Origin of the sequence: Kocuria sediminis (genome assembly GCF_009735315.1) — a bacterium.
Lineage (GTDB): Bacteria > Actinomycetota > Actinomycetes > Actinomycetales > Micrococcaceae > Kocuria > Kocuria turfanensis.
Genome location: NZ_WOGU01000004.1, coordinates 54797 through 170139, shown reverse-complemented (window position 1 = coordinate 170139; position 115343 = coordinate 54797). Strand labels below are relative to the sequence as shown.

Sequence of the window (115343 nt, the reverse complement as noted above, 5' to 3'; positions counted from 1 at the left end):
ACGAGGAGATCGTGCGGATGGTGGGGGAGCGCCAGCCCCAGCGCGAGCGCTCCCTGGCCAAGATCCGGGAGCGGATCGCCCTGGACCTCTCCGAGGCGGGGATCGAGGCGACCATCACGGGCCGTCCCAAGCACTACTACTCGATCTACCAGAAGATGATCGTGCGCGGGAAGGACTTCGACGAGATCCAGGACCTGCAGGCGGTCCGGGTGCTCGTGAACACGGTGCGGGAGTGCTACGCGGCGCTGGGCGCGCTGCACGCGCGGTGGCGGCCGCTGCCGGGGCGGTTCAAGGACTACATCGCCATGCCGAAGTTCAACATGTACCAGTCCCTGCACACCACGGTGATCGGCCCGGACGGGCGGCCGGTGGAGATCCAGATCCGCACCCACGAGATGCACCGGCGCGCGGAGTACGGCGTGGCCGCCCACTGGAAGTACAAGGACCAGGCCAACCAGGCGAACTCCGCCACGCCCAAGGCGCAGGAGGGGGACCTCGCGTGGCTGAGCTCCCTGGTCTCCTGGCAGGAGGAGACGCAGGACTCCTCCGAGTTCCTCGACTCCCTGCGCTACCAGATCAACACCTCCGAGGTGTACGTCTTCACGCCCAAGGGCGAGGTCATGGCCCTGCCGGCGGGCTCCACGCCGGTGGACTTCGCCTACGCGGTGCACACCGAGGTGGGGCACAAGACCATCGGCGCCCGGGTCAACGGCAAGCTCGTGCCGCTGTCCTCGGAGCTGCAGCACGGGGACTGGGTGGAGGTGCTCACCTCCAAGTCGGAGCACGCCGGGCCCTCCCAGGACTGGCTGAAGTTCGTGAAGTCCCCGCGGGCGCGCAACAAGATCCGGCAGTGGTTCTCCAAGGAGCGCCGCGAGGAGGCCATCGAGAAGGGCAAGGACGCCCTCACCCGCGCCCTGCGCAAGCACCACCTGCCGCTGCAGCGCACCCTGACCCAGGAGTCCCTGCTGGCGGTGGCCCAGGACTTCCACCGCACCGACATCAGCTCCCTCTACGAGGCCATCGGCTCGGACGTGGTCAGTGCCCAGGACGTGGTGGAGAAGATCGTCGGCAACCTGGGCGGGGCCGACGGCGCGGAGGAGGACTTCGCGGAGACGACCATCGCCACCCAGCCGGTGCGCCCGCGCGTGTCCGACTCCGGGGTCGTGGTCAAGGGCGCCACGGACGTCTACGTCAAGCTCGCCCGCTGCTGCACGCCCGTGCCGCCGGACGAGATCATGGGCTTCGTCACCCGGGGCGCCGGCATCTCGGTGCACCGCAAGGACTGCGTCAACATGCTGGCGCTGACCTCCACCGAGCGGGTGGTGGAGGTGGAGTGGGCCCCGACGCAGTCCAGCGTGTTCCTGGTGGAGATCCAGGTGGAGGCCCTCGACCGGAAGTCCCTGCTCTCGGACGTCACCCGGGTGCTCTCGGAGAACCACGTCAACATCCTCGCCGCCTCGGTGCACACCTCCAAGGCCCGGCTGGCCATCTCCCGCTTCGCCTTCGAGATGGGCGACCCGCGCTATCTGGACCACGTGCTCAACCAGGTCCGCCGGATCGACGGGGTCTACGACGTCTACCGCACTTCCGGCAACCGGCCCATCTCGGAGCCGTCCTCCCGCTGAGCCGGTGGCACCGGCGCCGCCGCCGGCGTCCGGGCCCCGGGCGGTGCACCGGGGGGCAGGGCGCCGGCGCGGTGGCTCGGGCCGGACTCGGCGGGCCGGGCGCGGGCGGTGCCGGGGCGGGGTCACTGCACGGGCCGGCCGATCGCGCGGGCGGCGCGGCGTACCCGCAGCAGCGCCGCCTGCCGTCCGGGCATCCGCTCGAAGCTCTCGAGCGCGGCCTGCACCAGCGGCGGCGGGCAGTGCAGGTGCGGGGCGTGCATCAGCCGTTCCAGGGCCGCCAGCCCCTCCCGCCCGGGGACGTGCAGGGCGAGGTCCACGGCCGTGCGCAGCGGCGTGGTGACCCGCACGGGCCCGGCGTCGTGCACGTCGTAGCCGCCCAGGGTGACCTGGTGCAGCGCCATTCCGTCCGGCACCGGGGACATCGTGGTGCGCCGCAGCTTGTCCAGCAGCACCGGGAGCACGGTGGGGCGCGGGGCGCAGTCGTAGAACCACGCCGCGGAGAGCCGACCGAGCACCCCGCGGCCCAGCAGGTGCGGGGGCAGCTGCGCCTCCAGGGCCGCGAGCTTCACCGCCCGCGTCACCGGGCGCCCGCGCAGCACGTGGGCCTCCAGCACCACGGGCACGAGCACCCCGTCGGTCACGAGGGCGGAGAGCTCGGCGCGGGAGAAGGGCCGGCCCGGCAGCAGCAGGGTGTCGGGGGTCCAGGGCGGGTCGTGCATGGGGCCAGCCTCGCCGACGGCCCGGGCACGGGGAAGGCCCCGGGCCGGTGCTGTGGACAGCACGGGCCCGGGGCCTCCCGGGTGCCGCCGGCGACCGGCGCGGGCGTTTCGGCGCCCGTGGTCCCAGCGCCGGTGGGGTCAGCGCAGTTCGGCGGCGGAGCGGCGCAGGGTCTCCAGCCACTGCCGGCTGGTGGCGAGCTCGCCCTCCAGCTTGGCCGCGCGCCGGGTGTCCCCGGCGGCCTGCGCCCTGGCCAGGGCGGCCTCCTGGTCCTCGATCTTGGTCTCGAGCTGGGTGAGCATCGAGTTGGAGCGGGCCTTCGTCTCGGGGTTGGAGCGCTGCCACTTCTCGTCCTCGGCCTGGCGCACGGCGTCCTCGACGGTGCGCAGCTCGGCCTCCACCCGGCGCATGTGGGCGCGCGGGACCTTCCCGGCCTGCTCCCACCGGTCCAGGATGTCGCCGAGGGCGCGCTTGGCGGCCTTGAGGTCCGTGACGGGCAGCAGGGCCTTGGCCTCGGCGAGCAGCTGCTCCTTCACCACCAGGTTGCCCTCGAACTCCTCGTCGATCCGGTCGTTGTCGGCCTTGCGCGCCTCGAAGAACTTGTCCTGGGCGGCGCGGAAGCGGGCCCACAGGGCGTCGTCGTCCTTCTTCGACGCCCGCTTGGACTCCTTCCACCGGTCCATGAGCCGGCGGTACTCCGCGGCCGTGGCGCCCCAGTCTGTGGAGCCGGAGAGGGCCTCGGCCTCGGCGATGAGGGCCTCCTTGGCCTTCTTGGCCTCGGCGTTGTCGGCGTCGAGCTGCGAGAAGAACGCGCGGCGGTGGCGGTCGAAGGTGGTGCGGGCGGTGCGGAACCGCTTCCACAGGGCGTCCTCCGCGGCCCGGCCCAGCCGGATGCCGGACTTCTGGTGGGCCTTCCACTGGTCGAACAGCTCGGCCATCCGGGCGGAGGACTGCTTCCACTGGGTGCGCTGCGGGTCCTGGGCGGCGATCTGCTCCGCCTCCGCGACGATCGCCTCGCGCGCCGCGACGTTCTGCGCGCGCTGGGCCTCGTGGGCGGCCCGCTCGGCCGCCTCGAGCTCGCGGATCGCCGGGCGCAGGGCCTCGAGCCGGCCCTCGAGGCCGCGGATGTCCCCGAGCATGTTGCGCTGGCCCACCTGCTCGGCGAGGTGGTCGACCGTGGTCTGCATGTCCGCCGACGGGGCGCCGGCGGAGACCCGCTGCTCGAGCAGGGCGACCTGCGCCTCGACGTCGTCGTACTTGCGGGCGAAGTAGCCCAGCGCCTCGTCCTCCGTGGCGTCGGGGAACTGTCCGCACAGCACCTCCTCGCCGTCCACGACGACGTAGACGTGCCCGTCCTCGGTCACCCGCCCGTAGGCGCGGGCCCGGGCCACGGACTCCGGCGAGGCCAGGGCGGGAGCCGCCGCCGGCTGGGCGGCCACGGGCTGCGCGGCGCTCGGCTGGACGGCCGCCGGGCCGGCGGCGGGGGCCGCCGGGACCGCGGGGCGGGACGCTCCGGGCTTCGGGGCGCCGGGCTTCGCAGCACCGGGCTTCGGCACGCCGGGCCTCGGCGCGGCTCCCGGGCCGGGAACGGGGCGGGGGGTGGGCTGGTCGTCGGATTCGAGACGTTCTGTCACCGCTACAACTCTTTCGCTCTCGCCGGACCGGCACCGGGATCGGGTCCGGCGCCGTCGCCCGGCCTCGGACAATCGTCCTGTCCATACTACCGAGGCGGCGCCCTCCCCACGGCGGCCCGGGAACCCGTCCCGGGACCCGCCGCGCCGCCCGACCCGGGGGCCGTGCGGGGCCGGTGCGCCGGGCGGTGCTTTGGGCCGTGCTTTGGGCCGTGCTTTGGGCCGTGCGGGGGCGGCTCTCTAGGATGAGGGCGGAACTCGTCCGGCCCGCACGGCCTGCACGGTCCGCCGCCCACCACCGTCCCACCCGAGGAGCACCTCCCCATGGCCCGCAAGACCTCCCTGTCCGGTTTCCCCGAATGGCTGCCGGAGGAGCGTCTGGTCGAGCTGCACGTCCTGGACGTGCTGCGGGAGACCTTCGAGCTGCACGGCTTCTCCTCCATCGAGACCCGGGCGGTGGAGACGGTCGGGCAGCTGCTGCGCAAGGGGGAGATCGACAAGGAGGTCTACGTCGTCTCGCGCCTGCAGGAGGACGAGGACGCCCCGGAGAAGGACGACGCCCGCCTGGCCCTGCACTTCGACCTCACCGTGCCCTTCGCCCGGTACGTGGTGGAGAACGGCGGGCACCTCACCTTCCCCTTCCGCCGCTACCAGATGCAGAAGGTCTGGCGCGGCGAGCGCCCGCAGGAGGGCCGCGCCCGGGAGTTCACCCAGGCGGACATCGACGTGGTCGGCGACGGCGCCCTGCCGTTCCGCTACGACGTGGAGCTGGCGCTGGTGATGATCGACGCGCTGTCGAAGCTGCCGATCCCGCCGTTCGTGCTGCGGGTCAACAACCGCAAGCTGGCCGAGGGGTTCTACCGCGGCATCGGCCTGCAGGACACGGCCGGCGTGCTGCGCAACATCGACAAGCTCGAGAAGATCGGGCCCGAGAAGGTCGCCCAGGCCCTCTGCGACGAGCTCGGGGCGTCCCCCGAGCAGGCCCGGGCCGCGCTGCAGCTGGCGTCCATCCGCACCGAGGACACCTCCTTCGTGGAGCAGGTCCGCGCTCTCGGGGTGAACACGCAGCTGCTCGAGGAGGGGCTGCAGGAGCTCGCGGAGGTGGTGGGCGAGGCCTCCCGCCGGGCCCCCGGGACGGTGGTGGCCGACCTGTCCATCGCCCGCGGCCTGGACTACTACACGGGCACCGTCTACGAGACCGTGCTGGTGGGCCACGAGCAGCTGGGCTCCGTCTGCTCCGGCGGGCGCTACGAGTCCCTGGCGTCCACGGGCAAGAAGACCTATCCCGGGGTGGGCCTGTCCGTGGGCGTCACCCGCCTGGTCTCCCGCATCCTCTCCCAGGGCATGGCCGAGGCCTCCCGGAAGGTCCCCACCGCGGTGCTGGTCTCGCTCGTGGACGAGGAGTCCTGGTCGCAGGCCCAGGACGTGGCCGGGCAGCTGCGCGCCCGCGGTGTCGCGTGCGAGGTCTCGGCCAGCGCCGCGAAGTTCGGCAAGCAGATCCGCTACGCCGAGCGCCGCGGCATCCCCTTCGTGTGGTTCACGGTCCGCGCCGAGGACGGGACCCTCAGCCACGAGGTCAAGGACATCCGCTCCGGTGAGCAGTTCAGCGCCGACCCCGCCACCTGGACCCCGCCGGCCGAGGACCTGCGCCCGGTGGTGCGCTCCGCCGGAGCCTGACCGCCCCCGGTCCGTCCGGCTCCCGCCGAGTCCCCACGTCCCGGTTGTCGGGGTCGCTGAGTCCCCATCTGCGAGTTGTTTGGGCCGCCGAGTCCCCAATCTTGTCTCGTTTCCCCAGTCATTACCCTGGGGAAACGCCGTGGGATTGGGGACTCGGCGGCGGTGGCGGGCAGTGAACGGGCCGTGGGTGAGACGTGGGGCGGTGGTGGGAGGCTGTGGGCAGGACGGGGCAGGACAGGACCGGGCGGGACAGATCGGGACAGGACCGGGCGGGACAGGACCGGGCGGGGCAGAGCGGGACAGGACCGGGCGGGACAGGACCGGGCGGGGCAGAGCGGGACAGGACCGGGCGGGACAGGGGCGGTGCGGGTCCTGGGTCGCGGGGGCGCGTGTCAGGGGCGGGGTCAGTGCCGCCGGGACACGGCCAGGGCGCGGCCTGTCAGACCCACCGCGAACACCCCGAGCATCGTCAGCACCGAGGTCGCCGGGAGCGTGAAGGCCAGCAGCAGGCAGCCGGCCAGGCCCAGGGCGTTGACGGCCCGCGGGGCCCAGCCGGGGCGCTCGGTCAGCGTGAGCGCGGAGAGGTTCGCCAGGGCGTAGTAGACGAGCACCCCGAAGCTGGAGAACCCGATCACGGTGCGCACGTCCCCGGCGAGCACGAGCACCACCACGACCCCGGCCACGGCCAGCTCCGCGGCCCACGGCGCCCGGTGCCGCTGGGACACCGCGCCCAGCCGGCCAGGCAGGTCCCGCTGCCGGGCCATGGCCAGCACCGTGCGCGAGATCCCGGCGACCAGGGCCAGCAGCGCCCCCAGCGTGGCCAGGGCCGCGGCGGCGGTGACCAGCACGGCGCCGGCGGTCGTGGCCCCTTCGGACCATCCCGCGTGCTCGACCACCGTGAGCAGCGGCGCGGTCGCCGCAGCGAGCCGGTCCACCCCGAGGAACCGGAGCAGGCCCAGCCCCAGCGCCGCGTAGAGCAGCAGGGTGAGCGCCAGGGCGCCGAGCACCGCCCGGGGGATGGTCCGGGCCGGGTCCCGGACCTCCTCGCCCAGGGTCGCCACGCGGGCGTAGCCGGCGAAGGCGAAGAAGAGGGTCCCCGCCGCGGGCAGCACGCCCCACCCGCTGCCCTCCCACCCGGGCGCCGCGCCGGCCGCCGGGCCCGGCACGGTGTACAGCAGCACCGTCACGGCCAGCAGCACGGCCAGGACGGGGACGACCAGCAGTTTCGTCAGCCGGGCGGTGCGGCTCACCCCGCCGAGGTTCACCGCCGTGAGGCCCAGGACGGCGACGACGGCGAGCAGCCGCGCCCCGGCGTCGCCGGCCCCCAGCAGCTCGGCGGCGTACAGGCCGAAGGTCAGGGACATGGCCGCCGCGGAGGCGGTCTTGCCGGTGACGAAGCCCCACCCGGCCACGAAGCCCGGCCAGGGACCGAGCTGCCGGTTCGCGTAGAGGTAGGTCCCGCCCGAGGCGGGGTGCACGGCCGCCAGCTGGGCGGTGGACGTCGCGTTGCACCAGGCGACCACCGCCGCGAGCAGCAGGGCCGCGGGCAGCCACGGCCCGGCGTGGGCGGCGGCCGGGGCGAAGGCCACGAACACCCCCGCCCCGACCATGGAGCCCACCCCGATCACGGTGGCGTCGAAGGTGCCCAGCCGGCGGGCGAGGGCCGGGTGGCCGGGGGCGCTGCTCATGGGTGGTCCTGTCGTCGTCCTGGGGCCCGGAGGGCGGGCTGTAAACTCGTTCCCGAACGAGAGTAGGGGCACCGGGTGAATCCCGGGGAAACGCGCGATCCGCGCTGCCCCGTCCGGACCTCCCGAACAACGAAGGGTTTTTGAGTGCTGCGCACACACAACCTCGGCGAGCTGCGCGCCGAGCACATCGGAGAGACCGTCACGTTGGCCGGCTGGGTCGGCCGGCGCCGCGACCACGGAGGGGTGGCCTTCCTGGATCTACGCGACGCCTCCGGGGTCGCGCAGATCGTGGTGCGCGACGAGGCGGACTTCCACCACCTGCGCAACGAGTTCGTCCTCCAGATCACCGGCGCCGTGGAGCGCCGCCCCGAGGGCAACGAGAACCCGGCCCTGGCCACCGGCGAGGTCGAGGTCATCGCCGAGACCGTGACCGTGCTCAACACCGCCGCCGCGCTGCCCTTCCAGATCGACGAGCACGTGGAGGTCGGTGAGGACGCCCGCCTGCGGCACCGCTACCTGGACCTGCGCCGGCCCGAGCCGGCCCGCATCATGCGGCTGCGCTCCGACGCCAACCGGGTGGCCCGCGAGCTGCTGCACGAGGACGGGTTCACGGAGGTGGAGACGCCCACGCTGACCCGCTCCACCCCCGAGGGCGCCCGCGACTTCCTGGTGCCGGCCCGGCTGGCCCCCGGCTCCTGGTACGCCCTGCCGCAGTCCCCGCAGCTGTTCAAGCAGCTGCTGCAGGTCGGCGGGATCGAGAAGTACTACCAGATCGCCCGCTGCTACCGGGACGAGGACTTCCGCGCCGACCGTCAGCCCGAGTTCACCCAGCTCGACATCGAGGCCTCCTTCGTGGAGCAGGACGACGTCATCGCCCTGGGCGAGCGCATCGTGGCCGCCCTGTGGCGGCTCATCGGGGTGGAGATCCCCACCCCGATCCGCCGGATGACCTACGCCGAGGCGATGGCGAAGTACGGCTCGGACAAGCCGGACCTGCGCTTCGGCCTGGAGCTCACCGAACTCACCGAGTACTTCCAGGACACCACCTTCCGCGTCTTCAAGGCTCCCTACGTGGGCGCGGTGGTCATGCCCGGCGGGGCCTCCCAGCCGCGCCGCACCCTGGACGCCTGGCAGGAGTGGGCCAAGCAGCGCGGCGCCAAGGGCCTGGCCTACGTGCTCGTCGGGGAGGACGGCACGCTGACCGGTCCCGTGGCCAAGAACATCACCGAGGCCGAGCGGGAGGGCCTGGCCGCCGCGACCGGCGCGCAGCCCGGGGACTGCATCTTCTTCGCCGCCGGCGAGAAGAAGTCCTCCCGGGCCCTGCTGGGTGCGGCGCGCGTGGAGATCGGCCACCGCACCGGGCTGATCGACGAGGACGCCTGGGCGTTCGTGTGGATCGTGGACGCACCCCTGTTCGAGTCGGCCGCCGAGGCCGTGGAGTCCGGCGACGTCGCCGTGGGCGCCGGCCAGTGGACCGCCGTGCACCACGCGTTCACCTCGCCCAAGCCCGAGTTCCTGGAGACCTTCGACCAGGACCCGGAGCACGCCCTGGCCTACGCCTACGACATCGTGTGCAACGGCAACGAGATCGGCGGCGGTTCGATCCGCATCCACCGGCAGGACGTCCAGCGGCGGGTCTTCGAGGTCATGGGCATCGGCCGCGAGGAGGCGGACGAGAAGTTCGGCTTCCTGCTCGAGGGCTTCAAGTACGGCGCGCCCCCGCACGGCGGCATCGCCTTCGGCTGGGACCGCGTGGTCGCCCTGCTGGCCGGCACCGACTCCATTCGCGAGGTCATCGCGTTCCCGAAGACCGGCAACGGCTACGACCCGCTGACGGCCGCCCCGGCGCCAATCACCGCGCAGCAGCGCAAGGAGGCCGGGGTCGACGCCAAGCCCGAGCCCAAGGCCGCGCCCCAGGGCAGGCAGGCCGAGGGCAAGCAGGCCGAGGGCAAGCAGGCGGGGGCCGAGCAGGCCGACGGCCGCGTGTCCGGCACGCGGCCGGTCGAGGACGTGCGGGCGGCACAGGACGTCACGGAGCAGGCCACCGGCGGCGGATTCGGCTCCGCGGCCACGTCCGCGCAGTAGGCTACGGCTCACCGGAGGGCCGGACCCCGTCCTTCCGGACGGGGCCCGGCCCTCGCCGTGCGGCCCGGACCCCGCCGCTGCGACCGAGGGGGATGCCGTGACCCGAGACCCTGCCGCCGCCCGCGCCGCCTTCCTCGAGGCCGGGACGTGGTTCGCCGAGCTCGTCCAGGAGCTGCGACCGCACCACTGGACCCGGCCCGCGCTGGGCACCTGGGACGTCCGCGGCCTCGTGGGCCACACCCACCGGGCCCTGGTCACCCTCGCCGACTACCTGGGCACCCCGGCCGAGGAGGCGGTGTGCACCACGACCGGGCAGTACTACGCCCTGTCCGCCGCGGCCACGGATCCCGCGGCGGTCGCCGCGCGGGGCACGGCCGCCGGCCAGGAGCTGGGCCGGCACCCGGGGTCCACGGTCCGGGCGTCCCTGGAGCGGGCCCGCCAGGCGCTGGCCCGGGTGCCCGTGGAGCAGGACCCGGTGATCCGCACCGTGGTCGGCGGCACACGGCTCGGCGCCTACGTGCCCACGCGCACCTTCGAACTGGCCGTCCACGGCCTGGACGTCGCCGCGGCCTGCGGCCTGGACCGCCGGCCCCCGGAGGCCGTGCTGGCCGACGCCGGGCACACCGCGATCGAGATCGCGGCACCGGCCGGACGGCTGCCCGAGGTGCTGGTGGCGCTCACGGGCCGACGGGGGCTGCCGCGGGGCTTCACCGTGCTGCCCTGAACCCGGTGCTGCGCCGAGCCCGGTGCTGCGCCGAGCCTGCTGCTGCGCCGAGCCTGCTGCTGCGCCGTGCCGGTCAGTTGCGCAGGCTCTCCAGGTGCGGGGCGCGCTCGTGCGCGCCGGGCAGCGGCGCGCGGCCACGGCCCAGGAGGAACCACAGCGGCACCACCAGCAGCACGAGGACCGCGCCCGCCCAGACCCAGGCGGCCGAGAGCACGTACTCCAGGCCGGTCAGCACCAGGGCCACGGCCATCAGCGCGGCCCCGGCCGCTCCGAGGAGGCGGGCGCCCGTCGTGCGCGCGAGCTTGGCGGTGGCCGCGCAGGCCAGCCCGTAGTACAGCGCCACGAGCACCGAGATCACCCCGACCGTGTCGTCGAAGAGCGGGCCCGAGAACGTCATCCAGGCCGCGGCCACGGCCGCGGTGGTCCACGTCGCGAAGGACAGGGACAGGAACCGCCGGGGCAGGTGCCCGCCGCGCGCCATCGACATCAGACCGCGCGAGGTGGGGATCATGGTGGTCCCGATCGAGGCGGCCGCCGAGACCGCCACGAGCCCGGCCAGCAGCGGCGAGCCCACCGAGGCCCCGGGCACGTAGGACCAGCCGATGACGGCGTAGACGGCGGCCACCACCGTCAGCGCGATCCACGCCGAGACGCGCGGCGCGCGCTGGGTGGTGGACTCCTCGGTGAGGGAGAACGTCGAGTCCCAGCCCCAGTACAGGAACAGGGCCAGGAGCAGGGCGGCGGCCACGTTGCCCGCCGTGAGCTCCCCACCGGCCAGGGCGGCGGTGTAGAACCCGCTCCACTCGCCCCCGCCCTCGGCCGCGCCCTCGACGACGGGCGCCGTGCGCGTGGCCCACACCAGGACCCCCACGCCGGCCAGCTGCAGGGCGGCGAAGACGGCCTGCACCGCGGCGGAGACACGGATCCCGGTCGAGGAGATCGCCGCGAAGACCGCCATGAGCGCCGCGGCCACCGCGGTGACGACCCAGGGGCCCGGCTCGGCGCCCAGGACGAAGAGCGCCGAGTCGGCCGTGACCCAGGCCAGGGAGGCGAGCACGAGGGTCGCGGAGAGCCACAGTCCCCACCCGCCCAGGAAGCCCACGAACGCCCCGTAGGCCTCCCGGGCCCAGCGGTAGACGGTGCCCTGGTCCTCGTAGAGCTCGTCCAGCCGGGCGAAGCAGACGGAGACGACGGCCATCGGGACCACCGCGGCCACCAGCACCACCGGGGTCCACCGGCCCACCAGGGCGTGCATGAGCCCGAGGGTCACCACCACGGAGTACAGCGGGGCGATCGAGGTCGCGCCGATCACGGCGGAGGTGGCCGTGGAGATGGACCGGGGGAGCAGGTGGGCGGTCACAGCAGGCCCTTCTTGTCGATGATGTTGGGCACGAAGCGGCACCAGTAGTCGGTGAGCGGGCCGTCGGACTCGCGGATGCCGATGCCGGCGGCCCCGTCGTCGCCGACCACCCAGGAGCCCACCACCGGGTGGTTGGGCGCCCCGTCCGAGCCGGGGAAGTTCCGCAGCGGCACGTAGGCCTGCCACACGTCCATCGGGGAGTCGTGGGGGCGCGCGGAACGCACGTGCACGTCCCGGGCGCGGATCTCGATCCCGTCGCCCTCGCGGCCGAAGATGGGCTTGCGCACCCACTCCGCCAGTCCCTGGGGCCCGTCCGTGTAGGCGGGCAGCAGCAGGGGGTGGTCCGGGAAGCACCGCCACAGCGCCACGAGCAGCAGCTTGGTGGAGCAGAACATCTTCCAGGCCGGCTCGTACCAGTGGTGCATCAGCAGCGGGTCGTGCAGCACGAAGCCGCCCGGCTCGTCGTCGACCATCACCTCCCACGGGTGCAGGGCGAAGAGCTCCTCGATGGCGGAGACCACCGTGGGGTCGTCGACGTCCCCGGAGGCGTGCACCCAGGAGTGGGAGCGGGTGTCGAAGCGCACGTCCTCCACGGGCAGCAGGACCGTGCGGTACCCGGCCTCCGCGGCGGTCGCGGCGAGCACCGCCGCGTTCGCGGCGTCCTCCCCGCTCTCCTCCGCCCGGGTGTAGGCCACGTGCAGGGTCTTGGAGGCCGACGACGGCAGCCGCTGCCGCCAGCGCTGCACGAGCATCGGCCACAGGCCGTTGAGCTGGTCGAACTGCGCGTGCTCCTCGCCGAGCCCCGGGTGCAGCGCCTCCACGCGGGACCACTGGCACACGGCGCCCTCCACCAGGCCGGTGGGGGTGTCGCCGTTGAACTCGAGCATCTTCGCCGGGCCGGTGCCGTCCCAGGCCAGGTCGAAGCGGCCGTAGATCGAGGGCTCGCGCAGGCTCAGGGAGTGCTGGGCGAGCTCGAACGCGGCTTCGGAGAGCCCGAGGGTGCCCAGTGCGCCGGTGGCCATGTAGCGGGCGGCCTCCAGCGTCATCCGGTACAGCTCGTCGGTGGCGGACTCCAGCTCCACCACCTCGTCCGGGGACAGGACGTAGGCGGCGGTCTCGTTCCAGTAGGAGAACCGGGTGCCGTCCGGGCGCTCGGTGAAGGCGTAGGTGAGGCCCTCCTCGTGCACGGTCCGCTCCCACCCGGGCCGGGGCGGGAGCCCGTCGACGCGCCGCATCAGGAGCCCCAGCCGCTCGAGGAGCCGCCGAAGCCCTTCGACACCCCGGACCGGCCCACGGAGGTCCCGGACGGGGCGAAGCCCCGGGCCACGGTGGCGGAGGCCGGTGGGCGGGTGGTCGTGAACCCGGAGGAGCGCGGCACCGGGGAGCCCACCGGCGGCACGGCGAAGGAGCGGCCGGCGTTGAGGAACAGGAACATGGGGACGAACGAGCCGCGCGGGCGCCCGTCGTCGTCGCACTCGTCGTCGTCCACGCGCACGTCCTCACCCGTCTCCGGGTCCTGCTGCACGCAGATCTGGGCGTAGTCGGCGTCGACCTCCTGCGCGTCCTCGCCGCAGCCGGTGAGCGTGACGACGAGGGCACCGATCGAGGCGGCGCTCATGATGCGGGTCGTGGGGCGTGGTGACACGGCAGGTCCTCGGGTCTCGGGTCGTCGGGGCGGCCGGGAGCCGTCCACCCTCCCATCCTCGGGCACGCGGGCCCCCGCTGTCGCGCGGCCGCGCCGCTGCCGTCGGTGCGGGCCCGGGTGCGGGTCCTGGTGCGCACCCGGTGCGGGCGGCGGAACGGGCCGGGCGCGGCGCCGTCCCGGGACGCCGGCCCGGGACGCCGACTCAGGGCAGCGAGGCGGCGGCGGCGGTGTAGGCCACGCCGATCAGCACGCCGATCAGCGCCCCGACCGCCGTCTGCGCCACGGTGTGGTCGCCGGTGCGCACCCGGGACAGGGCCACCAGGACCGGGACCGGGGCGGCGAGCGGCACGGCCCACGGGGCGGTCAGGGCGCCCAGGCCCACGGCCCAGCACGCCGCCATCGCCACGTGGGCGGAGACCTTCCAGCGCAGCGTCACGGCCAGCAGCACCAGCAGGCCCAGCAGCACGAACGCGGTGGTCACGGGCACGAGCACCGGGGCCCCCAGCCGCAGCTGAGCCGCCACCACCAGGGCGGTGAGCACGCCCGTGGCGGCGTAGACGGGCAGCCGCTGCGCCCGGGAGCGCACGAAGTGCCCGTCCACCCGCCCGCGGCGGGCGAGGACGCGCAGCACGAGCATCGGCAGCGACGCGACGAGCGCCGCCGTGCCGAGCCCCCACAGGGCCCCCGTCCACCCGGCGGCCCGCCACCCGGCGACCACCAGGAGGCACAGCACCAGCGGGGCGGGCGCGAACACCTCCGCCACCAGGGTGGCGGGTCGCACCCGCACGGGTGCGGGGGCCGCGGGGAACGTCATGGCACGAGGGTATCCGGCACCCCGCGCCGTCCCGCGCCTGTGGTGGACTGGGCCCATGCGCATCGTTCTGCAACGGGTGACCCGGGCCGCCGTGACCGTCGAGGGCTCGGTGGTGGGCCGGATCGAGGAGCCCGGGCTGGTCGCCCTGGTGGGCGTCACCCACGACGACGACGCCGCCACCGCGGCGAGGCTGGCCGAGCGCACCTGGCACCTGCGGCTGCTGGAGGGCGAGCGCTCCTGCGCGGAGCGCGGGGCCCCGGTGCTGGCGATCAGCCAGTTCACCCTCTACGGCGACGCCCGCCGGGGCCGGCGCCCCTCGTGGTCGGCCGCCGCGCCCGGAGCGGTCTCGGAGCCGCTGTTCGACGCCTACGTGCACGCGCTGCGCGAGCTCGGCGCGCACGTGGAGACCGGCCGGTTCGGGGCGCGGATGCAGGTGGAGCTGGTCAACGACGGCCCGGTCACCCTGGTCCTGGACAGCGCCGAGCTGGACCGGCCGCGGCGGGCCTGAGCACTGAGTCCCGCGCCGGCCGGGTCCGGAGCGACCGGGGGCACCGCGGACGGGTCCGGAGGAGCGCGTTCCCACCGGGCGCGGCCGAGCGCGGCGTGGGCAGGGGGCAGGCCCGGCCGTCGGGGACGGGGGCTACGCTGGACGGCGTGACCGGCTCCCTCTTCGACGACCTCGACCCCACCGGCTCCGGCGCGAGCGGGCCCCACGAGGAGGCCCCTCCCGGCCGGGCACGGCGGTCCCGCGGCCGCTCCCCGCTGGCGGTGCGGATGCGCCCGCGCAGCCTCGACGAGATCGTCGGCCAGCAGCACCTGCTCCGCCCCGGGTCCCCGCTGCGGGTGCTGGCGGGGGAGGACCGCGGCCCGGCCGGGCCGTCGTCGATCATCCTCTGGGGCCCTCCGGGCACCGGCAAGACCACCCTGGCCCACGTGATCGCCCGCGGGGTGTCCCGGAAGTTCGTGGAGCTGTCCGCCATCACCGCCGGGGTCAAGGACGTGCGCCGGGTGATGGACGAGGCGCTGACCGACCGGGACCTGCACGGGCGCACCACCGTGCTGTTCCTGGACGAGATCCACCGCTTCACCAAGGCCCAGCAGGACGCCCTGCTGCCCGGGGTGGAGAACCAGTGGGTGGTGCTGGTCGCGGCCACCACGGAGAACCCGTCGTTCTCCGTGATCTCCCCCCTGCTCTCGCGCTCGCTGCTGCTGACCCTGCAGCCGCTGCAGCGGGCCGACATCGCCGGGCTGCTGGAGCGCGCCGTCGCCGACCCCCGGGGGCTCAACGGGGAGGTGGAGCTGTCCGCGGAGGCGCGCGAGCACCTGCTGGACCTGTGCGGCGGGGACGCCCGCAAGGCCCTGACCTCCCTGGAGGCCGCCGCGGGCGTGGCCTTCTCGGAGCTGGACCGGGAGCCGGACCGGGAGCCGGGCGGGGAGCCGGGCCGGGAGCACGCGGACGGCACCACGGTCCCCGTGATCACCCGCGAGCACGCGGAGGAGGCCCTGGACCGCGCGGCCGTGCGCTACGACAAGAACGGGGACCAGCACTACGACGTGGTCAGCGCCTTCATCAAGTCGATCCGCGGCTCCGACGTCGACGCCGCCATGCACTACCTCGCCCGGATGCTCGAGGCCGGGGAGGACCCGCGGTTCATCGCCCGCCGGCTCATCATCTCCGCCTCGGAGGACATCGGCACCGCCGACCCCACCGCCCTGCAGACCGCGGTGGCCGCCGCCGACGCCGTCCAGCTCATCGGCATGCCGGAGGGACGGATCCCGCTGGCCCAGGCCGTCGCCCACCTCGCCACGGCGCCGAAGTCCAACGCCGCCTACACCGCGATCAACGAGGCGGTCGCCGACGTCCGCGCCGGCCGGGCCGGTCCGGTGCCGCTGCACCTGCGCGACGCCCACTACCCGGGAGCCGGTCAGCTGGGCCACGGCCGGGACTACGTGTACTCCCATGACGAGCCCAACGGCGTGGCCGCCCAGCAGTACCCGCCCGACGAGCTCGTGGGCACCGACTACTACCGGCCCGTCGACCGGGGGCGGGAGCGTCAGATCGCCCAGCAGCTGGAGGTGCTGCGCAGCATCGTCCGGGGCCGGTGACCGCCCACCGGCGGCCCCTCACCGGCCGAACAGGTGGCGCACCACCGAGGCCGCCGTGCGCTCGTCGATGACCAGGTCCGTGACCACCCCGGCCCGCAGGGCCCCCACCACGCCCGGCACCTTGTGGTCCCCGGCCACCACGCACAGCCGGCGCGGGATCCGCCGCAGCTCCATCGGCGTGGGCCCGCTGGCCCGGCGGTTGAGGTCCAGGTCGGCGTAGGTCCCGTCCTCGCGCAGGAAGACCGTGCACACGTCCCCGACCACCCGCTGCGCCGCCAGCTCCCGGAAGTCCTCGTCCGAGAGATAGCCGTTGCTGTACACCTGGGAGATCATCGGCCCGCGGAACGCCCCCACGCTGAACACCGCCAGGTCCGCGCCGTTGCGCGCCGTCAGGACCCGGCGCACCGAGGACTCCTGCCACATCAGCATCCGGGTCTGCACGTTGTCGAAGAACGCGGGAGTGGGGAAGGGCAGCAGCGCCGCCCCGAACGCCGTCGACATCCGGCCCAGCAGCGCCGAGGACTGCGCCGCCCCCGGGGAGCGGGCGCTGAACGCGCCGTTCATCTGCACCACGAGGGTGTCGCGCGTCGTCTTGGGGTGCAGGTGGCCGGCGATCGCGGAGGTCGTCGTGCCCCACGCGACCGCCAGCGTCATCCCGTCCCCGAACCACTCCCCGAGCAGCCCCGCGGCCGAGCGCGCCACCGACTCCAGCCGCTGCGGATCCGTGGCCCCCCGCGGGGTGCCCGTCACGTGCACCGTGACCCCGAAGGCCTCCCGCAGCCGGTGGGACAGGTCGTGTCCGGCGTCCGGGGGAGCGGAGAGGCTGATCCGCACGATGCCCCGGTCCCGCGCCGCCTGCAGCATCCGCGAGACCGTGGGGCGGGAGACGCCGAAGCGGTCCGCCACCGCCTCCATGGTCATGCCTTGCACGTAGTACAGCTCGGCCGCGTGGTGGAGCTCGGCATCACCGTGCACTGTTACGTCCCTTCCCTGCACGTACGTTCATTCCATTTGAGCATAGGTGCACTACCCCGCAGAGTGTGAAGCAGACCACAGCACAGCCCCACGATCCGTCCGAAAGGCTCTCCACCATGGCCCATCCCACCCTGTCCCCCGCCGCACGGGACCACGCGCTCGCCGAGTTCGCGGACGGCCCCGAGCTGGACGTCCTGGTCGTGGGCGGCGGCATCACCGGCGCCGGCATCGCCCTCGACGCCGTGACCCGCGGCCTGCGCACCGGCATCGTCGAGGCCCAGGACTGGGCCGGCGGCACGTCCCAGTGGTCCTCCAAGCTCGTCCACGGCGGGCTGCGCTATCTCCAGCAGCTCGACTTCAAGCTCGTCTCCGAGGCGCTGCGGGAGCGCGAGCTGCTGCTGGACTTCCTCGCGCCCCACCTCGTGAAGCCCGTGCCCTTCCTGTACCCGCTGACCCACCGCTTCTGGGAGCGGCCCTACGTGACCGCCGGGATCGGCCTCTACGACGCCCTGGCCCACATCGGCGCCAAGGTCGCGACCCTGCCCTACCAGCGGCACTACGGCTTCAAGGGCGTCCAGCGGGTCTTCCCCGACGTCAAGCCCGGGTCCATGGTCGGTGCCGTGAAGTACTGGGACGGCCAGGTGGACGACGCCCGCCTCGTCGTGACCATCGTGCGCACCGCCGTGCGCTACGGCGCGCTGGCCGCCAACCGGACCCGGGCGGTGGCGTTCCCGAAGGACGAGTCCGGCCGCGTGATCGGGGCCACCGTCCAGGACCTCGAGACGGGTGAGGAGCGCACCGTCCGGGCGAAGACCGTCATCGCCGCCACCGGGGTGTGGACGGAGCAGACCCAGGACCTGGCCCACGCCGAGGGCGGGCTGAAGGTGCTCGCCTCCAAGGGCATCCACATCATCGTGCCGCGGGAGCGGATCCGCGGCGAGAGCGGGCTGATCCTGCAGACCGAGAAGTCCGTGCTGTTCATCATCCCGTGGGCGCGGTACTGGATCATCGGCACGACCGACACCCCCTACCACCAGGACCTCGTGAACCCGGTGGCCACCGCGGAGGACATCGACTACGTCATCGACCACGCCAACGTGGTCCTGGACCGCCCGCTCACCCGCGAGGACGTCATCGGCACCTACGCCGGGCTGCGGCCGCTGCTGCAGCCGGGCACGAAGAAGGGCGGCGGGGACGAGCAGTCCACGAAGATCTCCCGCGAGCACACCGTCACGGAGGTCGCCCCCGGGCTGATCACGATCGCCGGCGGCAAGCTCACCACCTACCGGGTGATGGCCGAGGACGCCGTGGACCTGGCCCTGGGCCAGGAGCGGGCCAAGGCCGTGCCCTCGGTCACGGACCGCACGCCCCTGCTGGGCGCCGAGGGCTACCTGGCGCTGAGCCGCCAGGCAGGGAACCTGGGCGCGCGGTACGACTGGAACGAGGAACGGGTGCAGCACCTGCTCGGCCGCTACGGGTCGGCGATCACCGAGATCACCGAGCTCGTGGAGGACCGCCCCGACCTCGGCCGCCCGCTGGAGGGCGCCCCGGCCTACCTCCGGGCGGAGATCGTCCACGCCTGCACCCACGAGGGCGCGCTGCACCTGGAGGACCTCTACGACACCCGCACCCGGCTCACCTGGGAGCAGGCGCGCCACGGGCTGGACGCGGTCGAGGAGATCGCCGACCTCGCGGCCGAGGCCCTCGGCTGGGACGAACGCCGGCGCGCGGCGGAGGTCGAGGCCTACCGGGCCCGCTGCCAGGCGGAGGACGCGGCCGCGGCCGCCCCCGACGAGTCCACCGCCGCGGCGGCCCGGGCCGCCGCACCCGACGTGCTCGAGCTCGTGCGCCCGTCCGGCGACTGAGACCGCTCCACCAGACACCACCTCTCCACCCCGGCCCGCCCGACGGGCGGGCCGGTCCGTCCCACCCACCGAGGAGTCGCAGTGCTGTCCATGTCCAACGTCCTGGCCCAGACCGTGGTGCCATCCGTTCCCATCCCGCTCTCCACCGTCTTCTGGTCCGAGGTCGCCGGCACCGCGATGCTGCTGCTGCTCGGCTGCGGTGTCGTCGCCAACGCCGTGCTGCCGAGGACCAAGGGCCTCGGCGGCGGGTTCCTGATGATCAACTTCGGCTGGGGCCTGGCCGTGTTCGCCGGTGTGTTCGTGGCCTACCAGTCCGGGGCCCACCTCAACCCCGCCGTGACCGTGGGCCTGTGGGCCAGCGGCGCCGAGGAGTACGCCCCCGGCGTGGCCGTCACCGCGGTCAGCACGCTCGTCTACTTCGCCGCCGAGCTGCTCGGCGGCATCCTGGGCGCTGTCCTGGCGTTCCTGGCCTACAAGAAGCACTTCGACGAGGACATCGACGACGAGGTCCTCGGGGAGACCAAGCTCGCCGTGTTCTCCACCGGACCCGCGGTGCGCTCCTACGGCTGGAACCTGGTCACCGAGATCATCGGCACCTTCGTCCTCGTCGCGGTGATCCTGCTCTTCGGCAACACCCCCTCGGAGCTCGGCCCGCTGGCCGTGGCCCTGCTCGTGGTCGGCATCGGCGCCAGCCTCGGCGGGCCCACGGGCTACGCCATCAACCCCGCCCGTGACCTCGGCCCGCGCATCGCCCACGCACTCCTGCCGATCCGCGGCAAGGGCGGAAGCGACTGGGGCTACGCCTGGGTCCCGGTCCTGGGGCCGATCCTCGGCGCCCTGCTCGCCGGTGGGTTCTACCAGCTCTACTCGAACCCGCCGGCCTGATCCGGCCACCGCACCCGACCGACCCGCAGCACACCACAACGAAGTGAGGTACGACCCGTGAGCACCGAACCGCAGCACGTCATGGCCATCGACCAGGGCACCACCAGCACCCGCGCGATCATCTTCGACCACCGGGGCACCATCGTCAGCACCGGCCAGCTCGAGCACGAGCAGATCTTCCCGCGGGCCGGCTGGGTGGAGCACGACCCGATGGAGATCTGGCGCAACGTCCGCAAGGTCGTCGCCGACGCCGAGGCCTCCGCCGAGATCGGCGCCCGGGACCTGGCCGCGGTGGGCATCACCAACCAGCGCGAGACCACCGTGGTCTGGGACCGCACCACCGGCGAGCCCGTCTACAACGCCATCGTCTGGCAGGACACCCGGACCCAGAAGATCGTCGAGGAGCTCGGCGGGGACGCCGGCCCCGACCGCTATAAGGACCGGGTGGGGCTGCCGCTGGCCAGCTACTTCTCGGGTCCGAAGGTCAAGTGGATCCTGGACAACGTGGACGGTGCCCGGGAGCGTGCCGAGCGCGGGGACCTGCTGATGGGCAACACCGACGCCTGGCTGGTGTGGAACATGACCGGCGGCGTGGACGGCGGGGTGCACGTCACCGACGTCACCAACGCCTCGCGCACCATGCTGATGAACCTGGAGACCCTCGACTGGAACGAGGAGATCTGCGCCGACATGGGCATCCCCCTGTCGATGCTGCCCCAGATCCGCTCCTCCTCCGAGGTCTACGGCAAGGGCCGCACCCGCGGCTTCCTCAAGGACGTGCCCATCGCCGGCATCCTGGGCGACCAGCAGGCCGCGATGTTCGGGCAGGCCTGCTTCGAGAAGGGCATGGGCAAGAACACCTACGGCACGGGCAGCTTCGTGCTGATGAACGTGGGCACCGAGGTGGTGCACTCCCAGAACGGCCTGCTGAGCACCGTGTGCTACAAGATCGGCGACCAGGACGCCGTCTACGCCCTGGAGGGCTCGATCGCGGTGACCGGGTCCCTGGTCCAGTGGCTGCGCGACAACCTGGGGATCATCTCCTCCGCGCCGCAGGTCGAGTCCCTGGCCGCGTCGGTCGAGGACAACGGCGGGGCCTACTTCGTCCCGGCCTTCAGCGGGCTGTTCGCCCCGTACTGGCGCCCGGACGCCCGCGGCGCCCTCGTGGGGCTGACCCGCTACGTGAACAAGGGCCACATCGCCCGGGCCGCCCTGGAGGCCACGGCCTACCAGTCCCGCGAGGTGGTCGAGGCGATGAACGCCGACGCCGGGGTGGACATCACCGAGCTCAAGGTGGACGGCGGGATGACCGCCAACGAGCTGCTCATGCAGTTCCAGGCGGACCAGCTCGGGGTGCCCGTGATCCGCCCCCAGGTCACCGAGACCACGGCGCTCGGCGCCGCCTACGCCGCCGGCATCGCGGTGGGCTTCTGGTCCGGGACGGAGGAGGTCACCGCGAACTGGGCCGAGGACAAGCGCTGGGAGCCGCAGGTGGACGACGCCGAGCGCGGGCGGCTGTTCCGCAACTGGCAGAAGGCCGTGACCAAGACCTTCGACTGGGTGGACGAGGACGTCGACTGAGCCCCGCCGCCACGGCGGGCGCGCCGCGGGCCCGTGCACGCTATACTGGACCGTCGGCCGGCAAGGCCCGTGCCCCCGAACGTCCGGCGCACCGCTTCAACCACGGTGCGCGGCGCGCGGCCACGGCGCTTGTAGGACCGGAGGATTGCGGCTGATCCTCACCTCTCCGGCGGGACCGATCCCGTCCTCGGAGGCCGGACCGAACAGAACACGCTTCCCCCGCACCGCACCCCGGACGGGGGAGAGCACCGCATTGTGAAAGGTAAACGTGGCTAACAACACGCGTGCGCGCCGTCAGGTGCGCAAGTCCCGCGCCCTCGGGATCGCCCTGACCCCGAAGGCCGAGAAGTACTTCGAGCGCCGTCCCTACGGCCCCGGTGAGCACGGCCGTGCCCGTCGCAAGGCCGACTCGGACTACGCCGTCCGTCTGCGCGAGAAGCAGCGTCTCCGCGCGCAGTACAACATCCGCGAGAAGCAGATGCACATCGCCTACGTGGAGGCCAAGCGCCAGGAGGGGCAGACCGGTGAGAACCTGGTCGCCCTGCTGGAGTCCCGCCTCGACGCCCTGGTGCTGCGCTCCGGCTTCGCCCGGACCATGGCCCAGGCCCGCCAGATGGTCGTGCACCGCCACATCATGGTGGACGGCCAGCGGGTGGACCGCCCCTCCTACAGCGTGAAGGAGGGCCAGCTCATCCACGTGCACCCCAAGTCCGAGAAGATGGCGCCCTTCCAGGTCGCTGCCGCCGGCGCGCACCAGGCCGTGCTGCCCGACACCCCGGGCTACCTCGACGTCTCGATCGAGAAGCTGCAGGCCAAGCTGGTGCGCAAGCCCAAGCGCGCCGAGGTCCCCGTGACCTGCGAGGAGCAGCTCGTGGTGGAGTACTACGCCCGCATGGCCTGATCCCTGCGGGCTCCTGCCCCGGCACCGCCGGGACAGGGCCTCACCGGCGGAGAGCCCGCGGCGCCAGCGCCGCGGGCTCTTCCGTTCGGTACAGTTGATCCCCGGGCACCGCACCGGTGCCCGCGCCGCACGCCCGGGGCGGTCCCGCCGCCCCGTCCCCCTCGGACCCGACCAGCAAGGAGAGCGCCGCCCCATGACCGGTGGAGAAATCGCAGGACTGCTCGCCGCGGGGGTGTTCGCCGTGCTGGTGCTCCTGCTGGCCGTGCCGATCCTCAAGCTCGGCAGGGTCTTCGACGAGCTGCGGCTGACGATCCGCTCGCTCAACAACGAGACCGTCCCGCTGATCGACGAGGTCACCCGCACCGTGTCGACCACGAACTCCCAGCTCGAGAAGGTCGACGGCATCACGACCAACGTCTCCGACGCCTCCGCCAACGTCTCGGCGCTGTCCTCCCTGGTGGCCTCCACCGTGGGCCAGCCGCTGATCAAGGTCGCGGCGTTCTCCCACGGCGTGCGCCGCGCGTTCACCGGCGACGCCGCCCCCCAGGGCGCGCACCGGGCCGAGCGCTTCGGCCCCGCCGACGGGGCCGGCCGCGCCGCGGGGACCGACGCGCCGGGGGAGGACCGGCCATGAGCTTCTGGGGCAAGATCGCCCTCGTGGCCGCCGGCGGCCTGCTCGGGGCCGCCGCCACGCGGATCCCCCGCACCCCCGGCCGGGACCTCTCGGTCCCCGGGGCGCCCGGGGCGGGACGCACCCCGCGGTCCGGCGACTGGCGCTCCCGGCTCTACCGCTTCGCCGCCGCCGTCCGGGCGGGGATGGACGAGCGGGAGGCCGAGCTGCGCGAGTCCTTCGGCGTGCGCGCCCCCGGGCCGCGGCCCTCCCGCCTGACCGGCGGCACGGCGGCCCCGCAGGTGCTCGACGGCACCGCGGCCCCGCAGGAGGGCCGCGCCCCGGCGGAGCCCACCGCCCCCTCGACACCCCCCTCGACCCACCGCGAAGGAAAGCACCGGTAATGCTCTCTCAGGAAATCACCAAGCGCTGGCTGGACTACTTCGAAGGCCAGGGCCACACCGTGGTGCCCTCCGCCTCGCTGATCTCCACCCAGCCCGGTGCCATGTTCACGATCGCCGGCATGGTGCCGTTCATCCCGTACTTCCTCGGCCAGGAGACGGCCCCCTACCGGCGGGCCACGTCCATCCAGAAGTGCATCCGCACCCTCGACATCGACGAGGTCGGCAAGACCGCCCGCCACGGCACGTTCTTCCAGATGGCCGGCAACTTCTCCTTCGGCGACTACTTCAAGGAGCGCGCCATCCCCATGGCGTGGGAGCTGCTCACCAGCCCGCTCGAGAAGGGCGGCTTCGGCCTCGACCCCGAGCGGCTGTGGGTGACCGTCTACGAGGGCGACGAGGAGTCCTACGCCCTGTGGAAGGACACCGTGGGCGTGCCCGCCGAGCGGATCCAGCGGATGGGCCGCGACGAGAACTACTGGGACACCGGCCAGCCCGGCCCCGCGGGCCCGGACTCCGAGATCTTCTACGACCGCGGCCCCCGCTACGGCAAGGAGGGCGGCCCGGCGGTCGACGACGACCGCTACATCGAGATCTGGAACCTCGTGTTCATGCAGTACCAGCGCGGCGAGGGGACCGGCAAGGACTACGAGATCCTCGGCGACCTGCCGGAGCAGAACATCGACACCGGACTGGGCGTCGAGCGCCTGGCCATGCTGCTGCAGGGCGTGGAGAACTTCTACGAGACCGACCAGGTCCGCCCGGTGCTCGACAAGGCCGCCGAGCTGTCCGGGAAGCGGTACCACGGGTCCGAGAAGCCGGGGGAGGAGGGCTACGACGACGACGTGCGGATGCGCGTGGTCGCCGACCACGTCCGGTCCTCGCTGATGCTCATCGCCGACGGCGTCACCCCGTCCAACGAGGGCCGCGGCTACATCCTGCGCCGCCTGCTGCGCCGGGCGATCCGCGCGATGCGCCTGATGGGCGTCACCGAGCCCTGCCTGCCCGTGCTGCTGCCCGCCTCCCGGGACGCCATGCAGGGCGTGTACCCCTACGTGGGCGAGGACTTCGAGCGCATCTCCCGGATCGCCTACGCCGAGGAGAAGGCGTTCCTGAAGACCATCGAGTCCGGCACCACGCGCCTGAACGAGGCCGTGGCCGGGGCCAAGCGGCAGGGCCAGGCGGTCTCCGGGGCCGAGGCCTTCGCCCTGCACGACACCTACGGCTTCCCGATCGACCTGACCCTCGAGATGGCCGCCGAGGCCGGGGTCGCCGTCGACGAGACCGCCTTCCGCGGGCTCATGGAGGAGCAGCGCCGCCGCGCCCAGCAGGACGCGCGCGCCAAGAAGGGCGCCCACGCCGACCTCTCGGTGTTCCGCCGGCTGGTCGACGAGGGGGGCTCCGTCTTCACCGGCTACGACCGGCTCCGCGGCGAGACGGTCCTGCGCGCCCTCCTGCAGGACGGGGTGACCGTGCCCGCCGCCTCGGCGGGCGCCGCCGTCGAGGTCGTCCTCGACGAGACCCCGTTCTACGCGGAGGCGGGCGGCCAGGCCGCCGACCGGGGCACGATCACCGGCGACGGGTTCGTGCTCGACGTCACCGACGTGCAGCAGCCGGTGAAGGGCCTGTCCGTGCACAAGGCCGTCGTGCGCGAGGGCGAGGTGGTCTCCGGCAGCACGGTGCTCGCGCAGGTGGACGTGGCCCGCCGGCGCGCCGCCGAGGCCGCCCACTCCGGCACCCACATCGTCCACGCCGCCCTGCACGACATCCTCGGCCCGGAGGCGGTGCAGCGCGGGTCCTTCAACAAGGAGGGCTACCTGCGCTTCGACTTCGCCTGGGGCGAGGGCCTGCAGGAGGCCCAGCGCCAGGAGATCGAGGAGGTGTCCAACGCCGCGATCCACGAGAACTACGAGGTCGTGACCCAGGAGATGGCCCTCGCCGAGGCCAAGGCCATGGGCGCCACCTCCCTGTTCGGGGAGAAGTACGGGGACCGCGTGCGGGTGGTCGAGATGAACGGACCGTGGTCCCGCGAGCTCTGCGGCGGCACCCACGTGGGCAGCACCGCCCAGATCGGCTCGCTCACCCTGCTCACCGAGCAGTCGGTGGGCTCGGGCAACCGCCGCGTGGAGGCGCTGGTGGGCCTGGACTCCTTCCGGCACCTGGCCGCCGAGCGCACCCTGGTGCACCAGCTCACCGACATGCTGAAGGTGCAGAGCTCCGCCGAGCTGCCGGAGCGGCTCGCCGCGACCCTCGACAAGCTCAAGGCCGCGGAGAAGGAGCTGGCCGGCCTGCGCCGCGAGAAGCTCCAGGCCCAGGCCGGCGCGCTGCTGGACGACGCCCGGCGGATCGGCCCGGTCACCGCGCTCGTGCACGACGCCGGTGAGGTGGCCGGCGCCGACGACGTCCGCGCCCTCGCCCTGGACCTGCGCGGCCGCCTCGGCCGGACCGCCGCGGTCGTCGCGGTGGCCGGTGTGGCCAAGGGCCGCCCGCTGGTCCTGGTCGCCACCACCGAGGAGGCGCGCGAGGCCGGGGTCAAGGCCGGCCGTCTGGTGCGCACCGCCGCGCAGGTCCTCGGCGGCGGCGGCGGCGGCAAGGACGACATCGCCCAGGGCGGCGGGCAGGACGCCTCGCAGATCGGGGCGGCGCTCGACGCGGTGCTGGCCGAGGTCACCCGCGCGACAGGCGGCGCCGCCGCGTGAGCGACGACTACGTGCGGGGCCGCAGGATCGGGGTCGACGTCGGCCTGATCCGCGTCGGGGTCGCCCTCAGCGACCCCGACGGCATCCTCGCGACCCCGCTGACCACGCTGCAGCGGGACCCCCGGAAGGGCTTCGACGTGAAGCTCCTGGCCGGGCTGGTGCAGGAACACGGGGCGGTGGGCGTCTACGTGGGCCTGCCGCGCAGCCTGGACGGCGGGGAGAACGCCTCGACCGCGATGGCCCGCGACTACGCCGCCGCGCTCGTGCGGCGCCTGCGGGCCAAGGGCTGGGAGGTGCCGGTGCGGCTGGTCGACGAGCGGCTGAGCACCGTGGACGCCCACCGGGCCCTGCTCGAGGCCGGGGTCTCGCGCCGGGAGCACAAGGACAAGGTCGACCAGGTGGCCGCCGCCACCATCCTGCAGAGCGCGGTGGACCGGGCCCGGTCCACCGGCGTCGAGCCCGGCGCGCCGGTGGATCCGCCCGGGCCCGGCCCGGTGCGGGCCACTGTGACGGAAGATGTCGCGCATAATGGTGGAGACCTCGACGCGGACGGTCCTGTCGCGGAGCACCCCGGGCGCGCCTCCACCCACCCCCGGGGCACCGCCGAGGACACCGCCGGACCGCCCCACCGGGCGCGGACGGAACCGTTGACGACCACCGATCCGGACGGAGAGCATTCGTGAGCGACGACCCGTACGACCAGTCGGCGCCCCGCCGCCCCGAGACCGCCCGCGAGTCCTCCGGCTCGGGCGGCCTGGGCAGCCTGTTGGACGCCCCGTCGTCGCGGGAGCCCTCCACGGGCCTGCGCGGCGTCTTCGAGCACGAGGAGCTCACCCCCGAGCAGGTCAAGCGCCGGCGCCGCCGCGGCCGGGTCTCGCTGACCACCGCCATCGCCCTGTTCCTGCTGGCCGGGCTGATCACCGTGTCCGTGCTGGCCTCCACCTTCGGCTGGTTCGAGGTGCGCGACTACCGCGGCGACGGCAAGGACCCGGTGACCTTCGCGGTCAGCGAGGGCGCCACCACGGGCCAGGTCGCCGTGGCCCTCGAGCAGCAGGGCATCGTCGCCGACGCCGAGACCTTCCTGGAGAGCTTCCAGGAGGAGCACTCCGGGGAGTTCATCCAGCCGGGCGAGTACGAGCTGCGCACCGAGATGAGCTCGGAGTCCGTCGTCGGCGCGCTCATGGAGGAGGACGAGGCCACCCACTACGCGGCCATCGACCAGACCCAGCGCATGTCCGACGTCTTCGGCGTCCTCAGCGAGTCCACCGGCATCCCGGTCGAGGAGTTCGAGGCCTACGAGGAGGACACCGAGACCTTCGGCATCCCCGCCCGCTTCCCGACCCTCGAGGGCTGGCTGCACCCGGGGGAGTACCGGTTCCCGCTCGACGCCAGCGCCGAGGAGGTCCTGCGCTCGATGGTGGACCGCACCCGCGCGACGCTCGACGACAACGGGATCACCGAGGACGACGAGATCTTCGAGGTGCTCACCATCGGCTCGATCATCGAGTTCGAGGTCCAACCCGAGCACTACGACGTCGTGGCCGGGGCCATCGAGAACCGCCTGCAGAACCCCGACGGGGAGACCTCCGGGTTCATCCAGTCCGACGCCTCGGTGACCTACGGCCTCGGCCGGAAGAGCTACGACTTCTCCGAGGAGGAGCGCCGCGACGAGTCCAACCGGTACAACACCTTCGCCAACCCGGGGCTGCCGGTCGGGCCGATCGGCTCCCCGGGGGACGCCGCGATCAAGGCGGCCGCCGACCCCGAGGAGACCGGCTACTACTTCTGGGTGACCGTCGACCTGGAGACCGGCGAGACCAAGTTCGCCGAGACCTACGCGGAGCACCTGGAGAACGTCGAGGAGTACAACCAGTGGTGCAGCGAGAACGAGGGCCGGTGCGGGTGATCCCCGCCCGCGCCGCCGTGGTGGGCCACCCCATCGGGCACTCGCGCTCCCCGGACCTGCACCGGGCCGCGTACGCGGTGCTCGGCGAGGCCGTCGACTACGGTGCCCACGACCTCGTCGAGGAACAGCTGCCGGCGTTCGTCGACGCCCGCCGGGGCGACCCCGCCTGGCGCGGGCTGTCGGTGACCATGCCCCTGAAGTCGGCGGCCGCCGCGTGCGCCGACGAGCTCACGGAGCTGGGCGAGGCCGTCGGTGTGGTCAACACCCTGGTCTTCCGCCCCGACGGCACGGTCCTGGGGCACAACACGGACGTCGCCGGGATCGTGGACGCGGTGCGCTCCGCCGGGCCCGTGCCCGCGGCGCCCCGGGCCGCGGTCCTCGGCGGCGGCGGGACCGCCACGGCCGCCGTGGCCGCCGCCGGACGCCTGGGCGCCCCCGCCGTCGACGTCTTCGTGCGCTCCGCCGCCCGGGCCGGGCGCGCGGTGGAGGCCGGACGCCGGCTCGGGGTCCCGGTGCGGCTGCGGGAGTGGGACGAGGCCCCCGCGGCCCTGCCCGGCTACGACGTCGTCGTCTCCACCCTGCCCCCGCACGGGGCGGACGAGCTCGCCCGGGACGCGGCCCGGCTGTCCCCGGTCACCACGGGCGTCCTCCTGGACGCCGCCTACGACCCGTGGCCGTCGGCGATCGCACGCACCTGGGCGCAGGCCGGGGGAGCGGTGGCCCCGGGGATCGATATGCTGATCTTCCAGGCGGTGGACCAGATCCGCCTGTTCACCGGCCGCGACCCGGGCACACCCCTGCCCCGCGAGCAGGACGTGATCGCGGCGCTGTGCACGGCGGTGGGCCGGCCCGTCCGCGGCGTCCCGCCCCTGCCGGCCTCCTGACCCCTGGCGGCAGGACGCGCCCTCCGGGTGCGGTCCGCCGCCGAGACCACGAACGGAAAAGAGTTGCTATGTTGCGTTGGCTCACGGCCGGCGAGTCCCACGGCGAGGCGCTCGTCGGGATCATCGAGGGCGTGCCGGCGGGAGTGTCCCTGACCAGTCAGGACATCCGCGACGCCCTGGCCCGGCGCCGGCTCGGCTACGGGCGCGGGGCCCGGATGAAGTTCGAGCAGGACGAGGTGCGCCTGCTCGCCGGGGTGCGCCACGGCGTGACCCAGGGCGGGCCGGTGGCCATCGAGATCGCCAACACCGAGTGGCCCAAGTGGCGCGAGGTCATGTCGGCCGACCCGGTGGACCCGGCGGTGCTGGACGGGCGCGCCCGCAACGCCCCCCTGACCCGCCCCCGTCCCGGCCACGCCGACCTCACCGGGATGCAGAAGTACGGCTTCGACGAGGCCCGTCCCGTCCTGGAGCGGGCCAGCGCCCGCGAGACCGCCACCCGGGTGGCCCTGGGCGCGGTGGCCGCGAAGCTGCTCGAGGCCCTCGGGGTGCGTCTCGTCTCCCACACGACCGCGGTCGGGGCGGTGAGCGCCCCGGTGGACGCCCCGCGCCCGCTGCCCGGGGACGTCGCCGCCCTCGACGCCGATCCGCTGCGCTGCCACGACCCCGCCACCGCGGAGGCGATGATGGCGGCCGTGGACGCCGCGCACAAGCAGGGCGAGACCCTCGGCGGCGTCGTGGAGGTCCTCGCCTACGGCCTGCCGCCCGGACTGGGCTCCTACGTGCACTGGGACCGCCGGCTGGACTCGCGCCTGGCCGGGGCGCTCATGGGCATCCAGGCCATCAAGGGCGTGGAGGTAGGGGACGGCTTCCTGACCGCCGCGCGGCCGGGCTCCGCGGCCCACGACGAGATCGCCCGCGGCGCGGACGGCCTCGTGCGCCGGGCGAGCAACCGGGCGGGCGGGATCGAGGGCGGCATGTCGATCGGCGACGTGCTGCGGGTCCGGGCGGCCATGAAGCCCATCGCCACCGTCCCCAAGGCCCTGCGCACCGTCGACGTCGCCACCGGCGAGGCGGCCCGCGCCCACCACCAGCGCTCCGACGTCTGCGCCGTGCCCGCCGCCGGCGTCGTGGCCGAGGCGATGGTCGCCCTCGTGCTCGCCGACGCCGTGACGGAGAAGTTCGGCGGGGACTCCGTCGCCGAGCTGGTCCGCAACAAGGACGCCTACCTCGCGGCGATCCCCGGATCCCTCGCCTCCGCGGGCGAGCTCGGCGTCCTCGACGACGACGTGGCCGCGACCGCCGGGGACCACATGGGCGATCCCCTGGTCGCTCCGGCCGAGACGCCCGCCGACCCCCCGGCGGGCGCCGAGGGAGGGCGCGCGTGAACGCGCAGTTCCCGGCCCCCGCCGACGCCGCGCCGGCGCCGCAGCGGCCCGTGGTCCTGATCGGGCCCATGGCCGCCGGCAAGTCGTTCCTGGCCCTGCACATGTCCAAGTTCTACGGCTACGACTTCGTGGACGCGGACCAGCTGATCGTCTCCCGCCACGGGGTGATCTCGACGATCTTCCGCGAGCACGGTGAGAAGTACTTCCGCGACCTCGAGGCGGACACCGTCGCGGAGGTCCTGCGCGACCCCGACCACGCCAACGCGATCTTCTCCGTGGGCGGCGGCGCCCCCATGACCCCGTCGGTGCGGCAGATGCTGCGCGCCGAGCTCGTGGCCTACCTCGAGGTGGACGCCGAGACGGTGCTGCCCCGGATCAGCGGCAGCCGCACCCGCCCCATGCTCCAGCCCGACCCGGAGCGGCGCTGGCAGGAGCTCTACGAGTCCCGGCGCGCCTGCTACGAGGAGCTCGCCGACATCCGGCTCGACGGGACCCGCAACCGCCCCGTCGCCGAGATCGGCGCGGACCTCGAGGAGGCCCTTGTCCGGCTGCGCGCCCAGCGCACCGGCCGGGGCGCCCCCGCGACCGACCGACCCGCCACCGACCGACCCGCCACCGACCGACCCGCCACCGACCAGGAGGCCCAGGCATGAGCGAGCCCGCTCCCGGCACCGTCACGACCATTTCCGTCACCGGCACCGGACCGGCCGACGCCTACGACGTCCTCGTGGGGCACGGCCTGCTCGGGGAGGTCCCCCGGGTGCTGGGGGACCGGGTCCAGCGGGTGCTCGTCATCCACCCGCGGGCGCTGCGCAGCACCGGCGACGTGGTGATGGAGGAGCTGCGCGCCCAGGGCTACCAGGCCTTCACCGCCGAGATCCCCGACGCCGAGGAGGGCAAGCACATCCAGGTGGCGTCCTTCTGCTGGCAGGTTCTGGGCCAGAACGACTTCACCCGCTCCGACGCGATCGTCTCCGTGGGCGGGGGAGCGGTCTCCGACCTCGCCGGCTTCGTGGCAGCGACCTGGCTGCGCGGCGTGCGCGTGGTGCACGTGCCCACGACCCTGCTCGGCATGGTCGACGCCGCCGTCGGGGGCAAGACCGGCATCAACACCGCCGAGGGCAAGAACCTCGTGGGCGCCTTCCACCCGCCCGCGGCCGTGCTGTGCGACCTCGACACGCTCCGGACGCTGCCGGAGAACGAGCTGCTCACCGGCATGGCCGAGGTGGTCAAGTGCGGCTTCATCGCCGACGAGCGGATCCTGGAGCTGATCGAGGCGAACCCGGAGGCGGTGCGCGACGGGCAGTCCGCGGTGGTCCGCGAGCTCGTGGAGCGCGCCGTCCGGGTGAAGGCGGAGGTCGTCTCCGGGGACCTGCGCGAGGCCGGACGCCGCGAGATGCTCAACTACGGGCACACGCTCGGCCACGCCATCGAGCACAACGAGCGCTACCAGTGGCGCCACGGCGCGGCCGTGGCGGTCGGGATGGTCTTCGCCGCCGAGCTCGCCCGGACCGCCGGCACCCTCGCCGACGACGTCGTCGAGCGCCACCGCAGCATCCTGGCGGCCCTGGGCCTGCCCACCACCTACCGCTGGGACCAGTGGCCGCGGCTGCTGGAGGTCATGAAGCGGGACAAGAAGACCCGGGGCAGCCTGCTCCGGTTCGTGGTGCTGGACGCCGTGGGCCGGCCGCGGATCCTCGAGGTCCCCGACCAGGCGATCCTCTTCGCGACCTACCAGGAGATCGCCGAGGGCGCGCCCAGCTAGACTGGTCGGCGGTCCGGGGCGACACCCTCCGGCCCCACCGACCTGCCGACCGCGCGGACCGACCGACGCGCACCGACCGACGCGGACTGACTAGAGAGAGAACCTGTGGCTACCACCAACGACATCAAGAACGGCACCGTGCTCAAGCTCGAGGGCAACCTGTGGAACGTCATCGAGTTCCAGCACGTCAAGCCGGGCAAGGGCGGGGCGTTCGTGCGCACCAAGCTGCGTAACGTGACCTCCGGCAAGGTGGTCGACAAGACCTTCAACGCCGGCGCCAAGGTCGAGACGGCCACCGTGGACCGCAGCGAGTACCAGTACCTGTACCAGGACGGCGCCGACTACGTCTTCATGGACAACAAGACCTACGACCAGATCACCGTCCCCGGTGAGGTCGTCGGCGACGCCGCCAACTTCATGCTCGAGAACCTCAACGCGACGATTGCCATGTACGAGGGCGCCCCGCTCTACATCGAGCTGCCCGCGTCCGTGGTCCTGGAGATCACCTACACCGAGCCGGGCCTGCAGGGCGACCGCTCCACCGGCGGCACCAAGCCCGCCACCGTGGAGACCGGCTACCAGATCCAGGTGCCCCTGTTCCTCGAGCAGGGCACGAAGGTCAAGGTCGACACCCGCACGGGTGACTACCTGGGCCGCGTCAACGAGTGAGCGCCCGGGGCAAGGCGCGCCGCCGCGCCGTGGAGATCCTCTTCGAGGCCGAGCAGCGCGGGGAGGACGCCCGTGAGGTCATGGAGCGGCGCCGGCTGCACAGCGACGCACTCGTCTCCCCGTACGCCGAGGAGCTGGTGCTCGGCGTGACCATGCGCCGCGGCGAGCTCGACGAGTACCTCGAGACCTACTCCCAGGGCTGGACGCTGGAGCGGATGCCCGCCGTGGACCGCAACGTCCTGCGCGTGGGGGCCTGGGAGCTGCTGTTCAACGACGACGTCCCCGACGGCGTGGCCGTGGCCGAGTCCGTGAGCCTGGCCAAGGACCTCGGCGGGGACGACTCCCCGCGCTTCGTCAACGGCCTGCTCGGCCGGCTGCAGAAGATGAAGCCGACCCTGCTCGGCTGAGCCCGGCCCCGCCGCCGACCGGCACCCCGCCCCGCCCGGATCCCCGGGCCGGGCGGGGTGTCCGTCGTCGCGGGCCCTGACCGGGTCGCCCCGGCGCGCTACGATCCTGGCAGGACGAGCAGGGAGGGCTGCCATGACGGCTCCGGCGCTCCGCCTGCGGGGCCTGTCGAAGCACTACGGTCCTGTCGCGGCCGTGCAGGAGGTCGACCTCGAGGTGCGGGCAGGGGAGATCTACGCGCTGCTGGGGCTCAACGGCGCGGGGAAGACCACGCTGATGCGGATGGTCCTGGGCATGGTGCGTCCCGGTGCCGGCTCGGTCACCGTCCTGGGCCGCGGGCCCCGGGAGCGCCCGGCCCGGGCGGGGACGGGCTACCTGGTGGAGGCGGCCACCGCCTATCCGGAGCTGACCGTGCGCGAGAACCTGGAGGTCGCCCGGCGGCTGCACCGGGTGCGGGCCACGCACGCGGTCGGGGACGCGGTGGAGCTCCTCGGCCTCGGAGAGCACGCCGACCGCCGCGCCCGCGAGCTCTCCCAGGGCAACCGGCAGCGACTGGCCCTGGCCCGGGCGGTGCTGCACCGGCCGTCCGTGCTGGTGCTCGACGAGCCGGTGAACGGCCTGGACCCGGCCGGGGTGGTGGAGGTCCGCACCCTCCTGACGGACCTGGCCCGCCGGCACGGGACCACGGTCCTGCTCTCCAGCCACCTGCTGGGCGAGGTCGCCCGCCTGGCCACCCGGGTGGGGGTGCTGCACCGGGGCAGGTTGCTGGAGGAGTTCCCCACCGGCTCCCTGCCCGAGCGGGTGCACCGCCACCTGGAGCTCACCACGCGCGACGACGACCGGGCCGTGGACGTCCTGGCCGCCGCCGGCTTCCCCGCCCGGCGCCGGGCGGGAACGGTCGTGCTCGCCGGGGACCGGGCGACGAGCCGACCGGAGGACGTGGCGGCCGCGCTCGTGCACGGCGGGGTGGCCCTCACCGGGCTCACGGAGGTCCGGGAGGACCTCGAGAGCCACTTCCTGCGCCTGGTGCAGGCGCCCCCCGGGGCGCCCGGAGCCGGGGAGGGACCCCGTGCGCGGTGACCTGGCCGCGGCCGTGCACGCGGAGGCCCTCAAGCTGCGCCGCTCCCGGGTGCCCTGGGCCACCGCGGGAGCCACAGTGCTGATCGGACTGGTCGGGGCCTTCTTCATGTACGTGCTCGAGGACCCGGAACGGGCCCGGACGCTGGGACTGCTCGGGGCCAAGGCCCAGCTGGCGGGCGGCACCGCCGACTGGCCCGGCTACTTCTCCCTGGCCGCCCAGACGGTCGCCGTGGGCGGGCTGCTGATCTTCGGCACCGCGGCCATCTGGCTCTTCGGCCGGGAGTTCTCGGACCGGACCGTCACCGACCTGCTGGCCGTGCCCACCTCCCGCACGGCCGTGGTGCTGGCCAAGCTGACCCTGGGCCTCGTCTGGTGCGCGCTGCTCACGCTGCTCCTCGTCGCGCTCGTCCTGGTCCTGGGCGCGCTGCTCGGGCTGCCCGGCTGGTCCTCGGAGACGGCGGCCCGCGGCGCCGGGACGGTGCTGGGCACCGGCCTGCTGACCGCGGGGCTGGCGGCCGGCTACGGTCTCGCGGCCAGTGTGGGACGCGGCTACCTGCCCGCCGTCGGCGTGCTGTTCCTGACCGTCCTGCTGGCCCAGGTGCTGGCTGCCGTCGGGCACGGCAGGTGGTTCCCGTGGGCGGTCCCGGCCCTGCTGGCGGGGGCTGCCGGGCCTGCTCAGGCCGGTGTCGGCTGGGTCGGCCTCCTGGGCGTCGGGCTCGTGGGCCTCGGCTCGGCCGCCGCCACCGCGCTCTGGTGGGAGCGGGCCGACCACCGGTAGCACCGCCCCTCGGTGTCGAGGGGCGGTGCTACCGGTGGTCGGCCCGCCTGTGAGACGGCCCACGTCAGGGCCGGTGCGCGGGGGCAGGCGGCCCGCCGGCCCCGGTGCGCTGTGCTAGTTTGGGGCGAGCAAGCAACCTTTAAGTCCGTCCTGTGAGGCGGGGAAGGAGGCGGCACCATGATCGACGACAACCCCGCGGCAGGTCCCTCGACGGGACCCTCGCCCGCGCGCGTCATCCTCTCGGCAGCCGACATCGACCGCGCGCTCACGCGCATCGCCCACGAGATCCTCGAGGCCAACAAGGGCAGCTCGGACCTCGTCCTGCTCGGCATCCCGCGCCGCGGCTATCCGCTGGCCCAGCGGATCGCCGCCAAGATCGCCGCGACCGACCCCGGCTTCGACGCCGCCGCCAGCCTCGGCCAGCTCGACGTGACGATGTTCCGCGACGACCTGCGCAAGAACCCCGCCCGCGCCCCGCAGCCCACCCGCATCCCGGTGCAGGGCATCGACGGGCGCACCGTCGTGCTCGTCGACGACGTCCTGTACTCCGGGCGCACCGTGCGCGCCGCCCTCGACGCCCTCGTCGACGTCGGCCGGCCCCGCGTGGTCCGCCTCGCCGTGCTGGTGGACCGCGGCCACCGGGAGCTGCCCATCCGCGCCGACCACGTGGGCAAGAACCTGCCCACCTCCTCCCAGGAGAAGGTCCGGGTCCGCCTCGCCGAGACCGACCCCGACCCGCGGCCGGCCGAGCACGCCGACTGCGTGGTCATCGAGACCTCCGTGCCGGCGGTCCGCGCATGAGGCACCTGCTGTCCACCCGGGACCTCTCCCGCGCCGCCGCCCTGACCGTGCTCGACACCGCCGACCAGATGGCCGAGGTGGGCCACCGGTCGGTGAAGAAGCTGCCGGCGCTGCGCGGACGCACCGTGGTCAACCTCTTCTTCGAGGACTCGACCCGCACCCGGATCTCCTTCGAGACGGCCGCCAAGCGGCTCTCCGCGGACGTCATCAACTTCTCCGCCAAGGGCTCCTCCGTCTCCAAGGGCGAGTCGCTGAAGGACACCGCCCAGACGCTGGCGGCGATGAGCGCCGACGCGGTGGTCATCCGGCACTCGGCCTCGGGCTCCCCGCAGCAGCTGGCCGCCTCGGACTGGATCGACGCCGCGGTGGTCAACGCCGGCGACGGCACGCACGAGCACCCCACCCAGGCCTTGCTCGACGCCATGACGCTGCGCCAGCACCGGGCCCGCACCGAGGGCCGGGAGAGCACCCGCGGGCTCGACCTCGAGGGCATGCACGTGGTGATCGTCGGCGACGTCCTGCACTCCCGCGTCGCCCGCTCCGACCTCTGGCTGTTCACCACCCTCGGCGCCCGGGTCACGTTCGTGGCCCCGCCCACGCTGCTGCCGGTGGGCATCGCCGACTGGCCGTGCGAGGTCGTCTACTCCCTCGACCAGGCGCTGGACCCGGCCCCGGACGCGGTGATGATGCTGCGCGTGCAGCGCGAGCGGATGCACGCCGCCTTCTTCCCCACCACCCAGGAGTACGCCCGCGAGTGGGGCCTGACCCCCGAGCGCGTCGCGGCGCTGGACGCCGCCGGGGCGCCCACGGCGATCATGCACCCGGGGCCGATGAACCGCGGCCTGGAGATCTCCTCCGCCGCGGCCGACTCCCCGCGCTCCACGGTCCTGGACCAGGTCCGCAACGGCGTCTCCGTGCGGATGTCGGTGCTCTACCTGCTGCTGGCCGGCGACGACCTCGACGCCCCCTCCACCCCCGCATCCCCAGGAGTTCTCATCCCATGACCTCGTACCTCATCCAGGGCGCCCGGCCGTACGGCGAGCAGCCGGCCGACCTCCTCGTCGAGGACGGCCTGATCCGGCGCGTGGGCCCCGGCGCCGCCGCCCCGGACGGCCTGCAGGTCGTCGACGGCACCGGGCTGGTGGCCCTGCCCGGGCTCGTGGACATCCACACCCACCTGCGCGAGCCCGGCCGCGAGGACGCCGAGACGGTGCAGACGGGCACCCGGGCCGCCGCGCTGGGGGGCTACACCGCCGTGTTCGCCATGGCCAACTCCGACCCCGTGGCCGACACCGCCGGGGTCGTCGAGCAGGTCCACGAGCTGGGCCGGGCCGCCGGCTGGGTGGACGTGCGCCCGGTCGGCGCCGTGACCGTGGGCCTGCAGGGCGAGCGGCTGTCGGAGATCAAGGCGATGGCCGACTCCCGCGCCGCGGTGCGGGTCTTCTCCGACGACGGCATGTGCGTGCACGACCCGGTGCTGATGCGCCGGGCCCTGGAGTACGTCAAAGGCTTCGACGGCGTCGTGGCCCAGCACGCGCAGGAGCCGCGGCTCACGGAGGGCGCCCAGATGAACGAGGGCGCCGTGTCCGCCGAGCTGGGGCTGACCGGCTGGCCGGCGGTGGCCGAGGAGGCCATCATCGCCCGCGACGTGCTGCTCGCCGAGCACGTGGGTTCCCGGGTGCACATCTGCCACCTCTCCACCAAGGGCTCCGTGGACATCGTGCGCTGGGCCAAGCAGCGCGGCATCGACGTCACCGCCGAGGCCACCCCCCACCACCTGCTGCTCACCGACGAGCGGGTCCGCAGCTTCGACCCCGTGTTCAAGGTCAACCCGCCGCTGCGCACCGACGAGGACGTGCACGCCCTGCGGGCGGCCGTGGCCGACGGCACCATCGACGTCATCGGCACCGACCACGCCCCGCACCCCGCCGAGGACAAGGAGTGCGAGTGGTCGTGCGCGGCCAACGGCATGACCGGGCTGGAGACCGCCCTGTCCGTGGTGCAGCACACCCTCGTGGACACGGGCCTGCTGACCTGGCGCGACGTCGCCCGGATCACCTCCGCGACCCCGGCCCGGATCGGCCGACTGACCGATCAGGGCCGGCCCCTCGCGGAGGGCGAGCCGGCGAACATCGTGCTGTGGGACCCGGCGGCGACCACCGTGGTCGACCCGGCCCGGCACGCCTCGAAGGGCCGCAACAGCCCCTACCGCGGGATGGAGCTGCCCGGCGCGGTGCGCGCCACGTTCTTCCGCGGCCACCCCACGGTGCTGGACGGCGCGCTGAACAGCCCCTCGCCGCGCGCCTGAGCCACCGCACCCGCCCCGCCCGCCCCTTCCACCGCCCGGAGGCCCCCGCCCCATGGACCAGCTCACCACCGTGCTCGGCACGCTGCTCCTGCTCGCCGTGCTCTTCGCCCTGATCCGCCGGGGCTGGGCCGGGCGCGTGCGACGCCAGGCCGGGATCGCGGCCCCGCCGGCCCCGCCGGCCGGCGCCGAGGAGCGCGAGCCCCGGCTGGCCGTGCCGGGCATGTACGTGGCCACCACCGAGACCGGCGCCCCGCTCGAGCGGATCGCCGCCCACGGGCTGGGCGTCCGCGCCCGGGCGCGGGCCCTCGTCCTGGACGAGGGCGTGCTCTTCGAGCGGCAGGGCGCGGCCCCGCTGTTCGTGCCGGCCGCGGACGTCGTGGCCGTGGGCACCTCCTCCGGCATGGTCGGGAAGTTCGTCGAGAAGGACGGACTGGCCGTGCTGACCTGGTCCCTGGGCGGCACCGTGGTGGACACCGGCTTCCGCACCCAGCGCGCCGAGGACAAGCGGCGCCTGCTCGCCGAGGTGGAGGCGATCGCCCCCGCAGCACGCTCCTGACCTCCCCGCGGCTGCCCGCAGCCGCCCGACACTTCCCGACCCGCAGACACGAACGTGAGGACGACCTTGAGCTCGATCACCACCGAACCCGCCGTGCTGGTGCTGGAGGACGGCCGCGTCTTCCGCGGCCGCGCCTACGGCGCCCTCGGCACCGCCCTCGGCGAGGCGGTCTTCTCCACCGGCATGACCGGCTACCAGGAGACCATCACCGACCCCTCCTACGCCGGCCAGCTGGTCGTGCAGACCGCCCCGCACATCGGCAACACCGGCGTCAACGCCGCCGACGCCGAGTCCCGCCGGATCTGGGTGTCCGGCTACGTGGTGCGCGACGCCGCCCGCCGCCCCTCCAACTGGCGCTCCGAGGGCTCCCTCGACGAGCAGCTCGCCGCGCAGGGCGTCGTCGGCATCCAGGACGTCGACACCCGGGCGGTCACCCGCCACCTGCGCGACCGCGGCGCGATGCGCGGCGGCATCTTCTCCGGCGACGCCGCCCGCCGGCCGGAGGCCGAGCTCGTGGCCGCGGTCGCCGCGGCCGAGCGGATGGAGGGGCGCCGGCTCGCCGAGACCGTCTCGGTGACCGAGGCCTACGTGGTGGAGCCCGCCGAGCACGGCTGGGAGGGGGAGGTCCGGCACGAGCTCGTGGCCGTGGACCTCGGCATCAAGTCGATGACCCCGCACCGGTTCGCCGAGCGCGGCGTGCGCGTGCACGTGGTGCCGGCGGACACGACCTTCGAGCAGATCCGGGCCCTGCGCCCGCGCGGGGTGTTCTTCTCCAACGGCCCCGGCGACCCGGCCACCGCCGAGCGGCAGGTGGAGACCCTGCGCCAGGTGCTGCGCGCCGGGATCCCGTTCTTCGGCATCTGCTTCGGCAACCAGCTGCTGGGCCGGGCCCTGGGCTTCGGCACCTACAAGCTCGTCTTCGGCCACCGGGGGATCAACCAGCCGGTGCTCGACCGCCGGACCGGGCGCGTGGAGATCACCGCGCACAACCACGGCTTCGCCGTGGACGCCCCGCTCGAGGGGCCGGTCACGGCGCCGCTGGAGGAGTTCGGGCGCGTGGAGGTCAGCCACGTGTGCCTCAACGACGACGTGGTCGAGGGCCTCAACTGCCGCGACCTGCCGGCGTTCTCGGTGCAGTACCACCCCGAGGCCGCCGCCGGACCGCACGACGCCTCCTACCTCTTCGGCCGGTTCATCGAGCTCATGGACAGCCACCGGGACGGCAGCGCCGACCCGACCATCGACAACGCCGTCCCCGGCGGCGCGCAGGGCGCGCGGCCGGACCGGGACGCCAGCACGGAAGGGCAGCACTGACATGCCGCGCAGGACAGATCTGAACAGCGTTCTGGTCATCGGCTCCGGGCCGATCGTCATCGGCCAGGCCGCGGAGTTCGACTACTCGGGCACCCAGGCGCTGCGGGTGCTCCGGGAGGAGGGGCTGCGGGTCATCCTCGTCAACTCCAACCCGGCGACCATCATGACCGACCCCGAGTTCGCCGACGCGACCTACGTGGAGCCCATCACCCCGGAGGTGGTCGAGAAGATCATCGCCAAGGAGCGCCCGGACGCGCTGCTGCCCACCCTCGGCGGGCAGACCGCGCTGAACACCGCGATCGCCCTCGACGCCAACGGCGTGCTCGACAAGTACGGGGTCGAGCTGATCGGCGCCAACGTCGAGGCGATCAACCTCGGCGAGGACCGCGAGAAGTTCAAGGGCGTCGTGGAGCGCTGCGGCGCCGAGTCGGCCCGCTCGATCATCGTGCACTCCATGGCCGAGGCCCTCGCCGCGGCCGACGAGCTCGGCTACCCCATGGTCGTGCGCCCGTCCTTCACCATGGGCGGGCTCGGGTCCGGCATGGCCTACGACGAGGAGGACCTGCACCGCATCGCCGGCGCCGGCATCCAGTACAGCCCGACCTCCGAGGTGCTCCTGGAGGAGTCCATCCTCGGCTGGAAGGAGTACGAGCTGGAGATGATGCGCGACAAGCACGACAACGTCGTGGTCGTGTGCTCCATCGAGAACTTCGACCCCGTGGGCGTGCACACCGGCGACTCCATCACGGTGGCCCCGGCCATGACGCTGACCGACCGCGAGTACCAGAACCTGCGCGACATCGCGATCGCCGTGATCCGCGAGGTCGGGGTGGACACCGGCGGGTGCAACATCCAGTTCGCGATCGAGCCGGACACCGGCCGCGTGGTGGTCATCGAGATGAACCCGCGGGTCTCCCGCTCCTCCGCCCTGGCCTCCAAGGCCACCGGCTTCCCGATCGCCAAGATCGCCACGAAGCTGTCGCTGGGCTACACCCTGGACGAGATCCCCAACGACATCACCCGCAAGACCCCGGCGTCCTTCGAGCCGACGCTGGACTACGTCGTCGTGAAGGTCCCCCGCTTCGCGTTCGAGAAGTTCCCCGCGGCGGACCCCACGCTGACGACCACCATGAAGTCGGTGGGGGAGGCGATGGCGATCGGGCGCAACTTCACCGAGGCCCTGCAGAAGGCCATGCGCTCCCTGGAGCAGAAGGGCTCCTCGTTCTCCTTCGTGCGCCCCGAGCTCGACGCCGCCGGCCTGGACCGCCTGGTCGAGGCCGCCCGCACCCCGACCACGGAGCGGATCCGGCAGGTCCAGCAGGCCCTGCTGGCCGGGGCGTCCGTGGAGCGGCTCTACGAGGCCACCGGCATCGACCCGTGGTTCCTCGACCAGCTGGTGCTGCTCAACGAGGTCGCCGCCGCGGTGGTCGAGGACGGCGACCTGAGCGAGCGGACCCTGCGCCTGGCCAAGCGGCACGGCTTCTCCGACGGGCAGATCGGCGAGCTGGCCCACCTGGACGAGGCCGTGGTCCGCGGGGTGCGCCACGCCCTGGGCATCCGCCCGGTGTTCAAGACCGTGGACACCTGCGCGGCGGAGTTCGAGGCCTTCACCCCGTACCACTACTCCTCCTACGACGAGGAGTCGGAGGTCGGCCGGCACGAGCAACCCTCGATCATGATCCTGGGCTCGGGCCCGAACCGGATCGGGCAGGGCATCGAGTTCGACTACTCCTGCGTGCACGCCTCGATGGCCCTGCGCGCGGCCGGGCACGAGACGGTGATGGTCAACTGCAACCCGGAGACCGTCTCCACCGACTACGACGTCTCCACCCGGCTGTACTTCGAGCCGCTGACCTTCGAGGACGTCATGGAGGTCGTGGAGACCGAGCGGCGCACCGGCGGACTGCTCGGGGTGTTCGTGCAGCTGGGCGGGCAGACCCCGCTCAAGCTGGCCGCCCAGCTCAAGGCCGCGGGCGTGCCGATCCTGGGCACCACCCCGGAGGCCATCGACCTGGCCGAGGACCGCGGCGAGTTCGCCCGGGTGCTCGGGGAGGCCGGGCTGCGCCAGCCGAAGAACGGCACCGCCTCGACCTTCGAGGACGCCAAGCGGATCGCCGACGAGATCGGCTACCCGGTGCTGGTGCGCCCCTCCTACGTGCTCGGCGGGCGCGGCATGGAGATCGTCTACGACGAGCCGGCCCTGGCCCGGTACCTGCAGAACGCCACGGAGGTCTCCTCCTCCCGGCCGGCGCTGATCGACAAGTTTCTCGAGGACGCGATCGAGATCGACGTGGACGCCCTCTACGACGGCGAGGAGCTCTACGTCGGCGGCGTCATGGAGCACATCGAGGAGGCCGGGATCCACTCCGGGGACTCCGCGTGCACCCTGCCCTCGATCACGCTGGGCCCGGACGTCGTCGCGCGGGTGCGCGAGGCCACCCTGGCCATCGCCCGGGGCGTGGGCGTGCGCGGGCTCATCAACATCCAGTTCGCCGTGGCCTCCGACGTCCTCTACGTCATCGAGGCCAACCCGCGCGCCTCCCGCACGGTCCCGTTCGTCTCCAAGGCCACGGGCGTGCAGCTGGCCAAGGCCGCCGCCCTGATCGGCACCGGCACGACCATCGCCGAGCTGCGCGCCCACGGGCACCTGCCCGAGCGGCTGGACGGGTCCACGCTGCCCGCCTCGGCTCCGGTGGCCGTGAAGGAGGCCGTGCTGCCCTTCGCCCGGTTCCGCACCGCCGAGGGCGCCGTGGTGGACTCCCTGCTCGGCCCGGAGATGCGCTCCACCGGCGAGGTCATGGGCCTGGACAAGTACTTCGACACGGCCTTCGCCAAGGCCCAGGCCGCGGCCAACGTGTCGCTGCCGACGTCGGGGCGGATGTTCGTCTCCGTGGCGAACAAGGACAAGCGGTCCTCGATCGCCTACGTGCGGATGTTCCGCGACCTCGGCTTCGAGATCCTGGCCACCAGCGGCACGGCGCAGGTGCTGCGGCGCAACGGCATCGAGTCCACCGTGGTCCGCAAGATCAGCGAGACGGCCCCCGGGGAGCGGACCATCGTGGACCTCATCGGGGACGGGGAGATCGACCTGATCTTCAACACCCCCGCCGGCGGCGCCGCGCGCGGGGACGGCTACGAGATCCGGGCGGCGGCCACGAGCGTGGGCGTGCCGCTGATGACGACCGTCTCCGTGCTCGGGGCCGCCCTCCAGGCGGTCACCGCGCTGCGGGCCTACACGTGGGACGTGACCAGCCTGCAGGAGCACGAGCAGCGCCTGCACGCCCTCACCGCCCCGGCCCAGCCCGAGGTCGTCGGTGCCTGAGCACCCGGGCGCGCAGCTCCCGGCGTCCGGCCGCGCCCCCTTCGGGGCGCGGCTGGCCCGGGCGATGGACGCCCACGGCCCGCTGTGCGTGGGCATCGACCCGCACCCGGGGCTGCTCGACGCGTGGGGGCTGCCCCGCACCGCGGAGGGGCTGCGTCGCTTCTCCCTGACGGTGCTCGAGGCCGCCGCCGGCCGGGCTGCGGCCGTGAAGCCGCAGGTGGCCCTCTACGAGTCCTACGGGTCCGCGGGCTTCGCCGTGCTCGAGGAGCTGCTCGGCGGGGCCCGCGCCGCGGGGCTGCTCACGGTGGCCGACGCCAAGCGCGGGGACATCGGCTCCACGATGGAGGCCTACGCCGCCGCGTGGCTGGAGGAGGGGTCCCCGCTCGCGGCGGACGCCGTGACCCTGAGCCCCTACCTCGGCTTCGAGTCGCTGCGCCCGGCCCTGGACCTGGCCGCGCGCACGGGCCGCGGCACGTTCGTGCTCGCGCTCACCTCCAACCCGGAGGGCCGCTCCGTGCAGCACGTCGGGGGCGGCGGGTCGGTGGCCCGCACCGTGTGCTCGGCCGCCGCGGCGGAGAACGCTCGGGTGCTCGGCGGCGCCGGCACCGCGGCGGACGGACCCGGTGCGGGCACCTCCGCGGGGGACCGGAGCGGCCTGGGCCCGTGCGGGCTGGTCGTGGGCGCCACGGTCGGTGACGCCCTGACCGAGCTGGGCATCGACCTGGCCGGGGTCCGCGGCCCGCTGCTGGCCCCCGGCTACGGGGCCCAGGGCGCCCGTGCCGAGGACCTCCCGGCCGTCTTCGGTGCCGCCGCCGGTCAGGTGCTGGCCACCTCGAGCCGGGCGATCCTGCGCCGCGGCCCGGCCGTGCCCGCCCTGCGGGAGGCCGTCGAGCGCTCGGCGGGGGAGCTGGCGGCGGCCCTGGGCTGAGCGGCAGCGGTCCCTCCGGCCCCCGGCGGACTCCCGACGGGGGCGGAGAGGACGACACCCCTGGTCACGCCACGGTCGTGTCGCCTTGCAGTGCATGGTTAATCATGTAGTTTCTTTAGCAAACGGGCTGGCCGTCCTGCTGCGGGACGGAGGCTGCAGTCCGTGGCGACGAGGAGGAACCCCATGGCACTGCGTCCGCTGACCGACGACGAGCGAGCCGCCGCGCGGGAGAAGGCCACCCAAGCACGGACGGCGCGCGCCGACGTGAAGAAGGGCCTGCGCGAACGCCGGATGACGGTGGCCGAGATCCTCGAGCGGGCCGACCAGGAGGAGGCCGTGAGCCGGCTGAAGGTCTCCGACCTGCTCGAGTCCACCCCGGGGATCGGGAAGGTCCGCTCGGCCGCCATCATGGAGGAGATCGGCATCGCCCGCACGCGGCGGCTGCGCGGGCTCGGCGTGCACCAGCGCAAGGCGCTCATCGAGTACCTCGACCGCTGAGCCGGCCCGGCGGGCGCCGGGGGAGCGGGCGCCGGGGGAGCGGGCGCGATCCGGTAGATTGGGGTGTTCCCCACCCCGTTCCCAGGAGGTTGCCCGTGACTCCCGACGCGCCCCGCCCCGCGCGCCCGTCCCTGACCGTGCTCGCCGGACCCACGGCCGTGGGCAAGGGCACGGTCTCGACCTACGTCCGGGACCACTATCCGCAGGTGTGGCTGTCCGTGTCGGCGACCACCCGCGCCCCGCGCCCGGGAGAGGTCGACGGGGTGCACTACTTCTTCGTCTCCGACGAGCAGTTCGACGCCCTGGCCCGGGACGGGCAGCTGCTGGAGTGGGCGGTGGTGCACAACTCCCACCGCTACGGCACGCTGCGCTCCACCGTGGAGCAGGCGCTGGCGGGCGGGCGCTGCGTGCTGCTGGAGATCGACCTGCAGGGGGCGCGCCAGATCCGCAGCACCATGCCGGAGGCGAACTTCGTCTTCCTGGCCCCGCCCAGCTGGGACGAGATGGTCGCCCGGCTGGTCGGCCGGGGCACCGAGACGCCCGAGGAACAGCGGGTCCGGCTCGAAACCGCTAAACTGGAGCTCGCGGCAGAGCCGGAGTTCGACCACACCGTCGTCAACGACAGCGTCGAGCGGGCCGCCGCCGAACTCGTGCAGCTCATGGGGGCCGACCCCGAGCAGGCATCCTGATACCCGTCCACCGCGTTTGGAGCAACAGCTTGTCTACCCACACCGAAGGCATCATCAACCCGCCGATCGACGCCCTGCTGAAGAAGTCCGACTCCAAGTACGGCCTCGTGATCTTCGGCGCCCGGCGTGCCCGGCAGATCAATGCCTACTACTCGCAGCTGCACGAGGGGCTGTTCGAGTACGTCGGTCCGCTCGTCGACACGCAGCTCAACGAGAAGCCGCTGTCCATCTCCTTCCGCGAGATCGACGCGGGCCTGATCGAGGGCCGCCCGGTCGAGCACGCCGGCTTCGCCGAGAACGGCCAGCTCACCACGGAGGCGGACCTCGCCGCCGACGTCTTCGGCGCCGACTTCTTCGCCCAGGGCACGGAGGACGACTTCTCCGCCGGCGCGGCGTTCTCCGACGAGGCGACCGTGGACTTCTCCGCGGGGGAGTCCAGCACCCCGCTCGAGCCGCTGGGCGACCTGCCCGGCAGCGGCGAGGACAACCCGGTCAACGGCGCCGGTGACGCCGCCGACGCCGCCCCGGAGGAGCCGGGGCGGGAGCCCGGGGACCTCCGGGACCTGTGAGCCGTCCCCGGCCCGCCCGGCGGGGCGGCGCGGCGTGAAGGTCGTCCTCGGCATCGGCGGGGGCATCGCCGCCTACAAGGCCGCGCTGCTGCTGCGGCTGTTCACCGAGGGTGGCCACACGGTCGTGCCGGTGCCCACCGAGTCCGCGCTGCGCTTCGTGGGCGCCCCCACCTGGGAGGCCCTGTCCGGCCAGCGCGTCAGCACGGGGGTGTTCGAGCGGGTGGACGAGGTCAACCACGTCCACCAGGGGCAGAGCGCCGACCTCGTCGTCGTCGCGCCCGCGACCGCCGACCTGCTCGCGCGCGCGGCGCACGGGCTGGCCGACGACCTGCTGACCACCACGCTGCTGGCCACCCGCGCCCCGGTGCTCTTCGCCCCGGCGATGCACACCGAGATGTGGCTGAACCCCGCCGTCCAGGCCAACGTGGCCACCCTGCGCGCCCACGGGCACACCGTCCTGGAGCCCGCCGTGGGCCGGCTGACCGGTCCCGACTCCGGGCCCGGCCGGCTGCCCGAGCCGGAGGACATCCACGCCGCCGCCCTGCTCCTGGCCCGGCGCGGGCAGACGCCCGACGGGCCGCTGGCGGGCGCCCGGGTGCTGGTCAGCGCCGGCGGCACCCGCGAGCCGCTGGACCCCGTCCGCTTCCTCGGCAACCGCTCCTCCGGCAAGCAGGGCGTGGCGATCGCCGCCGCCGCCCGCGACGCCGGGGCGGAGGTGACCCTGGTGGCCGCCCACCTCGAGACCCCGGTCCCGGCCGGGGTGGAGGTCGTGCACGCCGGCACCGCCGAGCAGCTGCGCCGGGCGTGCGTGCGGGCGGCCGCGCGGGCCGACGTCGTGGTGATGGCCGCCGCGGTGGCCGACTACCGACCGGCCCGGGTGGCCGACGCGAAGCTGAAGAAGGCCGAGGACGGCTCCGCCCCGGTGCTCGAGCTGGTGCGCAACCCCGACGTCCTGCGCGAGCTCGTGGACCTGCGCAACACCGCCCGGCGCCGCCAGCTGCTCGTGGGCTTCGCCGCCGAGACCGGCGACGCCGAGACGGACCCGCTGACGTTCGGGCGCCGGAAGCTCGCGCGCAAGGGCTGCGACCTGCTGGCCGTCAACCACGTGGGCGAGAACCTGGTCTTCGGCCAGGACACCACCACCCTCACGGTGCTCAGCGCCGCGGGGGGCCCGGAGCAGGTGCTCGAGGGCCCCAAGGACGAGGTCGCCCGCGGTCTCGTGCAGCGGATCGCGCAGGAGCTGGCCGCCGTCCGCGGCTGAACCGCCCCCCGGCCCGCCCTGCCGCGCCCCGGTGCGGCAGGGCCCGGGCGGCCGCGCTGTGCCGTCCGGGGCGGACGGTAGTGTGGTCTCCCGTGAGCGAGACGACCCAGCACCTGAGACTGTTCACCTCCGAGTCCGTCACGGAGGGCCACCCCGACAAGATCTGCGACCAGATCAGCGACTCGATCCTCGACGACCTGCTGCGCCAGGACCCCGAGTCCTCCGTGGCGGTCGAGACGATGGTGACCACCGGGCTGGTGCACGTGGCCGGGGAGGTGAAGACCCGCGGGTACGTGGAGATCCCCAACGTGGTGCGCAAGACGCTGCTGGACATCGGCTACAACTCCTCGGTGCACGGCTTCGACGGGGAGTTCTGCGGGGTGTCCATCAGCGTGGGCGAGCAGTCCCCGGAGATCTACGAGGGCGTCTTCCAGTCCCTCGAGGTCCGGGAGGGCACCGCCCGCGACGCCCGGGACGCCCAGGGCGCCGGGGACCAGGGCATCATGTTCGGCTACGCCTCCGACGAGACCGAGGTGCTGATGCCGGCGCCGATCTTCATCGCCCACCGCCTCTCCGAGCAGCTCACCCGGGTCCGCAAGACCGCGGTGCTGCCGGGCCTGCGCCCCGACGGCAAGACCCAGGTCACCCTCGGCTACGACGGCCACCGCCCGGTCGCCGTGGACACCGTGGTGGTCTCCGCCCAGCACGTGGAGGGCTACGACCTCGACCAGCTGGCCTCGGACCTGCGCCAGTGCGTGATCGGCCCCGTGCTCGAGGAGACCGGCCTGGACCTGTCCTCCACCCAGCTGATCATCAACCCGGCCGGCAACTTCGTGCGCGGCGGGCCCGTGGGCGACGCCGGGCTGACCGGGCGCAAGATCATCGTGGACACCTACGGGGGCATGGCCCGCCACGGCGGCGGGGCCTTCTCCGGCAAGGACCCCTCGAAGGTCGACCGCTCCGCGGCCTACGCGATGCGCTGGGTCGCCAAGAACGTCGTGGCCGCCGGTCTCGCCGACCGCGTGGAGGTGCAGGTGGCCTACGCGATCGGGCGGGCCGCCCCGGTGGGGCTCTACGTGGAGACCTTCGGCACCGCGCACGTGGACCCGCTGCGGATCGAGCGGGCCGTGCACGAGGTCTTCGACCTGCGCCCGCTGGCGATCATCGAGGACCTCGACCTCAAGCGCCCGATCTACGCGCGCACGGCCGCGCACGGGCACTTCGGCCGCACCGAGCCCGAGTTCACCTGGGAGCGCACCGACCGCGTCGCGGACCTGCGGTCGGCCGCCGGGCTCTGAGCATGACCCGGGAGGACGTCGAGGCGGCCGCGGAGGCCCCGCGGCAGCTGTCGCTCCTCTCGGGCTTCCCGCCGCGCCCGCCGCGCCCGGACACCAAGGGCGTGGGGGCGGCGCTGCTGGCCGACCCCGACCCCGTGGCCCGGGTGCTGCTGGACACCCACGTCCCGCACCTGGACCGGGCCTTCGACTACGCCGTGCCCGCCGAGCTGGCGGACACCGCGGTCCCCGGGGCCCGGGTCAAGGTCGGCTTCGCGGGCCAGGAGCTGACCGGCTACGTGCTCGAGCGGGTCGCCGACTCGGAGGTGATGGCCCGGATCCAGCCCCTGCGCCGGGTGCTGTCCCCCCTGCCCGTGCTGACCCCGGAGGTCGCCCTGCTCGCCGAGGACATCGCCGCGCGCGCGGCCGGCACCACCGCCGACGTCGTGCGGCTGGCGGTCCCGCCGCGGGTGGCCCGGGTGGAGAAGGAGGTCGATCAGCGCCTGGCCGAGGCGCCGGGGCACTCGACCGGATTGTCCCCGCACGTGCCCGGGCCCTCGCACGACGCCGCCCTGGCCGACTACGCGGGCGGGCCGGAGTTCCTGGCCGAGCTCGGCGCCGGCGGCGCCCCGCGCGCCGTCGTGGAGGTGCTGCCCGCCCATCCCGCCCACGACTGGACGGACGTGCTGGCCGCCGCGATCGGTGCCGCCTGGCGGGCCGGCCGCGGGGCGGTCGCGGTCGTGGCCGACCAGAAGGCGCTGGCCCGGCTGGAGCGCTCGGTGGTGGACGAGATCGGGGCCGAGCACCTGGTGCGCCTGCACGCCGAGGACGGGCCCACTCCGCGCTACCGGGCGTTCCTCGCCGCCGCCACCGGCCAGGTCCGGGTGGTCCTGGGCACCCGCTCCGCCGCCTACGCGCCCGTGGACGACCTCGGGCTCGTGGCCTGCTTCGACGACGGCGACGAGAACCTCGTGGAGCAGCGCGCGCCCTACCAGCACGTGCGCGACGTGCTGCTGCTGCGGGCCGGGCGCAAGGGGTGCGCGGCCCTGTTCGCCGGGCACGCCGTGAGCCCCGAGGCCCAGCGGCTCGTGGTCTCCGGCTGGGCCCGGCGGCTGGCCCCCGCACGGGAGGTGCTGCGGGTGCACATGCCGCGGATCGTCTCGACCGCCGACTCCTTCCACGCCGCCCGGGACCCGCTGGCCTCCCGCGCCCGGCTGCCCGAGACGGCCTACCGGGCGGCCCGGGAGGGACTGGAACGGGGCCCGGTCCTGGTGCAGGTGGCGCGCGCCGGCTACGCCCCGCACCTGGCCTGCGAGCGCTGCCGGGAGCCGGCCCGGTGCACCTCCTGCGACGGCCCGCTCGGGGTGGTGTCCCGGCGCGGGGTGCCCCGCTGCGGGTGGTGCGGGCGCTCGGCGCACTCCTGGACGTGCGCCGCGTGCGGGTCCCGGCGGATGCGCCTGGTCACCGTCGGGGCGCTGCGCACCGCCGAGGAGCTGGGGCGGGCCTTCCCCCAGGTGCCGGTCGTCGCGTCCTCGGGGGAGGCGGTGCGCGCGGAGGTGCCCGGCAGCCCGGCCCTGGTGGTGGCCACCCCGGGGGCGGAGCCGGTGGCGGAGGGCGGCTACGCGGCGGCGCTGCTGCTGGACGGCAACCAGATGCTCATGCGCCCGGCCCTGCGCGCGGCCGAGCAGACGCTGCGCCGGTGGTTCAACGCCGCGGCGCTGGTGCGCCGGGCCCGGGACGGCGGGGTCGTGGTGGTCACCGCCGAGCACGAGAGCGCCGTGGGGGCGTTCGTGCGCTGGGACCCGGCCGGCCACGCCGAGCGGGAGCTCGTGGAGCGCCAGGCCCTCGGGCTGCCCCCGGCGGTGCGCTCGGCGGCGCTGACCGGGCCGGCGGCGGCGGTCGCGGCGTTCCTGGCCGACCTCGAGCTGCCGCCCGCGGTGCGGGTGATCGGGCCCACCCCGCTGGAGGACCACGTGGCGGGCCCGGACGGGGAGCCGGCCCCGCACCGGGCGCTGCTGTTCTTCGGCTACGGCGTGGCCGGGGAGGTGACCCGGCGGCTGCGGGCAACCCGGGCCCAGGCCTCCGCGCTGCGCAAGCACCCGCCGGTGCACGTGCGCTGCGACGTCACCGACCTGCTCTAGCAGGGCTCGCACCGGCACGGACCGCAGGCGGTACGCACCGTCCCCGGGGACGGCACGCGGCCTCCCCCGAGACGGCACGCACCTTCCCCAGGGGGAGCGGCACTGCCGGGAGGGCCGTGCCCGCTCCGGTGCCGGCCGGCTCCCGGGCCGTCCTCCGGCCCGGACCGGCACCTGCCCGGCCCGGGCGTGCGGCCCGTCACGGTCCCGGGGGTCTTGGCCTGCGCCCGCCGGTGTGGTGGGGTGGGAGCGAGCGGCAGCGCCGCCGCCGTCGTCCGGGGAGGTCACCGTGGGAGAAGAGGTCCGGTCCCGCAGCTACACGCGCGAGGAGCGCCAGCGCTACCGGGAGAAGGTGCGGCAGGACCTCGACGTGTTCGAGCTCATGCTCCACCGCAGCTCCTTCGAGTTCGACCGGCCCATGACGGGCCTGGAGATCGAGCTGAACCTTGTCGACGAGCACTTCGAGCCGTCCTTCCACAACGCCGAGGTCCTCGCCGCCATCGCCGACCCCGGCTACCAGACCGAGCTCGCCCGCTACAACATCGAGCTCAACGTCCCCCCGCGCCCGCTGCCCGGGCGGGCCGCCCTCGAGCTCGAGGAGGAGTTGCGCGCCTCGCTCAACGCCGCCGACGCCCGCGCCCGGGAGACCGGCTCGCGGATCATGGCCATCGGGATCCTCCCGACGATCCGGCCCGAGCACTACGAGCGGGAGTGGATCAGCGCCAACAACCGCTACAGCGCCCTCAACGACTCGATCTTCGTGGCCCGCGGCGAGGACATCCGCCTGGACCTGGAGGGACCGGACGGGGAGCGGGTCGACGCCTACTGCGACTCGATCGCCCCCGAGTCGGCGTGCACCAGCGTCCAGCTGCACCTGCAGGTCGCCCCCACGGGCTTCGCCGCCCACTGGAACGCCGCCCAGGCGCTCTCGGCCGTGCAGGTCGCCCTCGCCGCGAACAGCCCCTATTTCTTCGGCCGGCGCCTGCACGCGGAGACCCGGATCGCGCTGTTCGAGCAGGCCACCGACACCCGGCCGGTCGAGCTGAAGAACCAGGGGGTGCGCCCGCGGGTGTTCTTCGGCGAGCGCTGGATCACCTCGATCTTCGACCTGTTCGAGGAGAACGTCCGCTACTTCCCGGCGCTGCTGGCCGACTGCTCCGAGGAGGACCCCGCCGCCGAGCTGGCGGCCGGACGGGCCCCGCGCCTGGCCGAGCTGCGGCTGCACAACGGGACGATCTACCGGTGGAACCGCCCGATCTACGACGTCGTCGGCGGCGTGCCGCACCTGCGGGTGGAGAACCGGGTGCTGCCGGCGGGACCGACGATCGCCGACGTGCTGGCCAACGCCGCGTTCTACTACGGGGCGGTGCGCGTCCTCGCCCGGCAGGAGCGCCCGGTGTGGACGCGGATGAGCTTCGCCGCCTGCGCGGAGAACTTCGCCCGCGCGGCGCGGGACGGGATCGACGCCCGCCTGTACTGGCCCGGCTTCGGCGAGCTGTGCGTCGACGAGCTCGTGCTGCGCCACCTGCTGCCCCTGGCGCACCAGGGCCTGGAGGAGTGGGGTGTGGCCCCGGAGGTCCGGGAGCGCTATCTCGGCATCGTCGAGGCCCGGTGCGTGGCCGGGGTCAACGGGGCGACCTGGCAGACGCAGGCGGTCCAGCGCCTCGAGGCGCGGGGCGCCGACCGGTCCACCGCGCTGCGGGCCATGCTCGCCCGCTACGCCCAGCACATGGCCGACAACGACCCCGTGCACACCTGGCCGCTGCCCTGAGCCCGGCCGCCGCGGAGGACCCGGCCGGGGCGGGCCCTGCTCACCGGCGGGCCGAGCGCCGCTCGTGCACCCCCCGGGCCACGGCCAGCAGCTCCCGGGCGGAGTCTGCCCAGGACCACGCCCTGGCCCGCTCCAGCCCGGCCAGCACCTGCGCCCGGGCCCGGGCCGGGTCCTCCAGCGCCCGGACCGCCGCGGCGACGCCGGCGTCGTCGTCAGGGGCTACGTAGGCGGCGGCCGACCCGGCGACCTCCCGGAAGATCGGCAGGTCGCTGCACACCACCGGCGTCCCGGCCGCCATGGCCTCGACCACCGGCAGCCCGTAGCCCTCGGCCCGCGACGCCGTCAGCAGCGCCGCCGCCTGCTCCAGCAGGGCGGCGTACTCGGCCTCGTCCACCCCGTCGTGGAACACCACGCGCGCCCCCGCCGGGACCAGGGCCTCCAGCTGCGCCCGCCGGGCGGGGGGAATGCGCGAGAGCAGGTGCAGCTCGTGCCCGGGCAGCCGCCCCGCCGCGCGCACCAGGGTCTCCACGTTCTTGTAGGGCAGGAACGACCCCATGTAGAGCAGCAGCCGTCCCCGCCGCGGCAGCCGCGCCAGGGCCCGCTCCGGGGAAAGCACCGCACCGGGCGGGGCGGCGTTGGGCACCAGGTGCACCGGACGCCGGGTGAGCCGGTGGGCGGCCATGAGCTCCCGCGTGGTCCGCGAGACGGTGACCACGGCGTCGGCGCGGTCGAGCAGCACCCGCTGCGGCCACCACGCCCGGTGGTAGGCCCGCCAGCCCGCGCGCACCGCCGCGGGGAGGTCTCCCGGCGGGGTGGGGTGGTCGTAGTAGATGAGGTCGTGCAGGGTCAGGATCAGCCCGTGCCGCCGTCCCGCCGAGCCCATGGTCTGCATGGGCGAGAACACCACGTCCGGCGCGTACCGGTTGACCACCAGCGCCGTGGCGGCCTCCGCCGCCGAGACCGGGGAGGGCCCCCGCACGTGCGGGACCTCCGGCAGCATGGCCAGCTGCCGCGGATCGCTCACCAGCATCGCCAGCTCCAGGTCCGGCGTGCTCCCCGCCAGCCCGGCCATCGCCTCGATCAGCCCGGCCCCGTAGCGGCTGATCCCGTCGTGCCGTCCGATCCGCGTGTAGCGGGCGTCCATCAGCAGCCTCACCGGCGCCGCCCCCGCCGCACGATCCGCTGCAGCCCGGTGAGCGGCGCGGTGAACGGCCCGGTCTCCGGGGCCGCCACGTCGGCCGCCGGCAGCTGCTCGTGCAGCTCCACCGGCTCCGGGGCCGGGGAGGTCAGGAACTCGTGGACCAGCTCCGCCGTGCGCGCCGGCGCCTCGTAGTGGATCAGATGACCCACCCCCTCCAGCACCTCCAGCCGGTGCCGCGGCACCCACGAGGCCATCCGCCGCTGCGCCGCCACGGAACCCAGCGGGTCCTCCGCCCCCACCACCAGCAGGGTCGGCATCGCCAGCTGCATCGCCACCTCCGCCACCGTGTGCGAGACCGACGCCTCGTAGGCCTCCAGCAGCACGTCCCGGTCCGCGAACGCCGAGAAGTAGGCCCGGTGCTGATGGCGCACGTAGCCGCGCACCCGCGGGTCCTGCGACGTGGTCATCACCGACGTCATCGCATCCGTCACCCACCAGCTCGACAGCAGCCGCCGCCCCAGCCGCCGCGGCAGCACCCGGCCCAGCCGGTAGTAGCCCACCGTCAGCCGGCTCAGCAGCGCCTGCCCGCCCTCCAGGGCCGGCTCGGAGATCGGGTTGACCAGCACCAGCCGCTCCACCATCCCCGGGTGCGCCGCGGCGAAGTGGGCGGCCACCACCGACCCGAACGAGTGCCCCAGCACCACGATGCCGCGCCGGTCCCCGCCGTCGTGCACCGCCCCGCCGGTGAGCTCCTCCACGAAACGGCGCAGGAACTCCACGTACCCCGCCACGTCGTGGCGCCGGTCCGGGAAGCGCTCCGAGCGCCCGAACCCCGGCAGGTCCGGCACCACCACGTGGTACCGCGAGCGCAGCCGGTCGGCCAGCAGCTGCAGGCCGTGGTGGTCCCCCCGGAACCCGTGCACCATCACCAGCAGCGGCTTGGGCGCCCGGTCGACGTCGTAGAACCAGTAGCGCACCTTGTAGCCGCCCAGCACCAGGCTGCGCCGCTCCGCGTACGGGTTCTCCACCGCACTGCCCGGCACCGCCTCGCCCGGCACCGCCTCGCCCGGCCCCGCCTCCCGCGCGCCGGTCCCTGCCGCCATGACGTCCTCCCTCAGGGGCCCGCGAGCACCCGGTGCGCCCCGGCCCGCTGTCGATGCTAGCGGCTGCGCCCGGGCGCTCGCGGGCCGGGCGCGGGGGCCGCTGGGCTAGGATGGGACGGATTCCACCACCGTCGGCGCACTGCCGGGCCCCTGTGATGCCCGGGTGCACCCACGCGACCGCCCGCCGCCCGCTCCGGGGCCGGCGGCGGTCCACCACCGCGAAGGCGAGGACCGTGACCGAACAGCAGCACACGACCGAGAGCACCGGATACGACTTCCGCGCCATCGAGGCGGCGTGGCCGTCGTTCTGGGCGGAGCAGAAGGTCTACGAGCCGCTCGACGACGGCTCCCGGGAGCGGCGCTACGTGCTCGACATGTTCCCGTACCCCTCGGGGGACCTGCACATGGGCCACGCCGAGGCGTTCGCCATGGGCGACGTCGTGGCCCGGTACTGGCGCCAGCGCGGCTACGACGTGCTGCACCCGATCGGCTGGGACTCCTTCGGGCTGCCGGCCGAGAACGCCGCCATCAAGCGCGACGCGCACCCGGCGGAGTGGACCTACGCCAACATCGAGACGCAGAAGGCCTCGTTCCAGCGCTACGCCATCAGCGCGGACTGGAGCCGGGAGATCCACACCTCCGACCCCGAGTACTACCGGTGGACGCAGTGGCTGTTCCTGCAGTTCCACGCCAAGGGCCTGGCCTACCGGAAGAACTCCCCGGTCAACTGGTGCCCCAAGGACCAGACGGTGCTGGCCAACGAGCAGGTCGTCAACGGCGCGTGCGAGCGCTGCGGCACCCCGGTGACGAAGAAGGCGCTGAACCAGTGGTACTTCAAGATCACCGACTACGCGGACCGTCTGCTCGACGACATGGCCGCGCTCGAGGGCCACTGGCCCGAGCGGGTGCTGGCCATGCAGCGCAACTGGATCGGCCGCTCGGAGGGCGCCCACGTGCGCTTCGCCATCGAGGGCGCCGGCGAGGACGGCGCCGACCGTGAGGTCACCGTGTTCACGACCCGCCCCGACACCCTCCACGGCGCCACGTTCTTCGTGGTCGCCGCCGACGCCGAGCTGGCCGGGGAGATCGTCGCCCCGGAGCACGCCGAGGAGCTGGCCGCCTACCGCGAGCAGGTCAAGGCGCTCTCGGACATCGAGCGCCAGGCCACCGACCGGCAGAAGACCGGGGTGTTCCTGGGCCGCCACGCGGTGAACCCGCTGACGGGGGAGAAGCTGCCCGTGTGGGCCGCCGACTACGTGCTGGCCGACTACGGCACCGGCGCGATCATGGCCGTGCCCGCCCACGACCAGCGCGACCTCGACTTCGCCCGCACCTTCGACCTGCCCGTGCGCGCGGTCCTGGACACCGGCGAGGAGGACCCGGCCGTGACCGGGATCGCCACCACGGGCGAGGGCACCCTGATCAACTCCGGCGAGCTGGACGGGCTGGAGAAGGCGCAGGCCATCGAGCGGGCCATCGGCATCGTGGAGGCCGCCGGCACCGGCAACCGGCAGGTCAACTTCCGGCTGCGCGACTGGCTGCTGTCCCGGCAGCGCTTCTGGGGCGCCCCCATCCCGATCGTGCACTGCCCGGCCTGCGGGGAGGTGCCCGTCCCCGAGGAGCAGCTGCCCGTTCGCCTGCCCGACGACCTGCGCGGCGAGCAGCTCGCGCCCAAGGGCCGCTCCCCGCTGGCCGCGGCCGAGGACTGGGTCAACGTCGAGTGCCCCGCGTGCGGCGGGCCCGCCCTGCGCGACACCGACACCATGGACACGTTCGTGGACTCCTCCTGGTACTACCTGCGCTTCGCGTCCCCCAACGACGAGAACGCCGCGTTCGACCTCGAGCAGACCCGCAAGTGGCTGCCCGTGGACCAGTACGTGGGCGGGGTGGAGCACGCCATCCTGCACCTGCTCTACTCCCGGTTCTTCACCAAGGTCCTGTTCGACCTCGGCCTCGTGGACTTCACCGAGCCGTTCAAGGCCCTGCTGAACCAGGGGCAGGTGCTCAACGGGGGCAAGGCGATGTCCAAGTCCCTGGGCAACGGCGTGGACCTGGGGGAGCAGCTGGACGAGTTCGGCGTCGACGCCGTGCGGCTGACCATGGTCTTCGCCTCCCCGCCCGAGGACGACGTGGACTGGGCGGACGTGTCCCCGCAGGGCTCCCAGAAGTTCCTGGCCCGGGCCTGGCGCCTGGCCCAGGACGTCACGAGCGCTCCCGGCGCCGACCCGGCCTCCGGCGATCAGGGCGTGCGCCGCGCCGCCCACCGTGCCGTGGACGACGCCGCGCAGCTGCTGGACGCGGGGAAGTTCAACGTGGTCGTGGCCAAGACCATGGAGCTCGTCAACGTGGTCCGCAAGGCCATCGACTCCGGCTGCGGTCCGGCGGACCCGGCCGTGCGGGAGGCCGTCGAGGCCGTCGCGGTGGTCCTCTCGCTCGTGGCCCCGTACACCGCCGAGGACATGTGGCACACCCTGGGCCACGAGGGCTCCGTCGTCGTGGCCGGCTGGCCCGAGGTGGACCCGGCCCTGCTGGTGGACGACACCGTGACCGCCGTGGTGCAGATCAAGGGCAAGGTCCGGGACCGGCTCGAGGTCCCCGCGGACATCGCCGAGGACGCCCTGCGCGAGCTCGCCCTGGCCTCGGAGACGATCCGCCGCCAGCTGGGCGACGCCGAGATCCGCAAGGTGATCGTGCGCGCGCCCAAGCTGGTGAACATCGTCGCCTGAGCCGGCCCCGCCCGTGCGCAGCCCCGGCCGGCGGATCGCGGTGGTGACCGACGACGCCGCCGCGCTGCCGCCCGCGTGGCAGCGGGCCGCCGTGCGGGCGGGCGGGCTCGAGGTGGTCGGGATGCCCGTCGCGATCGACGGGCATCCCGTTCCCGGCGCGGGCGGGGAGCACGACGGCGTCCCGCCGGCGCTGCTGCTCGCGCTGGCCGAAGGACGGCCCGTCACGACCTCGCGGCCCCCGCCGGGACGGTTCCAGGCCGCCTACCGGCGTCTGCAGGACGCCGGGTACGAGGGGATCGTCTCCGTGCACCTGTCCGGGGAGCTGTCCGGGACGGTGGACTCGGCCCGGCTCGCGAGCCGGGCCGTGGACGTGCCCGTGACGGTCGTCGACTCCCGGACCGTGGCCATGGCCCAGGGCTTCGGGGTGCAGACGGCGTGGCACGCCGCCGGGACCGGGGCCGGGCCGGAGGAGGTCGCCGCCGCGGCCCGGGACGGCTCCCGCGACGACCCGCTGCTGCTGTGGGTGCCGTCCCTGGAGACACTGCGCCAAGGCGGGCGGATCGCCCCCGGCCCGGCGGTGCTCGGCGCCGTGCTGAAGGTCGAACCGCTGCTCACCGTCGACGGCGGCCGGCTCGTGGCCGCGGAGCGGCCCCGCACCCCGGCCCGGGCGAGAGCCCGGTTCTCGGCTCTCGTGGGGAAGTCGCTGGCCCGGTCCGCGCACGCCAGGCCCGTGCTGGTCGTGCACCACCTCGGCGACGAGGACGGCGCGCGCGAGCTGGGCGCGGCCGTCCTCCGGGCCCACCGGCCCGACGCGGTCCTGGTCGTCTCCCCGCTGCCGCCGGTGCTCGCCGCGCACGTCGGGCTCGGCGCCCGCGCTGCGGTCGTGCAGGGCCCCGCAGCGCCGCCCGGTCCTCTCCCGGTCCGCGGCCGGAGCTGACCCGGCACCCGCCCTCCCCAGGCGCGGTCCTGCCGCGGGCGATCCCCACCGGGACCCCGGCGCACCCCGCGCCCCGTCCGGCCGGGGTGGGCTGGAGCCATGACCGGCACCGTGCCCCGCGGCCGAGACCGCACGACCTCCGCCCCGCCCTCCTCCACCCCGCCGGACCCGACCGCCTCCGGGCACCCGGGCCGGCTCGGACCTCCGGGCCTGCCCGCCGAGCGGCTGGCTGCACTCCTCGCCGAGGCCGCGCCCGGAAGGGGCCCCGCTCCGGGGTCCGGCCCGGACGACGGGACCGGCCTGGGGCGCGGAACCGGCACGTCGAGCGCGGCCACCGCCGGCAGCGATGGGGCCGCCCGGAGCGATGGGGCCGCCCGCAGCGATGCGGGCGGAGTCAGCGATGGGGGCGCCGACGGCGATGCGGGCGGAGGCAGCGATGCGGACACCGGCGGCGGAGCGGCGGAGCACGGCCGGCGCGGAACGGACGCGACCGCCCGCCCGGACCCCGCCCACCGCTGGGACACTGCCGTCCGGACCCGGGTCCCGCGGTCCCTGCTCGTGCTCGCGGCCGCGGCGGTGGCCGGGCTCGGGTGGGCTGTCCTCGACACCGGGGACCCCGGGGAGGCCCCCGGTGCGGGCGGGGGGACGGCCCTCGCCGAGACCGAGGTCTCCGGGGCTCCCGCGCCGTCCGCGGGCAGTCCCGCCCCGGGGGCAGCCGGCGCTCCCGGAAGCGGTGCGGGGTCCGCGGCCCCCTCGGCTTCCGGGGGCGCCGGATTCCTGCACGTGCACGTCGCCGGGGAGGTGGCCCGGCCCGGTGTGGTGGAGGTCGCGCCCGGAGCCCGGGTGGTGGACGCGGTCGAGGCCGCGGGCGGCCTCACGGACGCCGCGGCGGACACGGTGAACCTCGCCGCGCCGCTGACCGACGGCCAGCAGGTGCTCGTCCCGGACGGGAGCGCGGCGCCCCCGGCGCCGGCCCTTCCCTCGGCGGGCGGAACGGACACCGCCGCGGCCGGCGGCCCCGGCGCCGCGGCCCCCGGCGGCCTCCTGAACCTCAACACCGCCACCGCGGCGGAGCTCGAGGCCCTGCCCCGGGTCGGCCCGGTGCTGGCCGGACGGATCGTGGAGTTCCGCGACCAGCACGGCGGCTTCGCTGCCGCGACCGATCTGGACGCCGTGCCCGGCATCGGCCCCACCCTGCTGGAGGCCCTCCTCCCGCTGGTGACCGTGTGAGGAGCCCCGCCGCCCTCTGGGCGCGGACCCTGGAGCACCAGGAGCACCGCGACGCCCGTGCGCCGGGCCGCACGTGGGACCTGAGGCTCGTCCCCGCCGCCGTGAGCGCCTGGCTCACCGGACTGCTCGGCACCCATCTCACCCCGGCGGGCACCGCGGCCGCCGCGGCGGGCTACCTCGTCACGCTGGTCCTGGCCGCCGTCCTCCTCCGGGCCGGCCCCGTCCGCTCCGGTCTCCTCCGGGTCCGTCCACTCCGGGTCCGTCTTCTCCGGAGCGGGGCCCGCGCCCCGACGGCCGCCCGGCCGGACCGGGCGCCGCACGGGCCGCCCTGGTCGAGCATCGCGCTCAGCGCCCTGGCGATGGCCGCCGTGCTGCTCAGCGCCGCCGCCGACCGGCAGAACAGCACCCACGGCGCCCTGGGCGAGGCCCTGGACGGCGGAGGGACCCTGGTCGTCACCGCCCACGTGGTCGAGGGACCACGCCCGTGGACCGCCCCCGCCGCCGGCCCCGCCGGGGAGGACCGCACCGGCGTGGCGCTCGAGCTCGCCCTGCACGAGCTCACCCACCGCGGCCGCACCGTGCCCGCCGGGGCCACGGTCACCGTCTTCGCCGACGGCCCCGCCTGGTCCGCGCTGAGCCCCGGCCGGCGGATCACCGCGGTGCTCGTGGCGGACGGCGAGCCGGCCCCCGGTCCTGTGACCCTGCGCGCCGCCGCCCCGCCCACCGTCCTCCCGGCGGCTCCGCCCACCGCGCGGGACCGGGTGCGGGAACGCTTCGTGCGCAGCACCGCGGGGCTCGGCCCCGACGCCGCCGGACTGCTCCCGGGCATGACCTTCGGCGAGCGCTCCGCCCTCGGCGAGGAGCTGGAGCAGGCGATGCGCGACACCGGGCTGACCCACCTGACCGCCGTCTCGGGCGCCAACTGCGCGCTCGTCACGGCTCTGGCCGGGCACGCCGCGCTGGCCCTGGGCGCCCGCCGCCGCACCTGCCTGCTCACCGGCCTCGGCGCCCTCGGCGCCTTCGTGCTGCTCGTGGGGCCCGACCCCTCCGTGCTGCGCGCCGCGACGATGGGCGGGCTGGCGGCGCTCGGCCTGCTGACCGGGCGCACCTCCGTGTCCCTCGCCACGCTCTCCGGCGCCGTGCTCGTCCTCGTCGTGCTCCACCCGGCCCTCGCCGCCGAGTACGGCTTCGTCCTGTCCGTGCTGGCCACCGCCGGGATCGTCGTCACCACCCGGCCCCTGACCCGGTGGCTCGGCCGGTGGATGCCCGACGCGCTGGCGCTCACGGTCGCGGTCCCGGCCACGGCCCAGCTGTGGTGCGCGCCGGTGCTCGTGCTGCTGCAGCCCGCCGTGCCCGTCTACGCCCTGGCCGCCAACGTCCTGGCGGCCCCGGTCGTGCCGGCGGTGACCGTGTGCGGGCTCGCGGGGCTGCTGGTGCTGCACCTGCCGGCCGGGGACACGGTGGCCCTCCTGCCGCTGACCGTGGGCGGCTGGGGCACGCAGCTGATCGCCGGGACCGCCCGCACCCTGGCCGCGGCTCCCGGAGCCCTGGCCCCGTGGCCGGCCGGCATCCCCGGTGCCGTGCTGATGGCGGCGGTGAGCGCAGCGGCCGTGGGGGCCGTGCACCTGCTGGACGTGCGGCGCCGCCGCCCCCGGCCCGTGGCCGGTGCCCTGCGCGGGGGATCGGCGCCTCCGGCGCTGCCGGAGCAGCACTGGCGGGACCGCGACCGGCGGCGGCGACGGCGGCGCGCGGCGGCGGCGGCCCTGCTGCTGCTCCTGCTCGCCGGGCTGGCCCTGCGCGCCGTCACGGAGGCCCGCCGCCCGGCACCCCCGTGGGAGGCGGTGCTGTGCGACGTGGGACAGGGCGACGCCGTGCTGCTGCGCACCGCCCCGGGCCGGGCCGTGCTCGTGGACACGGGTCCGGACCCGCGGGCGCTGCAGCGGTGCCTGGAGGACAGCGGAGTGGAGCACCTGGACCTGCTGGTCCTCACCCACGCCCACGCCGACCACACCGGGGGACTGGCCGCCGTGGCGCGGCTCGGGGGCGCGGGGGAGCTCTGGTACGCCACCGCCGACCCGGGCCCGCCGCCGGAACTGGCCGAGGACCTGCCCGGCGCGGAGGCCCACCGCCCGCCGCCCGGGCAGACCCGCACCGTGGGCGGTCTGCGCCTGACCGTCCTCGCGCCGGCGCCGGCCACCCCGCGCCGGTGGGGCGCCGCCTCCTCCGCCGAGGAGAACAACGCCTCCCTGGTGCTGCGCGCCGAGCTCACCGGGGCGGACGGCAGCACGACCTCCTGGCTGCTCGCCGGCGACCTCGAGGAGGAGGGAGCCCGGGCGCTGCTGCGCTCCGCCGGGGCGCAACTGGACGTGGACGTCCTCAAGGTCTCCCACCACGGGGCCCGCAACGGCGGGACCGCGATCATCGACGCGGCCACCCCGGCGCTGGCGGTGGTCTCGGTGGGCCGGGACAACGACTACGGACACCCGCACCCGCAGATCCTGGGCCACCTCCGGGACGCCGGGGTGCCGCTCGTGCGCACCGACGAGCACGGCAGCGTGCGCCTGCTGCGGGAGGGCGCCCGGCTGCGCGCGCTGCCCGTCGACGGCTAGCGCGGCGGGACGCACGCCCCCCGCCCGGGCCCTCCCCGCCCCGGGGCGCCGGGCGGCGTCAGCCGGTGCGGATCACCTTGTGCGGTGCCGCCTGGGCCACGGGCTTGATGGTGACGGTGTCCAGGTCCACGTGGTGGGGCAGCTCCACGGCGAAGGCGCACACCTGGGCCACGTCCGCCGCGGTCAGCGGCTTCTCGACCCCCGCGTACACCGCCTCCGCGGCCTCCTGGTCCCCGCCCAGCCGGTTGAGGGAGAACTCCTCGGTGTGCACCAGCCCGGGGGCGATCTCCACCACGCGCACGTTGTGCTCGGCCTCCTCCAGGCGCAGCGCCTCCGTCATCGCCCGCTCGGCGAACTTCGCCGCGTTGTAGCCGGCCCCGCCCTCGTAGGCCCGGTGGGCGGCCAGGGAGGTCAGGTTCAGCACCGTGCCCTCTCCGTTGTCCCGCAGCGCCGGCAGGAACGCCCGGGTGACCCGCATCGTGCCCAGCACGTTGACCTCGTACATCCAGGCCCAGTCCTCCGTGCTCGCGTCGGCCACCCGGTCCGTGCCGCGGGCCCCGCCGGAGATGTTCAGCAGCGCGTCCACCCGGCCCTGCTCGGTGAGCACCTGCTCCCGCAGGGCCTCCACCTCGGCGTCGACGGTGATGTCGCACGGGGCCGGCACGGCCCCGGTCTCCCGGGCCAGGGCCTCCAGCCGCTCGGCGCGGCGGGCCACCGCGTAGACGGTCCAGCCGGCGGCGCGGAGCCGGCGGGCGGTGGCCTCCCCGATCCCGGTCGAGGCCCCGGTGACGACCGCGACCTTCCCCGTGTGCGTGCCGGTGCTGTGCTCTTCGGTGCTCGTGTTCTGCGTCATGGACCCCACGCTAGCGAGCCGCGGGGCCGATCGGGGACCGCGCCGCCATGTCGGCCACCGCCGGGCCGCTGCCGGGCCACCGGTGTCCCGCCCCCGTGAGAAACTGGGGGCGACCCCACCCGCGGCCGCCCGGCCGCCAGCACAGGAGGACGCGGCCATGACCCCAGCACGGCGCCCCGCACCCGCCGCCGGCCCCACCTGGCGCGACGTCGAGCCGGCTCCGCTCGTCCTGCTCACCGGGCCGGAGGACTACCTCGCCGCCCGCGCCCGCGACCGGGTCCGCGCGCTCCTCAAGGACCGCCGCGGACCCGTGGAGCTCTCCACGGTCGACGCCGCCGCCTACGCCCCCGGCCAGCTCGCCGCCCTGGCCAGCCCGTCCCTGTTCGACGACGCCAAGCTGATCCACGTCACCAACCTCGCGGCCATGAACGACGACTGCCTGGCCGACGGCCTCGCCTACGTCCAGGCCCCGGACCCGGACGTCGTCGTGCTGTGGGAGCACAGCGGCGGCAACCGCGGCAAGAGGCTGCTCGACGCGCTCAAGGCCGCCGGCGCCGCCGTCGTGGAGTGCAAGCCCCTGAAGAACGACCGCGACAAGTCCGAGTTCATCGTCACGGAGTTCCGCACCCACCGCCGCCGGATCGAACCGGACGCCGCCCGGGCCCTGGCGGCGGCGGTCGGCAGCAGCACGGCGGAGCTCGCCGCAGCGTGCGCGCAGCTGCTCTCGGACGGGCCGGAGAGCATCACTTTCGACGACGTCGAGAAGTACTACGGCGGCCGGGTCGAGGCCACCGCGTTCAAGGTGGCCGACGCCGCCCTGGCCGGCCGCGCGGAGAACGCGCTCAAGCTCTGGCGCCAGGCCCTGGACACCGGCGTGGACCCCGTGCCCATGGTGGGGGCGCTGGCCGCCAAGCTGCGCACCATCGCGCAGGTGCACGGCACCCGCGGGGGCGCCGGCCAGCTCGCGCAGCGGATCGGCGCCGCCCCGTGGCAGGTCGAGCGGGCGCAGGAGGAGTCGCGCCGCTTCTCCGAGGAGGACCTGGTGCGCGCCCTGCGGGCGCTGGCCGAGGCCGACGCCCAGGTGAAGGGGGAGGGGCGGGACCCGGCCTACGCCGTGGAGCGGGCGATCACCACGATCGCGCTGTCCGGGCGCCGCTGAGCCGCCGGCGGCAGCGGCGCCCGGTGCAGGGTCCCCGGCGGCCGCCCGGGCACGACGGAGGCCCCGTCCCTGCGCGGGACGGGGCCTCCGGTGCGGCGGTCGCGGGAACGCGGATCAGATCTTGGCGACCAGCTTGGCCAGACCGGACTTCTTGTTGGCCGCGTTGTTCTTGTGCAGCACGCCCTTGCTGACGGCCTTGTCGAGCTTGCGGGAGACGACGCGCAGCGCGTCCTGGGCGGTCTGCTTGTCCGAGGCGCTGACGGCCTCGTCGACGCGGCGGACGAGCGTCTTCAGCTCGGACTTGTAGGCGTTGTTGCGCAGGCGCGCCTTCTCGTTGGTGAGGTTGCGCTTCTTCTGGGACTTGATGTTGGCCACGTGTGACTCCTTGGCAATGGGTGCGGAATACGGTCAGTGAGGGCAAACAGGCCGGCCATGTGACTGAGTGGGAGTGGGGACGCCCGTGTGGCGACCGTCCTGCAGTGCCCGACGACCAGCGCGGACACACAGCAGAAGAGTCTAGCAGACCGCACCCGGTCGTCGGGCGGCGACGACACGCGCCCGGCCGGGGCCCGGGGGCTCAGCCGCGCCGGCGGACGAGCCGCGCGGCCACCCGGTCGAACAGCTCCTCGGGCAGGACCGCGCCCTCCCGGCGCACGTCCGCGGGCAGCACCCGGACCACGCGGTCGAGCTTGACCTCGGAGGGCCGGCCCCGGGAGTCCCACGGTCCCGAGCCGACGTCCACGTAGTCGGGGTCCTGCCCGAGCCCGTCGGTGCGGTCCCGGGACGTGAGCATCAGGCACAGCAGGTGGTCCCCGGCGCGGTCCACGACCAGCACCGGCCGGTCCTTGCCGCGGCGGTGGTCCTCCTCGAAGGGCACCCACGTCCACACGATCTCGCCGGGGTCGGCCTGCCCGTCCGACAGGGGGCGGTAGACGGGGCGGACCGGTCCGGTCCAGTCGCCCGGGTAGGGGCGGGAGAGCCCCGCGGGGCGGCCCCCGCCGGCCCGGGGCGGCGCGGTGGGCCGGGGTCGGGCAGCACGGCGGTAGACGTCCACGGCGCGGGCGGCGAGCCGCCCCAGGGCGCCCAGGTTCAGCCTCATGCGCCCCACTCTAGCCACCGGGCCGGCCGCGGGACCGACGTCGTCGCCGTCGTGGGCGGGGTGCGGCGCGGGACGAAATGGCCCCCCACCGTCAAACGTGGGAAACTGGACAGCTGAATCCCCCGGCGCGATCCACCCGCCGGTAGCCCCAGGACCTGCCGGAAGCGACGACCTCCCGGAGAAAGGACCGCCCGTGTCACCGCTGGCCGTCAACCCCCCGGTTCCCGCCTCGACCGATCCGTCGATCCTGCGCAACTTCTGCATCATCGCCCACATCGACCACGGCAAGTCCACCCTGGCGGACCGCATGCTGCAGGCCACGGGCGTGGTGACGCCGCGGGAGATGAAGGCGCAGTACCTGGACCGGATGGACATCGAGCGCGAGCGCGGGATCACGATCAAGTCCCAGGCCGTGCGGATGCCCTGGAACGTGGACGGCCAGGACTTCGCCCTGAACATGATCGACACCCCCGGCCACGTCGACTTCACCTACGAGGTCTCCCGGTCCCTGGCCGCCTGCGAGGGCGCGCTGCTGCTGGTGGACGCCGCCCAGGGCATCGAGGCCCAGACGCTGGCCAACCTCTACCTGGCCATGGAGAACGACCTCACGATCATCCCGGTGCTGAACAAGATCGACCTCCCCGCGGCCCAGCCGGAGAAGTACGCCCAGGAGCTGGGCAACCTCATCGGCGTGGAGCCCGAGGACGTGCTGCGGGTCTCCGGCAAGACCGGGGAGGGCGTGGAGGCGCTCCTGGACCGGATCGTCCAGGAGATCCCGCACCCCGAGGGCCGGGCCGACGCCCCGTCGCGGGCCATGATCTTCGACTCCGTCTACGACACCTACCGCGGCGTGGTCACCTACGTCCGAGTGGTCGACGGCCGGCTCGTCCCGCGGGAGCGGATCCGGATGATGTCCACCGGCGCCCAGCACGAGCTGCTGGAGATCGGCGTCATCTCCCCCGAGCCGAAGCCCACCGAGGGTCTGGGCGTGGGGGAGGTGGGCTACCTGATCACCGGCGTCAAGGACGTGCGCCAGTCCCGCGTGGGCGACACCGTGACCAACCACCAGCGCCCCGCGACCGAGAACCTGGGCGGCTACGAGGACCCCAAGCCGATGGTCTTCTCGGGTCTGTTCCCGATCGACGGCTCCGACTACCCGGTGCTGCGCGACGCCCTGGACAAGCTCCAGCTCAACGACGCCGCGCTGGTCTACGAGCCGGAGAACTCCGCGGCCCTGGGCTTCGGCTTCCGCTGCGGGTTCCTGGGCCTGCTGCACCTGGAGATCGTCCGGGAGCGCCTGGAGCGCGAGTTCAACCTCGACCTGATCTCCACCGCCCCGTCCGTGAGCTACAACGTCACCCTCGAGGACCGCTCCGAGCGGGTCGTCACGAACCCCTCCGAGTTCCCCGAGGGGAAGATCGCCGAGATCCGCGAGCCCATGGTCGCCGCCACGGTGCTGGCGCCCTCGGAGTTCATCGGCGCCATCATGGAGCTGTGCCAGTCCAAGCGCGGGCAGCTCAAGGGCATGGACTACCTCTCCGAGGACCGGGTCGAGCTGCGCTACCGGCTGCCGCTGGCCGAGATCGTCTTCGACTTCTTCGACCAGCTGAAGTCCCGCACCAAGGGCTACGCGTCCCTGGACTGGAAGGCCGAGGGGGAGGAGGCCGCCGACCTCGTCAAGGTGGACATCCTCCTGCAGGGCGAGCCGGTCGACGCGTTCAGCGCGATCACCCACCGGGACAAGGCCTACTCCTACGGGGTGATGATGACCGGCAAGCTGCGCGAGCTCATTCCGCGCCAGCAGTTCGAGGTCCCCATCCAGGCCGCCATCGGCTCCCGGGTGATCGCGCGCGAGAACATCCGGGCCATCCGCAAGGACGTGCTCTCCAAGTGCTACGGCGGCGACATCTCCCGCAAGCGCAAGCTGCTCGAGAAGCAGAAGGAGGGCAAGAAGCGGATGAAGATGGTGGGCCGCGTGGAGGTCCCCCAGGAGGCGTTCGTGGCGGCGCTGTCCTCCGACGAGGCCGGGGCGAAGGACAAGAAGAAGTAGTGGCCCCCGCCCAGCCCGAGGGCCTGCCCGCACCGCTCGACGGCCGGCTGCCGGCCTCCGCCGCCGTGGGCTCCGCCGAGCGCACGCTCAGCCTCTACGTGCACGTGCCGTTCTGCGCGGTCCGCTGCGGGTACTGCGACTTCAACACCTACACGGCCGTGGAGCTGGGCGACGGGGTGTCCCAGGACGCCTACGCCGCCGACGCCGCGGCGGAGGTGCGCTGGGCCCGCCGGGTGCTGGAGGACTCCGGCGTGGCCGCCCGGCCCCTGCACAGCGTGTTCTTCGGCGGCGGCACCCCCACGCTGCTGCCCGCCGAGGACCTCGCCGCCGTCCTGGCGCAGGCCCGGGGAAGCTTCGGCCTCGCCGAGGGCGCCGAGGTCACCACCGAGGCCAACCCGGACTCGGTGACCCCGCGGTCCCTGCGGGTCCTCGCGGAGGCCGGGGTGACCCGGGTGTCCTTCGGCATGCAGTCCGCGGCCCCGCACGTCCTCGCCGTCCTGGACCGCACCCACGACCCCGACAACGTGCCGCGGGCGGTCGCCTGGGCGCGCGAGGCGGGACTGGGCGTGAGCGTGGACCTGATCTACGGCACCCCGGGGGAGACCCTGGCCGACTGGGAGCACTCGCTGCGCACGGCCGTGGGCTACGAGCCCGACCACGTCTCGGCCTACTCCCTGATCATCGAGGACGGCACCCGGCTGGCCGCCCGGATGCGGCGCGGGGAGGTCCCGCCGGTCGACGAGGACGACCAGGCCGACAAGTACGAGCTGGCCGACCGGATCCTGGGCGAGGCCGGCTACGAGTGGTACGAGGTGAGCAACTGGTCCCGGACCGCCCGCGGCGCCGACGCCCGGGCCCACCGCAGCCGGCACAACCTCGCGTACTGGCACAACCAGGACTGGTGGGGGATCGGCCCCGGCGCCCACTCGCACGTGGGCGGGACGCGCTGGTGGAACCTCAAGCACCCGGTGCCCTACACGAACCGGGTGCGGGCCGGGGAGTCCCCCGCGGCCGGGCGGGAGATCCTCGACGCGGACACCCGTCACCTCGAGCGCGTGATGCTCGAGGCGCGGATCCGGGACGGCCTGCCCCTGGCGGCCCTGGACGACGACGGGCGCGCCGCGGTGGCCGGACTGATCGCCGACGAGCTCGTGGAGCCCGGGCCGGCGCTGCGCGGGACGCTCGTGCTCACCCTGCGGGGCCGGCTCCTGGGCGACGCCGTGGTGCGGCGCCTGCTCGGCTGACGGGCCGGGACGACCCCGCCGGGCCGGCCCGCGGGTGCCTCAGCGGCGGGCGGCGCGCTCCCGCGACCGCTCGCGCAGCGTCTCGGCGAGCCGGTCGTACAGACGGGTGTTGAACCGGTAGAGGTACGGCTCCCCGTGGTTGACCCGGATGCCGCCGGCCAGGGAGCCGACGGCCAGCAGCAGCCACGCGGCCGCGGCGGCGAGCGCGAAGAGCCAGCCGACGAACGGGACGGGCGCGAGCAGCACGCCGGCGACCACCACCAGGGTGGGCAGCAGGGTGAAGTTCATCGCCTCCCGCGACTCCTGCTCGGTGAACCGCCCCCGGCCGCGGAAGACGCGGTGGATGAGGAACGAGGGCACGAAGCCGACCACCCCGGCGAAGTGCGCCAGGGTCGCCCACTGGTGGTCCTCGGCGACGGTGAGCGGCTGCGCCACGGGGGAGAGGCCCTCGAACGGGGCCTCGGCGTTCTCGTGGCTCGATCGGGGGTCGGTCTGCACGGGCACGGAAGTCCTTCGGAGGTGGGACCGCGGCACGGCTGCGGTCGGCGGATGGCGTGGCTCGATTCTACCGGCCGGTTCGGAAGTTGCACGGGGCCGCCCCGCGCACGTGTGCCTGTATGACGTGACGTCGGTCGCGCCGGCCCCGGGGCGGGCTCAGGCCCCCGGGGCGGTGAGGAAGTCGATGAGCTCCTCGACGCGCCCCAGGAGGGCGGGCTCGAGGTCGGCGTAGCTGTCCACCCGGGAGAGGATGTGCTGCCACGCCCGGCCGAGGTCCCCGGGCGTGCGGTGCGGCCAGCCGAGGGCCGCGGCGGCGCCGGTCTTCCAGTCGGTGCCCCGCGGGACCACGGGCCACGCCTCGACGCCGAGGACCCGGGGCCGGACCGCCTGCCAGATGTCCACGTACGGGTGGCCCAGCACCAGCACGTTGCCGGCCGCCCCGGGCAGGCGCATCGTCCGCTCGGCGATCCGGGACTCCTTGGAGCCGGGCACGAGGTGGTCCACGAGGACGCCCAGCCGCCGGCCCGGGCCCGGTCCGAACTCCTGCACCGCCGCCGCCAGGTCGTCGACGCCGTGCAGCGGCTCCACGACGATGCCCTCGACGGCCAGGTCGTGCCCCCAGACCTTGGCCACGAGCTCGGCGTCGTGGTAGCCCTCGACCCAGACGCGGGAGGCCTTGGCGGTGCTCGCCCGCAGCCCCTCCACGGCCACGGAGCCGGAACGGGTGCGCCCGGGCCGCTTCGCAGCCGGGGCGCGGCGGGGCTCCACGACGACGACGGGCTCGCCCTCCAGCAGGAAGCCCGGTCCCAGCGGGAACGCCTTGACCCGGCCGCGGCGGTCCTCCAGCCCCATGACCCGCATCCCGCCGATCGTCTCCAGGGACACGACCGCCCCGACCCAGCCGGTGGTGACGTCCTCCAGGAGCAGCCCGGGCGCGACCGGCACCTCCGCGGAGGCTGGCTTCCGCCGGGAGAGGCCCGCGTCGTCGAGGCTGCGCGGCCCCCAGCCGTAGTCGCTCATGGTCGTCCTCCCGGTCGCGGTCCCGCCCGTCCGGCGCGGATCAGCCGGAAGCGTACCAAACCGGGCGGGCGCGGCCGGGGGTCGGACACGGGGGCTACACTGGATCGCGCTGGCACTGTGGCCGCCCGAGTGCCAGGCGGCCCGGGTGCCGGGGAGACGAACGGGGAGGAGCGACGTGAACCATCCGAGACGACTGCAGATCCTGCAGGCCATCGTGGAGGACTACGTGCACTTCCAGGAGCCCGTGGGCTCCAAGGCCCTCGTGGAGCGGCACCGGCTCGGTGTCTCCTCCGCCACCGTGCGCAACGACATGGCCGCGCTCGAGGAGGAGGGCCTGATCACGGCCCCCCACACGAGCTCGGGCCGGATCCCCACCGACAAGGGCTACCGGACGTTCGTGGACCAGATCGCGGCCGTCAAGCCGCTCTCCGGCCCGGAGCGCCGGGCCATCCAGAGCCTGCTCGACGACGCCGCCGACATCGACGACGTCATGGAGCGCACCGTGCGCCTGCTCGCGCAGCTCACCCACCAGGTCGCGGTCGTGCAGTACCCGCACGCGTCCGGGGTGACGGTGCGCCACGTGGAGGTCGTCGACCTCGGTGCGGGCCGGGTGCTCGTGGTGCTCATCCCCACCAACGGGCGGGTCGCCCAGCGCGTGGCCGTGCTGCCCGCCCCCCTGGAGGAGGCGCAGCTGCTCGAGCTGCGCGCCCGGGTGCTGGCCGCGGCCGTCGGCCGGTCCCTGGCCGCGGTGCCCGCGGCGCTCGTGGCGATGACCGCCGACATGGCGCCCCAGCTGCGCCCGGCCGCCGAGACGGTGGCCGAGGTCGTCGGGTCCCTGGCCGCGGGCGGGGCCGAGCACCGCATGGTCATGGCCGGCACCGCCAACCTCGCCCGCGCCACCGGGGACTTCCACCTGAGCATCGGCCCCGTGCTGGAGGCGCTCGAGGAGCAGGTCGTCATGCTCCGGCTGCTCTCCGAGATGGAGCAGGACGCCCGCGGCGTGGCCGTGCGCATCGGCGCGGAGAACGCCGCGGGACCCCTGTCCGAGGCGGCGGTCGTCGCCACCGGCTACGGGCCCCAGTCCAAGGTCGGGGTCGTGGGCCCCATGCGCATGGACTACCCGTCCACGATGGCGGCCGTGCGCGCCGTCGCCCGCTACCTCTCCCGTATCCTCGGGGGCTGAGCCCCCGCGGGCCCCGGGTGCCGGGGCCCTGCACCAGAACTCCCACCAGACCTCTCGACAGAACGGACCACGGTGAGCAATCACTACGAGACCCTGGGTGTGTCCCGCGACGCCAGCCAGGAAGAGATCAAGAAGGCCTATCGGAAGAAGGCCCGCAAGCTGCACCCGGACGTCAACCCCAGCCCGGAGGCCGCGGAGGAGTTCAAGCGCGTCTCGCACGCCAACGACGTCCTCGCCGACCCCGAGAAGCGGCGCGTGTACGACGCCACCGGCAACGAGAACGGCACCGACACCGGCTTCGGCGGCGGGTTCCCGGGCACCGGATTCGGCTTCCAGGACATCTTCGACACCTTCTTCCAAGGCGCCGGCGGCTCCGGGGCGGGCCGGCGCGGACCGGCCTCCCGCACCCGCCAGGGCCAGGACGCGCTGATCAACGTGCGCGTGTCCCTCAAGGACGCGGTCTTCGGCACCGAGAAGAAGATCACCGTGGACACCGCGGTGGTCTGCCCCACCTGCAACGGCAGCTGCTGCCAGGAGGGCACCCGCCCGGAGACCTGCGAGGTCTGCCACGGCGCCGGCCAGGTCCAGCGCCAGGTGCAGTCCATCCTCGGGACCGTGGTGACCGCGGCCCCCTGCGCCACCTGCGACGGCTTCGGCACGGTCATCAAGCACCCCTGCCACGAGTGCTACGGCGAGGGCCGGGTGCGCGACCGCCGCCCGCTCACCGTCAAGATCCCGGCCGGGGTGTCCTCGGGCAACCGGATCCGCCTCTCCGGCCAGGGCGAGGCGGGCACGGCCGGCGGACCCAACGGCGACCTCTACGTCGAGCTCAAGGTCGACCCGGACCCGACCTTCGAGCGGCAGGGCGACGACCTGCACGCCCGGGTGCGCGTGCCCATGACCTCCGCGGCCCTGGGCACCACCGTGACCCTCGAGACCTTCGACGGGGAGCGCGATGTGCCGGTGTCCCCGGGCACCCAGACGGGTCACACGGTCACCCTGCACGACCTCGGCGCCACGCGGCTGCGCGGCGGCGGCCGCGGCGAGCTGTTCGTCCACCTCGAGGTCGAGACGCCCACGGGGCTCGACGACGAGCAGCGCGAGCTGCTGGAGCAGCTCTCCCGGCTGCGCGGCGAGGAGCAGGCCACCGGCACCACGCTGAACAGCCCCGCCGGTTCCGGCGGGTTCTTCTCGCGGCTCAAGGACCGCTTCGACCTGTGAGCCTGCCCGTCTTCAAGGTCGAGCCCGGCGGGCTCGAGGGGCTCGGCCCGGGCGCGGTGCTCACCGTCACCGGGCCGGAGGCCCGCCACGCCGTCACCGTGCGCCGCCTCGGTCCCGGTGAGCACCTCGAGCTGGTCGACGGCGCGGGCGCGCGGGCGACCGGGGAGCTGTGCGCCGCCGGGAAGGACAGCATGGACGTGCGCCTGGACGCGGTGAGCGCGGATCCGGTCCGCCGGCCCCGGCTGGTGCTCGCCCAGGCCCTCGCCAAGGGGGAGCGCGACCTCCTGGCCGTCGAGACGGCCACCGAGCTCGGCGTCGACGCGGTGGTGCCGTGGCAGGCGGAGCGCTCCATCGTGCGGTGGAAGAAGGAGCGCGCCGCCAAGAGCCACGACAAGTGGGTGCACACGGTGGCAGCCGCCGCCAAGCAGTCCCGCCGCGCCCACTGGCCCGAGGTCCTGCCCCTGAGCACCACCCGCGAGCTCGCCGCCCTGCTGGGGCAGCCGGGCACGGCCGGGGTCGTGCTGCACGAGCAGGCCCGTGACTCCCTCGCGGACCAGCTCGGCCGGCCGCACCGGCCCTGGGACGCGGCGGAGCGGATCGTGCTCGTCGTCGGTCCGGAGGGCGGCATCGCCCCGGGCGAGCTCGAGGCCCTGGCCGGCGCCGGGGCGCGGACGCTGCGGCTCGGGCCCGAGGTGCTGCGCAGCTCCACCGCCGGGCCGGTCGCCCTGGCCGTGCTCAGCGCCGCGCTGGGCCGGTGGGACGGCGTCCCCGGCTGAGCCGGTCAGGCCGCCCCGCACACGTCCCGGCGGGCCCGGTCGTTCAGCGCGGGACGACCTCCACGGCGTCCTCGTCGCGCACGGTCCTGCCCTCGGCGTCCCGGCCCGTGACCTCCACCTCGTACCGGCCGGGGGTCAGCTCGACCTCCGTGCGGAACCCGACCGTCCCGTCGTCCCGCGCGGTGGTGCCGACCGCGCCGCCGGCAACCGTCGCCCCGTCCTCGTCCCGGACGGCCCACCGGCAGTCGCCCACGCCCTCCAGGGCCCGGCCGGAGATCTCGACGGCGCCCTCGGGGTGCGGGCCCTCCTGGGGGTCCAGCAGCCACAGGGGCGCCTCCAGGCTCCCGTCGGGCCGCAGGGGCCCGTCGAGCCGGACGGAGCCGAAGACCTCCTCCCGGGCCCGGCCGTCCACGAGCACCACCACCTCCGGCTCCGCGTTCTGCGGGAGCAGCCCGGTGCTGCTGGCCGTCGCCGTCACGGTGTGGGCGAGCTGCTGGAGCGCCAGGCGCGCGTCCTGCTCGTCCAGGCCGGTGCCGAAGGCCTCGGCGGGCAGGTCGACGGTGATCGTGCCGTCCGGGGACGTGGAGCTGCCCACCTGGTCCGCCGGGGACCAGAGGGTGCGGTAGCCGGGATCCTGGGGCGCGGCGGTGGTCAGCATCGCGGCCGCGGCCGCGATGGGGTCCACGGCCGTCGGGCCCTCGGTGGCGTCCCGGAACTCGCGGAACAGCCGTTGCTCCCCGTCGGCCGCCCCCACCCAGTAGACCGGGACCTTCGTGGTGGCGACCGCGCTGCTGCCCCCCCGCGGCGCCGGAGGCGCTGCGCGCCGGGCCGGGCGCGGCCGCAGCCGCGGAGGCGGGCGCCGTGCCGGATGCGGGCACGGCGTCGTGGGGCGCCGGCCCGGGCCCCGGGGCGCACCCGGCCAGGACGACGAGGCATGCCGTGGACAGCGCGACCGCGCGGCGGCGGGCGCGCCCGGCGGGGGACCGGAACAGGTCAGGGGCCATGGGGGGACGCGCACCTCGTCTCTGCGGGGTCGATGGGGGATGCCGGTGCGGCCGGCCGGGGGCCGCACCCGTCCCCCTGCCGGAGGACCCGACCATTCCAGCACAGCGGCCGGAGGCCCCACGCCCGGAACGGCCGCTCCGCCGTGACCGATACCAAATCGGAATCTCCGCCCGGGCGGGCCCGGGCGCCGGAGCCGCGCGGTACCCTGGTAGCAGGGCCGGCCCCCGCGGGGCGCCCGTCGCCGCACCACGGTGCCCGCTGCGGCACCCGCACCGACCAACCGCACCCATCGAGAGAGCGAGAGCACGGCCCCACGGGCCGCACCCATGACTGAGACGCTGCCCGGCACCACGCACCCACTGACGGCCCGCACCGTCATCACCTTTCCCGACCGCGAGACCATGGTCCGCTGCCTCGGCTCCGGGGACGACACCCTGCGCCAGGTGGAGACGGCCTTTCCCGGCCTCTCGACGCGCCCGCGGGAGCTGGAGCTCGGCATCGAGGGCCCGAGCGGCCCCGTGCAGATCGTCGCGACGCTCTTCGGCGAGCTCAAGGTCCTCGCCGGACGCGAGACCGCGATCACCCCCCAGGTGATCACGCAGCTGCTCGAGCTGATCGGCCGGGACCTCTCCGCCCGGCCCAGCGGGGCGCTGACCCAGAACATCCTCTCCAGCCGGGGCCGCAAGATCCGGCCCAAGACCCTGCACCAGAAGTCCTACGTCGACGCCATCGACGAGCACACCGTCGTGTTCGGCATCGGACCGGCCGGCACGGGCAAGACCTACCTGGCCATGGCCAAGGCCGTCCAGGCGCTGCAGGCCAAGGAGGTCTCCCGGATCATCCTCACGCGCCCGGCGGTGGAGGCGGGGGAGCGCCTGGGCTTCCTGCCGGGGACGCTGAGCGAGAAGATCGACCCGTACCTGCGCCCGCTCTACGACGCGCTGCACGACATGATGGACCCGGAGTCCATCCCGCGGCTCATGGAGGCGGGCACGATCGAGGTGGCCCCCCTCGCGTACATGCGCGGGCGGACCCTCAACGACGCGTTCATCATCCTCGACGAGGCGCAGAACACCACGCCCGAGCAGATGAAGATGTTCCTCACCCGCCTGGGCTTCGGCTCGAAGATGGTGATCACCGGCGACGTCACCCAGGTGGACCTGCCCGGGAGCTCCTCGTCCGGGCTGCGCCAGGTCCAGCACGTGCTCGGCGGCGTCCAGGACGTCGCGTTCACCGAGATGACCGCCGAGGACGTCGTGCGCCACGAGCTGGTGAGCCGCATCGTCAGCGCCTACGACGCCTTCGACACCACCAACCGGCGGCGCAACGAGCGCCGGGAGCGCAAGGAGAGCACGCGGGCGGCACGGGCCGCCGAGAGCGGGGCCGCCCCCGAGGACGGGGAGCGCGCCTGATGGCCGTCGAGTTCGACCTCCACGCGGACCCCGGGGAGGTGCCGGCCGCGGACCGCGCGGCCTGGGCCGCCGTCGACGTCGAGCTGCTGGGCCGGCTCGCCGAGCACGTCCTGCGCCGGCTGCACGTGCACCCCGACGCCGAGCTGTCGGTCGCGGTCGTCGGGGAGGAGGAGATGGCGCGCCTGCACGTCGAGTGGATGGACCTGCCCGGCGCTACGGACGTGCTCTCCTTCCCCATGGACGAGCTGCGCCCCGGCACCCCGGAGGAGCCCGCGGAGGGAACCCTCGGCGACATCGTGCTCTGCCCGCCGGTGGCCCGACGCCAGGCCGAGGCCGCCGGGCACTCGGTCGCGGACGAGCTGTGCCTGCTCACCACCCACGGCATCCTGCACCTGCTGGGCCACGACCACGCCGAGCCCGACGAGCGGCGCGTCATGTTCGCCCTGCAGCGGGACCTGCTCACCGACTTCCTCGGCCGTCCCGCCCCGGTCGAGACCATGGAGTAGCGCCCCGTGACCACCGCCGTCCTGGTCCTCGCGGCCGTCGTGTTCCTGTGCACGGCCTTCGTGCTCACCGCCGCGGAGACCGGCCTGACCTACCTGCCGCGCGCCGACGCCGAGACCATCGTCCGGGAGGACCCCGACTCGGCCGCCGCGAAGCTGCTGGCCACGCCCACCGCCCACCTGCACGCCCTGCGCTTCTGGACGGTGTGGTTCGAGACCGCCTCCGCCGTGGCCGTGGCCCTCGCGATCTTCCACGCGCTCGGGGACGTCTGGCGCGCCGGCCTGCTCGCCACCGTGGTGATGGCCGCGGTGGGCTTCGTCCTCACCGGGGTGTCCCCCCGCCAGGTGGGCCGCAGCAACCCGGCCGGCACCGTGCGCTTCACCTCGGGCCTCGTGCGCGTGCTGCGCGCGCTGCTGGGTCCCGTGCCGGGCCTGCTCGTGCGCCTGGGGTCCTCGGTCGCCCGGGCGCCCGGGCACGCCGCCCCCGGCTTCCTCACCGAGGAGGAGCTGCTCGAGTTCGTCGACCGGTCCACCGACCAGGACGTCATCGAGAACAACGAGGCCGAGCTGCTGCACTCGGTCTTCGACCTCGACGACACGAACGTCCGGGCCGTCATGGTGCCGCGCACCGACATGGTCACCATCGACGACGACGACACCGTGGACAACGCCCTCAACCTGTTCTTCCGCTCGGGCTACTCCCGGATCCCCGTCATCGGGGAGAGCGCCGACGACGTCCTCGGGATCCTCTACCAGAAGGACCTCGCCGAGCGCGTGCACCGGCAGGGCGCCGGCCTGCGGATCGGCGGGCTGTCCGAGCTGGCCCGCGAGGTCCGCTACGTGCCCGAGTCCAAGAAGGTCAACGAGCTGCTGCGCGAGATGCAGCTCGAGTCCATCCACGTGGCCGTCGTCGTCGACGAGTACGGCGGCACCGCCGGGCTGGTGACGCTGGAGGACCTCATCGAGGAGCTGCTCGGGGAGATCGTCGACGAGTACGACCGCGAGAAGCCCGAGGTCGCCGAGCTCGGCGACGGCCGCTACCGCGTCTCGGCCGCCCTCGGGGTCGAGGACCTGGGCGACCTGTTCGGCGTCGACCTCGAGGACGACGAGGTGGACACGGCCGGCGGGCTGCTGGCCAAGAGCATCGGCCGGGTGCCCATCGTGGGCTCCCGCGCCACCGTCGAGGGCATCGTCCTCGAAGCCGTCACCCTGGAGGGCCGGCGCAACCGGGTGGGCCAGCTGGAGGTCCACCGGGACCCGGAGTGGGTTCCCCCGGGGTCCACGGCCGTGGATCCCGCCGCACTGGAGTCCGAGGAGGAGTCCCACCACCATGTCTGAGCCCACCCCCGCCGAGCCCACCCCCGCCGAGCCCACCGGGCCGTTCCGCGCCGGGTTCGCGGTGCTCGTCGGCCGCCCCAACGCCGGCAAGTCCACGCTGACCAACGCCCTGGTCGGGCAGAAGGTCGCGATCACCTCCAACCGCCCGCAGACCACGCGCCACACCATCCGCGGCATCGTGCACCGCCCCGAGGGGCAGCTCGTGCTGGTGGACACCCCCGGGCTGCACCGGCCGCGGACCCTGCTGGGCGAGCGGCTCAACGACCTCGTGGCCGACACCCTCGCCGAGGTCGACGTCATCGGCTTCTGCGTCCCCGCGGACCAGAAGATCGGCCCGGGCGACCGCTACATCGCCCAGCAGCTGGCCGCCTCCGGCAACAAGCCCGTCGTCGCGATCGTGACGAAGACCGACACCGTCTCCCGCGCCGAGCTCACGGAGCAGCTGCTGGCCGTCACCGAGCTCGGTCGCTCCGTCATGGCGGCCGAGCACCAGGCCCGCGCCGAGCGGGCCGAGCGCGCCGCCCGGAAGCCGCGGCACCGCGGCCCGGCCGCGCCCGCGCCGGCCGTGCCCGCCGCGGAGCCCGGGTGGGCCGACGTCATCCCCGTCTCGGCCGTGGACGGCTTCCAGGTGGAGGCCCTCGCCCGGCTGCTCGTCGCCCGGATGCCCGAGTCCCCGGCGCTGTACCCCGACGGGGAGCTGACCGACGAGCCGGAGCTGACCATGGTCGCGGAGCTGGTCCGCGAGGCGGCCCTCGAGGGGGTGCGCGACGAGCTGCCGCACTCCCTGGCCGTCGTGGTCGAGGAGATGGTCCCGCGCGAGGGCCGCCCGGCCGACCGGCCCCTGCTGGACGTGCGGGTCAACGTCTACGTGGAGCGATCCTCGCAGAAGGCCATCATCATCGGCAAGGGCGGCTCCCGGCTGCGCGAGATCGGCACCCGCTCCCGCACCGCCATCGAGGCCCTGCTGGGCACCAAGGTCTACCTCGACCTGCACGTGAAGGTCGCCAAGGAGTGGCAGCGCGACCCCAAGCAGCTCTCCCGCCTGGGTTTCTAGGACGGGTGACCGGGCCGGGCTTCCCGGCCCCCGCGCGCGGCCCCCACCGCGCGCCCGCACCGCGTGGCCCGCCACGGGCCGCGCCGCGCACGACTAGCATGGCTCCCGGCGCCCCGGCCGGGCGCCGTCCCCCCCGACCCCGGCCCCCGCCGCGGCCGTTCCAGGAGAAGATCACCGTGTCCTCAACGCCCCCCGACGCCCCCGGGCGCCCGCGCGCCCGCCGATGGTCCCGGAAACGCTGGGCGGCCCTGGCAGTGGTGATGGTGCTGCTCGTGGTCCTCGGCGTCGGCCTGGCGGCGACCTGGCGGCTGCAGTCCAACCTGGACACCTCCCCGCTGGACCTCGGCGACGGCTCCGGCACGGTCGAGGAGGGGCCGCTCGACGTCCTCGTCATGGGCACCGACACCCGTGACGGCGAGGGCAACGACCAGTACGGCGACGACGGCGACAGCTCCGGGTCCGGCCTGACGGACGTCATGATGCTCGTGCACGTGGCCGAGGACCGCAGCGGCGTCACCGTCGTCTCGCTCCCGCGCGACCTGGTGGCCGACATCCCGCAGTGCACGGATCCCGAGTCCGGGGAGGTGCACCCGGCCGAGGAGGACGCGATGCTGAACTCGGCGATCGCCAACGGCGGCCCCGGCTGCACGGTCGCCACGGTCAACCGGATGACGGGCCTGCAGATCGACCACTTCATGCTCGCCGACTTCAACGCCGTCAAGGAGCTCTCCTCCACGGTGGGCGGAGTCGAGGTGTGCGTCAACGAGGCCGTCGACGACCCGAAGTCCGGCCTGGAGCTGCCCGCCGGCGTGTCCTCGGTCGAGGGCGAGCAGGCCCTGGCGTTCCTGCGCAGCCGGGCCGCGTTCGGGGACGGCGGGGACACCAGCCGGATCCGCTCCCAGCAGTCCTTCCTGGCCTCGCTGGCCCGGAAGATCAAGGAGGAGGGCACCCTCATGGATCTGCCCAAGCTCTACGAGATCGCCGACGTGGCGACCCGCAACCTGCACGTGGACGAGGACCTCGGGTCCGTGCCCACCATGGTCGGCCTCGCCACGGCCGTGCGCGGGGTGGACCTGGCGGACATGGTGTTCGTCACCGTCCCCACGGAGCCCTACGCCTTGGACCCCAACCGCCTCCAGCTCGAGGAGGACGCGGCGGAGAACCTCTTCGAGGCGCTGCGCGAGGACCGGTCCCTCACGAGCCCCACGGAGGCCCCGACGGCCTCGGCGAGCCCCTCGCCCGAGGCGTCGACGGCCCCGCCGTTCGACCCGGCCTCGGTGCCGCTGTCGGTGTCCAACGCCTCCGGCGTCGAGGGCCGCGACGGCGACATCGCCGACGTGCTCGAGGACGCGGGGTACACCGCGGTCGAGGGCGGGGCGCAGCCGGCGGAGCTGCCGGGCACGCAGGTCTTCTTCGGCGCCGGCTGGTCCGAGGCCGCCGCCGCCGTGGCCGAGCTGCTCGGCGTGCCGTCGTCGCAGATCGTGCCGACCACCGACGTCGCCGGGGTGCTCGTCTCGGTCGGTCAGGACTTCCCGGAGGGGGACCGCTTGGAGGTCAGCTCGGCGCTGCCGGGGGAGCTCAACGGGCAGACCGCGGAGCAGTACACCTGCCAGCAGGCGGCGGGGGACTGGTGAGCCCGGGAGCCGGTCCGCTGCGCGCCGCGTGATACGTTGGACACATGCGGACAGGGACCCTTCTCCTTACGTGCCGCAACGGGGCCTGACCCGTCGTCGAATGGCCGGCCTCCCGTTGCGGAGTTCCTGATGCCCGGCCACCCGCAGACTTCTCGAGCAGAACAGGCCCACCCCATGCGCAACCGCCAGCAGCCCTCCGGCATGCCGATCCACAAGTACGTGCCGTACCAGCAGCAGTTCCCCTTCGACATGTCCGACCGCACCTGGCCGGACCGGGTGATCACGGAGGCGCCGCGCTGGTGCGCCGTGGACCTGCGCGACGGCAACCAGGCGCTCATCGACCCCATGAACTCCGACCGCAAGCTCAAGATGTTCGAGCTGCTCGTGCGGATGGGGTATAAGGAGATCGAGGTGGGCTTCCCGTCCGCCTCCCAGACCGACTTCGACTTCGTGCGCCGGCTCATCGAGGAGGACCGGATCCCGGAGGACGTCTCCATCCAGGTCCTCACCCAGTCCCGGGAGCACCTGATCGAGCGCACGTACGAGGCGATCGACGGCGCCGACAAGGCCATCGTCCACCTCTACAACGCGACCTCCACGCTGCAGCGGCGCGTGGTGTTCGAGCAGGACATGGACGGGATCGTCGACATCGCCCTCACGGGGGCGCGGCTGTGCATGAAGTACGAGGAGCAGCTGAAGAACACCGCCGTGACCTACGAGTACTCCCCGGAGTCCTACACCGGCACGGAGCTGGAGTTCGCCGCCCGCATCTCCAACGCGGTGGCGGAGACGTTCGAGATCGGCGGGGAGCGGGAGATGATCCTCAACCTCCCGGCGACCGTCGAGATGGCCACGCCCAACGTCTACGCGGACTCCATCGAGTGGATGTGCCGCAACCTCTACAACCGGGACGCCACCGTGGTCTCCCTGCACCCGCACAACGACCGCGGCACCGGGGTGGCCGCCGCCGAGCTCGGCTACCTGGCCGGCGCCGACCGGATCGAGGGCTGCCTGTTCGGCAACGGCGAGCGCACGGGCAACGTCGACCTCGTGACCCTGGGCCTGAACCTGCTGACCCAGGGCGTGGACCCGCAGATCGACTTCTCCGACATCGACGACATCCGGCGCACCGTGGAGTACTGCAACCAGCTGCCCGTCCACGAGCGCTCCCCGTACGGCGGGGACCTGGTCTTCACGGCCTTCTCCGGCTCCCACCAGGACGCCATCAAGAAGGGCTTCGACCGGATGGCGCGGGACGCCCAGGAGCAGGACCGCTCCGTGGACGAGCTCGTGTGGGCGGTGCCCTACCTGCCGATCGACCCGAAGGACCTCGGCCGGACCTACGAGGCCGTGATCCGGGTGAACTCGCAGTCCGGCAAGGGCGGCGTGGCCTACCTGCTGAAGAACGAGCACGGCCTGGACCTGCCCCGCCGGGCGCAGATCGAGTTCTCCCGGGTGGTGCAGGAGCACACGGACACCAGCGGCGGGGAGGTCTCCGGGGCCCAGCTGTGGAAGGCGTTCGAGGACGAGTACCTGCCCACCGCCCACGAGTCCGGCGACGGCCGCTGGGGCCGCTACCGGATCACGAACATCACCACGACCTCCGAGGAGGACGGGGAGACCACGCTCGAGATCGGCCTGGACGTCGAGGGCACCCAGCACCACTGCACCGGTCAGGGCAACGGCCCCATCGAGGCCCTGCTCGCGGTCTTCGCCGCGGAGGGCGTGGACGTGCGCGTGCTCGACTACAGCGAGCACGCCATGTCGGCCGGCGGCGACGCGCAGGCCGCCAGCTACGTCGAGGCGGCCGTGGGCGACCGGGTCCTGTGGGGCGTGGGGATCGACGCGAACACCACCCGCGCCTCCCTCAAGGCGGTCGTCTCCGCGGTGAACCGGGCGATCCGGGACGCCCAGGGCTGAGCCTCCCGCTTCCACGCCGGCACGGCGGGCCGTCCCTGCAGGGGCGGCCCGCCGTCGCCGTGCGGGCCCTCGGCCGCGCCCGGCTGAGCTGTCCGCCGGGCGTGGGAGAATGACCGGGTGGCCAGGACGACCTTCGCATCGCGCACCTACCGGGACGACGCCGTGGTGCTGCGCACCTACAAGCTGGGCGAGGCGGACCGGATCGTGGTGCTGCTGACCCGTGACCACGGCCAGGTGCGGGCGGTGGCGAAGGGGGTGCGCCGCACGACCTCCCGCTTCGGCTCCCGGCTGGAGCCGTTCAACGTGGCCGAGCTGCAGCTGGTCACCGGCCGGAACCTGGAGATCGTCTCCCAGGCCCTGGGCAAGCGCGGCTACGGTTCGGTCATCGCCGCCGACTACGCCAAGTACACCGCGGCCGCCGCCATGGCCGAGGCCGCGGAGCGGTTCACCGAGAACGACGACGAGTCCGCGGCCCAGCAGTACCGGCTGCTGGTCGGCGCGCTGTCCGCCCTGGCCCGCGGGCTGCACGAGCCGGGCGCGGTCCTGGACTCCTACCTCCTGCGGGCCGTGTCCACCGCCGGGTGGGCCCCGAGCTTCACGGACTGCGCCCGCTGCGGGGCCCCCGGCCCGCACGAGGCGTTCTCGGCGCCCCTCGGCGGCGCCGTGTGCCCGGCGTGCCGCCCGCCCGGGGCCGCCGCCCCGGACCCCGCCACCGTCTCCCACCTCTCCGCGCTGCTCACGGGCGACTGGGAGCGCATCGCGGCCGCGGACCCGCGCACGGCCCGGGCCGCGGCGGGGATCGTGGCCTCCTACGTACAGTGGCACCTGGAGAGGGCCGTCCGGTCCCTGAACCTCGTGGAACGGAGCTGACCATGCCCGGCTTTGCCGCCCCGCCCCCGCACCCCAGCGGCGCCACCGCCCCGCCCATCCCGTCCCGGTTCGTGCCCCGGCACGTGGCCGTGGTGATGGACGGCAACGGGCGCTGGGCGAACCAGCGCGGCCTGCCGCGCAACGAGGGCCACAAGGCGGGGGAGGCGGCGCTCATCGAGGTGATGGCCGGGGCCATCGAGCTGGGCGTCCCCTACGTGAGCGCCTACGCCTTCTCCACCGAGAACTGGAAGCGGTCCCTCGACGAGGTCACGTTCCTGATGAACTACACCGCCGACGTCATGGAGCGCCAGCTGCCCACCTTCCAGGAGTGGGGCGTCCGGATCCGCTGGGCCGGCCGCAAGCCGCGCCTGTGGCGGGCCGTGATCAACCGCCTCGAGGAGGCGGAACGGGCCACCCGCGACAACGACGTGGTGACCCTGACCATGTGCGTCAACTACGGCGGGCGCGCGGAGATCGCCGACGCCGCGGCGGCCATCGCCGCCGACGCGAAGGCCGGGCTGCTCAATCCGCGCAGCATCGACGAGGCCACGGTGCAGCGCTACCTCGACGAGCCCGACCTCCCGGACGTCGACCTGTTCCTGCGCTCCTCGGGCGAGCAGCGGATCTCCAACTTCCTGCTGTGGCAGTCCGCCTACGCCGAGCTCGTCTTCCAGGACGTCCTGTGGCCGGACGTCGACCGCCGCACCCTGTGGGAGGCGGTGGAGGTCTACGCCCGCCGCGACCGCCGGTACGGCGGCGCCGTCGACCGGGTGGCGGGGCCCGGCGTCTCCGCCTGAGCCTCCGCGGGCCGGCCGAGGGCGCGCAGCCAGGCCACGAGGTCCTGCTGGGCGGCCCGGCGCACGGGCTCGCGGGAGAGATGGACGTCGTGCACCGCGCCCTCGTAGGAGCGCACGGTCACGTCCCGGCCCAGGTCCGGGGCGTGCCGGCGGATCTGCCGGACGTCCAGCACCGTGTCGGCCGAGCGCATCCGCTCCGACCACCAGGGCCGGATGTGCGAGCGCGCCGAGACCTGCACCAGCACCGGAACCTGAAGGTTCAGCCCGCGCGAGACCTCACGCTGAGCTCGAAGGACAGCGTTGAGCCACCCCGGGGTGATGTCGAAGCTGGTCTCGGGCCGCCACCGCGGATCGATGGGCCACTCGCCCTCGGCCTGCTCGCTGATCACCCGGTAGTAGTGGCTGCGCAGCCGGGCCCGCACGGCCCGGTCCGGGCGCCGCCGGGCGAGCCGGCCCAGGGCCGGGCGGAGGGCGGCGCCCACCGCGTCCGAACCGTGGCTGCCCAGCCACGGGGCGTCGAGGGCCAGGCCCGCCAGCCGCCCCGGGTGGTGGGCGGCCCACAGGGCCGCGGTCAGGCCGCCGGTGGAGTGGCCCATCAGCACGAGCCGGCCGCCCGGCGCGGGCATCCCGTCCTCGGCCATCAGCGCCAGGGCGGCGGCGATGTCGTCGTCGTAGTCGGCGAGGTCGGTGGCGTGCCCGGGGCTGCCGGCCCCCTCGGCGAGCACCGTGTCGGTGAGGTTGCGCCCGTACCCGTGCAGGTCCAGGGCGTAGAAGCCGTATCCGGCCGCGGCGCACGTCCGGGCGAGCTCGGCGTTGAAGAAGTAGTCGGACCACCCGTGCAGGTACAGCACCGCGTCGCGCGGGGCACCGCCGGCGGCCGGGCGGCCCTCGGGGCGTTGGCGCACCACCGTGGCGGTGGAGTGCGGCGCCGAGCCCGGCCCCAGCTCCACGGTGCGGGCGCGGAAGCCCGGGCCCAGCACGTCGGGGGCCCACGGGTCCGGGGGAGCACTCAACCGGTCACCTCCCGCGGGCGGTCGTCCGCCCGCCCGCGGTGCCCGCGAGGGCCGCCCGGGCGGTGGGGGCCCTGTGGAAGACTGGGCCCATGCGCTTCTACCCTATGTTCTTCCAGGCCGTGTTCTCCCGGATGGACGCCGAGAAGGCCCACCGGGTGGGCTTCGCCGGTGTCCGGGCGACCCGCGCCGTGCGGCTGAGCACGGCCCTGCGGGTCTACACCCGCGCCGACCCCGCCCTCGAGGTCGAGGCGCTCGGCCTGCGCTTCCCCTCGCCCTTCGGCCTCGCGGCCGGCTTCGACAAGGGGGCCGAGGGGATCGGCGCCCTGACCGACCTCGGCTTCGGCCACGTCGAGATCGGCACCGTGACCGCCCAGGCGCAGCCGGGCAACCCCCGCCCCCGGCTCTTCCGCCTCGTGCGGGACCGCGCCGTGGTGAACCGGATGGGCTTCAACAACGACGGCGCCGAGGCGGTGGCCCCGCGGCTGGCCCGCGCCCGGCGCGAGCTCGAGACCGACCACCGCGGCCGTGCCCGGCCCGTGCTGGGCGTGAACATCGGCAAGACGAAGGTGGTCCCGCTCGAGGACGCGGTGGACGACTATCTGCAGAGCACCCGCACGCTCGCGCCCCTGGCCGACTACCTGGTGGTCAACGTGTCCTCGCCCAACACCCCGGGACTGCGCCAGCTCCAGGAGATCGAGAGCCTGCGTCCGCTGCTCGCGGCCGTGGGCGCCGCCGCCGACGAGGCCGCCGACCGGCACGTGCCGCTGCTGGTCAAGATCGCCCCGGACCTCTCCGACGAGGACGTCGCGGCCGTGGCCGACCTGGCGCTGGACCTCGGGCTCGACGGCATCGTGGCCACCAACACCACGATCTCCCGCGAGGGGCTTGCCTCCGACCCCGCCGAGGTCGAGGCCTGCGGGGCCGGCGGGCTCTCCGGGGCCCCGCTGCGGCGACGCTCCCTCGAGGTGCTGCGCCTGCTGCGCGAGCGGGTGGGGGACCGGCTCGTGCTCGTCTCCGTGGGCGGCGTGACCACCGCCGAGGACGTCCAGGAGCGCCTGGCCGCCGGCGCCACGCTCGTCCAGGGCTACACCGGGTTCCTCTACGAGGGGCCGTTCTGGGCCCGGAGCATCAACCAGGGGCTCACGCGCCTGGCACGTCGCCGCGGCTGAGCCCGGGAACGGCTCCGCCCCCGGGCCGAGGGCCCGGGGGCGGAGCGGGAGGCGTGCGGTCCGGCCTCCGGATCAGGAAGGACGCTCGCCACGGGCGACCTGCGGCTTGGGCAGGCGCAGCCGGCGCATGGTGAACCCGCGCATCGCGGCGTACCAGCGCACGCCCGGTTCCACGGTCCCGAACTTGGCCTGCATCGCCTTCTTCATCCGGCCCGTGGACAGGACGGCGTCGGCGATGCCGAGGATCATGAGCGCCCAGATGACGTAGACCCCGTAGGTGGCCACGTTCTGGATCGGGAAGAACAGCACGACGAGGGCCACCAGGGCGACGACCATCAGGTACTCGCCCAGGTTGACCCGGGAGTCCACCCAGTCCCGGGCGAAGCGCCGCTGGGGCCCCTTGTCCCGCGGACCGAGGTAGCGCTCGTCCCCGGCGGCCATCCCCGCCTGGGCCCGCATCCGCTGCTCCCGGGCGCTCTCCCGGGACTGGGCCTTGGCGGCCTTGCGGTCCTCCGGCACCAGGGGGCGGCGGCGGGCGGCCTCCTGCTCCCGCCGGCTCGGCGTCGGCCGGCCCTTGGCGGCGGTCTGCCGCGGGGCGGCGGGCTCGGCCCGGGGCGGCTCAGCGGTCACCGAGGTGGAACCCGCGCGGTCTGCGTCCTTCTTGCGTCCAAACACCCGTCAAGGATAGCCGACGCACCTGCGTCCGACCGCCGGGACCCGCACGTAGGCTGGCGAGCATGAACGCGCCGTACACCCCCACCGTCCCCGTTCCCCTCGACGCCGTGCGCGCGGCCGTGCACGCCGACATGCCCGGCACCGTGGCCCAGCTGGCCGAGCTGGTGGCGGTTCCCGGCATCGCCTGGGAGTCCTTCGACGCCGCGCAGCTCGAGCGCAGCGCGGAGGCCGTCGCCGCCGTGCTGGCCGGCGCCGGGCTCGAGGAGGTGGAGATCCTCCGGGTGCCCCTCGGGGACGGCCCGGGCCACCCGGCCGTCGTGGCCCGCCGCCGGCCTGCCCCCGGATACCCGACCGTGCTGCTCTACGCCCACCACGACGTCCAGCCGCCGGGGCGGCGCGAGCTGTGGGAGTCCGAGCCGTTCGTGGCCGAGGAGCGGGACGGCCGGCTGTACGGCCGGGGCGCCGCCGACGACAAGGCCGGGATCATGGCCCACGTGGCCGCCCTGCGCGCGGCGGCGGAGCAGCGGGGCGAGGACCTCGGGCTCGGGGTGACGGTCTTCGTGGAGGGCGAGGAGGAGGCGGGGTCCCCGTCGTTCCGGGACTTCCTGGAGGCCTACCGGGACCGGCTGGCCGCCGACGTCATCGTGATCGCCGACTCCGCCAACTGGGAGGTCGGGGTGCCGGCGCTGACCACGAGCCTGCGCGGCATGGTCGGGGCGGTCGTGGAGGTCTCCGTGCTGGAGCACGCCGTGCACTCCGGGATGTACGGCGGGCCGGTCCTGGACGCGCCCACGCTGCTGTCCCGGCTGATCGCCACCTTCCACGACGACGACGGCGCCGTGGCCGTCGCGGGACTGCACGCCGAGGACAGCACCGACCTCGTCTACGACGAGCAGCGCTTCCGCGCCGACGCCGCGGTCCGCGACGGTGTCCGGCTCGCGGGGCGCGGCTCCATCGCGTCGCGGCTCTGGACGCAGCCGGCGCTGTCGGTCACCGGGATGGACGTGACGCCCGTCGACGTCGCCTCCAACACGATCGCGCCCTCCGCCCGCGCCAAGATCAGCCTCCGGACCGCGCCCGGGCAGGACCCCGCCGAGGCGGCGGAGGCCCTGCGGCGGCACGTCGAGTCCCACGCGCCCTTCGGCGCGCACGTGCGCTTCGAGCTGGAGGAGACGGGGCAGTCCTTCCGGACCGACATGGGCTCCGAGGCGGCCCGGGTCGCGCAGTGGGCGCTGGGGGAGGCGTGGGGCCGTCCCGCGGTGGAGACGGGGATCGGCGGGTCCATCCCCTTCACCGCGGACCTGCTGGAGGTCTATCCTGGGGCGGACATCCTCATCACGGGCGTCGAGGACCCGGACTCGCGGGCGCACAGCGCCAATGAGTCCCTGCACCTGGCGGACTTCGAACGCGCGGTGGTCGCGGAGACCCTCATGCTGCTGGGCCTCGACGACGCCGCACGTTCCGGGCAGCAGCCCCGGGAATGAACCCGGGCGCCCGTCCGTTGTGCCCGTGACAGACCCGCCGCCGGCCCGAACCCGCGCGGCGATCCTCCACAGAAAGTGAGCATCATGAGCGTCACGACCGAGAACGGCGCCGCAGTGGACGGCCTGCCCACCCACGGCGTCGTGCTGACCGATGTCGCGTCCCAGAAGGTCCGCGCCCTGCTCGAGCAGGAGGGCCGCACGGACCTGCGGCTGCGCGTGGCGGTACAGCCCGGCGGCTGCTCGGGCCTCATCTACCAGCTGTACTTCGACGAGCGCATCCTGGACGGGGACTCCGTGCGGGACTTCGGCGGCGTCGAGGTCGTCGTGGACAAGATGAGCGTGCCCTACCTCGAGGGCTCGACCGTCGACTTCGAGGACACGATCTCCAAGCAGGGGTTCTCGATCGACAACCCGAACGCGGGGGGTTCCTGCGCCTGCGGCGACTCCTTCCACTGAGCCGCCCCGCACCCTCTCGAGAGGCCCGCCGTCCGCCCGGACGGCGGGCCTCCGTGCGTTGCGGGAGCGCCCCGGAAACGGGTCCGCGGCACGCCCCGGAGCGCCGCGCGGACGCTGACACTGTGTCACCAGATGTCAGCGACTAGGGGTAAGCTCGGAGGGAAACATTCCACATGACTGTGTCCAGGCTCTGGGAACCGGGGCCTTCGGCGCGCAGACGACGAGCACGAGAAGAAGAGGAAGGGCCGTCTGTGAGTTCGCACACACGAACCGGCAGCCGCCGGCGCCGCGCGGCAAGGACGTCCGCGGTCGCCGTCCTGGCAGCAACCGCGCTGACCGGTTGCTCCGAGGAGGCGAAGCTCGGCTGGATGCCCACCGAGCGGGGCGTCACCGACAACGCCGACATGATCCTGGACCTGTGGATCGGGTCGTGGATCGCGGCCCTGGCCGTGGGCCTGGTGACCTGGGGCCTGATGCTCTGGTGCATGATCGCCTACCGCCGCCGCAAGAACGAGACCGGCTACCCGCGGCAGGTGGCCTATCACGCCCCGCTCGAGGTCTTCTACACGATCGTGCCGATCGCGCTGATCATGTCCCTCTTCTTCTTCACGGTGCGCACGCAGTCCGCGATCACCACCCCGCACGAGAACCCGGACGTGACCGTCCAGGTGTACGGCAAGCAGTGGGCCTGGGACTTCAACTACCTCACCGACGACGTCTGGGACACCGGTCTCCAGGGGCACCTGGACGGCGAGGAGGGCGTGCCCGAGCGGGTGCCCACCCTCTACCTGCCCGTGGACAGCGACATCGAGCTGCAGGTCACCTCCCGCGACGTCATCCACTCCTTCTGGGTCCCCGCGTTCCTCGAGAAGGCGGACATGTTCCCCGGTCGCACCAACACCATCAGCATCACCACGGGCCAGGAGGGCTCCTACTACGGCAAGTGCGCCGAGTTCTGCGGGGAGTACCACTCCGAGATGCTGTTCAACGTCAACGTGGTCAGCCAGGCCGAGTACGACGCCCACATCCAGTCCCTGCGCGACGCGGGACAGACCGGTGCGCTGGGCGAGGAGTACAACCGCGACTCCTACCCGGACCCGGGGGAGGAGTTCGTGAACGAGCCCGGCTCCGCCGGCGAGTTCCCGGACGTCGACCAGCCCGCCGCCGACCTGTCTACGAACAACTAAGGAGTACCGGTGTCCACTCTCGAGTATTCACGGGACGAGGCAGCCACAGTCGCTCCGCGCGTGGTGCCCCGGTCCAAGGGCCGGATGGTCGTCAACTGGATCACGTCCACCGACCACAAGACGATCGGGTACATGTACCTGATCTCCTCCTTCGCGTTCTTCTGCATCGCCGGCGTGATGGCGCTGCTGATCCGCGCCGAGCTGTTCCAGCCGGGCATGCAGATCCTGGAGACCAAGGAGCAGTACAACCAGCTGTTCACCATGCACGGCACGCTGATGCTGCTGATGTTCGGCACCCCGCTGTTCGCCGGCTTCGCCAACGTCATCGTGCCGCTGCAGATCGGCGCCCCGGACGTGGCCTTCCCGCGGCTGAACGCCATCGCGTTCTGGTTCTTCCTCTTCGGCTCGCTGATCGCCACCGCCGGGTTCATCACCCCGCAGGGCGCGGCCTCCTTCGGCTGGTTCGCCTACACCCCGCTGTCCAACTCCTCGTTCTCGCCCGGACTCGGCGGTGACCTGTGGGTCTTCGGCCTGGCCCTGTCGGGCTTCGGCACCATCATGGGCGCGGTCAACTTCATCACCACGATCATCGCGATGCGCGCCCCCGGCATGACCGTGTGGCGGATGGGCCTGTTCACCTGGAACGCGCTGATCACCTCGCTGCTGATCATCATGGTCTTCCCGCCGCTGGCGGCGGCCCTCTTCGCCCTGGGCATGGACCGCACCCTGGGCGGGCACATCTTCGACCCGGCCAACGGTGGAGCGGTGCTGTGGCAGCACCTGTTCTGGTTCTTCGGCCACCCCGAGGTCTACGTGCTGGCGCTGCCGTTCTTCGGCATCATCTCGGAGATCATCCCCGTGTTCTCCCGCAAGCCGCTCTTCGGCTACAAGGGCTTGGTCTTCGCGACCATCGCCATCGCGTCCCTGTCGGTGACGGTGTGGGCCCACCACATGTACGTCACCGGTGCGGTCATGCTGTCCTTCTTCGCGTTCATGACGATGATGATCGCGGTGCCCACCGGCGTGAAGTTCTTCAACTGGATCGGCACCATGTGGCAGGGCTCGATCACCTTCGAGACCCCGATGCTGTGGGTGCTGGGCTTCATGTTCACCTTCCTCTTCGGCGGTCTGACCGGCGTGATCCTGGCGACCCCGCCGCTGGACTTCCACGTCTCGGACTCCTACTTCGTGGTGGCCCACTTCCACTACGTGATCTTCGGGACCGTCGTGTTCGGCATGTTCGCCGGCTTCTACTTCTGGTGGCCGAAGTTCACCGGGTACATGCTCAACGAGCGGATCGGCAAGATCCACTTCTGGACCCTGTTCCTGGGCTTCCACATGACCTTCCTGATCCAGCACTGGCTGGGCGTGGACGGCATGCCGCGCCGCTACGCGGACTACCTGCCCGAGGACAACTTCACCTGGATGAACCAGATCTCCACCGCCGGCGCCATGCTGCTGGGCGTGTCGATGATCCCGTTCTTCTGGAACGTGTACACCACCCACCGCCACGGCAAGAAGGTCGAGGTCGACGACCCGTGGGGCTTCGGCGGTTCGCTGGAGTGGGCGACGTCCTGCCCGCCCCCGCGGCACAACTTCACCTCGCTGCCGCGGATCCGCTCCGAGCGCCCGGCGCTGGACCTGCACCACCCGGAGCTGGCCGCGGAGTCCCCGCAGCAGTCCCCGGTCGACGACGCCGCCATGGCCACGCGGAAGGGCTGAGCATGAAACTCTCCATCAAACTGTTCATCCTCCTGGGCGTCTTCAGCCTCGCTTCGGGGGTGGTGTACGGCTTCCTGACCCGGTTCGACGAGCTCGTCGGCTTCCCCGGCCTGCTGGCCGTCGGCGCCATGTCCTTCATGCTGGCCGTCTACCTGTGGCTCGTGGACCGCAACACCGGAGGCGTCCTGCCCGAGGACAAGCTCGACGGCGAGATCGTGGAGTCCGCCGGCGAGTACGGGCACTTCTCCCCGTGGAGCTGGTGGCCTCTGCTGCTGGGCATCGGCTGCGCCCTGGCGTTCCTCAGCCTGGCCATCGACTGGTGGATCCTGATGCTGGCAGCGCCCGTGGTGGTCGTCGCCCTGCTCGGGCTGATCTTCGAGTACTCCCGCGGCGACCACGCCCACTGACTCGAGCCGCTGAGCCGGGTACGGCGGAGGCCCCGGACACCACAGGTGTCCGGGGCCTCCGCCGTACCCGGCTCTCTGCGGTGCCGATCCTGCGGTGCCGGTCCGTGCAGTACGCGTCGCTGCCCTCGCGGTCCCGTCCCTGCCCGTTCCTGCCCGTCCTCGTTCTCGACACCGCCGTGGTCGGCATCTCCGTGGTCAGCACCTCCCAGCCTTCCTAGCCTGACGTGAGCCGGTCGTGGATCGCCTCGGGGCCGTCCGGTCCGCAGGTACCCGCTGACGGCCCTCAGCACCGTTCTCAGTGCCTGTGCTGCGCGGTTGGCGGCCCGCAACCATCCCCGGCATGCCGAAGCCATCCAAGCCCTTCGAGGGCGGCCGCCGAGTGCGCCTGTGGCGGCTCCCCGGGGGCGGCCGGATCCCGGGCCACCGTGGATCCGGTCCCGGACAGGGACACAGCGCACGCAGGACACCTCTGAGCCGCGCCGCACCCCGGAGGCCCGCAACACCCGGACGGGACCGCTGCACGGCGCTCCGGGATCGACGAGGATGGCCGAGTGCCCCGGAGTGCGCAGAAGAAATCGATGCGAGAACGTAGTACCCGATCTCCTTCCCGAGCGGTGCCCTGGTGCTCTCCGACGGCGAGCAGCAGGCGGTGGCGGACGCCGCCCACGCCGTGGTTCAGGAGGCGGAATACGCGGGCGTCCGGGTGTTCGGCGGATGTATCGACGAGAGCGTTCCGCCGGTGCTGGTGGACGGTGATGGGACGGTGACCGCGGGCATCCACCCGCGGGCGCAGCAGCTGGACGGCGGCCATGCGGTGCTGGAGATCCCGTCCCGGGACGCAGTGCTGGAGTGGGCCGCGAAGCCCGCGGTCGCGTGCCGGTGCACACAGGAGATCCGCACGTGCGGGGACACTCCCGCCGGCTGACGGGTCTCGCCGCCGTGCGGCACCACCCGCCGGGACCGCCCGGGCGCCCTTCCACGGCCCGGCGCCCTTCCACGGCCCGGTGCCGGCCACGGTCCGCCGGTGTGCCGGGCGGATTTCGGCCAGGCACGCGCGCTCCGTCCGTCGGAGGGGAGCCCGACCGGCCTCGGTGACGCTTGAGGCGCGCCGTCGCCTGCGAGGAGCTGGTCAGCTCCCGCCGGGCGGGGCCAGGCCACAAGGGCGCCCTCGGACCGGAACCGATCCGCGCTGCCGGCCGACAGTCCCGTGGCGGCATGTCGGCGACCAGGGCCTGGATCCGGCCGGAGAGCCCGTGCGCCGCCCCGCGTGAGCGCACGGGTTGCCTGAAGGGCGCGTGCCGGTCGACGGCCACGACGGAGCCACCGGTGAGTTCCGCCAGATCGACGCTCCGCGCACCGACCCTGCAGCCGAGATCGACGATGCGGGGCTCGGTGGCAGGGGCCTGCACAGGGCCGGCGCGGGCGGTGCACGCTCGGCTGCCCGGCCCGCCGCGGCAGGAACTCGACGAGGGCGATGAAGCACTCCGTCGGAGAGCGGCCCGGCGGCACCATGCGCGACGCTGTCGTGCGGGCCGACTGGACCGGTCGACGATGCCGGGAGTCGAAGTGGCCCGCCGGCTGCGCAACCCCGGTAGGAGTGGGCGGGAGGGAATTTCGGCCGCAGAGACGACGGGGCCCCGGGAGGATCATCCTCCCGGGGCCCCGTTCAGGCGGTCGAACGACTCAGCGGACGAGCTCCCGGTCCTGCGGACCGGCCGTCACGGCCTCCGCCTCGTGGTGGTGGTGCGCAGCCTCGAGCTCCGCCGGGGTCACAGGGGCGACGCGGTCCTCGAAGAAGAACCGGCTGACCCGCTCGCGCACCTTCTCGGCGCCCGTGATCTTGCCCTTGCCGTTCGGCTGGGCCGGCAGCACGTCGTAGTCCGGCATGGAGACCAGACGGTAGCGCTTGTACTCGTCGAGGGGCTCGTGCACCTCGATGAACTCACCGTGGGGCAGCTGCTGGACGCGGCCGGTCTCGCGGCCGTGGAGCACGATCTCGCGGTCCTTGCGCTGCAGCGCCAGGCAGATGCGGCGGGTGATGATGAAGCCCAGGATCGGCGCGATGAAGTACGCGGCCCGCAGCCAGTAGATGACGTCGTTGAGCGACACCTTGAAGTGCGTGGCGATGAGGTCACCGCTGGCCGCGACGAGCATCACGGTGTAGAAGATCACGCCGGCGACGCCCATGGCGGTGCGGAAGGGGGCGTTGCGCGGGCGGTCCAGGATGTGGTGCTCGCGGTCGTCCTTCGTCACCCACCGCTCGATCCACGGCCAGGCGGCCATGAGGGCGAACAGGATCATGATCGGGACCATGGGCAGCAGGACGTTCAGCGGGATCGACATGCCCCAGAAGGTCCACTCCCAGTTGATCGGCCAGGTGCCGGGCATGAGGCGCACGGCGCCGTCGGTGAAGCCCATGTACCAGTCGGGCTGCGAACCGGCCTGCACCGGGGAGGGGTCGTACGGCCCGTAGTTCCAGATCGCGTTGATGGTGGTGGTGGCCGCCATCAGCGCCATGATGCCGAAGACGATGAAGAAGAAGCCGCCCGCCTTGGCCGCGTACACCGGGCCCACGGGGAAGCCGACCACGTTGTTCTCGGTGCGGCCCGGGCCGGGGAACTGGGTGTGCTTGTGCACGACGACCATGAACAGGTGGACCACGATCAGACCGAGGATCGCCGCGGGGATCAGCAGCACGTGGATGATGTAGAGGCGCGCGATGATGTCGTGGCCGGGGAACTCGCCGCCGAACAGGAACATCGACAGGTACGCACCGACCAGCGGGATGGCCTTGAGGATTGCGTCGGCGATGCGCAGTCCGTTGCCGGAGAGCACGTCGTCCGGGAGGGAGTAGCCGGAGAAGCCCGCCACGATGGTCAGCAGGAACAGCCCGACGCCGACGAGCCAGTTCAGCTCGCGGGGCCGGCGGAACGCGCCGGTGAAGAACACGCGGAGCATGTGCACGGCCACGGCGGCGGCGAAGACCAGCGCGGACCAGTGGTGGATCTGGCGCAGGAACAGCCCGCCGCGGATGTCGAAGGAGATGTCGAGGGTGGACGCGTAGGCCGCGGACATCTCGACGCCCTGCATGGGCACGTACGAGCCCTCGTACTCCATCGCGGCCATGGACGGCTCGAACCAGAGCGCCAGGAACGTTCCCGAGAGCAGGAGGATGACGAAGGTGTATAGCGCCACCTCGCCGAACATGAAGGACCAGTGGTCGGGGAAGATCTTCCGGCCGAACTCCTTGACGATCGGCGACATGCCGACCCGGGTGTCGACGAAGTTCGCGATCCGGCCGGTCCCGGTCTGCGGCTTGTACTCGTAATCAGTGGACGTGGACATCAGTTCGCCTCACCCTGCATCTCTTCGACATGGGTACCCCGCTGGGAGTAGGTCGGTCCGACCGGTTCCTGGAAATCGCTGCGGGCCACGAGGTAGCCCTCGTCGTCCACGGTGATCGGCAGCTGGGGGAGGGGCCGGGCAGCCGGCCCGAAGATGACCTCGCACTCGTTGGTGAGGTCGAAAGTGGACTGGTGGCACGGGCACAGCAGGTGGTGCGTCTGCTGCTCGTACAGGGCCACCGGGCAGCCGACGTGGGTGCAGACCTTCGAGTAGGCGAAGATGCCGTCGACGTTCCAGTCGGCCCGCTCGGGAGACACGTTGACGATCTCGGGGTCCAGGCGCATGAGCAGGACCACGGCCTTGGCCTTCTCGTCCAGGTAGCCCTCGTTGTGCCCGATGGAGCTCAGGTTCTCCGGCACGACGTGGAAGGTGGAGCCGAGGGTGACGTCCGAGGCCTTGATCGGCGTCCCGGAGGGGTCGCGGACCAGGCGGATGCCCTCGTCCCACAGGGTCTCCTTGAGGACGTCCAGGTTGGTGGGACCCAGGTCCTTGAGCAGCCCGACGAAGGGCAGGGGAGCGAGGACCGCCGCGCCGATGAGGGTGTTGCGCAGCAGCGGACGGCGCTTGATCCCGGACTCGTCGTAGATCGTGGTGAGGATGCTCTGCGCGTCGGCGCGCTGCTCCTCGGTGCGGACCGCGTGCCGGCTCTCGACCAGCTCGTGGTCCGGCATGAGCGTGCGCGCCCAGTGCACGACCCCCAGGCCGATGCCGAACATGCCGAGTGCGATGCCCAGCCCCAGCAGGAGGTTCTGCAGCTGCAGCGCCTGGGTGGGGGCCGTGTTCGTGACGTCGTAGATCGGACCGTCCACCCGGACGCCGAAGTAGCCGACGAAGAACAGGACGGAGCCGATGATCGAGATCAGGAACAGCAGGACGACCTGCCGTTCGGCGCGCTTGGCCGCCCGGTCGTCGACGTCCGTCAGGCGCGGGCGGTGCGGAGGCAGTCCGGGGTCAGGGAAACGCTCCATCGCCGTGGTGCCCGTGGTGGCAACTGTTCCCGACTCGTGGGGAGTGCCGTCACTGTGGCTTCCCATGTGTGGTCCCTCATTCTTCTCTTGGTGCAGTTGATCGTAGCTAGTGGGTCCGACATCTGCTGCCGGGGCGGCAGCTCAGGCGGAGCGCGAGGTGAGCCAGATGGTGAACCCGATGATGACCGCGAGTCCGATGGTCCACACGAACAGGCCCTCCGAGACCGGGCCGAGCGCGCCGAGGCCGAAACCGCCCGGGTTGGGGCTCTCCTCGAGGGTCTTCAGGTACGTGATGACGTCCCGCTTCTCCTCGGGGGTGATGTTCGCGTCGTTGAAGACCGGCATGTTCTGCGGGCCCGTCTGCATGGCCTCGTAGATGTGCACCTCTTCGACGCCCATCAGGGACGGGGCGTACTTGCCGCGGGTCAGGGCGCCACCGGCGCCGGCGGCGTTGTGGCACATGGCGCAGTTGGCGAGGAACACCTTCGCACCGTTGGCGGCGTTGCCCTGGGTGACGTCCAGGTACTCCTCCTCGGGCACGGCGGGGCCGGGGCCCAGGGTCGCGACGTAGCCGGCCATCTGAGCGGTTTCCTCGGGGCTGAACTGCGGGGCCTTCTGCGGGGCCTGCGGGCCGTTGGCCTGCATGGGCATGCGCCCGGTGCCGACCTGGAAGTCGACGGCGGCGGCGCCGACGCCGATCAGGGAGGGCCCGGAGGGGGTGCCCGCGCCGTCGAGACCGTGACAGGTCGAGCAGTTCGCGATGAACAGCTTCTCGCCCTCCTCGAGGTCCTGGGCCGAGTAGGACTCGGTCTGCGCCTTGGCCTCGTTGGTGGTGGTGGCGACTGCGTAGAGCCCACCGCTGAGGAGCAGGGCCAGGACCATCAGTACGAGGACTGCGAGAGGGTGGCGCCGCTGTTGCGAAAGTGCCTTCACGTCAAACGTTCCTTTAACTCGGTGCTGCGTTGGTTTGCTGGGGTCGTCCCCGGGAGGGCGCGGACTACTTCAGGAAGTAGACCACGAGGAAGAGGACGATCCAGACGACGTCCACGAAGTGCCAGTAGTAGGACACGACGATCGCGGAGGTGGCCTCGAAGTGCCCGAAACGCTTGGCCACGAAGGCACGGCCCATGATGAACAGGAAGGCGATGAGCCCGCCGGTCACGTGCAGGGCGTGGAAGCCGGTGGTGATGTAGAAGGCGGAGCCGTAGGCGTGGGCAGGGATGCTGATCCCGTGGGACACGAGCTCGGCGTACTCGAACGCCTGCACCGCCACGAAGATCGCCCCCATGATGAAGGTCAGGGCGAACCACTCGACCATGCCCCACCGGCGCACGTCGAGGACACCGCCGGCGCGGCGGGGCTGGAGGCGCTCGGCCGCGAAGACGCCGAACTGGCAGGTCACCGAGCTCGACACCAGGATGATGGTGTTCGCGGTGGCCAGCCACACGTTCAGCTTGGCCGACTCGTCGGCCCACAGCTCCGGGGAGGTGGAGCGCAGCGTGAAGTACATGGCGAAGAGGCCGGCGAAGAACATGACCTCGGAGGCGAGCCACACGATGGTGCCCACGGAGGTCAGGTTGGGTCGGTTGATCGACCCGCCTACCGGCTTGGCTGGGGTCTGGGTTGCAGTCGTCACAGAGACATTATGTCGCCAAAACTGCCGGTGGACCAACCAGGATGGGATCGGGCGATTTGCGTGTCCGGTGCCTCGCGCCCCGCGCGACGAGGCCCGGTGCCGTGTCCGGCGGCCGGGTGCGGCGGATCCCGCGCCGGAGGGGGTTCGGGGACGGTGTCCGTGATCCGTGCCACCCCCGGCCGGGGGGCCGCCCGCGCGGTCCGCTCCGGACGGGTTCCGGCCGCCGGCAGGGCGGGCGATACGATCGGGGGCGTGAACACGACGACTCCGGCGATCGCCCCGCACTTCGAGTGGCCCGACCTCATCACCGCGCTGATCTCGGGCGCCGACCTGACCCGGGAGCAGGCGTACTGGGCCATGGACACCATCATGTCGGGGGAGGTGCCGGACGTCGTCATCGCGGGCTTCCTCGTGGCCCTGCGGGCCAAGGGGGAGACGGTCGAGGAGCTCACCGGCCTGGCGGACGCGATGGTCTCCCGGGCCCGGCCGGCGAACATCCCCGGACCCGCCCTGGACATCGTCGGCACCGGCGGCGACCGGCTGTCCAGCGTGAACATCTCCACGATGGCCGCCCTGGTCTGCGCGGGCGCGGGCGCGAAGGTCGTCAAGCACGGCAACCGCGCGTCGTCATCGAAGTCGGGCTCCGCCGACGTCCTCGAGGCCCTCGGGGTCCGCCTGGACCTGCCGGTCGACCGGGTCGAGTCCGCAGCGGAACACGTGGGCATCACGTTCCTGTTCGCCCAGACCTTCCACCCGTCGATGCGTTTCGTGGCCGCGGCGCGGGCGCAGCTGCGGGTGGCCACGACCTTCAACGTCCTCGGGCCCATGACGAACCCGGCCCGGGTCGAGGCCTCGGCGATCGGCGTGGCCGACCGCGCTCTGGCTCCGCTCATCGCCGGGGTCTTCGCGGCCCGGGGCCACCGCGCGCTCGTCTTCCGCGGCGGCGACGGACTCGACGAGCTCACCGTGACGGCTCCCTCGGAGATCTGGGAGGTGCGGAACGGCAGCATCGAGCACCACGAGCTCGAGCCCCTCGAGTTCGGCATGCCGCGGGCCACGATCGAGGACCTGCGCGGCCGGGACGCCCTGTACAACGCCCGGGTCGTCGAGCAGGTGCTGGCGGGGGAGCCGGGGCCCGTGCGCAACGCCGTCCTGCTCAACGCGGCGGCGGGCCTGGTCGCCTTCGACCAGGAGGCAAAGGGTTCGTTCCACGACCGTCTGGCGGCCGGGGTCCGGCGCGCCGAGCAGGCCGTGGACAGCGGCGCCGCGCGCGCGGTCCTGGACCGCTGGATCGCCCACACGGCCCGCTGAGAGCACCGCAGGGTTCGACGACGGAGGCCGGTGAGCACCCGCTCACCGGCCTCCTGCAGCCGCAGGGCGCCTCGACAGGGTCGGCCCCCGGGGCCCTTCTCAGTCGATGCCGAGGGAGAAGGCGGCGTCGAGGTCGTGCTTGCTGTAGGTGCGGAAGGCGATGTTCGTGTTGGTGCCCACCACGCCGTCGACCTTGGAGAGACGGTCGGCGATGACGTCCGCGAGGTCCTCGTGCCGGTGCACGCGCACCATGGCGATCAGGTCCCAGTCGCCGGTCACGGAGTACACCTCGCTGATCCCGGGGATCTCGGAGATCTGTTCCGCGACCTCGGGGATGCGGTCGGCGGAGGTCTTGATGAGGACGATCGCGGTGAGCATGGGACGCCTTTCTCGGGACGGGGCCGGCCGGGGCCGGTGGAACAGGACGGGTCAGGGCCTGCGGCGGGCCCGTGCCGCGCGCACCGTCAGGGCGAGCGCGCGGTGGCCCAGCAGGAGGACGGCGAGGACGCCGAGCGTCACCAGCACGAAGCTCGGCGCGGTGCCCTCGCCGACGAGGACCCGCAGGCCCATGCCGACGCTGACGGTCGTCAGCCACAGGGCGACGCCGCGGGGCCACAGGCCGACCGGCTGGCGGGGCAGCCGCCAGAGGACCCAGCCCAGCAGCAGTCCGGCCAGGAACGGCCAGGCCGTCTCCAGCAGGCCCACGGGGTCGAGGGCGTGGGTGCTGCGCCCGACGCCGGCGAAGAGCAGGACCAGGAGCACGTCGAGGACGAGGACCGCCGGCCAGGAGCGCCCGTGTCCGGTGCGCCCGGAGCGCCGCGCGGTGGTGGGGGCCGTGGTGTGCATGCTCGCAGTCTAGTGGTGACCCTGGAACGGTTCGGCGCGCGGCGCTCGGGTTGAAGGTGAGCCTGAAGGTTGAGAGATCGATGAGAGGTCAGAACGATCAAACTCTCAACCTTCGACCATGAGTCCAGGGATATGCAGGGATGGCTCCGGGTCGGGGGCGGACCAGGTCGAGGGCTGCGAGAGCTGCGGTGGACATCCGGGTGGGGTTCGTTCTCGTGGGCTGCCCGGGCGTCCCGATTCTCGACCGTGCCCAGCGCGGCCGCCGGGGTCAGTGCGATCGCGTGCACGGGGGTGCCGCGGCGTGTTCCACGGTGGTTGCGGAGGTGGCGTGCAGACGGCTGGTGGGTCGAGCGGGGAGGCCCCTCTTCCGCGGTACTTTACATAATGTCGATTATCGGCGCTTTGGGCAGTGCGGGTCGGGGGTCCGAAAAGCACCGTGCTGGTCCGCTCGTCGTGCGGACACCCGGCCTGCCTCTGCGTACCTGTCGGCGGATCCGCTCGGTGCGTCAGCCCACGCGACCAGGACTCCGCGCGGGCCGGTCCTTTCCGCGGCGGCGCCCCGGAGCTTCGGCGGGATCGGCGTGCCACTGTGGGGTTCCACTGTGGCGTTCGACGGGAACGGTCCGCCGTGCCCAGGGTTCGCACGCCGTCCGACGACGGGACGTTCCGAGGAACCGTACCGACAGGCCGCACCGACAGGCCGCGCCGACGCTCTGCCACGGACTGCCCTCGGCACCTGCGTCCGGTCGATCCACGGCATCGGCGTGCTCAGGCCGCTGCGGCCCCGCCGTGCCGCTCCGCTGCCGGCCGTTCGTTCCCGGTGTGCCCGCTCCGCCCGGGCCCATGGCCTGCCCGAGGGGCCCGCAGTGGCGGCACCCGGCAACCCTCGAGCCCTGATGTCCGTAAGTTCACGGGTCCCGGCATCATCCGTGACGCGGATCACTGGCACGTCCGCAGTCCGTTCCCGCGGTCCGTTCCCGCGGTGTCGCTGCGCCCGAGCACGGTTCCCTCTCGCCCGAGGGCGGTCCCGCCGCGACGGGCACGGGCGTCGCCGCCGGCCCCGGTACTCCCCCGGCTCGCGCGGTCGCTGCTCGTTCACCACGGGCCGCTGGACCGCGGCTCGAGACGCGTGGCACCGCGCTCGACGGTCACGCCCCGACGTAGGCCGCGAGGTGGCGTCCGGTGAGGGTCGAGCGGGCGGCCACGAGATCCGCGGGCGTGCCCTCGAAGACCACGCGGCCGCCCTCGTGGCCGGCGCCGGGGCCGAGGTCGACGATCCAGTCGGCGTGGGCCATGACCGCCTGGTGGTGCTCGATCACGACGACCGACTTCCCGGCGTCGACGAGCCGGTCGAGCAGTCCCAGCAGCTGCTCCACGTCGGCAAGGTGCAGGCCGGTGGTGGGCTCGTCGAGGACGTAGACCTCGCCCTGCGCGGCGAGCTGGGCGGCCAGCTTGAGCCGCTGCCGCTCACCGCCGGACAGTGTGGTGAGCGGCTGGCCGAGCACCAGGTAGCCGAGCCCCACGTCGGCGAGCCGGCCGAGGATCCGGTGGGCGGCCGGCGTGCGCGCCTCACCGGCTCCGAAGAACTCGAGGGCCTCGGTCACCGGCATCGCCAGGACCTCGGCGATGTCCCGGCCGCCCAGCGTGTGCTCCAGCACGGCGCTCTGGAAGCGCCTTCCGCCGCACTCCTCACAGGGGGACTCGACGGTCGCCAGGAGACCGAGATCCGTGTAGATGACCCCGGCGCCCTTGCAGGTCGGACAGGCGCCCTCGGAGTTGGAGCTGAACAGCGCGGGCTTCACCCCGTTGGCCTTGGCGAAGGCCTTGCGGATCGGGTCGAGCAGGCCGGTGTACGTGGCCGGGTTGCTCCGGCGCGAGCCGCGGATCGCGCCCTGGTCGATCAGCACCACGCCCTCGCGGCCGGCGACCGAGCCGTGCACCAGCGAGCTCTTGCCCGAGCCGGCGACACCGGTGAGCACGCAGAGCGTCCCGAGCGGGATGTCGACGTCGACGTCCTGGAGGTTGTTGGCGCCGGCGCCGCGGATCTGCAGGGCGCCGGTGGGCGTCCGCACCGTCTTCTTGAGGGACGCGCGGTCGTCGAGGTGCCTGCCGGTGAGCGTGCCGCCGGCGCGCAGCCCCTCGACGGTGCCCTCGAACACGACGGTCCCGCCGTGGCTGCCGGCGCCGGGGCCGAGGTCGACGACGTGGTCCGCGATCGCGATGGTCTCCGGCTTGTGCTCCACGACGAGCACGGTGTTGCCCTTGTCCCGCAGCTGCAGGAGCAGGCGGTTCATCCGTTCGACGTCGTGGGGGTGCAGGCCGATCGTCGGCTCGTCGAAGACGTAGCTCACGTCGGTGAGGGAGGACCCGAGGTGGCGGATCATCCTGGTGCGCTGGGCCTCTCCCCCGGACAGGGTCCCGGTCGGGCGGTCGAGGGAGAGATAGCCGAGCCCGATCTCCGTGAAGGCGTCGAGGAGGTGCTGCAGCCCCGCGAGCAGCGGGGCCACCGTCGGCTCGCGCAGCTCCCGCACCCAGCCGGCCAGGTCGCTGATCTGCATCGCGCAGACGTCGGCGATGTTCTTCCCGTCGATCCTCGAGGAGCGGGCCGGTGCGCTCAGCCGGGTGCCGCCGCACTCGGGACAGGACGTGAACGTCGCGGCGCGCTCGACGAAGGCCCGCACGTGCGGCTGCAGTCCCTCGATGTCCTTGGACAGCATGGACTTCTGGATCCTGGGGATCAGCCCTTCGTAGGTCAGGTTGATGCCGTCGACCGTGATCTTCGTGGGCTCCTTGTGCAGCAGGTCGTACAGCTCCCGCTCGGAGTACCGTCGGATCGGCTTGTCCGGGTCGAAGAAGCCGCAGCCGCGGAAGATGCGGCCGTACCAGCCGTCCATGCTGTAGCCGGGAATGGTGAGCGCTCCCTCGTTGAGCGAGAGGGCGTCGTCGTAGAGCGCGGACAGCGCGACGTCGCTGACCGATCCCATGCCCTCGCAGCGCGGGCACATGCCGCCGAGGACGGTGAACGTCGCCCTCTCCGGCCTCGTCCTGCCGGGGCCGCGTTCGACGGTGATCGCGCCGCTGGCCCGCACCGAGGGCACGTTGAACGAGTACGCGTTGGGTGAGCCGATCTGCGGGGTTCCGAGCCTGCTGAAGAGGATCCGCAGCATCGCGTTGGCGTCGGTGGCGGTGCCGACCGTCGAGCGGGGGTTGGCGCCCATCGGCTCCTGGCCGACGACGATGGCCGTCGTCAGCCCCTCCAGCAGGTCGACCTCGGGCCGGCCCAGTGTCGGCATGAAGCCCTGCACGAAGGCGCTGTAGGTCTCGTTGATCAGCCGCTGCGACTCCGCGGCGATGGTGCCGAACACCAGCGAGCTCTTGCCCGACCCCGAGACACCGGTGAACACGGTCAGCCGGCGCTTCGGGATCTCGACGCTGACGTCCCGGAGGTTGTTCTCCCGGGCCCCCTGCACGCGGATGAGGTCGTGGCGGTCGGCGGCGTGCGGCGCGGCCGTGCGCGGTTCCGTGCTGGGCGGCGTGCTCATGGTGACGTCCTCTCCTGGATGGTCCCGCCGGTGTCGTCCTCGGCGGCGACGTGCGCTCCGGTCCGGCTCGCTCCGAGACTATGCCCGGCGACCCCGGCCGGACAGGCGCGGGCCCGGTCGGCGCCTTGCCGTCGGCGCGCCGGATCCGGCGGCCGGTGGGCAGCCGCGGGGCGGGTGCGGTGCCGCGGCTCACCGTCGATGACGGACGTGTGACGGGGCATCTGTCCGCACATCTGTGGACCGTTGTCGCGGAGGGGCGGATTCCGCGTCGCGGGTCGTCCCCCTCCGGATACGCTCCCCGTGACCGAACAGTGTGTGCATCGGCAAACGCCGCTGCCGAGGGGAGGAGCGCTGTGGGACGACAGAACGGCACGGGCATGACGGACATCCGCGGACACAGGCTGGTGACGTCCCTGCTCGGTCTGTCCCTGCTGGCCCTGGCGGGCTGCGGCCAGGACGACGGCTCCTCGCAAAAGGCGCTGCCGCCGAGCGCCTCCGGCTCGGTGGCCCTCTCCCCCTCGCACGGCGGGCTCACCGGCGGCAACCTGGTCCTGGCCGACACCGGCGAGGACAGCGACGGCCCGATCACCGCACGGTTCGGCGAGACGGAGGTCGAGTGCCCGTTCGACGAGCGGTCCTCCCGCCACGCCTGCACGGCCCCGTCGGGAGGCACGCCCGGCACGGTGGAGGTCTCCTTCGCAGCCGGCGGGAACGAGGTCGGCGAGAAGACCGCCTACACCTACACGACGCAGGGCACGCAGGACATCCCCGTGCTGACGGTCGACACGGAGACCGTGCGGCGCAACGCCGAGGAGATCCGGGCCGACTTCCCGCAGGACGTCCAGCTGGGTGCGGTGCTCAAGAACGGCGAGCCCGTGGACGTGTTCGGCAAGGTCATCGAGGACGCGGCCGACGTCGACTATCTCTTCGTGCCGAAGCTCGACGACGCCATCGCCCTGCGCGAGGCCGGTGTCCAGGCGAGGATCGCCGTGCTCTACGCCGCCCAGATCGAGGACATCCCGCTGCTGGTGCACTACGACGTGGAGGTGCCCGCCACCGATCCCGCCTGGGTCGACGCGGCGGAGCAGGTGCTGGCCACCACCGGCGGGACGCTGAAGGTGCACCTGTGGGTCGACACCGGCATGGGCCGCGAGGGCGTGGTGCCCGAGGAGGCGCTCCCCCTGGCCCGCGCCGTCGAGGGCGCCGCGCACCTGGAGCTCGCGGGGATCGCCACGCACTTCTCCACGATCACCGCCGAGGACGCGGAGGCCATCGAGCGCAACGACACCGCCAACACGACCGTGGCCCAGAAGAACCGCTTCGACGGCGCCGTGGCCGCCATCCGGAACGCCGGCCTCGGCCAGGACGCGCTCATCCACGCCGGGGCCAGCGACGTCCTCGACCACGGCATCGAGGCGCTGTACTACGACCTGCTGCGGGTCGGCGGGATGTTCTTCAGCAGCAGCCCGCCGGAGAGCAGCGTCTACTCCTGGACGACGGAGCTGACCCAGGTCAAGACGCTCCCGGAGGGCTGGTGCATCGACTACGGCTGCACCGATCCGACCACGTCGCCGAAGAAGGTGGGGTTGATCCACCACATCCCGTCCCGGGAGAACGAGCTGGACTACACGGTGGGCGGCCAGCAGGTCCCGGTGCTGCTCGACCACGGCACGGTCGTGACCCTGGACCTCTCGCAGGTCCCGGACGCCGCGGCGGGCGACGAGGTGGTCATCGACTTCAGCGCCGAGGCCTTCCACATGCTCGACGCGACCGCGCCGCTGCCGGTGACCACCACCGGCGGATGAGCGGGCCCGTCAGCGCCCCGCGGGCCCGCCCTCGGCGTCGCGGCGCAGGTCGTGACCCGGGTCGAGATGGGCATCGCGGTCCAGGTCGTGGTCCAGCACGTGGTCGGCGTGGAAGCTGCGGGCCAGCTCGCGGTTGCGGGCGGCCCGGCGCGCGGAGGTGCCCGGCCGCACGGTGACGTCGACGTACACCACGGGCCGCCCGGAGGCGGCCTCCAGCCGGTCGCGCAGCCTCTCGGCCCGGTCGTCCCCGGGCTCGCACTGCCCGGTGCCGAGCAGGACCAGCGCCCGCTCGAAGTCGGGTTCGGCGGCGAGCCAGCGGGTCATCATGGCGGGCAGCCGGGACTGGAGGGCGGAGAGGCCGACCACCGCGGTCGCCGTGCCGGCCAGCCATGCGCCCGCGGCCGAGACCGCCACCGAGGTGATGAGCTTCATGGTTCTCCTCCTTCCGCCTGACGCGGTCCGGGCAGTTCCCCCCGGGGGCGCGGGTGCGCCGGGGGGTCGTCGAGAGCGGTGCCGCGGATCCTTCGCGGACCCGCGGCACCACCGTTGTCGGATGAACAGCGGGGAAAGCGCAGGTATTCCGGGCGGCGCCGCCCGCGGACGTCGGGCGGCACGCCGCTCCGGGTCGGCGTCGGTGGGCTGGGGCACAATGGAGACCAGGGCGCACGCCCTGGCGAGGGCGCAGGAGAGGTCGGGACCGATCATGTGGGAATGGCTCGTCGAGAACGCGTGGCTGTTCTGGTTGCTGGCGATGATCGTGCTGGCCGCGATCGAGATGCTGACCCTCGACTTCGTGTTCCTCATGATGTCCGCGGCGTCCCTGCTGGCCTTCGGCCTGAGCTGGGTCACGGACAACTTCGTGATCCAGGTGGTGGCCTTCGCCCTCGCCGCGGTCCTGCTCATCTTCCTCGTCCGGCCCATCGCCGTGCGCCGGATCAACCGGTCCACCCCCGGGACCGTGTCCAACGCGGCCCGGCTCATCGGCCTGCCCTGCCAGGTCCTCGACCCCGTCACCGCCCGCAGCGGGCTGGTGCGCCTGGAGGGCGACACCTGGAGCGCCCGCTCGGTCACCGGCGAGCAGCTGCCGGTGGGCACCGACGTCTACGTCCACGAGATCGAGGGCGCCACCGTCCTGGTGGCCCCCCACCCCGCCCCGACCGCCGACGGCCGGCCCGAGCCGCGCCCGTCCTTCTGAACCCCCGCTCCGGAGGCGCCGCGCCGCCGGGCCCGGCGTCGCCGACGTCGCGCAGCACCCACCGAGAGAGGTACCCGTGGACCTAGCCGTCATCATCCTGCTCGCCGTCCTGATCGTCCTGGTCGTCATCATCCTGTTCCGCTCCGTGCGGATCGTCCCGCAGGCACGGGCCGGCATCGTCGAGCGCCTCGGCAAGTACCGCACGACCCTGACCCCGGGGCTGCACTTCCTCATCCCGTTCATCGACCGGCTGCTGCCGCTGATCGACCTGCGCGAGCAGGTGCAGTCCTTTCCCGCGCAGTCCGTCATCACCGAGGACAACCTGGTCGTGGGCATCGACACCGTCGTCTACTTCCAGGTCACGGACCCGCGCGCGGCGACCTACGAGATCGTCGACTACATCCAGGCCGCGGACCAGCTGACCTCCGCCACGCTGCGCAACGTCGTGGGCGGACTCAACCTCGAGGAGGCGCTCACCTCCCGGGACAAGATCAACGCGGAGCTGCGCGGGGTCCTGGACTCCACGACCGGCCGCTGGGGCATCCGGGTCTCCCGGGTGGACATCAAGGAGATCACTCCCCCGCCCTCCATCCAGGACTCGATGGAGAAGCAGATGCGCGCCGAGCGGGAGCGCCGGGCCGTCATCCTGACGGCCGAGGGCGACAAGCAGTCCCGGATCCTCATGGCCGAGGGCCAGCGGCAGTCCGCGATCCTCTCCGCCGAGGGCGAGGCGAAGGCCGCGATCCTGCGCGCCGACGGCGAGGCGCAGGCCATCCGCAAGGTCTTCGACTCGATCCACCGGGCCCGGCCCACGCAGAAGCTGCTGGCCTACCAGTACATCCAGACGTTGCCGAAGGTCGCCGAGGGCAGCGCGAACAAGGTCTGGATGATCCCCGCGGAGCTGGGCGACGCGCTGCGGGGCGTCGGGGAGTTCCTCTCCCGCCCCGACGAGGACGGCGACGGCCCCGGTCCCGGGCGCGCCGGGTCCGACGAGGAGGACGTGGTACCGGCGGAGACCGCCGGACCGGAGTCGGAGCCGCTGGTCGCCCCGGAGGAGGTCCGGGTCACCGACGAGGACCTCTCCCCGAACCTGGAGCGCACCACGGTGAACCCGGACGAGTTCACGATCCCCCGCCCCTCGAGCATCGACCCGGACGCGCCCGTGCGCCTCGAGGACCCGATGCCGCCGCAGGACGGCCCGGCCGGCCGCTGAGGCGCCGGCCGCCCGGGATCCGGGCCCGGTCCGGGGAACATCCCGGGCACCGTCGATGTTGCACCCAGAGGATCCCGGGTCCCCACTGGACCCGTCGTCAGCCCGAGCGTGCGCCACGGCCGTGGCCACCGTCAGTTATGGAGGAACCACCACTATGAGCGACCGCAGCCTCAGGGGAATGCGTCTGGGCTCCCAGTCGATGGAGACGGAGGCCGGCGTCGAGCCGGCCCCGCGCCAGCGTGTGGAGTACCGCACCGCGGACGGCGAGTCGGTGACGGTCACCTTCGCCGCGGAGGCCGAGATCCCGCCGGTGTGGGTGTCGAAGACCGGCAAGGAAGCGATCATCGTCAACGGCGAGAAGCCGGAGAACCCCAACGAGAAGCACCAGCGCACGCACTGGGACATGCTCCTGGAGCGGCGCAGCGTGGACGAGCTGGAGGAGATCCTCGCCCAGCGGATCGAGTACTACCGGGAGAAGCACGCCATCTGAGCCCGCGACCCCGGAACGCACGGAGGGCCCCACCCGATTCGGGTGGGGCCCTTCGTGCGTTCCGGGGTCACCTGCCGGTGCAGCGTAGCGATGTGGTGCTGCGGTGCGGCGTCCCGGGGCCGCTCAGCGGCCGGCGCGCCCGAGCTTGCCCGCCAGGGTCCTCGCGCGGGCGGTCAGCCCCCACTGGGCCACCCGCACGACGGCCTCGCGCGTGACGTCCGGGCTCATCTTCGACTCGCCCTCGGCCCGCTCCACGAAGGTGATCGGGACCTCCACGACCTGCAGGCCGGCGCGCTCCGTCCGCCAGCCGAGGTCGATCTGGAAGCAGTAGCCCTTCGAGTCCACCGTGTCCAGCCCGATCCGCTCGAGGGTCCCGCGGCGGAAGGCGCGGTAGCCGGCGGTGATGTCGTGGATCCGGGAGCCCAGCAGCGTGCGGGCGTAGAGGTTGCCGCCGCGGGAGAGCAGCTGGCGCTGCACCGGCCAGTTCACGGTGCGGCCGCCGGGGACGTAGCGGGAGCCGATGGCGAGGTCGGCGCCGCGCTCCACGGCGTCCAGCAGCAGCGGCAGCTGCTCGGGCTGGTGGGAGCAGTCGGCGTCCATCTCGACCAGGACGTCGTAGTCCCGGGCCAGTCCCCAGCGGAACCCGGCGATGTAGGCGGCCCCGAGGCCCTCCTTGTTCGTGCGGTGCAGGACGTGGATGTTGCCGTCGGCGGCGGCCATCTCGTCGGCGAGCCGGCCGGTGCCGTCGGGGCTGTTGTCGTCCACCACCAGCACGTCCCCGTCCGGGACGGCCTGGCGCAGCCGATCCATGACGGTGGGCAACGACTCGCGCTCGTTGTAGGTGGGGATGACGGTCAGTACGCGCACCGGGTCGGTCCTTTCGAGGTCTCACCTGTTAAACCACAGGGCAGGCTCCCTCGCCTTCGGACCAGGCCAGCCCTGAGGGGATGCCGGCCTGTTTTCTAAGGACGAGTGAGCCCACCCGGCAGCAGTTGCCCAGCCTATCCTGCGCCGTGCGCTCGGCCAAGATCGCCCGACACGGGGCCGGACCAGGGCCGGAGCGCGGCCGGCTCACGGCACGGGGCTCAGAATCCGTCGGAGCGGAACAGCTCCACGCCGTCGAGCACGGTCTGCCGGCAGACGGGCAGGGCCGTGCCGTCCAGGGCGGGCAGCAGCGGGGTGCGGGCGCGCGGGTCGGTGCTCCAGGAGGAGCCGGTGCCCTCGGCCTGCTGCACCATCAGCGCCTCCACGTCCCACACGGCGAAGGTCGCCGGGGTGCCGGGAGCGAGCTGGCCCTGCATCGGGTCCGGGTGCCGGGCGGCCCGCCAGGCGCCGCGGGTGGAGGCCAGGAAGGCGGCGCGCGCGGAGATCCGCTGCTCGGGGTCGTGGTGCTCCAGGCAGGCGCGGACCGTGTCCCACGGCGACAGGGGCACCACGGGCGCGTCGCTGCCCAGGGCCACGGGCACCCCGGCGCGGTAGAAGGAGGCCAGCGGGTTCATCGCCGCGGCCCGCCCGGCCCCGAGGCGCTGCTCGTACAGCCCGCCCGGCCCGCCCCAGGCGGCGTCGAAGCCCGGCTGCACGGAGACGGTCACGGCGTGGCGGGCCAGCCGCTCGATGCCCTCCGGGTCGATCATCTCGGCGTGCTCCAGGCGGTGGCCGGCGCCCTGCAGCGCCCGCTCCCCCACCAGCTGCGCGGCGCGGTCGAGACCGTCCAGGACCGTGTCCATCCCGGCGTCCCCGATGACGTGGAAGCCGCCCTGCAGACCGGCCTCCGTGGTCGCGGCCAGGTGGGCCCCGACGGCGTCCGGGTCGAGGTAGAGATCACCGGTGCTGGACGGCTCGTCGGCGTAGGGCGCGCGCAGGGCGGCCGTGCGGGAGCCCAGGGCGCCGTCCACGCAGAGGTCCCCGGCCAGGCCGACCAGCGACTCGCCCCGCTGCGGCGGGCGCCCGAGGAGCTGTGCCAGGGCGGCGTCGAAGCGCTCGACGACCGCGCGCGCCTGCGCGGCGTCGCGCACGAGCTCTCCCCGGTAGGGCAGCACGCGCGGGGTCGGCCCGTCGGCGTGGACCCCGTGGTTGGCGAGGGCGACCAGGTGCACGAGGTCCTCGAAGGGCGCCACCTGCTCCGCGCTGGCCTCCGCGAGGGCCACGTAGCCCTGGGCCGCGGCGTGGCGCAGGCCCAGCCGGTGCAGCTCGGCCCGGCGCCCGGCGTCGAGGTCGAGGGCGGCGGCGCGCACCCGGTCGTGCGCGAGGTGCTCGACGCGGCCGTCGCCCAGCCAACCCTCCACGGAGGCGAGGCCGAGCCGCCGGGCGAGGGACGCGGAGACGACTCCCGAATGGACGTCGATCCGGGTGAGGTAGACCTCGCGCCCGCCGGCGGCACGGTCCAGCTCCTGGGCCGTGGGCGCGCGCCGCTCGGGCCACACGGACTCGTCCCACCCGGAGCCCAGGACCACGCCGTGGCCGGTGCGCGCGGCCCCGGCCACGGCGTCGAGCACCTCCTGCAGGGACCCGGCCGCGCTGAGGTCGAGGGTGGACAGGGCCAGCGCCGTCTCGGTCAGGTGCACGTGCGAGTCCACGAACCCGGGCGCCAGCAGCCTCCCGTCGAGGTCCACCACGTCCATGGAGGAGTCCTGCAGGGACCGGGCGGCCTCCTCCGAGCCCACCCAGGCCACGCGAGGGCCGTCCACCAGGACGGCGGTGGCGAAGGGGTCGGCGGGGCTGTAGACGGAGCCGTTGCGGTAGAGGACCGGACGGCGTGCGGGGGCGGTGGAACTCACGGGGCTCCTGTTCGGGACGGGCGTGGGCGGGGGCGGACGGGGCGGGCTCAGTCCTCGAAGGCCGAGTGGGCGACGACGCCGCGGCGCACCATCGCGATCGCGCGCTGGCACTGGCTGCGCAGCTCGGGGCTCAGCAGGTCGATGGAGGCGAGCTGGTCGAGCATGTCGATCACCTGCTTGGTCCAGCGGACGAAGTCCCCGGCGGCCAGCTCGGTGCCGGTCAGGGCGGTGCTCAGCGTCGCGCCCCGCGCCCACAGGTACATGGGCTCCACCAGGCCGAACTCCGGCTCGGCCGTGGGCGGGAGGTGGTGCTCCTGCTCCCGGTCCGTGAGCACCGACCAGTTGCGCACCACAGTCTGCGCCGCCCGGTCCATGGCCGCGGAGGGCAGCACGGGCTGGACACGCTGGTCCTCGCGCTTGGCCTGGTACACCAGCAGGGTCACCAGGCCGGCCGTGGCGGCGGGGTCGAGGCCGTCGAGGAAGCCGTCCCGCAGGCTCAGCGCCAGGAGCAGGTCCCGGTCCCCGTAGATCCGGCGCAGCTGCTCCCCGGCGTGCGTGGGCCGCACCTCGCCGTCGGGCCGGGTCTCGAGGTAGCCGAAGGAGCCCAGCACCTGGGAGACCCGGTCGAAGGTCTTGGCGATCGTGTTGGTGCGGCCCTCGATCTGGCGCAGCAGCCCGTCGGTGTCCCGGCGCAGCGTCCACCACCGTTCGGCCCAGCGGGCGTGGCTCTCGCGGTCGGAGCACCCGTGGCAGGGGTGGGCGCGCAGGGCCTTGCGGACGTCGGCGATGCGCTGCTCGGCGGCGCTGGTGCCCCGGTCGAACCGGACGGTGTGCCCCCGGCCGCCGCCGCGTGGGGGCCGGTGCTCGTGCAGGGCGTTGCGCACGGAGGAGGCGAGGTCCCGGCGCTCCTTGGGGGTCTTGCCGGTGAACTGCTTGGGGATCCGGATCCGGGAGACCGGTTCCAGCGGCCCGTCCAGGTCCTGCGCCCCGACCCGGCGCAGCTGGTGGTCCAGGGTCAGGATGGCGGGGCGCGGGTCGTCCCGGTTCGGGTCGGTGCTCAGCACCACGGCGTAGCCGGCGTTGCGCCCGCGGGGGATCTCCACCACGTCGCCGGGCAGGAGGTCGTGCAGCGAGGCCACCGCGTCCGAGCGGCGCCGGCGGGAGTCGGAGCGCTCCGCGGCCCGCTCGAGGTCCTTGAGCTCCCGGCGCAGGGCCGCGTACTCGGTGAAGTCCCCCAGGTGGCAGGTCATCGCCTCCTCGTAGCCCCGCAGCGACTCCTCCTGGGAGCGGACCCGGCGGGCCAGGCCCACCACGGAGCGGTCGGCCTGGAACTGCGCGAAGGAGGACTCGAGGATCTTGCGGGACCGGTGGGCGCCGAACTGCGCCACGAGGTTCACGGACATGTTGTAGGTCGGCCGGAAGCTGGAGTTCAGCGGATAGGTGCGCTTCGAGGCGAGCCCGGCGACGGTGCGCGGGTCCATGCCGGGCTGCCAGAGCACCACGGCGTGGCCCTCGACGTCGATCCCCCGCCGCCCTGCGCGGCCGGTCAGCTGGGTGTACTCCCCCGGCGTGATGTCCACCCTCGACTCGCCGTTGAACTTGTCGAGCTTCTCCAGCACCACGGAGCGGGCCGGCATGTTGATGCCCAGGGCGAGGGTCTCGGTGGCGAAGACCGCCTTGACGAGGCCGTCGGCGAAGAGCTGCTCCACGAGCTCCTTGAAGGCCGGCAGCATCCCGGCGTGGTGGGCGGCCACGCCGCGCAGCAGGCCGTCGCGCCACTCGTAGAAGCCCAGGACGTTGAGGTCGGCCGCCTCGAGGGAGGCGGCCGTCTCGGCGACGCGCGCCCGGATGGTCTGCTGCTCCTTGTCGGTGGTCAGCCGGATGTCCGCGGCCACGCACTGCTGGACGGCGCCGTCGCAGCCGGCCCGGGAGAAGATGAAGGTGATGACCGGCAGCAGGCCCTCGGCGTCGAGCCGGCGGATCAGCTGCGGGCGGGAGACCCGCCGGGTCTCGGGCCCGGGGCGGAAGCCCTCGCCGCCGTTGCGGCGGGAGAACCGGTCGCGGGAGCGCCCGCCGGGGCCCCGCCCGCCGCGGCGGCCGCCGCGGGGGTGCTCGGCCCGGGCGAGCTGGAGCAGCTCGGGGTTGACCTCGGGCTCGTCGCGGCCGGGCCCGCCGATCCGCTCGGCCGCCTCCTCCACGGTGGTGTCGTCCACGAACAGGTCCAGCAGGCGCCCGCCGACCTGCACGTGCTGCCACAGCGGCACGGGGCGGTGCTCGGAGACGACGACGTCGGTGTGCCCGCGCACGGTGTCCAGCCACGCGCCGAACTCCTCCGCGTTGGAGACGGTCGCGGACAGGGAGACGAGCTGCACGCTCTCCGGCAGGTGGATGATGACCTCCTCCCAGACGGCGCCGCGGAAGCGGTCGGCGAGGTAGTGCACCTCGTCCATGATCACGAAGCCGAGGTTGAGCAGCGTCGGGGAGTCGGCGTAGAGCATGTTCCGCAGGACCTCGGTGGTCATCACCACGACGTCGGCCTCGGAGTTCACGGAGGTGTCGCCGGTGAGCAGACCGACCCGCTCCGCGCCGAAGGCGCGGGAGAACTCGTGGAACTTCTGGTTGCTCAGGGCCTTGATCGGCGTGGTGTAGAACGCCTTCTGGCCGCGGGAGAGGGCGAGGTGGACGGCGAACTCCCCCACCACGGTCTTGCCGGCGCCGGTGGGCGCGGCCACGAGCGCTCCGCGGCCCTCCTCGAGGGACCGGCACGCGGTCACCTGGAACTCGTCCATCGCGAACTCCAGCCGCTGCTGGAACACCGACAGCTCGGTCCTCGCGTGGGCGGCCCGCTGCTTGGCGGCGAGGTATCGGTCGGCGTAGGAGGACATGTGCCCACCCTACTGCGCATCGTCGTCGCGGACGGGCCCCGGCGGGCCCGTTCGCGACGGGCCGATCCGGGTCAGGCGCCGGTGTCCTCCTCGGGGTCCCGGCCGAGCCGCTCGAGGGCGTCGGCCGAGGTCGCGGCGTCGGCCGACGCGCCGGTGGCGGCGGCCCGCCGCTCCTCCCGCCGCGCGCGCCGCCGGTCCAGGAGCAGGCACAGCCCGACCGCCACGAAGAACAGGGTCAGCAGCGGCACCGCGAGGTAGAACATGGTCATGGGGTCCGGGCCGGGCGCCGCCATCGCGGAGACGACCATCACGAGCACCACCACGATCCGCCAGCTCTTGAGCACCGTCCGGCCCGGGAGCACCCCCAGCATGTTCAGCCCCACCAGGAACACCGGCAGCACGAACGCGATGCCGAAGGTGAGGATGAGCTGGAGGAAGAACCGCAGGTACACGTCGGCGGAGATGAAGTTCGTGCCGCCGGTGGGCGTGAACGCGGTCAGCGCGTAGACGGCCGTGGGGAGGGTCAGCACGGCCACCGCGATGCCGCCGAGGAACAGCGGGACCGCCGCGGCCAGGAAGCCGATCGCGTAGCGCCGCTCCGTGCGGTGCAGGGCGGGGGTCACGAACGCCCAGAGCTGGTACAGCCACACGGGGCTGGCCAGCACCAGGCCCAGGACCAGCGAGACCTCCACCATGATGTTGAAGGAGGAGCCCACCGCGGAGTAGTTGATGGACGCCTGGTTGCCCTCGGCCTGGGCCAGCCGCGCCAGGGGCTCGGTGATGTAGCCCATGAAGGGCTGGTAGAGGAAGAAGCCTCCCACCATGCCGAGGACCGTGGCCACGGCGGCCTTGATCAGCCGGTTGCGCAGCTCCCGCAGGTGCTCGGCCAGGGCCATCTGCGCCTGCGGGTTGGCCTTGCGCGCGGACCGGCGCTGCTTGGGGCCGCGGGATGACTGCGCGGACATGGGGGACCTCCGGGACGTCGGGGCCGGACGGGGAACGGGACGGGGAACCGGGCGAGCGGCCCCCCGCTCCCGCCGGGGGCGGCGGACCGCTCGGGTGCGGGGCGCGGGCCGTCAGGCCGTGGGGCTGCCGGGACGCTGGTCCGGGCGCGGCGGGGTCTCCGTGCCGGAGGCGCCGGTCGTGCCGGGGCGCGGCTCCGGGGCGGCGTCTCGGCCGTCCTGCACGGGCCGGCCGTCGATCACGACGTCCGAGCCGTCCGGCTGGTCGTCCTTCTTCATCTCCTTCACCTCGGACTTGAAGATGCGCAGCGACTGGCCGAGGCTGCGGGCCATGCCCGGGAGCTTGGGCGCGCCGAAGAGCAGCAGGATCACCAGCAGGATGATCAGGATCATGAAGGGGCTGTCGAAGAGCCTACCCATTGAACATTCCTTTCCGTTCAGCCCGGCGGATGTCGCTGATCCGCTGCGGCTGGCCCATGCGGTCCTTGCGCTCCATGCGGCGTCTCAGACGGGCGGTTTCTCG

The 115343-nt window shown here is 73.7% G+C and carries 99 protein-coding genes (2 of these 99 running past the window's edge); 67 read left to right on the top strand and 32 right to left on the bottom strand.

All coding sequences use genetic code 11. The annotated features are described in order from the left end of the window. Nucleotides 1-1625 carry the 3' portion of a RelA/SpoT family protein gene (locus GMA12_RS06445; RefSeq protein ID WP_062736845.1) on the top strand. 700 nt of this gene lie to the left of the window's left edge, so only the last 1625 of its 2325 coding nucleotides appear in the window; its start codon lies beyond the left edge, outside the window; it ends in the stop codon at nt 1623-1625. Between the two features lie 122 nt (nt 1626-1747). Here GMA12_RS06445 and GMA12_RS06440 read toward each other — a convergent pair whose 3' ends face one another. Further along, nucleotides 1748-2344 carry a type IV toxin-antitoxin system AbiEi family antitoxin gene (locus GMA12_RS06440; RefSeq protein ID WP_156268273.1) on the bottom strand — a complete coding sequence of 199 codons (597 nt, stop codon included), beginning with the start codon at nt 2342-2344 and terminating at the stop codon, nt 1748-1750. Nucleotides 2345-2482: 138 nt separating this feature from the next. Continuing rightward, entirely contained in the window at nt 2483-3976 is a 1494-nt protein-coding gene (locus GMA12_RS06435; protein WP_370830526.1) for a DUF349 domain-containing protein, read from the bottom strand. Between the two features lie 321 nt (nt 3977-4297). Between GMA12_RS06435 and hisS the strand changes: the two genes are divergently transcribed. Then, on the top strand, nt 4298-5650 hold the full coding sequence (gene hisS / locus GMA12_RS06430) for a histidine--tRNA ligase (protein WP_156268271.1): 1353 nt from the start codon (nt 4298-4300) through the stop codon (nt 5648-5650). A 404-nt stretch (nt 5651-6054) separates the two neighbouring features. On the opposite strand, the gene GMA12_RS06425 is transcribed toward hisS, so the two are convergent. Continuing rightward, complete coding sequence (locus GMA12_RS06425) at nt 6055-7338, bottom strand: APC family permease (protein WP_156268269.1); 1284 nt, start codon at nt 7336-7338, stop codon at nt 6055-6057. 144 nt (nt 7339-7482) lie between these two features. Between GMA12_RS06425 and aspS the strand changes: the two genes are divergently transcribed. Continuing rightward, nucleotides 7483-9423: an aspartate--tRNA ligase gene (gene aspS / locus GMA12_RS06420; RefSeq protein ID WP_370830521.1), complete on the top strand. Its 1941-nt coding sequence runs from the start codon at nt 7483-7485 to the stop codon at nt 9421-9423. Nucleotides 9424-9520: 97 nt separating this feature from the next. Continuing rightward, nucleotides 9521-10147 (top strand): maleylpyruvate isomerase N-terminal domain-containing protein, encoded by a 627-nt coding sequence (locus GMA12_RS06415; RefSeq protein WP_156268267.1) that lies wholly within the window; start codon nt 9521-9523, stop codon nt 10145-10147. 73 nt (nt 10148-10220) lie between these two features. Here GMA12_RS06415 and GMA12_RS06410 read toward each other — a convergent pair whose 3' ends face one another. The 4 genes from GMA12_RS06410 to GMA12_RS06395 all read right to left on the bottom strand — a co-directional run bounded on the left by GMA12_RS06410 (nt 10221) and on the right by GMA12_RS06395 (nt 13966). After that, nucleotides 10221-11507 (bottom strand): amino acid permease, encoded by a 1287-nt coding sequence (locus GMA12_RS06410; RefSeq protein ID WP_162459563.1) that lies wholly within the window; start codon nt 11505-11507, stop codon nt 10221-10223. Then, the gene (locus GMA12_RS06405) at nt 11504-12742 is read right to left on the bottom strand and encodes a glutathionylspermidine synthase family protein (protein WP_156268263.1); all 1239 of its coding nucleotides are present in this window, start codon (nt 12740-12742) and stop codon (nt 11504-11506) included. The genes GMA12_RS06410 and GMA12_RS06405 overlap by 4 nt, the downstream gene beginning before the upstream one ends. Then, nucleotides 12742-13152: a hypothetical protein gene (locus GMA12_RS06400; RefSeq protein ID WP_156268261.1), complete on the bottom strand. Its 411-nt coding sequence runs from the start codon at nt 13150-13152 to the stop codon at nt 12742-12744. Before GMA12_RS06400 ends, GMA12_RS06405 begins: the two co-directional genes overlap by 1 nt. Nucleotides 13153-13354: 202 nt before the next feature. Further along, nucleotides 13355-13966, bottom strand: coding sequence for a phosphatase PAP2 family protein (locus GMA12_RS06395; RefSeq protein WP_156268259.1), 612 nt, complete (start codon nt 13964-13966; stop codon nt 13355-13357). A 55-nt stretch (nt 13967-14021) separates the two neighbouring features. Here GMA12_RS06395 and dtd point away from each other — a divergent pair, with 55 nt between their 5' ends. After that, nucleotides 14022-14474, top strand: coding sequence for a D-aminoacyl-tRNA deacylase (gene dtd / locus GMA12_RS06390; RefSeq protein ID WP_156268257.1), 453 nt, complete (start codon nt 14022-14024; stop codon nt 14472-14474). Nucleotides 14475-14620: 146 nt separating this feature from the next. Beyond that, entirely contained in the window at nt 14621-16072 is a 1452-nt protein-coding gene (locus GMA12_RS06385; protein WP_370830513.1) for a replication-associated recombination protein A, read from the top strand. Between the two features lie 18 nt (nt 16073-16090). On the opposite strand, the gene GMA12_RS06380 is transcribed toward GMA12_RS06385, so the two are convergent. After that, on the bottom strand, nt 16091-17047 hold the full coding sequence (locus GMA12_RS06380; RefSeq protein WP_162459562.1) for a sugar-binding transcriptional regulator: 957 nt from the start codon (nt 17045-17047) through the stop codon (nt 16091-16093). A gap of 116 nt (nt 17048-17163) precedes the next feature. On the opposite strand from GMA12_RS06380, the gene GMA12_RS06375 reads away from it, so the two are divergent. The 31 genes from GMA12_RS06375 to GMA12_RS06225 all read left to right on the top strand — a co-directional run bounded on the left by GMA12_RS06375 (nt 17164) and on the right by GMA12_RS06225 (nt 52290). After that, on the top strand, nt 17164-18912 hold the full coding sequence (locus tag GMA12_RS06375) for a glycerol-3-phosphate dehydrogenase/oxidase (protein WP_156268255.1): 1749 nt from the start codon (nt 17164-17166) through the stop codon (nt 18910-18912). Between the two features lie 90 nt (nt 18913-19002). Next, nucleotides 19003-19797, top strand: a complete 795-nt coding sequence (locus GMA12_RS06370) for an MIP/aquaporin family protein (RefSeq protein ID WP_156268509.1) — start codon at nt 19003-19005, stop codon at nt 19795-19797. A 57-nt stretch (nt 19798-19854) separates the two neighbouring features. Next, complete coding sequence (gene glpK / locus GMA12_RS06365; protein ID WP_261775409.1) at nt 19855-21378, top strand: glycerol kinase GlpK; 1524 nt, start codon at nt 19855-19857, stop codon at nt 21376-21378. Nucleotides 21379-21646: 268 nt separating this feature from the next. Further along, nucleotides 21647-22279, top strand: coding sequence for a 30S ribosomal protein S4 (gene rpsD / locus GMA12_RS06360; RefSeq protein ID WP_047803317.1), 633 nt, complete (start codon nt 21647-21649; stop codon nt 22277-22279). Between the two features lie 193 nt (nt 22280-22472). Next, nucleotides 22473-22913 (top strand): DUF948 domain-containing protein, encoded by a 441-nt coding sequence (locus GMA12_RS06355; RefSeq protein WP_156268253.1) that lies wholly within the window; start codon nt 22473-22475, stop codon nt 22911-22913. Then, nucleotides 22910-23293, top strand: coding sequence for a hypothetical protein (locus tag GMA12_RS06350; protein WP_156268251.1), 384 nt, complete (start codon nt 22910-22912; stop codon nt 23291-23293). Before GMA12_RS06355 ends, GMA12_RS06350 begins: the two co-directional genes overlap by 4 nt. Next, a complete protein-coding gene (alaS, locus tag GMA12_RS06345) occupies nt 23293-25989 on the top strand; it encodes an alanine--tRNA ligase (protein ID WP_156268249.1) in 2697 nt (898 codons plus the stop codon). The genes GMA12_RS06350 and alaS overlap by 1 nt, the downstream gene beginning before the upstream one ends. Continuing rightward, nucleotides 25986-26672, top strand: coding sequence for a Holliday junction resolvase RuvX (gene ruvX, locus GMA12_RS06340; protein WP_162459561.1), 687 nt, complete (start codon nt 25986-25988; stop codon nt 26670-26672). The genes alaS and ruvX overlap by 4 nt, the downstream gene beginning before the upstream one ends. Then, nucleotides 26669-27895, top strand: a complete 1227-nt coding sequence (gene mltG, locus GMA12_RS06335; RefSeq protein ID WP_162459560.1) for an endolytic transglycosylase MltG — start codon at nt 26669-26671, stop codon at nt 27893-27895. The genes ruvX and mltG overlap by 4 nt, the downstream gene beginning before the upstream one ends. After that, nucleotides 27865-28779 (top strand): shikimate dehydrogenase, encoded by a 915-nt coding sequence (locus GMA12_RS06330; protein ID WP_206064646.1) that lies wholly within the window; start codon nt 27865-27867, stop codon nt 28777-28779. The genes mltG and GMA12_RS06330 overlap by 31 nt, the downstream gene beginning before the upstream one ends. A gap of 68 nt (nt 28780-28847) precedes the next feature. Next, nucleotides 28848-30164 carry a chorismate synthase gene (aroC, locus tag GMA12_RS06325; RefSeq protein ID WP_156268245.1) on the top strand — a complete coding sequence of 439 codons (1317 nt, stop codon included), beginning with the start codon at nt 28848-28850 and terminating at the stop codon, nt 30162-30164. Further along, a complete protein-coding gene (locus GMA12_RS06320) occupies nt 30161-30817 on the top strand; it encodes a shikimate kinase (RefSeq protein WP_162459559.1) in 657 nt (218 codons plus the stop codon). The genes aroC and GMA12_RS06320 overlap by 4 nt, the downstream gene beginning before the upstream one ends. Further along, the gene (aroB, locus tag GMA12_RS06315; RefSeq protein ID WP_156268243.1) at nt 30814-31929 is read left to right on the top strand and encodes a 3-dehydroquinate synthase; all 1116 of its coding nucleotides are present in this window, start codon (nt 30814-30816) and stop codon (nt 31927-31929) included. The genes GMA12_RS06320 and aroB overlap by 4 nt, the downstream gene beginning before the upstream one ends. Before the next feature lie 105 nt (nt 31930-32034). Then, nucleotides 32035-32598, top strand: a complete 564-nt coding sequence (gene efp, locus GMA12_RS06310; protein ID WP_062734255.1) for an elongation factor P — start codon at nt 32035-32037, stop codon at nt 32596-32598. Beyond that, nucleotides 32595-33005, top strand: coding sequence for a transcription antitermination factor NusB (gene nusB, locus GMA12_RS06305; RefSeq protein ID WP_047803310.1), 411 nt, complete (start codon nt 32595-32597; stop codon nt 33003-33005). Before efp ends, nusB begins: the two co-directional genes overlap by 4 nt. Before the next feature lie 133 nt (nt 33006-33138). Further along, a complete protein-coding gene (locus tag GMA12_RS19240; protein WP_156268241.1) occupies nt 33139-34083 on the top strand; it encodes an ABC transporter ATP-binding protein in 945 nt (314 codons plus the stop codon). Further along, on the top strand, nt 34073-34861 hold the full coding sequence (locus tag GMA12_RS06295) for an ABC transporter permease (protein ID WP_206064645.1): 789 nt from the start codon (nt 34073-34075) through the stop codon (nt 34859-34861). The genes GMA12_RS19240 and GMA12_RS06295 overlap by 11 nt, the downstream gene beginning before the upstream one ends. A 177-nt stretch (nt 34862-35038) precedes the next feature. Continuing rightward, a complete protein-coding gene (gene pyrR, locus GMA12_RS06290; protein ID WP_156268239.1) occupies nt 35039-35662 on the top strand; it encodes a bifunctional pyr operon transcriptional regulator/uracil phosphoribosyltransferase PyrR in 624 nt (207 codons plus the stop codon). After that, nucleotides 35659-36666, top strand: coding sequence for an aspartate carbamoyltransferase catalytic subunit (locus tag GMA12_RS06285; RefSeq protein WP_156268237.1), 1008 nt, complete (start codon nt 35659-35661; stop codon nt 36664-36666). The genes pyrR and GMA12_RS06285 overlap by 4 nt, the downstream gene beginning before the upstream one ends. Next, nucleotides 36663-37970, top strand: a complete 1308-nt coding sequence (locus tag GMA12_RS06280) for a dihydroorotase (protein WP_156268235.1) — start codon at nt 36663-36665, stop codon at nt 37968-37970. The genes GMA12_RS06285 and GMA12_RS06280 overlap by 4 nt, the downstream gene beginning before the upstream one ends. Before the next feature lie 52 nt (nt 37971-38022). Continuing rightward, nucleotides 38023-38526, top strand: coding sequence for a PH-like domain-containing protein (locus GMA12_RS06275; protein WP_156268233.1), 504 nt, complete (start codon nt 38023-38025; stop codon nt 38524-38526). Between the two features lie 66 nt (nt 38527-38592). Then, nucleotides 38593-39840: a glutamine-hydrolyzing carbamoyl-phosphate synthase small subunit gene (gene carA / locus GMA12_RS06270; RefSeq protein ID WP_156268231.1), complete on the top strand. Its 1248-nt coding sequence runs from the start codon at nt 38593-38595 to the stop codon at nt 39838-39840. Between the two features lies 1 nt (nt 39841). After that, nucleotides 39842-43162 carry a carbamoyl-phosphate synthase large subunit gene (carB, locus tag GMA12_RS06265; protein ID WP_156268229.1) on the top strand — a complete coding sequence of 1107 codons (3321 nt, stop codon included), beginning with the start codon at nt 39842-39844 and terminating at the stop codon, nt 43160-43162. Beyond that, complete coding sequence (gene pyrF, locus GMA12_RS06260; protein WP_162459558.1) at nt 43155-44090, top strand: orotidine-5'-phosphate decarboxylase; 936 nt, start codon at nt 43155-43157, stop codon at nt 44088-44090. The genes carB and pyrF overlap by 8 nt, the downstream gene beginning before the upstream one ends. 183 nt (nt 44091-44273) lie before the next feature. Then, a complete protein-coding gene (mihF, locus tag GMA12_RS06255; RefSeq protein WP_156268227.1) occupies nt 44274-44588 on the top strand; it encodes an integration host factor, actinobacterial type in 315 nt (104 codons plus the stop codon). 95 nt (nt 44589-44683) lie between these two features. Then, the gene (gene gmk / locus GMA12_RS06250) at nt 44684-45277 is read left to right on the top strand and encodes a guanylate kinase (RefSeq protein WP_062734229.1); all 594 of its coding nucleotides are present in this window, start codon (nt 44684-44686) and stop codon (nt 45275-45277) included. A 29-nt stretch (nt 45278-45306) separates the two neighbouring features. Beyond that, nucleotides 45307-45846 carry a DNA-directed RNA polymerase subunit omega gene (rpoZ, locus tag GMA12_RS06245; RefSeq protein ID WP_082157353.1) on the top strand — a complete coding sequence of 180 codons (540 nt, stop codon included), beginning with the start codon at nt 45307-45309 and terminating at the stop codon, nt 45844-45846. A gap of 34 nt (nt 45847-45880) precedes the next feature. Beyond that, a complete protein-coding gene (gene coaBC, locus GMA12_RS06240) occupies nt 45881-47107 on the top strand; it encodes a bifunctional phosphopantothenoylcysteine decarboxylase/phosphopantothenate--cysteine ligase CoaBC (protein WP_162459557.1) in 1227 nt (408 codons plus the stop codon). 92 nt (nt 47108-47199) lie between these two features. Next, nucleotides 47200-48405 (top strand): methionine adenosyltransferase, encoded by a 1206-nt coding sequence (gene metK / locus GMA12_RS06235; RefSeq protein WP_162459556.1) that lies wholly within the window; start codon nt 47200-47202, stop codon nt 48403-48405. Nucleotides 48406-48407: 2 nt separating this feature from the next. Further along, nucleotides 48408-50522: a primosomal protein N' gene (locus GMA12_RS06230; protein WP_156268223.1), complete on the top strand. Its 2115-nt coding sequence runs from the start codon at nt 48408-48410 to the stop codon at nt 50520-50522. A gap of 286 nt (nt 50523-50808) precedes the next feature. Beyond that, nucleotides 50809-52290 carry a glutamate-cysteine ligase family protein gene (locus GMA12_RS06225; RefSeq protein WP_162459555.1) on the top strand — a complete coding sequence of 494 codons (1482 nt, stop codon included), beginning with the start codon at nt 50809-50811 and terminating at the stop codon, nt 52288-52290. Nucleotides 52291-52330: 40 nt separating this feature from the next. Here the strand turns inward: GMA12_RS06225 and GMA12_RS06220 are convergent, their stop codons facing one another. Then, entirely contained in the window at nt 52331-53446 is a 1116-nt protein-coding gene (locus GMA12_RS06220; RefSeq protein ID WP_162459554.1) for a glycosyltransferase family 4 protein, read from the bottom strand. Then, the gene (locus GMA12_RS06215; RefSeq protein ID WP_156268219.1) at nt 53443-54534 is read right to left on the bottom strand and encodes an alpha/beta fold hydrolase; all 1092 of its coding nucleotides are present in this window, start codon (nt 54532-54534) and stop codon (nt 53443-53445) included. The genes GMA12_RS06220 and GMA12_RS06215 overlap by 4 nt, the downstream gene beginning before the upstream one ends. 233 nt (nt 54535-54767) lie before the next feature. Here GMA12_RS06215 and leuS point away from each other — a divergent pair, with 233 nt between their 5' ends. The 4 genes from leuS (at nt 54768) to GMA12_RS06195 (ending at nt 62036) form a co-directional block, all read left to right on the top strand. Then, nucleotides 54768-57260: a leucine--tRNA ligase gene (gene leuS / locus GMA12_RS06210; protein WP_162459553.1), complete on the top strand. Its 2493-nt coding sequence runs from the start codon at nt 54768-54770 to the stop codon at nt 57258-57260. A gap of 43 nt (nt 57261-57303) precedes the next feature. Then, a complete protein-coding gene (locus GMA12_RS06205) occupies nt 57304-58197 on the top strand; it encodes a DegV family protein (protein ID WP_370830485.1) in 894 nt (297 codons plus the stop codon). 99 nt (nt 58198-58296) lie between these two features. After that, a complete protein-coding gene (locus GMA12_RS06200) occupies nt 58297-59427 on the top strand; it encodes a ComEA family DNA-binding protein (protein ID WP_156268217.1) in 1131 nt (376 codons plus the stop codon). Next, nucleotides 59424-62036, top strand: coding sequence for a ComEC/Rec2 family competence protein (locus GMA12_RS06195; protein ID WP_156268215.1), 2613 nt, complete (start codon nt 59424-59426; stop codon nt 62034-62036). The genes GMA12_RS06200 and GMA12_RS06195 overlap by 4 nt, the downstream gene beginning before the upstream one ends. Nucleotides 62037-62094: 58 nt before the next feature. On the opposite strand, the gene GMA12_RS06190 is transcribed toward GMA12_RS06195, so the two are convergent. Then, entirely contained in the window at nt 62095-62889 is a 795-nt protein-coding gene (locus GMA12_RS06190; protein WP_156268213.1) for an SDR family oxidoreductase, read from the bottom strand. Nucleotides 62890-63046: 157 nt separating this feature from the next. Between GMA12_RS06190 and holA the strand changes: the two genes are divergently transcribed. Then, a complete protein-coding gene (gene holA / locus GMA12_RS06185) occupies nt 63047-64048 on the top strand; it encodes a DNA polymerase III subunit delta (RefSeq protein ID WP_156268211.1) in 1002 nt (333 codons plus the stop codon). A 114-nt stretch (nt 64049-64162) separates the two neighbouring features. Here the strand turns inward: holA and rpsT are convergent, their stop codons facing one another. Further along, nucleotides 64163-64423: a 30S ribosomal protein S20 gene (rpsT, locus tag GMA12_RS06180; protein ID WP_062734200.1), complete on the bottom strand. Its 261-nt coding sequence runs from the start codon at nt 64421-64423 to the stop codon at nt 64163-64165. Between the two features lie 202 nt (nt 64424-64625). Beyond that, nucleotides 64626-65147: a type II toxin-antitoxin system PemK/MazF family toxin gene (locus GMA12_RS06175; protein ID WP_156268209.1), complete on the bottom strand. Its 522-nt coding sequence runs from the start codon at nt 65145-65147 to the stop codon at nt 64626-64628. Nucleotides 65148-65340: 193 nt separating this feature from the next. On the opposite strand from GMA12_RS06175, the gene lepA reads away from it, so the two are divergent. Both lepA and hemW read left to right on the top strand, forming a co-directional pair. Next, nucleotides 65341-67197, top strand: a complete 1857-nt coding sequence (gene lepA / locus GMA12_RS06170) for a translation elongation factor 4 (protein ID WP_162459552.1) — start codon at nt 65341-65343, stop codon at nt 67195-67197. Continuing rightward, a complete protein-coding gene (gene hemW, locus GMA12_RS06165; RefSeq protein ID WP_162459551.1) occupies nt 67197-68441 on the top strand; it encodes a radical SAM family heme chaperone HemW in 1245 nt (414 codons plus the stop codon). Before lepA ends, hemW begins: the two co-directional genes overlap by 1 nt. A gap of 39 nt (nt 68442-68480) precedes the next feature. On the opposite strand, the gene GMA12_RS06160 is transcribed toward hemW, so the two are convergent. Then, complete coding sequence (locus GMA12_RS06160) at nt 68481-68945, bottom strand: DUF4870 domain-containing protein (protein ID WP_162459550.1); 465 nt, start codon at nt 68943-68945, stop codon at nt 68481-68483. 150 nt (nt 68946-69095) lie between these two features. After that, nucleotides 69096-69959 (bottom strand): DUF3097 domain-containing protein, encoded by an 864-nt coding sequence (locus GMA12_RS06155; RefSeq protein ID WP_156268207.1) that lies wholly within the window; start codon nt 69957-69959, stop codon nt 69096-69098. Between the two features lie 175 nt (nt 69960-70134). Here GMA12_RS06155 and hrcA point away from each other — a divergent pair, with 175 nt between their 5' ends. The 3 genes from hrcA (at nt 70135) to GMA12_RS06140 (ending at nt 73139) form a co-directional block, all read left to right on the top strand. After that, on the top strand, nt 70135-71142 hold the full coding sequence (gene hrcA, locus GMA12_RS06150; protein WP_162459549.1) for a heat-inducible transcriptional repressor HrcA: 1008 nt from the start codon (nt 70135-70137) through the stop codon (nt 71140-71142). 72 nt (nt 71143-71214) lie between these two features. Next, complete coding sequence (gene dnaJ, locus GMA12_RS06145; RefSeq protein ID WP_162459548.1) at nt 71215-72363, top strand: molecular chaperone DnaJ; 1149 nt, start codon at nt 71215-71217, stop codon at nt 72361-72363. Next, nucleotides 72360-73139 (top strand): 16S rRNA (uracil(1498)-N(3))-methyltransferase, encoded by a 780-nt coding sequence (locus GMA12_RS06140; RefSeq protein ID WP_162459547.1) that lies wholly within the window; start codon nt 72360-72362, stop codon nt 73137-73139. The genes dnaJ and GMA12_RS06140 overlap by 4 nt, the downstream gene beginning before the upstream one ends. 43 nt (nt 73140-73182) lie before the next feature. Here GMA12_RS06140 and GMA12_RS19520 read toward each other — a convergent pair whose 3' ends face one another. After that, nucleotides 73183-73893 carry a GerMN domain-containing protein gene (locus tag GMA12_RS19520; RefSeq protein ID WP_162459546.1) on the bottom strand — a complete coding sequence of 237 codons (711 nt, stop codon included), beginning with the start codon at nt 73891-73893 and terminating at the stop codon, nt 73183-73185. A gap of 577 nt (nt 73894-74470) precedes the next feature. On the opposite strand from GMA12_RS19520, the gene GMA12_RS06130 reads away from it, so the two are divergent. The 8 genes from GMA12_RS06130 (at nt 74471) to GMA12_RS06095 (ending at nt 83672) form a co-directional block, all read left to right on the top strand. After that, a complete protein-coding gene (locus GMA12_RS06130) occupies nt 74471-75556 on the top strand; it encodes a PhoH family protein (RefSeq protein ID WP_156268203.1) in 1086 nt (361 codons plus the stop codon). Next, the gene (gene ybeY / locus GMA12_RS06125; protein ID WP_156268201.1) at nt 75556-76062 is read left to right on the top strand and encodes an rRNA maturation RNase YbeY; all 507 of its coding nucleotides are present in this window, start codon (nt 75556-75558) and stop codon (nt 76060-76062) included. The genes GMA12_RS06130 and ybeY overlap by 1 nt, the downstream gene beginning before the upstream one ends. Nucleotides 76063-76068: 6 nt before the next feature. Continuing rightward, on the top strand, nt 76069-77397 hold the full coding sequence (locus GMA12_RS06120; protein WP_162459545.1) for a hemolysin family protein: 1329 nt from the start codon (nt 76069-76071) through the stop codon (nt 77395-77397). Continuing rightward, nucleotides 77390-78451, top strand: a complete 1062-nt coding sequence (locus GMA12_RS06115) for a GTPase Era (protein WP_156268199.1) — start codon at nt 77390-77392, stop codon at nt 78449-78451. The genes GMA12_RS06120 and GMA12_RS06115 overlap by 8 nt, the downstream gene beginning before the upstream one ends. A 176-nt stretch (nt 78452-78627) precedes the next feature. After that, nucleotides 78628-80085 (top strand): LCP family protein, encoded by a 1458-nt coding sequence (locus tag GMA12_RS06110; protein ID WP_162459544.1) that lies wholly within the window; start codon nt 78628-78630, stop codon nt 80083-80085. 174 nt (nt 80086-80259) lie between these two features. Beyond that, the gene (gene leuA / locus GMA12_RS06105; protein ID WP_156268195.1) at nt 80260-82005 is read left to right on the top strand and encodes a 2-isopropylmalate synthase; all 1746 of its coding nucleotides are present in this window, start codon (nt 80260-80262) and stop codon (nt 82003-82005) included. A 117-nt stretch (nt 82006-82122) separates the two neighbouring features. Beyond that, entirely contained in the window at nt 82123-82875 is a 753-nt protein-coding gene (gene recO / locus GMA12_RS06100; protein WP_162459543.1) for a DNA repair protein RecO, read from the top strand. 2 nt (nt 82876-82877) lie between these two features. Then, complete coding sequence (locus GMA12_RS06095; protein WP_156268193.1) at nt 82878-83672, top strand: isoprenyl transferase; 795 nt, start codon at nt 82878-82880, stop codon at nt 83670-83672. On the opposite strand, the gene GMA12_RS06090 is transcribed toward GMA12_RS06095, so the two are convergent. Next, nucleotides 83603-84685 carry an alpha/beta hydrolase gene (locus GMA12_RS06090; RefSeq protein WP_156268191.1) on the bottom strand — a complete coding sequence of 361 codons (1083 nt, stop codon included), beginning with the start codon at nt 84683-84685 and terminating at the stop codon, nt 83603-83605. The genes GMA12_RS06095 and GMA12_RS06090 overlap by 70 nt on opposite strands. A gap of 89 nt (nt 84686-84774) precedes the next feature. On the opposite strand from GMA12_RS06090, the gene GMA12_RS06085 reads away from it, so the two are divergent. Then, nucleotides 84775-85854 carry a quinone-dependent dihydroorotate dehydrogenase gene (locus GMA12_RS06085; RefSeq protein WP_156268189.1) on the top strand — a complete coding sequence of 360 codons (1080 nt, stop codon included), beginning with the start codon at nt 84775-84777 and terminating at the stop codon, nt 85852-85854. Between the two features lie 72 nt (nt 85855-85926). On the opposite strand, the gene GMA12_RS06080 is transcribed toward GMA12_RS06085, so the two are convergent. Then, nucleotides 85927-86529, bottom strand: coding sequence for a DUF3043 domain-containing protein (locus GMA12_RS06080; RefSeq protein ID WP_162459542.1), 603 nt, complete (start codon nt 86527-86529; stop codon nt 85927-85929). A 62-nt stretch (nt 86530-86591) separates the two neighbouring features. Here GMA12_RS06080 and GMA12_RS06075 point away from each other — a divergent pair, with 62 nt between their 5' ends. The 6 genes from GMA12_RS06075 to GMA12_RS06050 all read left to right on the top strand — a co-directional run bounded on the left by GMA12_RS06075 (nt 86592) and on the right by GMA12_RS06050 (nt 92710). After that, entirely contained in the window at nt 86592-88013 is a 1422-nt protein-coding gene (locus GMA12_RS06075; protein ID WP_156268187.1) for a dipeptidase, read from the top strand. Nucleotides 88014-88097: 84 nt separating this feature from the next. Next, on the top strand, nt 88098-88469 hold the full coding sequence (locus tag GMA12_RS06070) for a HesB/IscA family protein (protein ID WP_156268185.1): 372 nt from the start codon (nt 88098-88100) through the stop codon (nt 88467-88469). 251 nt (nt 88470-88720) lie between these two features. Then, nucleotides 88721-89656 carry an aa3-type cytochrome oxidase subunit II gene (gene ctaC, locus GMA12_RS06065; protein WP_370830464.1) on the top strand — a complete coding sequence of 312 codons (936 nt, stop codon included), beginning with the start codon at nt 88721-88723 and terminating at the stop codon, nt 89654-89656. A 9-nt stretch (nt 89657-89665) separates the two neighbouring features. Continuing rightward, a complete protein-coding gene (gene ctaD, locus GMA12_RS06060; RefSeq protein ID WP_062734158.1) occupies nt 89666-91378 on the top strand; it encodes an aa3-type cytochrome oxidase subunit I in 1713 nt (570 codons plus the stop codon). Between the two features lie 2 nt (nt 91379-91380). Beyond that, nucleotides 91381-91785, top strand: a complete 405-nt coding sequence (locus tag GMA12_RS06055; protein WP_156268183.1) for a cytochrome c oxidase subunit 4 — start codon at nt 91381-91383, stop codon at nt 91783-91785. A 622-nt stretch (nt 91786-92407) separates the two neighbouring features. Next, nucleotides 92408-92710: a YciI family protein gene (locus tag GMA12_RS06050; protein ID WP_370830455.1), complete on the top strand. Its 303-nt coding sequence runs from the start codon at nt 92408-92410 to the stop codon at nt 92708-92710. Nucleotides 92711-93468: 758 nt separating this feature from the next. Here the strand turns inward: GMA12_RS06050 and qcrB are convergent. The 4 genes from qcrB to ctaE form a co-directional block, all read right to left on the bottom strand. Beyond that, the gene (gene qcrB, locus GMA12_RS06045; RefSeq protein WP_156268179.1) at nt 93469-95130 is read right to left on the bottom strand and encodes a cytochrome bc1 complex cytochrome b subunit; all 1662 of its coding nucleotides are present in this window, start codon (nt 95128-95130) and stop codon (nt 93469-93471) included. Further along, nucleotides 95130-96224, bottom strand: a complete 1095-nt coding sequence (gene qcrA / locus GMA12_RS06040; protein ID WP_156268177.1) for a cytochrome bc1 complex Rieske iron-sulfur subunit — start codon at nt 96222-96224, stop codon at nt 95130-95132. The genes qcrB and qcrA overlap by 1 nt, the downstream gene beginning before the upstream one ends. Before the next feature lie 75 nt (nt 96225-96299). Then, complete coding sequence (gene qcrC / locus GMA12_RS06035; protein WP_162459541.1) at nt 96300-97091, bottom strand: cytochrome bc1 complex diheme cytochrome c subunit; 792 nt, start codon at nt 97089-97091, stop codon at nt 96300-96302. A 64-nt stretch (nt 97092-97155) separates the two neighbouring features. Next, nucleotides 97156-97794 carry an aa3-type cytochrome oxidase subunit III gene (gene ctaE, locus GMA12_RS06030; RefSeq protein ID WP_162459540.1) on the bottom strand — a complete coding sequence of 213 codons (639 nt, stop codon included), beginning with the start codon at nt 97792-97794 and terminating at the stop codon, nt 97156-97158. 252 nt (nt 97795-98046) lie between these two features. Here ctaE and trpD point away from each other — a divergent pair, with 252 nt between their 5' ends. Then, on the top strand, nt 98047-99105 hold the full coding sequence (gene trpD / locus GMA12_RS06025; RefSeq protein ID WP_162459539.1) for an anthranilate phosphoribosyltransferase: 1059 nt from the start codon (nt 98047-98049) through the stop codon (nt 99103-99105). Between the two features lie 99 nt (nt 99106-99204). Here trpD and GMA12_RS06020 read toward each other — a convergent pair whose 3' ends face one another. The 3 genes from GMA12_RS06020 to GMA12_RS06010 form a co-directional block, all read right to left on the bottom strand. Continuing rightward, a complete protein-coding gene (locus GMA12_RS06020) occupies nt 99205-99483 on the bottom strand; it encodes an Lrp/AsnC family transcriptional regulator (protein WP_047802665.1) in 279 nt (92 codons plus the stop codon). A 51-nt stretch (nt 99484-99534) separates the two neighbouring features. Then, on the bottom strand, nt 99535-99951 hold the full coding sequence (locus GMA12_RS06015; RefSeq protein ID WP_156268173.1) for a DUF3054 domain-containing protein: 417 nt from the start codon (nt 99949-99951) through the stop codon (nt 99535-99537). A 1148-nt stretch (nt 99952-101099) separates the two neighbouring features. Further along, nucleotides 101100-103493, bottom strand: coding sequence for an ATP-binding cassette domain-containing protein (locus GMA12_RS06010; RefSeq protein WP_156268171.1), 2394 nt, complete (start codon nt 103491-103493; stop codon nt 101100-101102). A gap of 353 nt (nt 103494-103846) precedes the next feature. On the opposite strand from GMA12_RS06010, the gene GMA12_RS06005 reads away from it, so the two are divergent. Continuing rightward, a complete protein-coding gene (locus GMA12_RS06005; protein ID WP_370830447.1) occupies nt 103847-105298 on the top strand; it encodes an alanine racemase in 1452 nt (483 codons plus the stop codon). Between the two features lie 9 nt (nt 105299-105307). Here the strand turns inward: GMA12_RS06005 and GMA12_RS06000 are convergent, their stop codons facing one another. After that, the gene (locus tag GMA12_RS06000) at nt 105308-105730 is read right to left on the bottom strand and encodes a hypothetical protein (RefSeq protein ID WP_156268169.1); all 423 of its coding nucleotides are present in this window, start codon (nt 105728-105730) and stop codon (nt 105308-105310) included. Nucleotides 105731-106001: 271 nt separating this feature from the next. Between GMA12_RS06000 and GMA12_RS05995 the strand changes: the two genes are divergently transcribed. The 3 genes from GMA12_RS05995 (at nt 106002) to GMA12_RS05985 (ending at nt 108196) form a co-directional block, all read left to right on the top strand. Then, a complete protein-coding gene (locus GMA12_RS05995) occupies nt 106002-106493 on the top strand; it encodes an NfeD family protein (protein ID WP_156268167.1) in 492 nt (163 codons plus the stop codon). Nucleotides 106494-106569: 76 nt separating this feature from the next. Beyond that, nucleotides 106570-107706, top strand: a complete 1137-nt coding sequence (locus tag GMA12_RS05990) for an SPFH domain-containing protein (protein WP_162459538.1) — start codon at nt 106570-106572, stop codon at nt 107704-107706. Between the two features lie 154 nt (nt 107707-107860). Next, entirely contained in the window at nt 107861-108196 is a 336-nt protein-coding gene (locus tag GMA12_RS05985; RefSeq protein ID WP_156268165.1) for an RNA polymerase-binding protein RbpA, read from the top strand. 123 nt (nt 108197-108319) lie between these two features. Here the strand turns inward: GMA12_RS05985 and GMA12_RS05980 are convergent, their stop codons facing one another. The 6 genes from GMA12_RS05980 to GMA12_RS05955 all read right to left on the bottom strand — a co-directional run. Next, a complete protein-coding gene (locus GMA12_RS05980; RefSeq protein ID WP_162459537.1) occupies nt 108320-109063 on the bottom strand; it encodes a polyprenol monophosphomannose synthase in 744 nt (247 codons plus the stop codon). 218 nt (nt 109064-109281) lie between these two features. Beyond that, entirely contained in the window at nt 109282-110973 is a 1692-nt protein-coding gene (locus GMA12_RS05975; RefSeq protein WP_162459536.1) for an amidohydrolase, read from the bottom strand. A gap of 47 nt (nt 110974-111020) precedes the next feature. After that, entirely contained in the window at nt 111021-113858 is a 2838-nt protein-coding gene (locus tag GMA12_RS05970) for a DEAD/DEAH box helicase (RefSeq protein ID WP_156268163.1), read from the bottom strand. A gap of 71 nt (nt 113859-113929) precedes the next feature. Beyond that, the gene (gene tatC / locus GMA12_RS05965; RefSeq protein ID WP_156268161.1) at nt 113930-114823 is read right to left on the bottom strand and encodes a twin-arginine translocase subunit TatC; all 894 of its coding nucleotides are present in this window, start codon (nt 114821-114823) and stop codon (nt 113930-113932) included. A gap of 111 nt (nt 114824-114934) precedes the next feature. Further along, nucleotides 114935-115240 carry a Sec-independent protein translocase subunit TatA gene (tatA, locus tag GMA12_RS05960; protein ID WP_062734119.1) on the bottom strand — a complete coding sequence of 102 codons (306 nt, stop codon included), beginning with the start codon at nt 115238-115240 and terminating at the stop codon, nt 114935-114937. Next, on the bottom strand, nt 115233-115343 hold the end of the coding sequence (locus GMA12_RS05955) for a hypothetical protein (RefSeq protein ID WP_156268159.1). Its footprint extends 258 nt past the window's final position; only the last 111 of its 369 coding nucleotides appear in the window; its start codon lies beyond the right edge, outside the window; the stop codon is at nt 115233-115235. The genes tatA and GMA12_RS05955 overlap by 8 nt, the downstream gene beginning before the upstream one ends.

What these genes read in the sequence shown, in the direction of transcription:
- GMA12_RS06215 (WP_156268219.1), bottom strand. Translation starts at nt 54,534, where the DNA reads ATGGCGGCAGGGACCGGCGCGCGGGAGGCGGGGCCGGGCGAGGCGGTG.
- GMA12_RS06130 (WP_156268203.1), top strand. Translation starts at nt 74,471, where the DNA reads ATGACTGAGACGCTGCCCGGCACCACGCACCCACTGACGGCCCGCACC.
- GMA12_RS06015 (WP_156268173.1), bottom strand. Translation starts at nt 99,951, where the DNA reads ATGCACACCACGGCCCCCACCACCGCGCGGCGCTCCGGGCGCACCGGA.
- GMA12_RS06285 (WP_156268237.1), top strand. Translation starts at nt 35,659, where the DNA reads ATGAGGCACCTGCTGTCCACCCGGGACCTCTCCCGCGCCGCCGCCCTG.
- alaS (WP_156268249.1), top strand. Translation starts at nt 23,293, where the DNA reads ATGCTCTCTCAGGAAATCACCAAGCGCTGGCTGGACTACTTCGAAGGC.
- GMA12_RS06095 (WP_156268193.1), top strand. Translation starts at nt 82,878, where the DNA reads ATGCCCGGCTTTGCCGCCCCGCCCCCGCACCCCAGCGGCGCCACCGCC.
- GMA12_RS05995 (WP_156268167.1), top strand. Translation starts at nt 106,002, where the DNA reads ATGTGGGAATGGCTCGTCGAGAACGCGTGGCTGTTCTGGTTGCTGGCG.
- GMA12_RS06010 (WP_156268171.1), bottom strand. Translation starts at nt 103,493, where the DNA reads ATGAGCACGCCGCCCAGCACGGAACCGCGCACGGCCGCGCCGCACGCC.
- GMA12_RS05985 (WP_156268165.1), top strand. Translation starts at nt 107,861, where the DNA reads ATGAGCGACCGCAGCCTCAGGGGAATGCGTCTGGGCTCCCAGTCGATG.
- hisS (WP_156268271.1), top strand. Translation starts at nt 4,298, where the DNA reads ATGGCCCGCAAGACCTCCCTGTCCGGTTTCCCCGAATGGCTGCCGGAG.
- aroB (WP_156268243.1), top strand. Translation starts at nt 30,814, where the DNA reads ATGAGCGAGCCCGCTCCCGGCACCGTCACGACCATTTCCGTCACCGGC.
- GMA12_RS06055 (WP_156268183.1), top strand. Translation starts at nt 91,381, where the DNA reads ATGAAACTCTCCATCAAACTGTTCATCCTCCTGGGCGTCTTCAGCCTC.
- pyrR (WP_156268239.1), top strand. Translation starts at nt 35,039, where the DNA reads ATGATCGACGACAACCCCGCGGCAGGTCCCTCGACGGGACCCTCGCCC.
- GMA12_RS06115 (WP_156268199.1), top strand. Translation starts at nt 77,390, where the DNA reads ATGTCTGAGCCCACCCCCGCCGAGCCCACCCCCGCCGAGCCCACCGGG.
- qcrB (WP_156268179.1), bottom strand. Translation starts at nt 95,130, where the DNA reads ATGTCCACGTCCACTGATTACGAGTACAAGCCGCAGACCGGGACCGGC.
- GMA12_RS05970 (WP_156268163.1), bottom strand. Translation starts at nt 113,858, where the DNA reads ATGTCCTCCTACGCCGACCGATACCTCGCCGCCAAGCAGCGGGCCGCC.
- GMA12_RS06350 (WP_156268251.1), top strand. Translation starts at nt 22,910, where the DNA reads ATGAGCTTCTGGGGCAAGATCGCCCTCGTGGCCGCCGGCGGCCTGCTC.
- aroC (WP_156268245.1), top strand. Translation starts at nt 28,848, where the DNA reads ATGTTGCGTTGGCTCACGGCCGGCGAGTCCCACGGCGAGGCGCTCGTC.
- GMA12_RS06175 (WP_156268209.1), bottom strand. Translation starts at nt 65,147, where the DNA reads ATGAGGCTGAACCTGGGCGCCCTGGGGCGGCTCGCCGCCCGCGCCGTG.
- GMA12_RS06395 (WP_156268259.1), bottom strand. Translation starts at nt 13,966, where the DNA reads ATGACGTTCCCCGCGGCCCCCGCACCCGTGCGGGTGCGACCCGCCACC.
- GMA12_RS06355 (WP_156268253.1), top strand. Translation starts at nt 22,473, where the DNA reads ATGACCGGTGGAGAAATCGCAGGACTGCTCGCCGCGGGGGTGTTCGCC.
- leuA (WP_156268195.1), top strand. Translation starts at nt 80,260, where the DNA reads ATGCGCAACCGCCAGCAGCCCTCCGGCATGCCGATCCACAAGTACGTG.
- GMA12_RS06075 (WP_156268187.1), top strand. Translation starts at nt 86,592, where the DNA reads ATGAACGCGCCGTACACCCCCACCGTCCCCGTTCCCCTCGACGCCGTG.
- GMA12_RS06275 (WP_156268233.1), top strand. Translation starts at nt 38,023, where the DNA reads ATGGACCAGCTCACCACCGTGCTCGGCACGCTGCTCCTGCTCGCCGTG.
- GMA12_RS06020 (WP_047802665.1), bottom strand. Translation starts at nt 99,483, where the DNA reads ATGCTCACCGCGATCGTCCTCATCAAGACCTCCGCCGACCGCATCCCC.
- mihF (WP_156268227.1), top strand. Translation starts at nt 44,274, where the DNA reads ATGGCACTGCGTCCGCTGACCGACGACGAGCGAGCCGCCGCGCGGGAG.
- GMA12_RS06070 (WP_156268185.1), top strand. Translation starts at nt 88,098, where the DNA reads ATGAGCGTCACGACCGAGAACGGCGCCGCAGTGGACGGCCTGCCCACC.
- GMA12_RS06425 (WP_156268269.1), bottom strand. Translation starts at nt 7,338, where the DNA reads ATGAGCAGCGCCCCCGGCCACCCGGCCCTCGCCCGCCGGCTGGGCACC.
- GMA12_RS06440 (WP_156268273.1), bottom strand. Translation starts at nt 2,344, where the DNA reads ATGCACGACCCGCCCTGGACCCCCGACACCCTGCTGCTGCCGGGCCGG.
- GMA12_RS06370 (WP_156268509.1), top strand. Translation starts at nt 19,003, where the DNA reads ATGTCCAACGTCCTGGCCCAGACCGTGGTGCCATCCGTTCCCATCCCG.
- GMA12_RS06405 (WP_156268263.1), bottom strand. Translation starts at nt 12,742, where the DNA reads ATGCGGCGCGTCGACGGGCTCCCGCCCCGGCCCGGGTGGGAGCGGACC.
- GMA12_RS19240 (WP_156268241.1), top strand. Translation starts at nt 33,139, where the DNA reads ATGACGGCTCCGGCGCTCCGCCTGCGGGGCCTGTCGAAGCACTACGGT.
- GMA12_RS06230 (WP_156268223.1), top strand. Translation starts at nt 48,408, where the DNA reads ATGACCCGGGAGGACGTCGAGGCGGCCGCGGAGGCCCCGCGGCAGCTG.
- GMA12_RS06375 (WP_156268255.1), top strand. Translation starts at nt 17,164, where the DNA reads ATGGCCCATCCCACCCTGTCCCCCGCCGCACGGGACCACGCGCTCGCC.
- holA (WP_156268211.1), top strand. Translation starts at nt 63,047, where the DNA reads ATGACCCCAGCACGGCGCCCCGCACCCGCCGCCGGCCCCACCTGGCGC.
- GMA12_RS06280 (WP_156268235.1), top strand. Translation starts at nt 36,663, where the DNA reads ATGACCTCGTACCTCATCCAGGGCGCCCGGCCGTACGGCGAGCAGCCG.
- GMA12_RS06200 (WP_156268217.1), top strand. Translation starts at nt 58,297, where the DNA reads ATGACCGGCACCGTGCCCCGCGGCCGAGACCGCACGACCTCCGCCCCG.
- GMA12_RS06085 (WP_156268189.1), top strand. Translation starts at nt 84,775, where the DNA reads ATGCGCTTCTACCCTATGTTCTTCCAGGCCGTGTTCTCCCGGATGGAC.
- qcrA (WP_156268177.1), bottom strand. Translation starts at nt 96,224, where the DNA reads ATGGGAAGCCACAGTGACGGCACTCCCCACGAGTCGGGAACAGTTGCC.
- tatC (WP_156268161.1), bottom strand. Translation starts at nt 114,823, where the DNA reads ATGTCCGCGCAGTCATCCCGCGGCCCCAAGCAGCGCCGGTCCGCGCGC.
- ybeY (WP_156268201.1), top strand. Translation starts at nt 75,556, where the DNA reads ATGGCCGTCGAGTTCGACCTCCACGCGGACCCCGGGGAGGTGCCGGCC.
- carB (WP_156268229.1), top strand. Translation starts at nt 39,842, where the DNA reads ATGCCGCGCAGGACAGATCTGAACAGCGTTCTGGTCATCGGCTCCGGG.
- GMA12_RS06190 (WP_156268213.1), bottom strand. Translation starts at nt 62,889, where the DNA reads ATGACGCAGAACACGAGCACCGAAGAGCACAGCACCGGCACGCACACG.
- GMA12_RS06155 (WP_156268207.1), bottom strand. Translation starts at nt 69,959, where the DNA reads ATGAGCGACTACGGCTGGGGGCCGCGCAGCCTCGACGACGCGGGCCTC.
- tatA (WP_062734119.1), bottom strand. Translation starts at nt 115,240, where the DNA reads ATGGGTAGGCTCTTCGACAGCCCCTTCATGATCCTGATCATCCTGCTG.
- dtd (WP_156268257.1), top strand. Translation starts at nt 14,022, where the DNA reads ATGCGCATCGTTCTGCAACGGGTGACCCGGGCCGCCGTGACCGTCGAG.
- GMA12_RS06000 (WP_156268169.1), bottom strand. Translation starts at nt 105,730, where the DNA reads ATGAAGCTCATCACCTCGGTGGCGGTCTCGGCCGCGGGCGCATGGCTG.